General features: G+C 65.2%; 103 protein-coding genes, 1 tRNA gene, 4 pseudogenes and 2 riboswitches (1 of these 110 cut by a window edge). Of the genes and pseudogenes, 34 read left to right on the top strand and 74 right to left on the bottom strand.

All coding sequences use genetic code 11. From position 1 onward, the window contains the following. Both sucC and M6689_RS08285 read right to left on the bottom strand, forming a co-directional pair. Positions 1-1,120: the 5' portion of an ADP-forming succinate--CoA ligase subunit beta gene (gene sucC, locus M6689_RS08290; protein ID WP_298270144.1), read on the bottom strand. The gene continues 38 nt to the left of window position 1, outside the view; 1,120 of the gene's 1,158 nt are visible here — the first part of the coding sequence; the start codon lies at positions 1,118-1,120; the stop codon falls past the left edge of the window. Positions 1,121-1,192: 72 nt separating this feature from the next. Next, positions 1,193-1,528 carry a transcriptional regulator gene (locus M6689_RS08285; protein WP_298270142.1) on the bottom strand — a complete coding sequence of 112 codons (336 nt, stop codon included), beginning with the start codon at positions 1,526-1,528 and terminating at the stop codon, positions 1,193-1,195. A 91-nt stretch (positions 1,529-1,619) separates the two neighbouring features. Between M6689_RS08285 and M6689_RS08280 the strand changes: the two genes are divergently transcribed. From M6689_RS08280 to M6689_RS08255, 6 genes and pseudogenes are all read left to right on the top strand, one after another. Then, the gene (locus M6689_RS08280) at positions 1,620-2,063 is read left to right on the top strand and encodes a tetratricopeptide repeat protein (protein ID WP_298270140.1); all 444 of its coding nucleotides are present in this window, start codon (positions 1,620-1,622) and stop codon (positions 2,061-2,063) included. Between the two features lie 19 nt (positions 2,064-2,082). Then, entirely contained in the window at positions 2,083-2,484 is a 402-nt protein-coding gene (locus M6689_RS08275; RefSeq protein WP_298270137.1) for a secondary thiamine-phosphate synthase enzyme YjbQ, read from the top strand. A gap of 211 nt (positions 2,485-2,695) precedes the next feature. After that, positions 2,696-3,655, top strand: a pseudogene (locus M6689_RS08270) (YeeE/YedE family protein); the annotation flags it as partial. A gap of 118 nt (positions 3,656-3,773) precedes the next feature. Continuing rightward, complete coding sequence (locus M6689_RS08265) at positions 3,774-4,013, top strand: sulfurtransferase TusA family protein (protein WP_298270170.1); 240 nt, start codon at positions 3,774-3,776, stop codon at positions 4,011-4,013. A gap of 14 nt (positions 4,014-4,027) precedes the next feature. Beyond that, the gene (locus M6689_RS08260) at positions 4,028-5,083 is read left to right on the top strand and encodes a PAS domain S-box protein (RefSeq protein WP_366949738.1); all 1,056 of its coding nucleotides are present in this window, start codon (positions 4,028-4,030) and stop codon (positions 5,081-5,083) included. Positions 5,084-5,090: 7 nt separating this feature from the next. Further along, on the top strand, positions 5,091-5,963 hold the full coding sequence (locus tag M6689_RS08255; protein ID WP_298270134.1) for an alpha/beta hydrolase: 873 nt from the start codon (positions 5,091-5,093) through the stop codon (positions 5,961-5,963). An 18-nt stretch (positions 5,964-5,981) separates the two neighbouring features. On the opposite strand, the gene M6689_RS08250 is transcribed toward M6689_RS08255, so the two are convergent. From M6689_RS08250 to M6689_RS08240, 3 genes are all read right to left on the bottom strand, one after another. Further along, positions 5,982-6,323 (bottom strand): PilZ domain-containing protein, encoded by a 342-nt coding sequence (locus M6689_RS08250; RefSeq protein WP_298270132.1) that lies wholly within the window; start codon positions 6,321-6,323, stop codon positions 5,982-5,984. 99 nt (positions 6,324-6,422) lie between these two features. Continuing rightward, complete coding sequence (locus M6689_RS08245; RefSeq protein WP_298270128.1) at positions 6,423-8,120, bottom strand: adenosylcobalamin-dependent ribonucleoside-diphosphate reductase; 1,698 nt, start codon at positions 8,118-8,120, stop codon at positions 6,423-6,425. A 46-nt stretch (positions 8,121-8,166) separates the two neighbouring features. After that, on the bottom strand, positions 8,167-9,201 hold the full coding sequence (locus M6689_RS08240; protein WP_298270125.1) for an ATP-binding protein: 1,035 nt from the start codon (positions 9,199-9,201) through the stop codon (positions 8,167-8,169). Between the two features lie 175 nt (positions 9,202-9,376). On the opposite strand from M6689_RS08240, the gene M6689_RS08235 reads away from it, so the two are divergent. Next, entirely contained in the window at positions 9,377-10,384 is a 1,008-nt protein-coding gene (locus M6689_RS08235; RefSeq protein ID WP_298270123.1) for an MBL fold metallo-hydrolase, read from the top strand. Positions 10,385-10,420: 36 nt separating this feature from the next. On the opposite strand, the gene M6689_RS08230 is transcribed toward M6689_RS08235, so the two are convergent. From M6689_RS08230 to M6689_RS08100, 27 genes and pseudogenes are all read right to left on the bottom strand, one after another. Further along, positions 10,421-10,813, bottom strand: coding sequence for a DUF309 domain-containing protein (locus M6689_RS08230; protein ID WP_298270120.1), 393 nt, complete (start codon positions 10,811-10,813; stop codon positions 10,421-10,423). After that, entirely contained in the window at positions 10,810-12,558 is a 1,749-nt protein-coding gene (gene polX / locus M6689_RS08225; protein WP_298270117.1) for a DNA polymerase/3'-5' exonuclease PolX, read from the bottom strand. The genes M6689_RS08230 and polX overlap by 4 nt, the downstream gene beginning before the upstream one ends. 124 nt (positions 12,559-12,682) lie before the next feature. Continuing rightward, complete coding sequence (locus M6689_RS08220) at positions 12,683-13,168, bottom strand: YchJ family protein (RefSeq protein WP_298270114.1); 486 nt, start codon at positions 13,166-13,168, stop codon at positions 12,683-12,685. 128 nt (positions 13,169-13,296) lie between these two features. Next, positions 13,297-15,624 carry an SdrD B-like domain-containing protein gene (locus tag M6689_RS08215; RefSeq protein WP_298270113.1) on the bottom strand — a complete coding sequence of 776 codons (2,328 nt, stop codon included), beginning with the start codon at positions 15,622-15,624 and terminating at the stop codon, positions 13,297-13,299. A 43-nt stretch (positions 15,625-15,667) separates the two neighbouring features. Next, positions 15,668-16,468: a hypothetical protein gene (locus M6689_RS08210; RefSeq protein WP_298270111.1), complete on the bottom strand. Its 801-nt coding sequence runs from the start codon at positions 16,466-16,468 to the stop codon at positions 15,668-15,670. Positions 16,469-16,491: 23 nt separating this feature from the next. Beyond that, the gene (locus M6689_RS08205; protein WP_298270108.1) at positions 16,492-16,965 is read right to left on the bottom strand and encodes a hypothetical protein; all 474 of its coding nucleotides are present in this window, start codon (positions 16,963-16,965) and stop codon (positions 16,492-16,494) included. A 4-nt stretch (positions 16,966-16,969) separates the two neighbouring features. Next, positions 16,970-17,494: a hypothetical protein gene (locus tag M6689_RS08200; protein ID WP_298270105.1), complete on the bottom strand. Its 525-nt coding sequence runs from the start codon at positions 17,492-17,494 to the stop codon at positions 16,970-16,972. 56 nt (positions 17,495-17,550) lie between these two features. Further along, positions 17,551-18,063 (bottom strand): hypothetical protein, encoded by a 513-nt coding sequence (locus M6689_RS08195; protein WP_298270103.1) that lies wholly within the window; start codon positions 18,061-18,063, stop codon positions 17,551-17,553. A gap of 70 nt (positions 18,064-18,133) precedes the next feature. Continuing rightward, complete coding sequence (locus tag M6689_RS08190; protein WP_298270100.1) at positions 18,134-18,649, bottom strand: hypothetical protein; 516 nt, start codon at positions 18,647-18,649, stop codon at positions 18,134-18,136. Positions 18,650-18,708: 59 nt separating this feature from the next. Then, on the bottom strand, positions 18,709-19,209 hold the full coding sequence (locus M6689_RS08185; RefSeq protein WP_298270097.1) for a hypothetical protein: 501 nt from the start codon (positions 19,207-19,209) through the stop codon (positions 18,709-18,711). 290 nt (positions 19,210-19,499) lie between these two features. Beyond that, a complete protein-coding gene (locus M6689_RS08180) occupies positions 19,500-20,585 on the bottom strand; it encodes a methyltransferase domain-containing protein (protein ID WP_298270093.1) in 1,086 nt (361 codons plus the stop codon). Between the two features lie 13 nt (positions 20,586-20,598). Further along, positions 20,599-22,230, bottom strand: a complete 1,632-nt coding sequence (locus M6689_RS08175; RefSeq protein ID WP_298270091.1) for a hypothetical protein — start codon at positions 22,228-22,230, stop codon at positions 20,599-20,601. A gap of 106 nt (positions 22,231-22,336) precedes the next feature. After that, a complete protein-coding gene (locus tag M6689_RS08170; protein WP_298270088.1) occupies positions 22,337-23,215 on the bottom strand; it encodes a DUF2156 domain-containing protein in 879 nt (292 codons plus the stop codon). Next, positions 23,215-23,661 (bottom strand): DUF4149 domain-containing protein, encoded by a 447-nt coding sequence (locus tag M6689_RS08165; protein WP_298270086.1) that lies wholly within the window; start codon positions 23,659-23,661, stop codon positions 23,215-23,217. The genes M6689_RS08170 and M6689_RS08165 overlap by 1 nt, the downstream gene beginning before the upstream one ends. Continuing rightward, on the bottom strand, positions 23,658-24,530 hold the full coding sequence (gene nudC / locus M6689_RS08160; protein ID WP_298270084.1) for an NAD(+) diphosphatase: 873 nt from the start codon (positions 24,528-24,530) through the stop codon (positions 23,658-23,660). Before nudC ends, M6689_RS08165 begins: the two co-directional genes overlap by 4 nt. 87 nt (positions 24,531-24,617) lie before the next feature. Next, positions 24,618-26,030: a sigma-54 dependent transcriptional regulator gene (locus M6689_RS08155; RefSeq protein WP_298270082.1), complete on the bottom strand. Its 1,413-nt coding sequence runs from the start codon at positions 26,028-26,030 to the stop codon at positions 24,618-24,620. A 36-nt stretch (positions 26,031-26,066) separates the two neighbouring features. Continuing rightward, the gene (locus tag M6689_RS08150) at positions 26,067-27,476 is read right to left on the bottom strand and encodes an ATP-binding protein (protein ID WP_298270080.1); all 1,410 of its coding nucleotides are present in this window, start codon (positions 27,474-27,476) and stop codon (positions 26,067-26,069) included. A 199-nt stretch (positions 27,477-27,675) separates the two neighbouring features. Beyond that, the gene (locus tag M6689_RS08145; RefSeq protein WP_298270078.1) at positions 27,676-27,900 is read right to left on the bottom strand and encodes a sulfurtransferase TusA family protein; all 225 of its coding nucleotides are present in this window, start codon (positions 27,898-27,900) and stop codon (positions 27,676-27,678) included. Positions 27,901-27,905: 5 nt separating this feature from the next. Next, complete coding sequence (locus M6689_RS08140) at positions 27,906-28,859, bottom strand: 4Fe-4S dicluster domain-containing protein (RefSeq protein WP_298270075.1); 954 nt, start codon at positions 28,857-28,859, stop codon at positions 27,906-27,908. A 15-nt stretch (positions 28,860-28,874) separates the two neighbouring features. Beyond that, positions 28,875-29,273, bottom strand: a complete 399-nt coding sequence (locus M6689_RS08135) for a M67 family metallopeptidase (RefSeq protein WP_298270072.1) — start codon at positions 29,271-29,273, stop codon at positions 28,875-28,877. A 2-nt stretch (positions 29,274-29,275) separates the two neighbouring features. Further along, positions 29,276-30,085: a molybdopterin-synthase adenylyltransferase MoeB gene (moeB, locus tag M6689_RS08130; protein WP_298270070.1), complete on the bottom strand. Its 810-nt coding sequence runs from the start codon at positions 30,083-30,085 to the stop codon at positions 29,276-29,278. Between the two features lie 2 nt (positions 30,086-30,087). Continuing rightward, positions 30,088-30,324, bottom strand: coding sequence for a sulfur carrier protein ThiS (thiS, locus tag M6689_RS08125; protein WP_298270068.1), 237 nt, complete (start codon positions 30,322-30,324; stop codon positions 30,088-30,090). An 11-nt stretch (positions 30,325-30,335) separates the two neighbouring features. After that, positions 30,336-31,580: an O-acetylhomoserine aminocarboxypropyltransferase/cysteine synthase family protein gene (locus M6689_RS08120; protein WP_298270065.1), complete on the bottom strand. Its 1,245-nt coding sequence runs from the start codon at positions 31,578-31,580 to the stop codon at positions 30,336-30,338. Positions 31,581-31,853: 273 nt separating this feature from the next. Beyond that, positions 31,854-32,144 carry a mercury methylation ferredoxin HgcB gene (gene hgcB, locus M6689_RS08115; protein ID WP_298270063.1) on the bottom strand — a complete coding sequence of 97 codons (291 nt, stop codon included), beginning with the start codon at positions 32,142-32,144 and terminating at the stop codon, positions 31,854-31,856. 13 nt (positions 32,145-32,157) lie between these two features. Continuing rightward, positions 32,158-33,270: a mercury methylation corrinoid protein HgcA gene (gene hgcA / locus M6689_RS08110; protein ID WP_298270163.1), complete on the bottom strand. Its 1,113-nt coding sequence runs from the start codon at positions 33,268-33,270 to the stop codon at positions 32,158-32,160. 143 nt (positions 33,271-33,413) lie between these two features. Next, positions 33,414-34,589: an MFS transporter gene (locus M6689_RS08105; RefSeq protein ID WP_298270060.1), complete on the bottom strand. Its 1,176-nt coding sequence runs from the start codon at positions 34,587-34,589 to the stop codon at positions 33,414-33,416. Between the two features lie 43 nt (positions 34,590-34,632). Next, a pseudogene (locus M6689_RS08100) lies at positions 34,633-35,373 on the bottom strand (putative 4-mercaptohistidine N1-methyltransferase); the annotation flags it as partial. Between the two features lie 243 nt (positions 35,374-35,616). On the opposite strand from M6689_RS08100, the gene M6689_RS08095 reads away from it, so the two are divergent. Next, entirely contained in the window at positions 35,617-36,957 is a 1,341-nt protein-coding gene (locus M6689_RS08095) for an MFS transporter (RefSeq protein ID WP_298270055.1), read from the top strand. Between the two features lie 288 nt (positions 36,958-37,245). Here M6689_RS08095 and tatA read toward each other — a convergent pair whose 3' ends face one another. The 6 genes from tatA to M6689_RS08065 form a co-directional block, all read right to left on the bottom strand. Continuing rightward, on the bottom strand, positions 37,246-37,419 hold the full coding sequence (gene tatA / locus M6689_RS08090) for a twin-arginine translocase TatA/TatE family subunit (protein WP_298270052.1): 174 nt from the start codon (positions 37,417-37,419) through the stop codon (positions 37,246-37,248). Between the two features lie 47 nt (positions 37,420-37,466). After that, on the bottom strand, positions 37,467-37,964 hold the full coding sequence (locus M6689_RS08085) for a HyaD/HybD family hydrogenase maturation endopeptidase (protein ID WP_298270050.1): 498 nt from the start codon (positions 37,962-37,964) through the stop codon (positions 37,467-37,469). 69 nt (positions 37,965-38,033) lie between these two features. Next, entirely contained in the window at positions 38,034-39,716 is a 1,683-nt protein-coding gene (locus M6689_RS08080; RefSeq protein ID WP_298270048.1) for a nickel-dependent hydrogenase large subunit, read from the bottom strand. A gap of 115 nt (positions 39,717-39,831) precedes the next feature. Further along, a complete protein-coding gene (gene hybB, locus M6689_RS08075; protein WP_298270045.1) occupies positions 39,832-41,154 on the bottom strand; it encodes a Ni/Fe-hydrogenase cytochrome b subunit in 1,323 nt (440 codons plus the stop codon). 1 nt (position 41,155) lies between these two features. Beyond that, complete coding sequence (hybA, locus tag M6689_RS08070; RefSeq protein ID WP_298270043.1) at positions 41,156-42,073, bottom strand: hydrogenase 2 operon protein HybA; 918 nt, start codon at positions 42,071-42,073, stop codon at positions 41,156-41,158. Continuing rightward, entirely contained in the window at positions 42,057-43,160 is a 1,104-nt protein-coding gene (locus tag M6689_RS08065; RefSeq protein ID WP_298270040.1) for a hydrogenase small subunit, read from the bottom strand. The genes hybA and M6689_RS08065 overlap by 17 nt, the downstream gene beginning before the upstream one ends. A 574-nt stretch (positions 43,161-43,734) precedes the next feature. Here M6689_RS08065 and M6689_RS08060 point away from each other — a divergent pair. After that, positions 43,735-44,451, top strand: coding sequence for a tRNA-uridine aminocarboxypropyltransferase (locus M6689_RS08060; RefSeq protein ID WP_298270039.1), 717 nt, complete (start codon positions 43,735-43,737; stop codon positions 44,449-44,451). Positions 44,452-44,624: 173 nt separating this feature from the next. After that, positions 44,625-46,862, top strand: a complete 2,238-nt coding sequence (locus tag M6689_RS08055) for a VacJ family lipoprotein (RefSeq protein ID WP_298270036.1) — start codon at positions 44,625-44,627, stop codon at positions 46,860-46,862. Between the two features lie 145 nt (positions 46,863-47,007). Here the strand turns inward: M6689_RS08055 and fdhD are convergent, their stop codons facing one another. The 4 genes from fdhD to fdnG form a co-directional block, all read right to left on the bottom strand. Next, positions 47,008-48,564 (bottom strand): formate dehydrogenase accessory sulfurtransferase FdhD, encoded by a 1,557-nt coding sequence (gene fdhD / locus M6689_RS08050; protein WP_298270034.1) that lies wholly within the window; start codon positions 48,562-48,564, stop codon positions 47,008-47,010. A 149-nt stretch (positions 48,565-48,713) separates the two neighbouring features. Continuing rightward, complete coding sequence (gene nrfD / locus M6689_RS08045; RefSeq protein WP_298270031.1) at positions 48,714-49,919, bottom strand: NrfD/PsrC family molybdoenzyme membrane anchor subunit; 1,206 nt, start codon at positions 49,917-49,919, stop codon at positions 48,714-48,716. Between the two features lie 103 nt (positions 49,920-50,022). Then, entirely contained in the window at positions 50,023-50,829 is an 807-nt protein-coding gene (locus M6689_RS08040) for a 4Fe-4S dicluster domain-containing protein (RefSeq protein WP_298270029.1), read from the bottom strand. Continuing rightward, positions 50,826-53,858, bottom strand: a complete 3,033-nt coding sequence (fdnG, locus tag M6689_RS08035) for a formate dehydrogenase-N subunit alpha (RefSeq protein WP_298270026.1) — start codon at positions 53,856-53,858, stop codon at positions 50,826-50,828. The genes M6689_RS08040 and fdnG overlap by 4 nt, the downstream gene beginning before the upstream one ends. A 414-nt stretch (positions 53,859-54,272) precedes the next feature. On the opposite strand from fdnG, the gene M6689_RS08030 reads away from it, so the two are divergent. Both M6689_RS08030 and M6689_RS08025 read left to right on the top strand, forming a co-directional pair. Continuing rightward, positions 54,273-55,664, top strand: coding sequence for a sigma-54 dependent transcriptional regulator (locus M6689_RS08030; protein ID WP_298270024.1), 1,392 nt, complete (start codon positions 54,273-54,275; stop codon positions 55,662-55,664). Next, positions 55,661-57,682, top strand: a complete 2,022-nt coding sequence (locus M6689_RS08025; RefSeq protein ID WP_298270022.1) for a cache domain-containing protein — start codon at positions 55,661-55,663, stop codon at positions 57,680-57,682. Before M6689_RS08030 ends, M6689_RS08025 begins: the two co-directional genes overlap by 4 nt. An 80-nt stretch (positions 57,683-57,762) precedes the next feature. On the opposite strand, the gene M6689_RS08020 is transcribed toward M6689_RS08025, so the two are convergent. The 25 genes and pseudogenes from M6689_RS08020 to M6689_RS07900 all read right to left on the bottom strand — a co-directional run bounded on the left by M6689_RS08020 (position 57,763) and on the right by M6689_RS07900 (position 82,736). Further along, entirely contained in the window at positions 57,763-59,295 is a 1,533-nt protein-coding gene (locus tag M6689_RS08020; RefSeq protein ID WP_298270020.1) for a sigma-54 dependent transcriptional regulator, read from the bottom strand. Positions 59,296-59,404: 109 nt separating this feature from the next. Then, positions 59,405-61,060: an ATP-binding protein gene (locus tag M6689_RS08015; protein WP_298270018.1), complete on the bottom strand. Its 1,656-nt coding sequence runs from the start codon at positions 61,058-61,060 to the stop codon at positions 59,405-59,407. Between the two features lie 144 nt (positions 61,061-61,204). Next, a complete protein-coding gene (locus M6689_RS08010) occupies positions 61,205-62,353 on the bottom strand; it encodes an iron-containing alcohol dehydrogenase (protein ID WP_298270016.1) in 1,149 nt (382 codons plus the stop codon). Positions 62,354-62,606: 253 nt separating this feature from the next. Beyond that, positions 62,607-62,825, bottom strand: a pseudogene (locus M6689_RS16280) (zinc-binding dehydrogenase); the annotation flags it as partial. A 181-nt stretch (positions 62,826-63,006) separates the two neighbouring features. After that, positions 63,007-63,285 (bottom strand): annotated as a pseudogene (locus M6689_RS08000) (aldo/keto reductase); the annotation flags it as partial. Positions 63,286-63,310: 25 nt separating this feature from the next. Next, on the bottom strand, positions 63,311-63,673 hold the full coding sequence (locus M6689_RS07995; RefSeq protein ID WP_298270012.1) for a MarR family transcriptional regulator: 363 nt from the start codon (positions 63,671-63,673) through the stop codon (positions 63,311-63,313). Between the two features lie 131 nt (positions 63,674-63,804). Further along, positions 63,805-64,983, bottom strand: a complete 1,179-nt coding sequence (locus M6689_RS07990; protein WP_298270010.1) for a Fic/DOC family N-terminal domain-containing protein — start codon at positions 64,981-64,983, stop codon at positions 63,805-63,807. Between the two features lie 423 nt (positions 64,984-65,406). Beyond that, on the bottom strand, positions 65,407-66,813 hold the full coding sequence (gltA, locus tag M6689_RS07985; protein WP_298270008.1) for an NADPH-dependent glutamate synthase: 1,407 nt from the start codon (positions 66,811-66,813) through the stop codon (positions 65,407-65,409). After that, positions 66,806-67,660 carry a sulfide/dihydroorotate dehydrogenase-like FAD/NAD-binding protein gene (locus M6689_RS07980; protein ID WP_298270006.1) on the bottom strand — a complete coding sequence of 285 codons (855 nt, stop codon included), beginning with the start codon at positions 67,658-67,660 and terminating at the stop codon, positions 66,806-66,808. Before M6689_RS07980 ends, gltA begins: the two co-directional genes overlap by 8 nt. A gap of 119 nt (positions 67,661-67,779) precedes the next feature. Beyond that, on the bottom strand, positions 67,780-69,105 hold the full coding sequence (locus M6689_RS07975; RefSeq protein WP_298270004.1) for a radical SAM/SPASM domain-containing protein: 1,326 nt from the start codon (positions 69,103-69,105) through the stop codon (positions 67,780-67,782). Between the two features lie 92 nt (positions 69,106-69,197). Beyond that, positions 69,198-70,577 carry a proton-conducting transporter membrane subunit gene (locus M6689_RS07970; protein ID WP_298270002.1) on the bottom strand — a complete coding sequence of 460 codons (1,380 nt, stop codon included), beginning with the start codon at positions 70,575-70,577 and terminating at the stop codon, positions 69,198-69,200. Continuing rightward, positions 70,567-72,168, bottom strand: coding sequence for a NuoM family protein (locus M6689_RS07965; protein WP_298270000.1), 1,602 nt, complete (start codon positions 72,166-72,168; stop codon positions 70,567-70,569). Before M6689_RS07965 ends, M6689_RS07970 begins: the two co-directional genes overlap by 11 nt. Then, complete coding sequence (gene nuoL, locus M6689_RS07960) at positions 72,161-74,077, bottom strand: NADH-quinone oxidoreductase subunit L (protein ID WP_298269999.1); 1,917 nt, start codon at positions 74,075-74,077, stop codon at positions 72,161-72,163. Before nuoL ends, M6689_RS07965 begins: the two co-directional genes overlap by 8 nt. Positions 74,078-74,081: 4 nt before the next feature. Next, positions 74,082-74,384, bottom strand: a complete 303-nt coding sequence (gene nuoK / locus M6689_RS07955; RefSeq protein WP_298269997.1) for an NADH-quinone oxidoreductase subunit NuoK — start codon at positions 74,382-74,384, stop codon at positions 74,082-74,084. Next, the gene (locus M6689_RS07950) at positions 74,377-74,874 is read right to left on the bottom strand and encodes an NADH-quinone oxidoreductase subunit J (RefSeq protein ID WP_298269995.1); all 498 of its coding nucleotides are present in this window, start codon (positions 74,872-74,874) and stop codon (positions 74,377-74,379) included. The genes nuoK and M6689_RS07950 overlap by 8 nt, the downstream gene beginning before the upstream one ends. Next, on the bottom strand, positions 74,871-75,431 hold the full coding sequence (locus tag M6689_RS07945; RefSeq protein ID WP_298269994.1) for a 4Fe-4S dicluster domain-containing protein: 561 nt from the start codon (positions 75,429-75,431) through the stop codon (positions 74,871-74,873). The genes M6689_RS07950 and M6689_RS07945 overlap by 4 nt, the downstream gene beginning before the upstream one ends. Further along, positions 75,428-76,564 (bottom strand): complex I subunit 1 family protein, encoded by a 1,137-nt coding sequence (locus tag M6689_RS07940; RefSeq protein ID WP_298269992.1) that lies wholly within the window; start codon positions 76,562-76,564, stop codon positions 75,428-75,430. Before M6689_RS07940 ends, M6689_RS07945 begins: the two co-directional genes overlap by 4 nt. After that, a complete protein-coding gene (locus M6689_RS07935) occupies positions 76,561-77,970 on the bottom strand; it encodes a 2Fe-2S iron-sulfur cluster-binding protein (protein ID WP_298269990.1) in 1,410 nt (469 codons plus the stop codon). The genes M6689_RS07940 and M6689_RS07935 overlap by 4 nt, the downstream gene beginning before the upstream one ends. A gap of 144 nt (positions 77,971-78,114) precedes the next feature. Further along, complete coding sequence (gene nuoF / locus M6689_RS07930; protein ID WP_298269988.1) at positions 78,115-79,398, bottom strand: NADH-quinone oxidoreductase subunit NuoF; 1,284 nt, start codon at positions 79,396-79,398, stop codon at positions 78,115-78,117. Beyond that, entirely contained in the window at positions 79,395-79,859 is a 465-nt protein-coding gene (nuoE, locus tag M6689_RS07925) for an NADH-quinone oxidoreductase subunit NuoE (RefSeq protein ID WP_298269985.1), read from the bottom strand. Before nuoE ends, nuoF begins: the two co-directional genes overlap by 4 nt. Further along, entirely contained in the window at positions 79,856-81,067 is a 1,212-nt protein-coding gene (nuoD, locus tag M6689_RS07920; RefSeq protein ID WP_298269982.1) for an NADH dehydrogenase (quinone) subunit D, read from the bottom strand. Before nuoD ends, nuoE begins: the two co-directional genes overlap by 4 nt. 5 nt (positions 81,068-81,072) lie before the next feature. Further along, on the bottom strand, positions 81,073-81,543 hold the full coding sequence (locus tag M6689_RS07915) for an NADH-quinone oxidoreductase subunit C (RefSeq protein ID WP_298269980.1): 471 nt from the start codon (positions 81,541-81,543) through the stop codon (positions 81,073-81,075). 101 nt (positions 81,544-81,644) lie between these two features. After that, on the bottom strand, positions 81,645-82,136 hold the full coding sequence (gene nuoB, locus M6689_RS07910; RefSeq protein ID WP_298269979.1) for an NADH-quinone oxidoreductase subunit NuoB: 492 nt from the start codon (positions 82,134-82,136) through the stop codon (positions 81,645-81,647). Then, entirely contained in the window at positions 82,127-82,492 is a 366-nt protein-coding gene (locus M6689_RS07905) for an NADH-quinone oxidoreductase subunit A (protein WP_298269977.1), read from the bottom strand. The genes nuoB and M6689_RS07905 overlap by 10 nt, the downstream gene beginning before the upstream one ends. Before the next feature lie 7 nt (positions 82,493-82,499). Next, positions 82,500-82,736 carry a ribbon-helix-helix protein, CopG family gene (locus tag M6689_RS07900; RefSeq protein ID WP_298269973.1) on the bottom strand — a complete coding sequence of 79 codons (237 nt, stop codon included), beginning with the start codon at positions 82,734-82,736 and terminating at the stop codon, positions 82,500-82,502. A 537-nt stretch (positions 82,737-83,273) separates the two neighbouring features. On the opposite strand from M6689_RS07900, the gene M6689_RS07895 reads away from it, so the two are divergent. The 13 genes from M6689_RS07895 to pta all read left to right on the top strand — a co-directional run bounded on the left by M6689_RS07895 (position 83,274) and on the right by pta (position 97,400). Then, positions 83,274-84,437: an iron-containing alcohol dehydrogenase gene (locus M6689_RS07895; protein ID WP_298269970.1), complete on the top strand. Its 1,164-nt coding sequence runs from the start codon at positions 83,274-83,276 to the stop codon at positions 84,435-84,437. A gap of 14 nt (positions 84,438-84,451) precedes the next feature. After that, positions 84,452-84,569, top strand: a riboswitch (molybdenum cofactor riboswitch). A gap of 30 nt (positions 84,570-84,599) precedes the next feature. After that, positions 84,600-86,330 carry an aldehyde ferredoxin oxidoreductase family protein gene (locus M6689_RS07890; protein ID WP_298269968.1) on the top strand — a complete coding sequence of 577 codons (1,731 nt, stop codon included), beginning with the start codon at positions 84,600-84,602 and terminating at the stop codon, positions 86,328-86,330. An 80-nt stretch (positions 86,331-86,410) separates the two neighbouring features. Beyond that, complete coding sequence (locus tag M6689_RS07885) at positions 86,411-86,635, top strand: MoaD/ThiS family protein (protein WP_298269965.1); 225 nt, start codon at positions 86,411-86,413, stop codon at positions 86,633-86,635. Between the two features lie 3 nt (positions 86,636-86,638). Continuing rightward, entirely contained in the window at positions 86,639-87,481 is an 843-nt protein-coding gene (locus tag M6689_RS07880) for a HesA/MoeB/ThiF family protein (RefSeq protein WP_298269962.1), read from the top strand. A 65-nt stretch (positions 87,482-87,546) separates the two neighbouring features. Then, positions 87,547-87,666, top strand: a riboswitch (molybdenum cofactor riboswitch). 133 nt (positions 87,667-87,799) lie between these two features. Continuing rightward, positions 87,800-89,455 (top strand): porin, encoded by a 1,656-nt coding sequence (locus tag M6689_RS07875; RefSeq protein ID WP_298269959.1) that lies wholly within the window; start codon positions 87,800-87,802, stop codon positions 89,453-89,455. Positions 89,456-89,478: 23 nt separating this feature from the next. Beyond that, positions 89,479-90,288, top strand: coding sequence for a substrate-binding domain-containing protein (locus tag M6689_RS07870; protein WP_298269957.1), 810 nt, complete (start codon positions 89,479-89,481; stop codon positions 90,286-90,288). A gap of 9 nt (positions 90,289-90,297) precedes the next feature. Further along, a complete protein-coding gene (locus M6689_RS07865) occupies positions 90,298-90,984 on the top strand; it encodes an ABC transporter permease (protein WP_298269953.1) in 687 nt (228 codons plus the stop codon). A gap of 5 nt (positions 90,985-90,989) precedes the next feature. After that, entirely contained in the window at positions 90,990-91,640 is a 651-nt protein-coding gene (locus tag M6689_RS07860; RefSeq protein ID WP_298269950.1) for an ATP-binding cassette domain-containing protein, read from the top strand. Between the two features lie 52 nt (positions 91,641-91,692). After that, positions 91,693-92,910 carry a gephyrin-like molybdotransferase Glp gene (gene glp / locus M6689_RS07855; protein WP_298269947.1) on the top strand — a complete coding sequence of 406 codons (1,218 nt, stop codon included), beginning with the start codon at positions 91,693-91,695 and terminating at the stop codon, positions 92,908-92,910. A gap of 13 nt (positions 92,911-92,923) precedes the next feature. Beyond that, on the top strand, positions 92,924-93,406 hold the full coding sequence (gene moaC, locus M6689_RS07850; protein ID WP_298269944.1) for a cyclic pyranopterin monophosphate synthase MoaC: 483 nt from the start codon (positions 92,924-92,926) through the stop codon (positions 93,404-93,406). Continuing rightward, positions 93,403-93,915: a molybdopterin adenylyltransferase gene (gene mog, locus M6689_RS07845; RefSeq protein ID WP_298269941.1), complete on the top strand. Its 513-nt coding sequence runs from the start codon at positions 93,403-93,405 to the stop codon at positions 93,913-93,915. Before moaC ends, mog begins: the two co-directional genes overlap by 4 nt. A 364-nt stretch (positions 93,916-94,279) precedes the next feature. Continuing rightward, positions 94,280-96,268 carry a methyl-accepting chemotaxis protein gene (locus tag M6689_RS07840; protein WP_298269938.1) on the top strand — a complete coding sequence of 663 codons (1,989 nt, stop codon included), beginning with the start codon at positions 94,280-94,282 and terminating at the stop codon, positions 96,266-96,268. A 130-nt stretch (positions 96,269-96,398) separates the two neighbouring features. After that, a complete protein-coding gene (gene pta, locus M6689_RS07835; protein WP_298269935.1) occupies positions 96,399-97,400 on the top strand; it encodes a phosphate acetyltransferase in 1,002 nt (333 codons plus the stop codon). A gap of 119 nt (positions 97,401-97,519) precedes the next feature. Here pta and M6689_RS07830 read toward each other — a convergent pair whose 3' ends face one another. After that, complete coding sequence (locus tag M6689_RS07830; protein ID WP_298269933.1) at positions 97,520-98,785, bottom strand: acetate kinase; 1,266 nt, start codon at positions 98,783-98,785, stop codon at positions 97,520-97,522. 262 nt (positions 98,786-99,047) lie between these two features. On the opposite strand from M6689_RS07830, the gene M6689_RS07825 reads away from it, so the two are divergent. Continuing rightward, entirely contained in the window at positions 99,048-99,215 is a 168-nt protein-coding gene (locus M6689_RS07825; protein ID WP_298269931.1) for a 4Fe-4S binding protein, read from the top strand. A gap of 131 nt (positions 99,216-99,346) precedes the next feature. Here the strand turns inward: M6689_RS07825 and M6689_RS07820 are convergent, their stop codons facing one another. Next, positions 99,347-100,804 carry a DUF3426 domain-containing protein gene (locus tag M6689_RS07820; protein WP_298269928.1) on the bottom strand — a complete coding sequence of 486 codons (1,458 nt, stop codon included), beginning with the start codon at positions 100,802-100,804 and terminating at the stop codon, positions 99,347-99,349. 183 nt (positions 100,805-100,987) lie between these two features. Between M6689_RS07820 and M6689_RS07815 the strand changes: the two genes are divergently transcribed. Next, complete coding sequence (locus M6689_RS07815; RefSeq protein ID WP_298269926.1) at positions 100,988-101,677, top strand: DUF1573 domain-containing protein; 690 nt, start codon at positions 100,988-100,990, stop codon at positions 101,675-101,677. A 20-nt stretch (positions 101,678-101,697) separates the two neighbouring features. Here M6689_RS07815 and M6689_RS07810 read toward each other — a convergent pair whose 3' ends face one another. Further along, complete coding sequence (locus tag M6689_RS07810) at positions 101,698-102,555, bottom strand: MBL fold metallo-hydrolase (protein ID WP_298269923.1); 858 nt, start codon at positions 102,553-102,555, stop codon at positions 101,698-101,700. Positions 102,556-102,700: 145 nt separating this feature from the next. Between M6689_RS07810 and M6689_RS07805 the strand changes: the two genes are divergently transcribed. The 3 genes from M6689_RS07805 to M6689_RS07795 all read left to right on the top strand — a co-directional run bounded on the left by M6689_RS07805 (position 102,701) and on the right by M6689_RS07795 (position 103,982). Beyond that, positions 102,701-102,777, top strand: a tRNA-Arg gene (locus M6689_RS07805). A gap of 191 nt (positions 102,778-102,968) precedes the next feature. Then, complete coding sequence (locus tag M6689_RS07800; RefSeq protein WP_298269921.1) at positions 102,969-103,184, top strand: hypothetical protein; 216 nt, start codon at positions 102,969-102,971, stop codon at positions 103,182-103,184. A 210-nt stretch (positions 103,185-103,394) separates the two neighbouring features. Continuing rightward, a complete protein-coding gene (locus tag M6689_RS07795) occupies positions 103,395-103,982 on the top strand; it encodes a hypothetical protein (protein WP_298269918.1) in 588 nt (195 codons plus the stop codon). 95 nt (positions 103,983-104,077) lie between these two features. Here the strand turns inward: M6689_RS07795 and M6689_RS07790 are convergent, their stop codons facing one another. Further along, positions 104,078-105,418, bottom strand: a complete 1,341-nt coding sequence (locus M6689_RS07790) for a DEAD/DEAH box helicase (protein WP_298269916.1) — start codon at positions 105,416-105,418, stop codon at positions 104,078-104,080. 547 nt (positions 105,419-105,965) lie between these two features. Between M6689_RS07790 and M6689_RS07785 the strand changes: the two genes are divergently transcribed. From M6689_RS07785 to M6689_RS07770, 4 genes are all read left to right on the top strand, one after another. Further along, positions 105,966-107,114 carry a PAS domain-containing sensor histidine kinase gene (locus tag M6689_RS07785; RefSeq protein ID WP_298269914.1) on the top strand — a complete coding sequence of 383 codons (1,149 nt, stop codon included), beginning with the start codon at positions 105,966-105,968 and terminating at the stop codon, positions 107,112-107,114. A 90-nt stretch (positions 107,115-107,204) separates the two neighbouring features. Continuing rightward, positions 107,205-107,699, top strand: coding sequence for a zinc ribbon domain-containing protein (locus M6689_RS07780; protein WP_298269911.1), 495 nt, complete (start codon positions 107,205-107,207; stop codon positions 107,697-107,699). Between the two features lie 118 nt (positions 107,700-107,817). Next, a complete protein-coding gene (locus tag M6689_RS07775; RefSeq protein WP_298269909.1) occupies positions 107,818-108,327 on the top strand; it encodes a thermonuclease family protein in 510 nt (169 codons plus the stop codon). A 9-nt stretch (positions 108,328-108,336) separates the two neighbouring features. After that, a complete protein-coding gene (locus M6689_RS07770; RefSeq protein ID WP_298269906.1) occupies positions 108,337-108,987 on the top strand; it encodes a response regulator in 651 nt (216 codons plus the stop codon). On the opposite strand, the gene M6689_RS07765 is transcribed toward M6689_RS07770, so the two are convergent. The 3 genes from M6689_RS07765 to uvrA form a co-directional block, all read right to left on the bottom strand. After that, positions 108,984-109,367, bottom strand: a complete 384-nt coding sequence (locus M6689_RS07765; RefSeq protein WP_298269904.1) for a DUF2784 domain-containing protein — start codon at positions 109,365-109,367, stop codon at positions 108,984-108,986. The genes M6689_RS07770 and M6689_RS07765 overlap by 4 nt on opposite strands. Before the next feature lie 37 nt (positions 109,368-109,404). After that, complete coding sequence (locus M6689_RS07760; protein WP_298269901.1) at positions 109,405-110,127, bottom strand: Slp family lipoprotein; 723 nt, start codon at positions 110,125-110,127, stop codon at positions 109,405-109,407. Between the two features lie 328 nt (positions 110,128-110,455). Continuing rightward, positions 110,456-114,256, bottom strand: a 3,801-nt coding sequence (gene uvrA / locus M6689_RS07755) for an excinuclease ABC subunit UvrA (RefSeq protein ID WP_366949737.1), incomplete at its 5' end; no start/stop codon positions are given.

The following is a 114,256-nucleotide window of genomic DNA, read 5'->3' as shown; positions in this document are numbered from 1 at the left end:
CCAGGCTGTCGGCGGTCTGGACGTTGAGCCCCGATTCCAGCAGCAGATGCTTCCCCTCCTCGACCTTGCTCCCGTCCATCCGGACGACGATGGGGAGGGTGCAGTGGACCTCGGAGGCGGCCTCGATGATCCCCTGGGCGATGACGTCGCAGCGCATGATCCCACCGAAGATGTTGACGAAGACCCCCTTCACGTCGGAGTCCTCCAGGATGATCTTGAACGCCTCGGCCACCTTCTCGCGGGTGGCGCCGCCGCCGACGTCGAGGAAGTTGGCCGGCTCGCCGCCGCACTCCTTGAGGACGTCGAGGGTCGCCATGGCGAGGCCGGCGCCGTTCACCATGCAGCCGATGTTGCCGGAGAGCTTGATGTAGGAGAGATCATACTTGCCGGCGTTGATCTCCAGGGTGTCGAGCTGGGAATAGTCCATCATGTCGGGGTATTCGCGGTGGCGGAAGATGGCGTTGTCGTCGAAGTTGATCTTGGCGTCCATCGCCATGAGCCACCCCGCACGGGTAACGACGAGGGGGTTGATCTCCACGAGGGAGCAGTCCTTTTCGAGGAGCACCCGGTAGAGGTTGAGCATCAGCTCCACGCAGTCCTCGCAGAGGGTGCCGGAGAGCCCGAGGGCCAGGGCGATCTTGCGGGCCTGGTAGGGACGAAGGCCGGTGAAGGGATCGATGGTGAGGACGTGGATCTTCTCCGGCGACTTCTGGGCCACCTCCTCGATGTCCACCCCCCCTTCGGCCGAGGCGATGAGGCAGTAGCGGGAGGTGGAGCGGTCGAGGGTGATGGAGAGGTAGAACTCCCGGGCGATCTCCACCGCCTCCTCCACCAGAATCCGCCGGACCTTCAGCCCCTCGGGACCGGTCTGCGGGGTGACGAGCCGCTTGCCGAAGAGCTCCTTGCCGTAGTCCTGGGCCTGCTCCGGGTGATGGACCAGCCGCACCCCGCCGGCCTTGCCGCGCCCCCCCGCGTAGATCTGGGCCTTGATGACACAGCGTCCCCCCATCTCCTTGGCGGCGCGCTCGACCTGGTCGGACGTGAGCGCCACCCGCCCCCGCGGCACCGGTATGCCGTAAGAGCTCAGGATTTCCTTCGCTTGGTACTCGTGGATATTCATGCCACCCCCCTTTTAGTGGTAGTAAAGTTTTTTACGTATACCATAAAATAGAACGGATTGGTAAGACATTAATCAAGACTTTTCCCTCCCCGGCGGAGAAAGGAAAAAAAGCGGTTCGGCAATATGTTCGCTGCGGCAGACCGGGCATCGCCCCGGTTTCTTGACCCGTTCCCGCTTGTGGAACACGAAGCCGCATCCACGGCACTCGGCCGGAACGATGACCAGGCGACGCCCCTGCCGGTGCCGTCCGATCTCTTCCAGGTGGGCGTAGACATCCTTCTCGGAAATCCTCGCCAGATGCGAGAGTTCCCGCGCGGAACGGGGCTCCCCCTCTTCGAGGAGCAGCACGATCCGGTGGCGAACCGTATCGGGAGAGGGGGGAGGAACTGTGGGCTCCTTGGGCTTCATGGAGCTTCCTTACGGCCGGCGGCCGACAAAACAGTTTACAGGCCCGGTCAGCATCTTATAATAGTAGCAGATTATCGAACGGGAGGTAGCCGTGACCGGCACCGACGTCGACGGACTCATCAACCAGGGAATCAAGGCTGCCAACAGCGGTGATACGGCTTACGCCCTCGAATGCCTCGAACAGGCGGTGAAACTGCGGAGCACCCCCCGCGCCTGGACCTATCTCGCCTTCTGCCTCGCCAAGGAGCGGAAGCAGATCGACTATGCCATAAAGATCTGCGAGGAGGCGATCCGGAAGGACCCCCGCTCCTCCTCCCACTACCTCAACCTGGGGAGGATCAATCTGCTGGCGGGGCGGAGGACCGATGCGATCCGGCTCTTTCGGCAGGGGCTCCTCTACGAGAGAAACCTCCAGATCGAGGCGGAGCTGCGCCGTCTCGGCCTGCGCAAGCCGCCGGTCATCGGGTTCCTCGGACGCGAACACCTTCTCAACAAGTATCTCGGCATCATGCTGACGAAGCTGCGGCTCAGGTAGCGGCTGAAGGGGGGGCACCATGGTCAGGTATCTGGAGATAACGAGCAGGGGACGGACCGAGCTCATCGACATCACCCGCCTCGTGCAGGAGCAGGTGCGGGATTCCGGAGTCCGCAACGGCACCTGCCATCTCTTCGTCCTCCACACCACCGCCGGCATCACCGTCAACGAGGGGGCCGACCCGGCGGTCCACCGGGACATGACCTCGTTCCTGAACCGGCTCGTCCCGGTAGACCACTTCTTTACCCACGTCGAGGGAAATTCCGACGCCCACATCAAGTCGACCCTGACCGGCACCTCCCTCACCCTCTTCGTCACCGACGGAAAGCCCCTCCTCGGCACCTGGCAGTCGGTTTACTTCTGCGAATTCGACGGTCCGCGACAGCGCAGGGTTGCTGTAAAGATAACCTCCGACGCCTGAACACCCGCCCCGCCTTCGTGCTGCAAGAACCTCACCTGTTTTCCGGTGCGACGGGTGTAAAGTTTTTCTCACCCATGCCGATACTATAATTACGGCAGCGACCCACCACGCGCCTCTCACCCCGGAACCGGAGGAGTACGAAGGAGTGCCCCACTCTCCCTTTTCCCTCATAGCCGCCGGGTTTTTCCTCGGAGGAGTCGCGGGGTTCGCCATGCACCGCTCGGACTTCTGCATGGCGGGGGCATTCCGGGACCTCTTTCTCTTCCGGCGCACCGTCATGCTTCGCCCGCTGCTCCTCCTCGTGGTGGCGAGCATGGTCATGTTCGAGGGTGCCCGGATTGCGGGGGGACTCCCCGTCTATCCCTTCCCCCTCTTCGCCCCCCCGTCGGCGGCCAACCTGGCGGGGGGATGCCTCTTCGGCATCGGGATGGTGCTGGCGGGAGGCTGCGTGGCAGGGACCCTCTACCGGATCGGTGCCGGAAGCATGACAGCCGTTGCCGCCCTGGCCGGGCTGGTGACGGGAAGCACCCTGTATGCGGCGGCGATCCACCCCTGGTGGAAACGGTTCGCCGACGCCACGACGATGCCCGGGCTCGACACAACCATCCCCCGACTTGTCGGCGTGGAGCCGTACCGGCTGATCATCCCCATCGCCTCGGCAGCGGCGCTCCTTTTTCTGCGCTGGCGGCGGGAAGGGCTCTGGACCCGGCCCGCGGCAGCCGAGGGGTATTTGCAACCGTGGAAAGCGGCGCTGCTCCTTGCTGCCGCCGGTCTCCTTTCCTCCCTCGCCACCGCCATGCCGCTCGGCATAACCACCTCTTACGCCAAGGCGGGGGGGTGGCTGGCGTCGTTCTGGGCTCCCGCATGGGTCGGGGGGTCCGCTTATTTCCGGGCGCTTCCCCTTGACCTCACCGGTGTCACCCCCCTGGGGGGAGTGCCGCTGCGGGGAGGGCCGGCGCCGGTCATCGATGCACTGACCCTTGTCCAGGTTCCGGTCATTGCCGGCATCATTGGCGGCAGCGCGCTTTCGGCACTTCTTCTCGGCGAGTTTCGTCTCTACGTCAGAATTCCCCTTCGCCAGTACCTCTCGACCCTGACGGGGGGGATCATTATGGGGCTCGCGGCCCGGATGGCACCATCGTGCAACATCTGGCACCTGGCAGGGGGGTTGCCGATCCTGGCGTGGCAGAGCATCCTCTTTACCGTCGGCCTCTTTCCCGGGGCGTGGCTGGGGGGCATGCTCCTCACCCGGCTCGTCATGGGGCGCCAGTTTCGAGAGGGTACAACGTATGGAAACGATCGAATACGACATCCGGGGGCAGGTCTGCCCCTCCACCCTCCTGACGGCCCTCAGGGAAATCAACCGGCGCAAGGGCGAGCTCCGGCGGGGGGAATGCCGACTGGTCTTCCTGACCGACAACCGGGATTCAACCATCACGATTCCCGAGACGGTCAGGAGCATGGGGTACCTCGCCCGGGTGGTGAAGGAGGCGGGGCACTACGTCGTGACCGTCGGCCGGATCGGATAGACGGGGAGATCGTCATGGGATTCAGAAAATTCATGGAAACAGTTCTCGGCGACCCGTTCGGGACCGCCGAGATCCGGCGGCTCACGAAGGAAAACGCGGAGCTCGCCGAGAAGAGCCGGAAGGCCATCGCCTACATCCGCGACAAGACGAACCAGCTGCTGACCACCATCGGCACCCTCCCGCTGCGGCACGAGGAACTCGACGACACGAGCCTCATCGAGACCGATCCCATCGGCATCGTCTGCCAGTCGTTCGAACAGATCCTCGAACACCTTCAGGAGATGAACGGCGAACTGAAGCTGGCCCATGATGAGATCCAGGGGGTATTCGACTCTGCCGGCGCGGCGATCCTCGTCCTCGACGACACCATGGGGATCCAGGCGTTCAACTCCCGGGCGCGGGATATCTTCGCCCATGACTGCGAAGATATCCGCGGCAGGAGGTGCGCGGACCTCATCTGCCACAGAAACATCCCCCTCCAGGAGTGCCTGTTCAACAGGATCATGCAGAGCAGGCGTTCCGAACAGCTGAACGACCTGGAGTGCCAGGGACGCTGGTTCAACGTGAGTGGTTCTCCGATCAGGGACCGCTTCGGCGACGTAAAGCAGATGGTGCTCGTCTACACCGAGATTACCGAGCAGAAACGGATGCTGGAGGCGCTCCGCGAGAAGGAAGGGATCTATCGGCTGATCCTGGACAGCGCCGCGGATCTCTTCCAGAGCATCGCCCCCGACGGGTCGATCCTCTACGTGAACCGGGCATGGCGCGACACCCTCGGCTACTCGGACGACGAGACTGCGCTCCTCTCGGTATTCGACATCATCCACCCCGACTCCCGTCCCCACTGCCGGGAACTGTTCATCCGCCTCCTCCAGGGGAGCCGTCCCGAGCAGACCTCCATGACCCTCGTGGCCAAGGACGGCCGCCCCGTGCCGCTGGAGGGTTCGGTTTCCTGCAGTTTCCGCAACGGGAGACCCTACGCCACCTGCGGCATCTTCCACCCCCCGCCGTCCGGCAGGCCCGCAACGGAAGCCAACAACCCGTCTCCCGCCGTAACGCACGGTGCCTGAGCGCGGTATGGTCCCCACGGCCGAGAACGGCTCCGCCGCCGATCGGTTCTTCACCCATGCTCCCGGCACGGTGATCCGCTACCGGATCCGGGGCACCGGCCCCGAGCAGGTGGTCTTCGTCCACGGTTTCGCCGCCGCCCTCACCACCTGGGACGACATCGTCCCCCTCTTTCCTCCCGACCGTTTCACCCTCTACCTCCTCGACCTCAAGGGGTTCGGCTTCTCGTCCAAGCCGCGCCGGGGAGCCTACGGGCTGGAGGAACAGGCCGCCGTGCTCCTCTCCTTCATGGAAGCGATGGAGATCGACGGGGCCACCCTCGTGGGACACTCCCTCGGCGGGGGGATCGCACTCCTGGCCCTGCTCATGGCGATGGACGGGGGGCGGGAGCGGCTCGTCTCCCGGCTTGTCCTGATCGACGCCGCCGCCTACCCCCAACAGCTCCCCCGATTCATGCGCTGGCTGAAGATCCCGCTGATCGGCCGGCTCGGCATGGCGGCCGTGCCGCTCAGGTACCTCGTCGTCGCCTCGCTTCGGGCGGTGTTCCACGACGAGCGCGCCATCACCCCCGAACGGATCGGGCGCTACGAAAACTGCTTCGGCCGGCGCGGCATGCCGCGGGTGCTGATCAGGACCGTCCGGGCCATCGACCGTGACGGATACCGCGCCATCACGGATCGATTCGGGGAGATACGGATACCGACGCTCATCGTCTGGGGAAAGGAGGACCGGGTGGTGCGCCGGGAGTACGGGATTCGTCTGCGGGAGGCGCTGCCGGAGGCGCGGCTCGCGGAGATCGAGGGGTGCGGCCACAACCCCCACGAGGAGCGGCCAAACGAAACCTTCTCGGCGATAATGGAGTTTCTGGAAGGAAACGGGTGAGGTGAAAACCGGGGGGGACTATGATTTTTCGTGGAGCTCGGCGAGGAAATGCCGGTAGGCCTCTTCTCCGGCGATGAACTTCATGATCTTTATCCCCATGCCGCTCTTTTTGACCAGGTGGATCATCTGGGGGGGGACCTTCTTGGTCCAGCGGACCATCCCCTCCAGAAAGACCGAGTCGTCGCCGGGAAGGGTCAGCTCGATCTGGATGCGGGTCCCCGGCGTGCAGAGGTTGGTGGTCTTGATGAAGAGGCCGTGATCGGAAACGTCCTCGGTGAAGGCGAGACGGCTCGGCGAGTCGGTGCCGAACCGGAGGGAGAGCCGCTTCTTGTGTCTCCTGATATCGCGTTTTTCCGCCATGTCCCGTCCTTTCCCGGAGTTTATGAGAAGACGGGCGCATCCTAGCACACCTGAACGGCGTCTACACGCAAAAAACAGGGTTTCGCACCTCCGGACGCCTCAGTCCACATCCGCAAACTTCACCAGGGTCCCCCGCTTCGAACCGTAGCGAAAGACCGTGATCCCCTTGCACCCCTTGGCGTAGGCAAGGAGAAATGCCCGCTCCACCTCCTCCCTGGTGGCGCGGCGGGGGAGATTGATGGTCTTGGAGACCGCGTTGTCGGTGAACTCCTGAAAGGCGGCCTGCATCTCGATGTGGTCCTCCGGCGGGATCTCCAGGGCGGTCCGGAAGAGCCGCTTCACCTCCGCCGGCACCCCGGCCACCCGCCGCAGGCTTCCCCGCCGCTCCACCTCCCGCATCAGCTCCTCCGAATAGAAACCGCGCTCCCGCGCCATCCGGACGAAGTGCCGGTTGACCTCGGAGAGCTCCGTGTCGAGGACGAGGCGCCGGTAGGCCACGGCAAAGAGCGGCTCGATGCCGCTGGAGCAGTCGGCGATGGTGGCGAGGGTCCCCGTGGGGGCGATGGTGGTGACGGTGGCGTTGCGCAGCCGCGGCATCCCCGGCCCATCATAGATGCTCCCGCCGAAATTCGGGAAGACCCCCCGCTCCGCCGCCAGGGCAGCCGAAGCGGCCCGGGCCGTGTCGCGGACGAAGCGCATCGTCTCCCGGGCCAGGGCGAAGGCCCGCCGGTGGTTGTAGGGGATCCCGAGGAGGATCAGGGTGTCGGCCCACCCCATGACCCCGAGGCCGATCTTGCGGTTCCCCTTGTGCATCGCCTCGATGGCGGGGAGCGGATAGACGCTGGCGTCGATGGTATCGTCGAGGAAGCGGACCGCCGTCTCGATGTCGGCGGCAAGGCGGGTGCGGTCGATCTCACCCCCCCTCACGTAGCAGGAGAGGTCGATGGAGCCGAGGACGCACGCCTCGTAGGGGAGAAGCGGCTGCTCGCCGCAGGGGTTCGTGCTCTCGAAGGGACCGAGGAGCGGGGTGGGGTTCGCCGCGTTGATCCGGTCGATGAAGATGAGCCCCGGATCGCCGCTATCCCAGGCGCTCTCCGCAATCTCGGCGAAGACCTCCCGGGCCCGGAGCCGTCCCGCGCCCTTGCCGGTGCGGGGGTTGACGAGCCCGTAGTCGCCGTCGGCGTGCACCGCCGCCATGAAGGCATCGGTGGCGGCCACCGAGATATTGAAGTTGGCCAGCTCGGCGGCGGCCCGCTTCACCCGGATGAAGTCGAGGATATCGGGGTGGTCGACCCTCAGGATCCCCATGTTCGCCCCCCGCCGCGCCCCACCCTGCTTGATGACGTCGGTGGCGGTGTTGTAGATCTTCATGAAGGAGACCGGGCCGCTGGCGACCCCGCCGGTGGAGCGGACGATGTCGGCCCGGGGACGCAGCCGCGAAAAGGAGAAACCGGTGCCGCCGCCGCTCTGGAGGATGAGGGCGGCGTTTTTCAGGGTATCGAAGATGCTCTGCATCGAGTCTTCGACCGGCAGGACGAAGCAGGCGGCCAACTGGCCGGAGGGCTTGCCGGCGTTCATGATGGTGGGGGAGTTGGGGAGGAAGCGGAGATCGGAGACGAGGTCGAAGAACCGCTCTTCCCACCGCAGGGGGTCGCCGCCGCAAAGGGACTCGGCCGCGGCGACGGTCCGGGCGATGCGGGCGAACATCTCCGACGGGCTCTCCACGACCCGGCCGTCGGCATCCTTCAGCAGATAGCGGGCCCGGAGGACTTTAAGGGCGTTTGCCGTGAGTTCCATGGAAGAGAGTATACTGCACTTCAGGGAAAACTCAGCACCGGCAAGGCTACCCCAGGGTGAAGGTGAAGGTGGCGCCGTGGTCCGGCACGCCGTGGGCGGTGATGCTCCCGCCGTGGCGTTCGATGATCCGCTGCACCGTGGCGAGCCCGATGCCGGTACCGGGAAAATGCTCCTGGTCGTGGAGCCGCTGGAACGGCTTGAAGAGCCGGTCGAGATCCTTCATCTCGAAGCCGGCGCCGTTGTCGCGGACGTAATAGGTCGTGGTCCCGAGATGCTCTACGGCGCCGAACTCGACCCGCGGCTCGGGGGTCTGCCGGGTGTATTTCCAGGCATTGGCAAAGAGGTTCTGGAGCACCACCCGCAGCAGCGCCGGGTCTCCCGTTGCCGAGAGGCCCGGAGTGATGACGGGCTCCACCCGCCGCTGCGGTTCGGCCTGCCGCAGGTCGCTGACCACGCCGACTGCCAAGGCACTCAGGTCCACTTCTTCGCGGCGCAGCTCCCGACGGGCGATCCGCGCCAGGACCAGCATGGCATCGATCAACTCCTCCATCCGCTCGCTCCCCTCGACGATGCTCCGGATGAAAAACCTGCCGGTTTCGTCGAGGCGGTCGGCGTAGCTGTCCTGAAGGGCCTGCACGGCAACTGAAATCTTGGTGAGGGGGGTATTGAGGTCGTGGGAAAGGGAGTAGCTGAAGGCCTCCAGCTCGCGGTTCTTGGCCGCCAGATCGGCCGCCCGGCGCTCCAGCGCCCCGTTGAGCTCCCGGATCTCTTTCTCTGCCTTGGCCGATTTCGCCTTTTCATCGTAGGCCCGGGCGGCGGCCATCTCCGTCTCCCTCTCCAGCCGTCTGCTCTCGCGGACATGGCGCCGGACGTAGACGATGAGGAGCACCTGCACGACCAGCAGCACGAAGTGCGTCCCGGCTTCCAGCACATGGGATATTCCCATGTCGCAGGCACACTTCATCCCGACGATGATCGTGTCATAAACCGTATCGATCAGCCAAAACAATGACAGCAGGATCAGGGCCGCGAATACCAGCGATTCTGCCTTTTTTCGTCGGGCTATTCCGTCTTTTGGCACCTTGAACATCTCCCACGCGCGGCAACCGTGGCGCATCCGGCCACGGGACCCCCGTAAAACGGGGTTGCAGGCCACATCTATACCAGGGCAAATTAAAGAACATACATGATTCATGCCAGTTTGGCGGCGGTGATCTAACCGTGGTAAACTGGATAAAAACCTTGCGGAGCAACCCATGACGCCCCAGTTCCACCCGCGTCTCGTGAACGGCCCCTTCGACGACCCGGGGGTCTACGTCGACTTTCTCTTCGAACGGCGCGCGCTCCTCTTCGACCTGGGGGACACCGCCCCCCTCCCCGCCCGGAAGGTGCTGCGGCTCTCCCACATCTTCGTCTCCCACACCCACGTGGACCACTTCATCGGCCTCGACCGGGTGGTGAGGCTCTGTCTCGGGCGGGAGAAGCGGCTCCATCTCTTCGGCCCCCCCGGATTCGTCGGCCAGGTTGCGCATCGGCTGGCCGGCTACACCTGGAACCTGGTGGAGAGCTACCCCACCGACTTCACCGTGGTCGCCACGGAGCTCCATCCCGACGGCACGCTCCTGACCGATTCGTTTCGCTGCAGGAACATGTTCGCGCCGGAGGGTGCGCGCCGCGGCCGGCACGATAACGGGGTGATCCTCGACGAGGAGGGGTTCCTGGTGCGGTGCGCCTTCCTCGACCATGGCACGCCTTGCCTCGCCTTCGCCCTGGAAGAGAAGAACCACGTGAACGTCATGAAGAACCGCCTTGACGAGATGGGTCTGCCGACGGGGGCGTGGCTGAAGGAAATGAAACGGGCGATCCTCGCCGGAAAGGATGACCGGGAGTCGCTGACGGTGCGGTGGCAGGAGGGGGAGGTCTGGCGGGAGCGGGCGGTGACCCTGGGGGAGATGCGGGAGCGGGCCGTGCAGGTCGTCCCGGGGGAGAAGATCGCCTACGTGACCGACGCGGCCCCCACCCCCGCCAACGCGGAGCGGATCGTCGGCCTTGCCCGGGGGGCCGACTATCTCTTCATCGAGACCACCTTCCTCCACCACGAGGCGACCCGGGCGGCGGAGCGGTGTCACCTGACCGCCCGGAGGGCCGGCGAGCTCGCCCGGGAGGCGGGGGTCGCCCGGGTGATCCCCTTCCACTTCTCCCCGAAATACCGGGGGATGGAGGAACTGTTGCGGCAGGAGCTGGAGGAGGCGTTCGGGGGGTGAAGGGGGAAGGGTCGGATTGCAGAATGGATCACAAATTCAGGGGATGACGGCCATACGGATGCGGGGGATGAGGGCGGGGTCGAGCGCCTCCATCCGCTCCGGCCCAAGGCGCTCCAGGGCCTCCCGGAGCCGGCCGGCATCCGCCGCCAGCGCCGCCGTGTCGACCCCCTGGCAGGCGGGCTCCACACGCCCCAGGAGCCGCTCGGCGGATCCGAGGAGAAAGAGCGCCCCCCGGAAGTTCCCCTCCCGCCAGTGGTGGAGGGCCACCGCCACCTGGAGGATCCCCTGGTAGAGGTATTTCACCTCCCGCTGCTCCCCGGCCCAGAGCTCCTCCATGGTCTCGTGGCAGTCGAACCACTCCCCGGCGTTGAACTCCCCGATCCCCCACAGAAGCTCCTCCGGCGCGGCTGCAGCGCAACTGCCGTTCATCGCCCCTTCCCCTTCCCCGGTTTCCGCGCCCGCTTCGCCGCAAGCCAGGCACGGAGCTCCGGCAGCTCCCGGGCGTTCAGGATGTCGTCCCGCTCCAGCCACCCCCGCCGGGCGACGGCGATGCCGTAGGCGAGGGTGTCGAACTGGCCCACGGCGTGGGTATCGGTGTTGACGGCGAGCAGGACCCCCAGCTCCTTCGCCCGCCGCGCCCAGGTGTCGGTGAGGTCGAGGCGCATCGGATAGGCGTTGATCTCGATCGCCGTGCCGGTCTCCCTCGCCACCCGCAGCACCTCTTCAAGGTCGACCGGGTACGGGTCCCGCTCCCCGAGGAGCCGCCCCGTCGGATGGGCGATGATGTCGACGTACGGATGGCGCATGGCGGCGCAGATCCGGGCGGTGATCCGCTCCTGCGGCTGTCTGAACCCCGAGTGGATCGAGGCGACGACGAGGTCGAGCTCCGCCAGGACCTCGTCGGGGAAGTCGAGGCTGCCGTCCCCGCGGATATCCATCTCGGTGCCGTGGAGGATGGTGAAGTCGGAGAATTTGCGGTTGAGCGCCTCGATCTCCCGCCGCTGCTCCCGGAGCCGCTCCGGGGTGAGGCCCCGGGCCACCCCGAGCCCCTGGGAGTGGTCGGTGATGGCGAGGTAGGAGAGACCCCGCTTCCGGGCCGCGTCCGCCACCTCCTCGATGGAGTGGGCGCCGTCGCTCCACCGGGAGTGGACGTGGAGGTCGCCCCGGATGTCGCCCGCCTCCACGAGCTGCGGGAGCCGCCCCGCCAGGGCCGCCTCCACCTCCCCAAGGTCTTCGCGGAGTTCCGGCGCGACGAACGGGAGGCCGAGGAGCCGGTAGACGTCCTCCTCCTGTTCCCCCCCGAGCCGGGTGTCGTCCCCCTCCCGGAATATCCCGTACTCGTTCACCTTCAGTCCCTGGCGCACCGCCAGGTCCCGGATCCGGATGTTGTGCCCCTTGCTCCCGGTGAGATAGGCGAGGGCCGCCCCGTACGACTCCTCCGGCACCACCCGGAGATCCACGTTCACCCCGTCGCGGATGGTGACGCTCGACCGGGTGGGACCGTGCATCACCACGGCGGTCACCTCGGGGAGACGGACGAAGGCGTCCATCACCTTCCCGGGCTCGGAGGAGGTGGCGACGATATCGATATCCTTCACCGTTTCCCGCCACCGCCGGATGCTCCCGGCGAGGGAGATCCGCCCCAGCCGCGCCCGCTTCCGGAGCTCCTCCACCATCGCGGCGGCCACCGGGAGGATCAGCCCGAGGGGATGGCGCTCCTGGCCGCGCCGCACCGTGGCGACCCCCCTGAGGATGTTCTCCACCGTCTTCTCCCCCACTCCCGGGAGCCCGGCGAGCTTGCCGCTGGCGGCGGCCCGCTCCAGCTCCTCCAGGCTCCTCACGCCGGCCTTCTCGTGGAGAAGCTTCGCCGTCTTCGGGCCGAGACCGGGAACGGCGAGGAGCTCCAGGAGCCCCGGCGGAATCTCCCCCTTCAGCTTCTCGTGGGCATGGACGGCGCCGGTCGTGCAGTACTCCTCGATCTTGGCCGCCAGCTCCTCGCCGATCCCGGGGATCTCCAGCAGTTCATCGCGGGAGAGGGTCTCCACCCCCTTCGACAGCCCCTCCAGGTTGAGGGCCGCCCGGCGGTAGGCCCTGATCTTGAAGGGGTTGTCCCCCCTGATCTCCAGGATGTCGGCCATCTCGGAGAATATGCGGGCGAGTTCGAGGTTCTTCACGGAAGGCGCTTCCTTCGGGAAACGGGATTGTTGTTCTGATGAGAGTATATCGTTAAACGGGGAGATGCGAAGGAGAGAAACGCCCGCGGTGGCCGGTGCCGCCGCGGGCTTCGAGGGCGGGGAGCTATTTGCCGCAGCACTTCTTGAACTTCTGGCCGCTGCCGCAGGGGCAGGGGTCGTTGCGCCCGACCTTGGCGCTCGTGGCGGGACGCGGCTTCACGCCGGCACCGTCGACGAAGTACCAGGCGCCGTCAAGCTTGGCGAAGTCGGCCAGTTCGTGGTGGGTCCGCCGCACGTCCCTGTCGCGGTAACTGGCGATGAACTCCACCTTCCCGGCGGTGTCGTCGGGACCGCCAGCCTCGGTGGCGACGATTTCGAGCCCCTCCCAGCGGGAATTCTCGGCCCACTGCCGGGTCCCCTTCTCGTCGAAGTCGGCCCGGTGGTCGGGGTGAGTGGTCTCGAAGATGTAGCCGGTCTCCACCCGGGCGTAGGCGGAGTAGCGGGAGCGCATCAGCTCCTCGGCGGTGATGGCGGTACGTTTGCCGGTAATGAGCGGTTCGCAGCAGTCGCCGTAGCTCTTTCCGGTGCCGCAGGGGCAGGGGGTCGTCATGGGTAACTCCTTGATAGCGTGATGATCTCAGGATTTGTCGGGGAGTTATACATACCGTGCCGCTCCCTTTCCTGTCAACCGTTTCACGCGCCGGAGCGCGCGCCCCGCGCGATTCCGCCGGAGCCCGGCTACTTCTTCGCCCCGAAGACCTTCCTTATCACCTGTTTCTTCTCAACCCCCACCAGGAAGACGAAGCCGCCCGCCTCCTTTCCCGATTTGACGGTAACCGGGATGGCAGTCAGTGAGATGGGCCTGACGTCGGGGGGGAGGTTCGCCTCGTCGAGCCTGAGCAGGTATTCGCCCGGCAGGAGATTCTCGAATGAGAAGGCCCCGTCGCCGTCGGAGAAGGTATTGATGCTGGTCCCGTCCAGATAGACGAGGGCATCGGCCAGGGGGGTGTCGGCGGCATCGGCGATGCCGTTGCCGTTGGCATCGAGGAGGACCCGGCCGCGCAGGACGCCGGCCCGCAGCAGCGGGAAGTCGACCCTCACGGTCTGGCGGGTGGCGAGCTCCACCCGCCGGGAAGGTTTCACCAGCAGATTCAGGTCGGCGGGAAGTTCCCGTTCGCTGATCCGCACCTGGTGGATCCCCGCCCCCACCGTCGCGAAGATGAAACGCCCCGTGCCGTTGGTGACGGCCCGGGTGCCATCCTCCAGCAGGACGGTTACGTTGGGGAGCCCCGGCTCATCGGGATCCTTCACGCCGTTGCGGTTCAGGTCCATGAAGACGCTTCCCGCAATGGTCCCCACCTCGGAAAGAGACGGCATGCCGGGGATTCCCGCCAGGGGAGAGATGGTCCGCTCTCCCCAGCCGAACCTCCTGGTGAGTCCCACCGTGAACTGGAAGGTGCTCGACTCGCTCGCGGAGGTTCCCCGGGTCTCGGCGATCGTGTAGCGGATGTCGCCGTTCACGTACCATTGGTTCGACAGCGTCAGGAGGCCCCGTCCGCTGGCGGTCAGAGTCTCCTGGACGGAGCCGGACTTCCTTTCCCGGTCCCGGCTGTACTCCGCATCGGCGGAGAGGTCGATCCAGGAAGCGGGGGCGATGGCGATCCCTCCCCGGCCCCGTACTGCCTCGTCCCGCTCCCCCGAGTCGAAGGAGCGCCACTGGCCCTCCCCCTCCAGGTAAGCCCCCAGGCGGTTGAAGAGGTAGGTCCTGACGCCGGCAACCACGGTGCCGGAGCGGGCCGAGCTCTCGGGGGCGACCCGGTCCTGCACGACATCCCCCTGGAGCCGCAGGTAGGGGGTGAAGAGGGCGACGCGGTAGAGAGATTCCAGGAAGACCGAATAGCTGCGGCTCGCCACCGCCGCGGCGCTCCCCGGGCGGGAGGCGCGGTCGATGGCGCTGACGCGGAAGTTGAAGGCGGGGAGCTCCGGCCGGGCGTAATAGACGCCGGCCAGGGCCGAGATGGAGTTGACCGCCGCCAGGGTCGGGTTGTCCGCCAGATTCGAGCGGTTCCAGTCGAAGGAGGAATAAAGGGCGATGGCGTCGCCCGGGTGGTATTCGAGCGACGCGAAGATCCCCTCCAGATCCCGTTCGGGGAGGAGGTTCTCCCGGAAGAAGATGAAGTCGGGCCCCACCCGCCGGTAGTTCAACTCGGCGTGACCGTCTCTCCACTGCATGATGGGGCCGGCCTTCAGGGCGAAGTCTCCCGCGGTTCGGCCGTCTTCACGGAAGACGTTCCCCTCCACCTCCCCCACGAGCTTCACCCACTCCGCCACCCGCAGGGAGCCGTCCGCGAGGAAGACCGTGTTGCCGAGGGTCGTCCCCTTCCCTTCCCGCTGCAACCCACTGGTATGAGCGACCCCGAAACCGGCATAGCTCCCCGGGTTCCACTGGCGGACCCACTTGAGACCGTAGAGGGTCTGGTCCGTCGTCTTCACGTCGTTCGAGAAGAACCCCTGGATGCTGGCGAGCCGCCCGCCGAAGACCAGCAGCGAATCCCGCTCCGTCTCGCTGCTCAGCACCGCGCCCCGCAGGTAGAGCTCGGGGTAGGCGGTGTTGAGAAAACGCCCCGACTCCGGGGCAAAGCGCGGGAGAAGAAACGGCTTCACCGCCAGGAGCGAGACGAACGGCCCGCCGAACCCCTCGACCAGGTTGGTGAAACGGATCGACGTATCGCCAGCGATCAGGGTGGAGATCCGCCCCCCGGCGGAGAATCCCTCCAGCCCCACCTGATAGCGGGAAATGCGGTTCGAGGCGCCGTCGTCGCCAGGATCGAGCCGGGTGGCGTCGGCCGAGAGGAATGCCCGGCCGTACCCCGGCAGCTCTTGGAAGAGGTCGAGGCGGGTCAGCCCCTCGCTGAGGGAGCTGCCGTCAATGAGCGAGTACTTCTGGGTGGTGGAGCGGTAGAAGAGGGAAATGCTCCCCCCTCCCTCGGGGAGAGGGGCCGCCGCCGCGGGGATGGCAAGCAGGAGGGTGGACGAAACCAGGATAAGCCGGAGAAGGAATCGCATCGTAGCCTGACGCGCATGCGGCACGTTTCGCCCCGCCACGATATTACTTGACGGTGAACGGCGCTTCCCCGGCCAGGAGGGCGGCACCCCCCACGTCAACCGTCGCGACGGCCGTGTAACTGCCGGCCGGAAGCTTCTCCTTCAGGGGGAGGGAGAGGGTTCGGGTGAAGCCGGCCAGCACCGGCGCGTCGGGGATGGCGAGGGTCTGCACGGTCTTTCCCCCCCGGGCGTTGATGGCAACGCTTCCCTTGAGGCGGAACTGGACGTTCCCCTTGTTCTGGAGACGCATGGAGATTGCGCCCATTTCCCCTGCCGGGGCATATGCCAGATCGAGGAACTCCGCTTCGGGAACCGGCTTGCCGGCGGTCACGTAGACAATGGCGGCGATGTTCCCCTTGATGGCGACGGCCCGGCTCTTCTGCCCCGGCTCCACGTGGGGGACCGTCTCGAAGACAAAGGCCGCCCAGTACCCGCCGGCGGGGGTGCCGGCCGGGATGGCGACCGAATAGCGTACCGTCTTCTTCTCTCCCGGCTGCAGGAGGAAGTCGACCGGATTGATCCTGAGCCACGGGATGCACGAATGGGGCTGGCTCCCCGCTTTCCGGAAGATGGGGGTCCCTTCCTCGCTCAGGTACCAGTCCTGCATCGCGACCTTGATGCGGACCTTCTCCTTCCCCTCGTTGTTGACCTCGATCGCGTCGGTGTAGCTCCCCCCGGGCTCACCGGCCATATCGATCCGGATCGGTGAGACGCTGAAGGATATCTCCGCCCGGGCGGCCGGCGGCAGGGACAGTGCCAGGAGTGCCAGAACGTTGAGCAGGACAGCTGTAAGGATGGTGCGCATCGCGTGATTTCCCTCCGTGGAACTCAGGGTGAGCTGACGGTAAAGTCGGTGGTCTGGGTGTAGATGCCGGTGGCGTAGGTCCAGAGGTTCTGGATGGTGAAGGTGAGAACCCCGCTCCAGGTCCCGTTCCCGCTGTTTCGAGCAACAAGCGTGCCCGGCACCGTGGCGGTCAGGGAGCCGTTCGTGAACGTCGGCTGGTTGGTGGCGGTCCAGGAGATGTTCGCAATCGGGATGCTGCTTCCGGCCGAGAGCAGCTCCCCCCGCGACAGGGCGGTGAGCGACCACTGGGCCCCCTTCATCCCCGAGGTTTTCACCGTAATGCTCACCGTGGATGTGGCGGCGGTTACGGGAAACGCGTCCGGGTCCTGGTCGGGGAAGGTAATGTTGGCCGGCGCCACGGTCAGTGTGAACTTCTTGCCGGCCCGGGCAGCGGAGGGGAAAAGGGTCAAGGTGGCCGGCAGGGCGACTGCGAGTATGGTCGAGGCGATCCTGTTCATGGGGTCACGGTGCCGTCAGGGTGTAGGTGATGCTCCCGGTGTAAGTGCCGGTGGCGTAGCTCCAGAGGTTGTTCAGCCGGAAAACGAGGTTGCCGGCATAGCTCCCCGAAGCGCTCCAGCTCCCCACGGTCTGGGGGGTGGCACTGTTCAGGGTCCCTCCCGTGAAACCGGTACCGGAGGCGGTCCAGGTTATGTTGGAGGAAGCGATGGTATCCCCTCCAGAGACCAGCGGCCCCCCCTGGCAGACGAGGGTGGCGGTCAGCGCCGACGACGGGTCCTTGCGGATCTTGACCGTTACCACCACCGGATTCTCGTTGGCCGGAACCAGGGGAACCAGAGTGGGATCGGCATCGGGGAAGTTGATGGTGGAGGGAGAGACGGTGAGCTTGGCCCGGGCGCTGATGTTGTAGTTGGTCGTTACGGGCTGGGGGTTGGCGCACTCCCCCGCCACCACGGCGCACAGGAGGGTCCCCGTCACAGACAGGGCCGCCGCTCCGCTCCTGAATTTTCTTGCTGCCCGATCTGTCATACTCCCCGGCTTCTCCCCCCGGATCACTTCCAAGCACAAGGCGTGCCTTGCACGGTTCAGGGGGTGGTAAGGGTGTAGTTGATAGTGGTCGAGTAGGTCCCGGGGAGATACCCGGCGCCGTTCTCCAGGAAGAAGTTGAAGTACGATGAGTAGATGCCGGACCCTGTCGGGAAGCGGGCTGCCGGCTGCCCGGAGACCTTGCTGAGGGCCCCCCCCATGAACGGTGCGCCGGCGGCGGTCCAGGTGATGGCAGAGGCCGGGATCACCGCATCGCCGTTACGCAGGTCGTCCAGGGCAATCACCAGGAGGGTCAGGGGATCGTTGCTCCTGACCTTGGCAATGACCGGAATCGGGTTCTCAACCGCCGCAATGACCGGATGGGTGATCGGGTCCGCAGCCCTGAAACTCAGGGTGTTGGCCCCGAGGGTCAGGTTGGCCGACGACAGCACCGAGACGTTTATGGTCAGGTTGGCCGACGTGGTGTCCGCCCCGGCCTTCCCCGCCGGGGCGAAGGCCAGGAAGACCGATATCCCCGCCGCCACCATGCGTGAAACGGATCTCCTCACCATGTGAAGACTCCATGAAGAAAGGCCGCGGCAGCATCCCCCGCCGCGGCCGCGCCTGCCGGGTGACTCACGGTCACGGAGAGGTCAGGGTGTAGGTCGTAACCGCCGTGTAGGAACCGGTGGCGTAGTCCCAGCTGTTGGCCAGGGCATAGCTGTTGCTTCCGGTGCGGCTCCCCGACCCGGTCCAGCTCGCCACCGTCTGGGGGGCGGACTTGCTCATGGTACCGTTGGCGCTCCACCCGCCGCCGCTCCCCGATGTCCAGGTGACTTGGGAGATCGGGATCACATCCGTCCCGCTCGTCAGGTCGCCCCCCGACTGGACGGTGAGGGTCACGGTCTGGGAGCTGCCGGTCTTCGCCTTGGCAGTGATGTTCACCGCGGCCGGTGACGACGGGATGCTCGGGGTGGAGTCGGCGTCGGCACTGGCGAAGCTGATGGCGGCAGCATCCAGTGAGAGCTTCGCCGCGGCCGAGACCGTGGCGTTGATGGTCAGGTTCTGGGCGTCGTTGGCTGCCATGGCGGTTCCGGCGGCCAGGGCGGCAGCCAGGCCGAGGAGCGCCATGACGCTTCTCCGTGCGATGGTACTCATGGGTGTTTCCTCCTTTGCGATCCGGCCTCTGTTCCCGGCCGGCAGGTAATATTGCCGCCTCACGGGGCGGACAAGGTATAGGTGACGGTCACCGAGTAGTTTCCGGTGGCGTAGTTCCAGCTGTTGGCCATGAAGTAGCTGAAGGAGCCGCTCCGCTGCCCCGGTCCGGTCCAGGAACCGGCGGTCTGGGCCGTGGCCTTGTTCATGGTTCCGGGCACAAAACCGGCGCCGGTGGCCGTCCAGGTGACGTTGGAGATCGGGATCGTATCGGAGCCGCTCGTCAGGTCTCCGGCCGCCTGCACCTGCAGGGTCGAGACGCTGGAGCTACCCGAGCGGACGCTGGCGGTGACACTGACCGCATTCTGGGTTGCCGGTATCGAGGAGACGGTGCCCGGGTCCGCATCGGGAAAGCCGATGGTGGTCGTGCCGAAAACCAGCGAGGCCCGGGCGCCGACGGCACTGTTCACGGTCACGTTGGTGGTGGCGGAAGCCCCCAGGGCGGCCGTGGCAACCGAGCAGCCGACGGCGGTGGCAATCGCAATGGAAGTGAGGTGTTTCATGAGCAACCAGGCCTCCGGGCAATTCTCCAGGTCAAACCGGTGCTCACTTAACAGCAACTTGAATGCCAATTCATAGGGGATTCCCCTATTAGTCATCAGGGACTTTACTATTTCCCGAAAAGCCGCGCGGGTACTGGCAAACGTGAAACTGTCAATAAAATCGCGCAGGTGTCAAAAAACAAAACACAGTTTAATAACTGTCAAAACGCCGTCATTTGACGTAGACACGACGTCGGGTTACAACGGGCGCATGAACCTGAATCGGATGGGGGAAAAGAGAAAGGAGGGGCTCAACCCCGGAACGAAACGAGGATGAGGAGATCGAGGAAGGCGAGCGCCCGCTCCCGCTCCGCGGGGGAGAGCTCGGAGACCCGCACGGGGCGGAGGAAGCGGCGCAGAAACCGCTTTTGGGCGAAGCCGAGTTCCGGGTTGGGACGACCGAGGCGCGGGGGGATCACGTCCCGTGCGATCCGCAGCCTCCTCACACAGAAACGGAGCGCCGGATTGAGCATGAGGGACGCATCGGCGGCGAGGCCGCAGCCGCCGGCGGTCCCGCGCCCCAGGTAGAGGACGAAATTCGGCTCATCGTCCCCCTCGCGTTCGGCACGCCGCAGCCGCTCCACCTCGGCCCGAACATCGGGGAGGGCGCCGTGGTGGGCAAAAAGCAGGGGCTGGAGTGACGTCTCCCCCACCAGCGCCAGGAGCTCGTCGATCCGGCAGGTCCGCGCCCGGGGGTGGAGGAAGGCGTCAGCGATGCCGCTGTCAAAGGAAAGCTCCGGGGCGCTCTCCACGTAACTCCCGAGCCGGGAGCCCCGATCTGCGCGCCGCAGGAGACGCTTCACGGTCGGGAGATCCTTCACCCCCAGGAGCCGCAGGGCCTTGCGGACCGACTCGGCCCCCCGCCGCGCCCCCCGGCTGTAGACCATGATCCGGAGAATCCCCCCCGGTGCCAGCCGCCGCTCCAGTGCCCGCAGCCCCGCCAGCGGCTCCGCCAGGTGGTGGAGCACCCCGAAGCAGTCGATGAAGCCGTACTCCCCCGCCGCCACCGCCGGATCGAGAAAGTCCCCCCGCTCCCAGCCGATGCCGAAGCGGCCGTGGAGGAGCGTATGGAGGCGGGCCCGCCGCAGGTTGGCGCGGGAGAGGTCGAGGGCGGTGATCGGCACGCCGGGGTTGGCGAGGGAGGTCGGATAGGGGGAGAAGCTCCCGCAGCCGGCCAGGAGGATGCGCCGCGCGGCCGACGGCGGGAGGATGCCGTTGAAGCGCGCGAAGAGGGAATCGAGGTTCAGGGCGTAGGTGTCGCAGGGGCGCACCGACGCCAGGAGGGGGTAGCGGGGATAGGGGTGGCGCTCGTAGTGGCGGCGGATTTCGTCGGTCATCGGTCCCGGGTTCCTACCACGTCACGATCCGCAGCGCCTTCTTGAGAATGAGCAGCACATCCTGGATGGTGATCTCTCCATCGGGAGCCGGCTTGCCGTCCACCAGCGGATAGACGTCCCCCTCGGCCAGGATGGCCGGCGTGGCGGGCTTCTGCCTTACCGCCACCTTGAGGGCTTCGAGCACGTCGGCAACGGTAAACTGCCGGTCCTGGTTCAGGTCCCCCGAGTGGGGACCGGCATAGACGTAGAGGCTGATACCCTTCGTGGTGGTGAGGGCGCCGTCCCCCACCTCTATCGTCACCGGAACATTGCCGATGTAGGGGGAGAAGGGGGTCCAGGAGATGACGCCGGCGGGAGAGACGGTCATTCCCGGGGGGGCCTTGGCGAGGGCGTAGGAAAGGGTCTCGGAGTTCTGGCCGCTGGGGGGCGTCCCGGGAACCTGGTCCTGGTCGCTGGCGTTGATCTGCCACGAGGCCGGCTGTGCCTCCATGGCGAAGCTCGAATTCGAGGTGACCGAGGTGACGACCGGCGGGTGGTTGCAGAGCGCAACCGTATCCGCCGCCTCGGCGGGGTAGCTGTCGGCAGAGAGGAAACGCCCCTTGAGGGTGAAGTCGGTGGCGGCATCGGCGGAGACGGTGAGCTGAACCACTGGAGGAGCGGCACCGGGAGCGATGGTCCCGAAACTCCAGGTAACGGTTCCCTTCGCCCCGTCGTAGACGCCGCCGTCGGTGGCCGAAACGAAACCGACCCCGGCCGGAAGTTGCACCACCATCCTGCCGTCGGCAAGGGAATCGGTCTTGTTGGCGGAATTGTCCAGGGCAAGCGTGGCGGTCACCGGCTGCCGGTAAGTCGCACACCCCCCGCCATGAACGAGGGAAAGCACCGGGGTGGAGGTCGGTTCGATCCGATCGACAATATCGAAGGATGTCGATCCGCCGACGGGAACCGTCAAATCCCACTGGAGGGTGAAGTTCATGTCGCCGGCCGGAAGCGGCCCGGGGAAATTGCTGAGGGGGGTAGGTTCCCCGTCGTTAAGGGTGGAGAAGGTCCCGAAGCCGCTGTTGTCGACGTCGAACCGGGATGGCGGCATCGTCGCGCTCTGCACCAGAGTCCCCGCCCCGTATGCCTTCGTCTGCACCGCCCCCACACCCTCCACCACCTGGGCGAGATCGGCGCCCGACGATGACTGGTCGAGGTCGAAGTCGGAATAATGGTAGAGGTGAAGGGTGAGGGGGGTGGATTTCCTGTTGGTTACGGTCACCGTCTTGGTGATGGTTGAACGTCCCGACCCCGCGGCCCCGTCGGCCAGCTTCCAGGTGACGGAAAGGTCGAAATCGGCGGCTGCAAAGGGGAGCGTGACGCTGTCGGCGGTGCTGGACGGCGTTCCCGGCGTCAGGGTCTGAATCTGCGCCTCCGGCCCGTTTTCCCCCTCGCGGTACCAGAACCACTGCTGGTACATGACTTCCTGGCCCCCGTTCGCCAGCCATGAATAAAGGCCGCAAAGGGGCGCCGTCGGGTCGCAGGAGGCCGCATCATCAATTGACGCGGTCGAAGCTCCGCTCGTCATGATCCACACGACCGCACCGACCTCCCCCACCCAGAAGGCCCAGACGGCAAACAACAAGAACTTTATGATCCGATTCATTGGCAACCCCGCCCCGCCCCCTGTCCGGACTCCGACTTGCCAACAATACCATAACAGGCCCCAAATAAATACGTCCTAATCCATCTCTCCGCTCGCGGCCGCCCCCTCATCCTCTGCGCACCCGGAACTTCCTGACCAGTTCCGCCGGGTGGTAGGAGAGCTTGGCGTCCCGCAGCCCCGGCACCCCCAGGTCCTGCTCCCGGTTCGTCCAGGTGCAGTCGGTGAAGAGGAGCCGGTTGAACTCCCGGTCCACGAGCTGGGCAACCCCTTCCATGAACGGATCCCCCTTCTCGAAGTGGCAGACCGCCGTCTCACGGTTGAGCCGCTCGCCGAGGGCAAAGGCGGCCACCCTCCCCTCCACGAGCACCACCACCCCTTCGAGCCCCAGCGGGCCGGCCAGCGTCAGGGACTCTTCCGTCGCCGCCGTCTCGGGGTCGATGGAGGAACTCCCCATATCCGCGCGCACCCGATGCCACTCCTGCAGGAGGTCCAGGCATCCCTCCCGGTGCCCCTCGCTGTAAATCTCCACGGCGTACCGGTGCCGGGCGGCAAAGTAGCTGATCCGGTTCTTCTTCTTGTGGAAGCGGTTGCCGGGGAGCTCCGCCAGCTCCCGGCGCAGGTAGAGGTAGTCGAAGCTGTCCCGGTCCTCCTCGATCCGATAGCCACCATCGGCGAGATGGCGTTCCACGAACCGCTCTTCGGCGCCATAAAGGGTCATGCCGGCATCGAGGAGGGTCCGCGCGGCGTCGGTCACGGCGCCGGAGAGGGGGGGAAGGAAGTACGGCGCGCCGTCGTACCCCCGGCCGAGCACCACCACCGCATCGCCGACCATCGTCAGGCGGTAGGCGTGGGGGGCGCGGAAGAGGTAGAGGTTGGCGAAGGTGAGTTCGGAGACCCGCGGCTGGAGCCGGGCGAAGACGGCGTCCAGGAACGGCTTGTCGGCAAGGGCCAGGGGGCGGGATGCGGGGTATGCGGGGATATCCATCAGAGCACCACCACCAGCACCACTCCGCCGGCGATGACCGAGAGGTTGCAGGCGGCGGAGATGCCGTGGAGCTTCGAGAACTCCCGGCGAAGGGGGTGGTCCCTGGGGGTGGTCTCGAAGGAGGGGATCTGCTGTTTGAGAAGGGCGGCCCGGGGTTCGATGTAAAACGCCTGGAACGCGGTGAGCGCCAGCATGACGACGAGGAGCGCGGTGGCGGGGACCCAGTGCCTGCCGCGCACGACGAGCAGCGCCGCCAGGGCGGCGCAGCCGCAGGCAAGCCCCCAGCGGAAGTAGCCGGGAAAGAGGTAGCCGACGATCCGGCCGGCGGCATCGCGGTTCTCCACCCGGAAGATGATCGGTGTCAGGAGGAACGTGAAGAGGGCGGCGCCCCCCACCCAGAAGGCGATGGCAAGGCGGCAGAGGGAAGTGAAGAGAATGGATGTCATGACGCCTCCTCTCCGAGCGCGAAGCGGTCGATGATCCACCGGGCGATGCTGCGCCGGCCCGGAAGCGAGGCCGGCATATCTCCCGCGCAGAACCAGCGGGCATCCTCGATCTCGTTCTGATCACAGCGAATTTCGCCGCCGGCGTAGTCGGCCACGAACCCTGCCATGAGCTGGCTCGGGAAGGGCCAGCACTGGCTCCCGACGTAGCGGATGTTCGCCACCTCCACGCCGGTCTCCTCCCGCACCTCGCGCCGCGCGCACTCCTCCAGCGACTCGCCGAAATCGAGGAAGCCGGCCACGAGGCCGTAGCGCCCCTCGGGCCACTCGGGCTTGCGTGCCAGGAGGAATTCGTCGCCGCGCCGCACCAGGACGATGGCGCAGGGATGGATGTGGGGGAAGTGTTCGGTGCGGCAGGAGGGGCAGCGCCTCCCGCAGCTGCCGGGGAGCGGCTCCAGGGAACCGCCGCACCGGGAACAGCAGCGGCTGCTTCCGCTCCAGTGGAGGATCTGATTGGCCATACCGCCGAGGGTGAGGGAGATGTCGTCGAGGCGGTCGGAGGTGGCGTTGAACGGCTCCAAGGCCAGCGGCGCCGGAAGCGCCTCTTTTGCAGAGATCCGGACGGCGCGCAGGGGTTTTCCCTGCCACGTGCCGAAACGGATCGGTTCGAGGCCGGCAGGGAGCCAGTCGGGGGTTCCTCCCTCGGGAAGAAACGGGAGGCCGGCCCGCACTTCGACCACCAGGGCGTTTCCCCGGATCACGAGCCAGAGCCCCGGCGCACCGTCATCGGGTATGCCGGGTGTGGCGGGGGCAAACCCGCCGGCCAGAAGGGTGGCGTTGAAGGGGAGATTGACCGCTTCGGGATAGCGCATGGGATGTCCTCCGGAAAATAGAAAGGATACCCCCCGCGCCGTCCCCTTGCAACATCAACTTCGCGGGCTGCGGCTATTCCGGGCCGGCTAGCCCCCTTCGCCGCGCCGGACGAGCCTCTTGTTGAGCGCCTGGCGGGTGATGCCGAGATAGGATGCGGCAAGCCCCTGGTTGCCGCCGGAAAGGCGAAGGGCCTCGGCGATCAGGGCATGTTCGGCCTCCTTGAGGGTCGGAAGGCGGTCGGGGGCACCGACGACCCCGGCGATTTGCCGGGGAACGTCGGCAAGGTCGGCGCAGGGGGAGGCGCCCATTGCCTCCCTGAAACTTTCGAGGGAGAGGACCCCGTGCTGGTGGCGGGCCACGGCGTCGGCGACCAGGGCCTGGAGTTCACGGATGTTGCCGGGAAAGGGGTAGGCGGAGAGATACCGGTAGAGCTCCGGCGGCGGGGTCGGCTTCTTCTTCCCCATCGCCACGGCGCTCTGCTCCAGAAAATGGTCGACCAGCAGCGGGATGTCCTCTCGGCGCTCCCGCAGCGGCGGCAGCGTCACCCGGTGGGCGGAGAGGCGGTAGTAGAGGTCGCGGCGGAAGGTGCCGGCCGCCATCATCTCCTGCAGGTTCCGATTGGTGGCGACCACGATCCGGGCGGCGCTCTTGCAGGGGGTGTCGGAACCGAGGGGGTAGTACTCATGCTCCTGGAGGAGACGCAACAGCTTCACCTGCGACGACTCGGCCAGATCGCCGATCTCGTCGAGAAAGAGGGTCCCCCACGCCGCCCGGGCAATGAGCCCTTCGCGCTTCTGGTCGGCACCGGTGTAGGCCCCGCGGCGGTGGCCAAAGAGGGTATCGGAAAAGATGAGGTCGTCGAGACCGGCGACGTTCACCGCCACGAACTCCCCCGTGCGGCCGCTGGCGTCGTGGACGGCCCGGGCCGCCAGCTCCTTGCCGGTGCCGGTTTCGCCGGCGACGAGCACCGGCTGGTCGGTGGCCGCCACCGCCTCAAGATAGCGGAAGATCCCCCCCATGGCCTCGCTGCATGTGACCATGGAAGCGAAGGCCTCCTCATGATCGAGCCGCCCCGAGACCAGGTGCCGGGAGAGGGTCGACACCTCCCTGCGGAGGCAGTTCAGCTCCCGGGCCCGCTGGACGCTGGCGAGGAGACGGCTTCGCTCCACCGGCTTGACGAAATAGTCGAAGGCCCCCCCCTTCATGCACTCCACCGCCATCTCCAGCTCGTTGGCGGCGGTGACGATGATGATCGGCACATGGGGAAAGCGGGGGGCGATCTGCCTGAGCAGGTCGAAGCCCGAGACGAACGGCATGGAGAGGTCGAGCAGGATGAGCGACACCTCCTGGCGCTCCAGAAGCGGCATCACCCGACGGCTGTCGCTCTCGGTGATGACGTCCGGATACCCGGTGCTGCGGAAAAGCGTCCGCATGCTGAAGAGGATTTCCTCCTCGTCGTCCACGAGGAGTATCGTGAAGGGGAAAGTCTGCGCGTCCATTGCTGCTCCTGAAACGAAGGTGATTATTCCGCTCTTTTACTCCCCCGCGGCCGGCAGCCGCACCGTCACGGTGGTCCCCCGGTCGGGAAGGCTCTCGAACTCCAGGGTTCCCCCATGCTCCTTCACGATCGATGCCGAGATGGAGAGCCCCAGCCCGGTCCCCCCCTGGTCGAGGCGGGTGGAAAAGAACGGGTCAGTGATCCGCTCCATCACCCTGCGGCTCATCCCTTCCCCCTCGTCCTGCACCGTAAGGAGCACCTGATGCCGCCCAGCATCGCAGGAGGTGGTTATCGTAACGCCGCAATTCCTGTCGGGAAGCGCCTGGAGGGCATTCATCACCAGATTGATGATCACCTGCTCGATCTGCTGCTGATTCCCCCGCACCGGCGGCACTCCTTCGGCATAGTCGGTGACGAAGCGGTTGGTGAGCTTCTGGATATGGTGGCCCAGGATCGTGACGGCGTCACCGGTGACCCGGTTGAGGTCCACCTCCCGCAGGAGCCCGCCGTGGTCTTCACGGGCGAAGTCCTTGAGATTGCTCACGATGGCGCTGATCCGCCGGGCACCCTCCACTATCCCGGTGAAGAGCTTCGGCGCCGTCGCGCTCATCTCTGAGAACAGCAGGCCGCCGAGGGGGAAATCACCGTGCTCCTCCGCGTACTCGGCCAGGAGCGGCGACGCGTCGCGCCAGACGTCGCGCAGCAGCATGGCGTTCACCGAGACGTAACTGTTGGGGTTGTTGATCTCGTGGGCGATCCCCGAGACGAGGACCCCGAGGGAGGCCATCTTGTTGGCGTGAATGAGACGCGCCTGGCTGCTCTTCATCTCCTCCTCCATCCTGACCCGTTCGGTTATGTCCCGGATCGAGCAGTAGATGACCTCCTTCTCCCGCAGCTGCACCATCTTCCCCCAGATCGACACGAAGATGCGCGCCCCGTCCCTCGTAAGGGCAGTCAGGCGGTCCAGGTGAAACGGCCGGTCGCCAGACCGGGGAACCGCCTGGATGAACGACTCATAGTCGTCCGGCACGATGAACGACCAGGGACCGAGCCGGATCAGCTCTTCCCGCCGGAAACCGACGAGCGCCTCCGCCGCCGGATTGACGTCGATGACGTCGAACCCCTCCGGCGTCAGGAGGACGATGGCGTCCTCGTTCTGGGTGAAGAGCTGGCGAAAGAGCTCCTCGCTCTCCAGCAGTTCTCCGTTGCGGCTGCGCAGCTCCTCCTCGGAACGCATGATTCTCTTCACGTACCGGGAGACGAGGCCGAAGAGGAGCGCCGCCGTGGCAGCGACATAGAGCCACCCTTTGACCATGCTGACGATAGTGGCCGACCTCACGTCGGTCGCCACGGAGCCGAGGATCTCATCCGAGAAGAGGATCCATACGGCCCCGGCAACGGCGTAGGCAGCAGCGATCTTAAGGGCGATTCTGCGGTCCTGGGTCATGGGCGGGCCTTGCCGGAGCCGTGCGGTTTCGCCGCCGGAGATCCGGATGTAGTGCGGAGGCTCTTTATATGTATCGGTTTTCGGTCGTCAGACTTGAGGGAAAGTAGGGAGAAGCATTCAAAGCGGTAAAAGGCGGGTAAAACACATCGGGCCGGCATGGTGCCGGCCCGCGTCTGCCATCGGAACAGATAGTAGCTTCCTACTCCTCCCCTTTCTCCAGGGTCAGGATGTAGTAGCCTTCGGCCTCTTTGAGACCAAGGAGTTTGTGCCCCTCCGACTTGAGGCTGCGGGGGACGTTTTTCACCGGCTCGCCGTCGTCGAGGAGAAATTCGATCACCTCGCCGGCGTCGACCATCTCCAGCGCCAGCTTGGCCTTGACGAAGTTGGTGGGGCAGGTTACCCCGCGCAGATCGACCGTTGTCATGATGCTCACCTCTCCTTTCCGACCTGGGTGGCGATGGCCTGGGGGGGGATCGTGGCATCGACCACAAAGGCGGGGAACTGCTCCCGCAGGCAGGCGAGGAGCGCTTCCGGCCCTTCGGCGCGGATCACGTCGCCAAGCCTCACCCTCCCCTGCCCTTCCGCCTTCTCCTTGTACCATGCGAGCACGGCGGCGATGAAGGCGACCACCTGCTCCTCCGGCAGAAACTCGGCGAAGAGGGTGCCGACCAGGGGGCGGCGCCCCCACTTGCCGCCGATCCGCACCGTGTACCCCTTCTTCTCCGCCCGCCACGCCTCGGTGGGGCAGACCTTGAGGCAGTCGCCGCAGTAGATGCAATTTTCGGGGATGAAGCGGGGCTTACCGTCCTCTCCCATGGTGATGGCGCCTTCGGTGCACGACTTGTCGCAGAGGCCGCAGCCGATACACTCTTCCACGGAGAGCACCGGCCAGACGGCCCCCTGGAAGCCGACATCATTGGTGGCCGACTTGGGACAGTCAAAGGGACAGCCGGCAAAGCCGACCTTGAACTTGTGGTGGCCGGTGGGGGTGCCGAAGAGCTTCTCGTCCACTTCCAGGGCCGACTTTTGCGTATCCACGAGGCCGTTGGGATTGTACTCGCAGCCGCCGCAGGCGGTGGGGACCCGGACCCGGGCGCCGCAGGAGGCGACCTTCTGGGTCCCCTCCCCCAGCTGGGCCACCACGGCGTCGAAATCCTTGAAGTTGATGTTGATCAGCTCCACCGACTGGCGCACCGAGAGGTGGACCATCCCCTGGCCGTACTTCTCCGCCACCTCGGCGATCTTTTTCAGCCGCGCAACCGGCAGCCGCCCGCCGGGGACCCGCAGGCGCACGGTGAAGAGGTCCTTCCCCCGCTCCTTGATGAAGCCGCCGGCCTTGAGGTTCTTCAGGTCGATGGCGGTGCTCTTCTTCTCGTCCGACATGGGTTTTGTTCTCCTTTATTCCACGATCTCGATCGGCTCCGGTTCCACCACTCCGCCGGCGATGCGGAACGACTTCACGTCCGGCTCCGCCCCGGCCAGGGAGACGATCACGTAGGAGACGCCGGGGGTGAGCGCCAGCCGGATATCCTCCTCCGACGGGCGGGCCGGGCTCTCCGGGTGGGAGTGGTAGATGGCGAGCATTGCCAGCCCCCGGTTGCGGAGCTCTTTCACCACGGCGAACTGCTCCTTCGGGTCCATCATGAAGTGCTCGTTGCTCCGGTCGGTGTTGGCCATCCGGAAGATGGCCGACGCGGCGCCGTCAGTGCCGCCGAGGATGCCGCACGCCTCGATGGGGAAGTCGGCCCGGGCGTGAGCGATGAGGTCGTCGTGGATCGCGCGGGGGATCGTCAGCATGGTCACTTCTCCAGGTCGCAGACGTTCAGGGCGTCCAGCTCGTCCACCAGCTCCGTCACGGTGGGGTTCTCGCCGCAGACCGGGCACTTCTGGTTCCGGTTGATCCTCACCTTGCGGAAGTTCATCTCAAGGGCGTCATACATCAGGAGACGATTGGCCAGCAGTTCCCCTTTCCCCAGCAGGAACTTGATCGCCTCGGTGGCCTGAATGGTGCCGATTACCCCGGGGAGGACACCGATGACCCCGGCCTGGGAGCAGGTGGGAATGGCATCCTTGGGAGGCGGTGAGGGGAAGATGCAGCGGTAGCAGGTTGATTGACCGGGAAGAACGGTGAGGGTCTGGCCGACGAACTGGAGGATCCCGCCGTGGGAGTACGGCTTCCCCGCCATGACGCACGCGTCGTTGATGAGAAACTTGGCGGCGAAGTTGTCGGTGCCGTCGATGGCGAAGTCGTAGTCGGCGATGATCCGGGCGATGTTGGCGGCGGAGATCCACTCCCGGTAGGTCCGCACCTTTACGTCGGGGTTGATGGCCTCCATCTTCTCCCGGGCCGACTCCACCTTCGGCTTACCCACATCGGGGGTGAAGTGGATCACCTGGCGCTGGAGGTTGGAGAGGTCCACCACGTCGGCGTCGGCAATGCCGATGGTGCCGACCCCGGCCGCGGCCAGGTAGAGGGCGATGGGGGCCCCGAGACCGCCGGCGCCGATCACCATCACCTTCCCGTCCAGGAGTTTCTTCTGCCCCTTTCCCCCCACCTCCTTCAGGATGATGTGGCGGGAGTAGCGCTCGATCTGCTCTTCGGTGAACATAATTACTTAGCTCCTTTCGGAAACGTGGAGTTTCCCCCGCCCATGAAGTAGAGGAATTCCACCGCATCCCCCTCTCTCACTACGGTGGCGTCGAACGCCTCCCGCTCCAGCACCTCGCCGTTCAGCTCCACCGTCACGTACTCGGCCTGGGGGACCTTGAGCTCGACCAGGAGCTCCGTCACGTTCACGCTCTCCTTGCCATCCACCGTGGAGGGTTTTCCGTTTACCGTCAGGTTCATCTCAATCTCCTTCAGATAATGTTGAGGGACTCCGCAAAGTCCTCGATGATGTCGTCGATGGCCTCGATGCCGACGGAGACGCGGATCATCTCCTCGCTCACCCCCATGAGGGCCTTCTCCTCGGGGCCGAAATCGGCGCAGATAGTGCTGGCGGGGTGGATCACCAGGGTCTTGGCGTCGCCGATGTTGGCCAGGTTCTTGGCCAGGCGCAGGCCGTCGATGCAGCGGAAGGCGGCCTCCTTGTCGGCCAGGCCGAAGGTGAGGAGCGCCCCGAAGCGCCCGCCGAACTGTTTTTTTGCCGTCTCGTGCCACGGCGAGCCCGCAAGGCCGGGATAGTTGACCCACGCCACCTGGGGGTGGGCGGCCAGAAACTTCGCCAGGCGCAGGGCGTTGTCGCAGTGGCGCTCCATCCGCAGCGCCATGGTCTCGATCCCCTCGGAGAAGAGGTACGAGTTCATGGGGGCGGGACAGGCGCCGAGGTCCTTGTGGATCAGTTTTCTTGCCCGGGCGGTGAAGGCAAACTGGCGGAACTTCTTCACGAAGGGCTCGAAGTGGGGATAGCCCTTCCGCCGCCAGTCGAAGGTGCCGCAGTCGATGATGGCGCCGCCGATGGCGCTGCCGGTGCCATTGATGTACTTGCTGGTGGAGTGGACGACGATGTCGGCCCCCAGCTCCTTCACCCGGGCGAGGAGCGGGGTGGTGACGGTGGCGTCCACCACGAGGGGAACCCCCGCCTCCCGGGCGATGGCCGCCAGGGCCGCCAGGTCGGGGACGTCGAGCCGGGGGTTCCCCATGGTCTCCACGAAGATGAGGCGGGTCCGCTCGTTGACGGCGGCCCGCATGGCCTCCAGGTCGCTCGGGTCGACGAAGCGGGTGGCGATGCCGTAGTTGGAAAGGGTGTCGCGAAAAAGGGAAAAGGTGCCGCCAAAGAGCGAGGCGGAGGAGAGGATCTCGTCACCGCTGCGGACGATGGTCAGCACCGCCAGGGTGATGGCCGCCATCCCCGAGGAGGTGGCGATGCACGAAATCCCCCCTTCCAGGAGCGCCAGGCGCCGCTCCAGGCTCTCGGTGGTCGGGTTGTTGATCCGGGTGTAGACGTGCCCCACCTTCCGGCCCCGGAAGATGTCTTCCAGATCCTCGGCGGTGTCGTGGGCAAAGGAGGAGGACTGGACGATGGGAACCGTGGTGGCCCCCGCCGGACCCGGTTCGAAACCGCCATGGATCAACAGCGTATCGAGGCGAAATTCCCGCTTCATTCCCGCTCACTCCTTTGCAGCCTGATGGCCGGACGTAGTTGAATTCTTGTTTTGTTGTTTTTCAGCACTCCAGAGATAAATAATTTGACTTTTCAAGTCAAGAAAAAACTGCAGCAAATTTACTTGATACTGCTAACAAATTGTTCTTTTGAATCATACTTTCTTGATCAACAATAATCTTGCGAAACATCATAAAATTGGTCCCGATTTTATGCAAAAAAGGGAAAATCTCGCGACTTCCCCCTCTCCGTCTCCCCGCTTCTCCCCTTACGGCTACGAGCAGCCACCTCCGCCGGACCAGCCGATCTTCCGCTCCCGGAGCCATTCGGTGATCATTCCGGAGGCGCAGCCGACGCCGGCGTCGACCCTGATCGCCCCCACGGGGCAGTTCCGGGCACAGGCGCCGCACTCCATGCAGAGGTCCCGGGCCGCCAGCGCCGCCTTTCCCCCTTCCAGCCGGAAGACGGCGTGGGGGCAGACCTCGGGGCACCTCCCGCAGCCGATGCAGGCGCCCCGGTCCAGCTCCAGAGTCGCCACGTTCCTGAGATACGCAAAACCTTTCATGACCGTTCTCCTCTCAGACGAAGCGCCCGGCGAGCAGGCAGATGATGCCGGCAGCGACGGCAAGCCCCATGACCGGCAGGGAGAGCCGCATCTCCTTCTTCACCCCGGAGCGGGAGGTGAAGGGGGTGCTCCCGGTGAAGTTCAGGGCGTAGAACGAGCTCACCGCCGGGAGGCAGAGAAACGCCGCCAGCACCGTCGTCCGGTCCCAGCCGCCGGCGAGGAGGTACCAGAGAAGGCTCCAGGCAAGCCCCGCCACCATCCCCTTCACGGCGAAGCTCCGGGTCGGGAGCCACGGGAGCAGAAGCGGCGTCACGGCGGCCCCCGCCGCCACACCCCCCAGGTAGGCGACGGCCGGCGCCAGGGAATAGCCCCCGAGCATCCCCGCCACGACGAGGATCGCGACGACCGCCAGGGTGGCGGGAAGGGCGCTCACCAGCTCCACCGGCACCAGCGCGAGCCGCTCCCGGAGGGTGAAGGTCAGCTCCCGCATGGCCGGGGTGGTAACCATGCCGTTGTCGAGAAACTCCGGGAGGTCCGCGGCGCGGAGCGTGGCGTAGCGGACCCCGAAGCCGGTCCCCTGCTTCACCACGTGGGCCGCCACCCCCGGCGCCCCGAGGATCGGGAGGAGGAGCAGGCGGTGGCGCACCACCTGGTGCAAGCCGGTGAGCCAGATCCGGCGCACTAGCTCCTCGGTGCCGAAGGTCCCCTTCCCCGCCGCGCACCAGACGTTGATCCCGTGGGTCTCCAGGACGAGGAGCCAGACGCTGCGCCCGGCCAGGGCGCGCCGGACGAGGTCGTAGCTCATCTTGTAGTTGGCGGTCACCGCCACCGGGTCGTCCGGACCGGGGTTCCCGACGGCGTAGAGCCCGGCCGGGACCAGGTACGACATCCGGCCGATCCCCCAGCGCGCCTTCCAGGCGCCGAGCCGGTCCCCGAGCCGCAAATCGGACGACACCTGCGGCACGCGACCGGCAGGGGTCTCAAGCCACCGCACGAACCCGGGAACGTTCTCGTCGATCTCCCCGCCGACCGCGAGGTTTTTCGGGCCTCAGCAGGGGGGCTTGTCGCCGGAGGCCCCGCCGCCGCAGCCGGCATCGCCGACGCCCGCGCTTGTTGTCCGGTCCATCTCTTCACACGTTTGCCGTTCCATGGTTTTTCCCTTCTCCGGTTAAACCTGAGGTCCTTGCAAAAGCCTCTTCCCCCTCCCTTGACGGGAGGGGGCCTGGGGGGTGGGTGATGCTTCAACCGGCTGAATTTGAAACACCGCCCCTACTCCGCCTCCGGGGCCGCCTCCGCCGGAAACGGCTGCTCCTGCCCAGGCAGGCGGATGAACTGGGCAAAGAAGAGCGAGACCGCCCCGAGGGCCGCAGCGGCCAGGAACGGGATCCGGTAGTCGATCATCCAGAGGTAGCCGCCGAGGGCCGGGAGGAAGACGGCGGCGACGTGGTTGATGGTGAAACCGACGGCGCTGCTGGGAGCGATGTCCCGGGGATCGGCGATCTTCTGGAAATAGGTGCGGATCGCCACGGCGAAGTTGAAGAGGATGCTGTCGACGATGTACATCCCCGCCGCCATCCCCTTCGACGTCGTGTAGGCGTAGGTGAGGAACACGAGGATCAGCCCGGTGTATTCGACGCTGCAGAGCGTCCGCTCGCCGAACCGGTTGATGGCCCGGCCGATGAGGGGGTTCAGGAACCAGTTGATGGCGTTGTTGACCATGAAGAGGATCGTCATCTCCTGCATGGTGAAGTGAAAGACCTTCACCAGGAGGAACATGGAGAAGACCATGAAGATCTGCCGCCGCGCCCCGGAGAGGAAGGTGAGGAGGTAGTAGAGCCAGTAGCGCCGCCGCACGATCATCCGCAGCCGCTGGGGGGGAACGCTCTCGTGGGTCGGGTCCTGGTACATCCCCCAGAGCCCGAAGAGAAAGACGATCCCGCCGACCGCGAGGAAGATCCCCCGGTAGTCGAGAAACCACCCGAGGAGCCAGATGAAGGCAGCCGCCGCGATGCTGGAGATGGCGGCGAGGCTCCGGAGCTTACCCATGACCAGGGGGGAGAGATGGGTGGAGAAGTACTGGAGCGTCAGGGACTGGTTGGTGGTCTCGTAGTAGTGGAAGCCGAAGCTCATGACGAGGGTGGTGAGGGCGACCCCGGTGAAGGATGGGAAGAGGCCGGTGAGGGCGACCCCCACCCCCAGCAGCGCGATGGAGAGGGCCGAGAGCCGGTGCTCCTTCACCACCATCATGACGTAGACCGCCAGAAGCGCCAGGAACCCCGGCACCTCGCGGATCGACTGGATGACCCCCACATGGCGCCCTTCGAGGTGGACCGTCTCCACGGCGAAGTTGTTGAAGAGGATGGTGTACCCCTGGAGCCCCACCATGGAGGCGGCGGTCATGACCGCCAGGAAACGGAACATCGGGCGCTGCTCGGCGTTGATCATCGGCATAGGCTCGCAGAGTCGGAATATGTGGCTGTTATCCGCATCACAGCCGCTCCCAGACGGTGAGCTCGGCGATGCTGTGCTGGAACTTGCGCCGGGTCTCGCGGATCACGAAGGGGATGTCCCGCGGCTCGCCGAGCTGGCGGAAATGGGACGCCAGCGCCTCCTTCAGCCCGTCCAGGGTGGTGACGTTCTCCCCCGCAGCCTTGTACCCTCCCAGCCATTCCTCCCTCCTGGTGAATTCCTCCAGCCAGGTGTAGGGCGAGGTGATGACCAGGAGCCCGCCGGGGTTGATCCGCTCGTGGATGGTGGAGAGGAAGCGGCGCGGCGAGTAGAGCCGGTCGATGAGGTTGGCCGCCAGCACCAGGTCGTAGCCGGTAAACTTCTCCGGGAGGTTGCAGGCATCGGCCCGGAAGAATTCGACCCGCCCGCGGATGCCGTCGAGCCCCAGGCCGGCCAGAGCTATCTCGTGGAACGAGAGGATCTCCCCCTCCTCGGGGAAGGCGTAGCGCAGATGCCCCTCCCCCTGCATCCGGGCCGCCAGGCGGAAGAACCGGGCGGAGAAATCGAGGCCGGTGACCCGCTCGAAACCGCCCCGGGCCAGCTCGAAGGCGGCCCGTCCCACGGCGCACCCCAGGTCCAGGGCGCGCCCCTTCTTCCGCCCCGCCATCAGGTCGAGGCAGATCCGGGCGCAGGCCGCCGGGAAGTTGGGAACGCCGAAATGCTCCGCGCCGTAGTGGGCGTCGCAGTACTGGGCCGCCAGGGCATCGGTCTCGTACTGATCCCGGGGCTTCTGTTCGGGATCGCCCTCGTTGGGAATGGTGGTAAAGTCCGACATGCTCCTAAGATGCCAGTTGCGGACCCAATGGTCAAGAAGGCTCATCGACCGGACTGGAGATTGCCCTGCAGCCGTCCCGGACGAGGCGGCGTCTCCGGGTCAACGGCCCGTGACATTTCCCCGCCATGCTGGTAGCATATGAACCCTGAAAACGGCGGGGTTCAAAGTTACCAAGGAGACCGAAACCGGATGAACGCACCGAAGGGGAGCATGGAGCGGGGGGGTATGAGTCCGCGTCTCATGCTGCGCGCCCTGCAATCGCGAAACTACCGGCTCTTCTTCGCCGGCCAGAGCGTCTCGCTGGTCGGCACCTGGATGCAGCAGGTCGCCATGAGCTGGCTCGTCTACCGGCTGACCGGCTCGGCCCTCCTCCTGGGAGTGGTCGGCTTCGCCAGCCAGATCCCCACCTTCCTTCTCGCCCCCCTGGCGGGGGTGCTGGCCGACCGGTGGAACCGGCGCCGGCTCCTCATCGTCACCCAGTCCCTCGCCATGGTCCAGGCGGCGCTGCTGGCCGCCGCCGTCCTCTCGGGGGTGGTGCAGGTCTGGCAGATAATCGCCCTCAGCGCGGTCCTCGGCCTAGTCAACGCCTTCGACATCCCGATCCGCCAATCGTTCGTGGTGGAGCTGGTGGACCGGAAAGAGGACCTCGGCAACGCCATCGCCCTCAACTCCTCCATGGTCAACGGGGCGCGCCTCATCGGCCCCTCCGTCGCCGGGGTGCTGGTGGCCAGCGTGGGAGAGGGGGTCTGCTTCATCCTGAACGCGGCGAGCTATCTGGCGGTGATAGCGGCCATCGCGGCCATGCGGATCAGGCCGATTTCGCGGCACGGGAAGAACAAGCACATCCTGCACGAACTCCACGAGGGATTCACCTACGCCTTCGGCTTCCGGCCGATCCGCGCCATCCTCCTCCTGCTGGCGGTGGTGAGCCTCATGGGGATGCCGTACACGGTCCTTCTGCCGGTCTTCGCCAAGAAGATCCTCCACGGCGGCGCCCACACCTTCGGCTTCCTGATGGCGGCGGCGGGGGTCGGCTCCCTCGTGAGCACCATCTACCTCGCCTCCCGTCGGAGCGTGGTCGGCCTCGGCCGGGTCATCGCCATCGCCGTCGCCCTCTTCGGAGCCGGTGTGGCGGGCTTCGCCCTCTCCCGCTCGCTGCCGCTCTCCCTTCTCTGCCTCTGCCTGTCGGGCTTCGGCGCCATGGCGCTGGTCGCCTCCGGCAACACGATCATCCAGACCATCGTGGAGGACGACAAGCGGGGGCGGGTCATGAGCCTCTTCACCATGTCGTTCATGGGGATGACCCCCTTCGGGAGCCTCATGGCCGGCTCCGCGGCCGACTGGCTCGGCGCCCGGAACGCCCTGCTGCTCGGGGCGGCCGCCTGCCTCGCTGCGGGGCTCCATTTCTTCCGGCAGCTCCCGACGCTCCGGGAGCTGGTCCGCCCCATCTACGTCCGGATGGGGATCATCCCAGAAGTGGCGACCGGCATCCAGACCGCCGCGGAACTGACCACTCCCCCCGAGAAATGACCCCGGCGTAGGCAATTTGCAGAGACCTGAATCCGTGAGGCCGGGGAGCCCGCCTTCACTCAGAGCACCCTGTTTCTGCCGATCCAGGGCTCATTTCGCTGCGGCCGATCAACTCACCCTGGCGGGTTCGGACAAGATCGGCCCCTGACGCTCCATTCGCCGGAATCGGCGACGAAACAGGGCACATTCGCTCCGTCGGGCTCCCCGACCTCACGGATTCACGAGAGAACTAAAAAAGGAGCCGAATGGCTCCTTTTTTCGATTCCTTTGCTTCCCGCCCATGGGTGATCAAGCCTCGTTGGCCTTGTTGATCACCTTGACGTCCTCCTCATGCATCCCCTTCTTGAATCCCCTGATGGCGCTGCCGAGGGAGTGGCCGAGCTGGGGGATTTTCGCCGGGCCGACCACGACCAGGGCGATGACCAGGACGATGATGAGTTCAGGCATGCCGAATCCGAACATAGTGTGTCACTCCTCGTGCCGGGGCGTTCCCGGCGGTTTCGCGCCCGTCAGTTGAGGGCGCTTGGTTGTCTCTCCCCGATCTCGTGCCCCAGCCCCCGCAACTCGTCCACCAGGAGGCGCGCCACCCGGGGGAGCTTTTCGTTCAGGGAGGGAGAGAGCTCGTTCCCCGGGTCGAAGGATTGGGGAACAATCCCCAGGAGGGTGATGGCGTCGGGGCAGCCCCCCCGCATCTCGCTGATGTAGAGCATCTCCTGGATCCCGATCTGGTGAGGGGAGAGCTTTACCGGCAGGCGGTTCAGCATGATCTCTTCCTTCTCGTAGCGGAAGAGCTCCCCCGGCTCGCCGGCGGTGTCGAGGGTGTCGACGATGTAGACCCGCTCGGCCTCCTCGATCTTGTGGGTCACCATGATCCCGAGGGTGCCGCCGTCGAAAAGCTCCACCTCCTCGGGGAAGGTGTAGTTATCTTCAAGATATTTGATGATATGGACACCGAACCCCTCGTCCGAGAGGATCAGGTTGCCGGCGCCGAAGATAAGGGTTTTCATGTATTCTCCTGTTTTCTCCCCCTCCCTCAATGGGAGGGGGCAGGGGGAGGGAGTTTTATGTGGTCCAGCCTACAGCACCTTCACCTTGGTGATTTCCTTCCCTTCCGGGTCCACCGCGTGGACCGCGCAGGCGATGCAGGGGTCGAAGGAGTGGATGGTCCGCAGCACCTCCAGCGGCTTCTCGGGCTGGGCCACCGGGTTCCCCACGAGGCATGCCTCGTAGGGGCCGGGCTGGCCGTGCTCGTCCCGCGGGGAGGCGTTCCAGGTGGAGGGGACCACCGCCTGGTAGTTCTTGATCTTCTTCCCTTCGATCACGATCCAGTGGGAGAGGGTGCCGCGGGGCGCCTCGTGGAAGCCGACCCCCTTGTACTCGCCGCTCGGGATCTCGGTGTGGTTGGCATAAGTGGTGTCACCCCTGCCGATGTTGGCCACCAGTTTGTCGAGGTAGTCGAGGGAGAGGTCGGCCATGACGTGGGCCCGGACGCCGCGGGCGAAGAGCCGCCCCATGGTGGAGTGGATATCCTTCAGGCCGATGCCGAGCCTGGCGGCGGCGTCGTCCACCAGCTTCTTGACCTTCGGATTGCCGGTGGCGTAGGCGGCCATGACCTGGGCCGGCGGGCCGACCTGCATCGCCTTGCCGTTGAAGCGCGGCGACTTGCACCACGAGTACTTGCCGTTCTCCTGGAAGTCGGTGTACTCGGGCTTGGTCTCCCCTTCCCACGGGTGGAGGGACTGGGCACCCTCGTACCAGGCGTGGGCAACCCCTTCGGTGATCCCCTGGATGAGGGTCTGGTCCTGGTGGTCGGTGATCGGCTTGAAGGTGGCGAGGTCGCCGTTGAAGATCGTCCCCCCCGCCAGGGCGAACCTGGTGTTCTTCGTATCCTCGGCGAACTCGGGGACCGCCAGGTAGTTGGTGACGCCGGCGCCGTACTTGAACCACTCCTTGTAGAAGGAGGCGATGGCGATCAGGTCCGGGTAGTAGACCTTCTGGACGAAGTCGCGGGTCTCGGTCATGAGCTGGCGCAGGTAGGCGATCCGCTCCATGTTGAGGGTGGCGAGGTTCTCCATGTTGATGGCGGTGGCGACGCCGCCCACCACCAGGTTCTGGATGTGGGGGTTCTTGCCGCCGAGGACCGCCACGGCCTGGGCCGCCTTGCGCTGGTAGTCGAGGGCCTTCAGGTAGTGGGCGACGGCGATGAGGTTCACCTCGGGCGGCAGTTTCATGGCCGGGTGCCCCCAGTAGCCGGAGGCGAAGATGCCGAGCTGGCCTCCCTCGACGAAGGCCTTCAGCTTATCCTGGACCGCCTTAAACTCCTTCTCGCTGTTCCCGGGCCAGTCGGAGAGGCTCTGGGCGATGGAGGCAGCCTTCTTCGGGTCGGCCTTCAGCGCCGAGACGATGTCGACCCAGTCCAGGGCCGAGAGGTGGTAGAAGTGGACAATGTGATCCTGCACCGAGTGCTGGGCGATCATGATGTTGCGGATGTACTGGGCGTTGAGCGGCACCTCCACGTTCAGGGCGTGCTCCACGGCGCGGATGGAGGAGATGGCGTGGACCGTGGTGCAGACGCCGCAGAAGCGCTGGACGTAGGACCAGGCGTCCTGGGGGTCGCGCCCCTTCAGGATGGTCTCGATGCCGCGCCACATCTGGGCCGACGACCAGGCCTTCGAAACCTGTCCGCCGTTCACTTCCACGTCGATTCTCAGGTGACCCTCGATCCGGGTGATGGGGTCGATGGTGATGCGTTTGGACATTTATTCCTCCAGAAATGTATTTGATCATTTGTAGGGGCAAACCTTGTGTTTGCCCTTTTCGGCATGTGCGAGGAGGAGGGCGATCACAAGGATCGCCCCTACGGATGCGTTGCCCCTATTTCCCCGCAAACATCCGGGCAGGCACTGCGTCGCCGACCAACTCGGTCTCTTCCTCGGCCTCCTCGAAGTGCTTCTTCGGATTCGGCATGACCGGGAAGATCTTGACCAGCACCAGGTAGCCGAGGATCTCCAGGGCGACGATCCCGACGGTGATCATGAATTCGGCGAAGGAGGGGAAGTAGCTCCACCCCGCCCCCGGGTTGAACCCGATGAGGTAGACGTTGAAGCGGAAGAGACCGCCGCCGAGCATCAGGATCGCGCCGCTCACGAAGAGCATCCGGGGGGAGAGGCGGTTCTTCTTCGACAGCAGCATGAAGGCGCCGCCGCCGATGAGGAGCACCTCCAGCAGGAAGAAGCAGGAGTTCATGTCGAAGGCGAAGATGGCCGGGATCTGGTGGCGCCAGACGAGGTCGCCGAAACGGACCGCCATCCAGAGGCCGGCAACCATCGGGACGATCCGGGCGATGCCGGAGATCTCGTGCACCTCGTAGGGACGTTTGAAGCTGTAGGAGGAGACGATCGACTCGAACATCACCGTGGCGTAGCCGATGAAGACGCAGTTGATGAGGAAGAGCAGCGGCAGGAAGCCGGTCTGCCACAAGGGGTTCAGCTTCTCCCCCGCGACGATCATCATGGAGCCGAGGGACGACTGGTGCATCGACGGCAGGGTGATGCCGAGGACGATGAAGAAGATCAGCACCTTGTCGAGCCGCACCTGCACGTGCCCCGCCACCTTGCTCACCACCGTGAGCCCGGAGTGGAGCGCCTCGCGGTCGGGAAGGAGCCGCGGGTAGAGCCAGTGGGCCGACTCCCGCACCCACCGCCATTGGCTCTGCTCCAGGGTATAGAGGACCGCCGGGAGGAACTCGATGATGAGCACCATCGAGTAGGTCATGACGCAGAGCGCCACCTCGAACATGATGGAGTTGGGCTGCCAGCGGGTCGGGAGGAAGAAGCTGTAGGCGTTCCAGTAGCGTCCCAGGTCCACCATGACCGAGAAGCCGGCGAGGCAGTAGCCGAAGACGCTGGTCAGAAGCGCCGAGCGGATCAGCGGGTGGTACTTCCACCGGTTCATGATGTAGATCAGGAGCGCCAGGGCGTAGCCGCCGCAGGCGAACGCCGTGCCGGTGGCGACGTCGTAGGCGATCCAGATCCCCCAGGGGTAGCCGTCGGAGAGCCCCGTCACGGCGCCGACGCCGGCGAAGAAGCGGTAGGCGATGAGGGCAAAGCCGACCACCACCAGGGCGAGGAGGACGAAGAACGGCTTGGTGAAGATCTTACCGGGCTGGACCTGATATTCGTCGTGATGAGATCCCATGCTAATCGTCCTCCCCGTGTCCGAGTTTTTCCTGGGCCTTCTTGTTCTTCATGGCGACCACGCAGAGGGCGCCGTAGAGGGCCACCGGCGCGGCGAACCCCTTGTAGATGGTGTGCTGGATATGTTCGGAGAACGCCGCGGGGGACTCCTCCTTCAGCTCCGGGAGCCCCAGCTTCTTGAACGGGAAGGCGGCCAGGTAGAGGTGGTTGGCCCCACCCACCTCCTTCTCGCCGTAGACCTTCGGGACGTAGCGGTCGGGGTTTGCCTTGATCAGGTCGTGGGCCTCGGCCAGCAGCTCCTTCCGCTTGCCGAAGGCGATGGCGCCGGCGGGGCAGGTCTCGCTGCAGGCCGGGCACCCCTTCTGCTTCAGGTTCGTCTCCTTGCAGAAGTCGCACTTCACGATCTGGGGGATCGCCTTGTCCCACTGGAAGCGGGGGATGTTGTAGGGGCAGGCCACCTGGCAGTAGCGGCAGCCGATGCAGCGGTTCTTGTCGTAGGCGACCACGCCGGTCACCGGATCCTTGGTCATCGCCTTCACCGGGCAGGCGGAGACGCACCCCGGCTTCGTGCAGTGCATGCAGGAGTGCTTCACGTAGGAGAAGCGGGTATCGGACTCCTTGTAGAGCTTGATGACCGTGCGGGTGCTCCCCGACAGGTCCCTGGGGGCGTCCCAGAGCTGGTCGGCATCGGTGGCGAGCCGCTCGTACGAGAGGTTGTTCTGCTCCATGTTCACCCGCTTGCAGGCCGCCATGCACGCCTTGCAGCCGACGCACCTGGTGGCGTCGTAGAGCATGGCGATGGCGGTATCGCTGTCGGCGGCGGGTCCGGTGGAGGCCCGCAGCGGAGCGGCGCTTGCCAGGCAGGCGGCGCCGCTAAGACCCATGAGCTTCAGAAAGTCGCGTCTAGTCGTGCTTTTCATGACCTTCCTCCCCGCTGGGCAGCTTCTTGGTCAGCATGGCGCCGGCCCCCAGCGCCGCACCGCCGGCGATCCCGACCACGCCGGTGGCGAGCGGGCTCACGCCGGGCCCCTTCTGTCCCAGCTCGGCCGGCGCGTAGGTGTCGGGTGGGGTCGGCAGGTGGATCTGGAGCTTCTCGGCGATCGGCTTCCGGAAGAGGATCTCCGGCTCGGTGCAGCCGATGCAGGGGTGCCCCACGGAGACCGGCCAGACGCCGGCGTCGTTGAAGCGCTGCACGGAGCAGTTGGCGAAGGTCGCCGGCCCCTTGCACCCCAGCTTGTAGAGGCAGTACCCCTCGGCGTGGGTCTTGTCGCCGTAGGCGGTGGCGAAGCGCCCCGCGTCGAAGTGGGGACGGCGCTCGCAGTGCTCGTGGATCTTGCGGCCGTAGGCGAACTTCGGACGCCCCATGGAATCGAGCTCGGGAAGCTTGTTGAAGGTCAGGTAGTAGAGGACCGTGGAGAGGAAGTTGTACGGGTTCGGCGGACAGCCGGGGATGTTGACGATCGGCTTGTTCTTGATGAGGTCGCGGACCCCCACGGCGCCGGTGGGGTTCGGCGGGGCGGACTGGATCCCGCCGTAGGCGGCGCAGGTGCCGATGGTGATGATGGCGGCGGCACCCTCGGCGGCCCTGGTGAGGGAGTCGATGGCGGTGGTCCCTCCCACCTTGCAGTAGATCCCCTTGTCCTTGGTCGGGATCGCTCCCTCCACCACCAGGATGTACTTGCCGTGGTTGGCCTTCATGGAGTCGTGGAGCGACTGCTCCGCCTGGTGTCCCGAGCCGATCATGAGGGTCTCATGGTAGTCGAGGGAGATCATGTCGAGGATCAGCGACGCCACATCGGGGTGCCCGGCGCGGAGCAGCGACTCGGAGCAGCCGGTGCACTCCTGGAAGTGGAGCCAGATCACCGGCGGCTTGTTTGCCTTCTGGGCCGCTTCGGCGACCTTGGTGTGCATGCTGTACGGCAGTCCCATGACGGCCGTGGCGGCGACGCACGTCTTGATGAAATCCCTTCGTGAAACACCTTCACGAAGAAAAGCCTCTTTTCCCATACAACCCCCTGACATGATATATTGCGCCATTTGAGCGATGCGTTATTACTGAACAACCGCCCCGACGCCTTTGATTAATATTTTACAATTTTCAGCAAATTACCTTCCCGTATACATCAACATATGTGCCAATTGCGGTTTTGCGCCCAATCTCCTTACACAGCACCGTAAAGTTACGATATCACTACCACGCCCAAACCACCACCCAGCCGCCTCAACCCACACGCGACACCCCGACAATGTATCATTTTGTCCGCCGTTGTATCATTTTGTCCCGTTTGATGGGTAATCTTGTCCCTCGCACCAAGGGGCGCACCCATCCGATTAAGATTAATACATCAATAATGATGACCCAAACCGACCTCCATCGAGAGCTGCGACAATGGCCATCAACGCCCAAAGCTCTTATAAAACCGAAGATAACCATCTTTCGCCCCCTATTTTTCACCCTTGAACGTGGAAAGATTAAAATTCGGGGTGACGAAACTTTTTGCTTCCTCCTCATTACCGCTTGAGCAACGTGGGGACGGGATGATACGCTCGCGGGTACAAAAACGAGTGAGCGTGACAAACCATGGGAACCCGATCGAAACGAAGCGAACGCTGCCGGCGCTGCCGCATGCATATCCCCCTCTGCCTCTGCCCCTCCATCCCCCGGTACGACCTCGGGACGCGACTGGTCCTCGTGATGCACCACCGCGAGCGGATCAAGACCACCGCCACCGGTCCCCTGGCCCTGGAGGCGCTCCCCAACAGCGAGCTCCGCATTCACGGCCACCGGGAGCACCCCCTCGACCTGAGCGATCTCGACACCCCCGAAAGGAGAACGCTCATCCTCTACCCCGGCGACGACGCCCCCGTCCTCACCAGGGAGCTCCTGGAGGAGGACCGCCGGCCGGTGACCCTGGTGGTCCCCGACGGCACCTGGCGCCAGGCGTCCCGCATGGGAAGGAGGCTCCCCGGCCTCGAACACGCCCGGATGGTCCGGCTCCCCGAAGGACCTCCGACCCGGTGGGGGATCCGCCGGGAGTGCCATCCCCAGGGGGTGGCCACCTTCGAGGCCATCGCCCGGGCCCTCGGCATCATCGAATCCCCCGCGGTCCAGGCAGGGCTCGAAGAGCTCTTCGACCTGATGGTGCAGCGGACCCTGCGGGCACGGGGGACAATGATCAATTCCAATCCGGAATCACTTTCCGGGGAAAATATCATGGAAGCGGGGCGGCAGCCGCATCGCTTGCCTGTCCCTCAACCTGATATACAATCGAAGGTATCCCGTACATCAACATCATGATCATGTCCGGGCCGGGAGGAGGCCCACAAGTACCGTGGACAGAAGAAACCGTCACTATTTCCTCCAGGGGGGACAAAAATAGCCGGGCGATGAGAGCGGTTCGAGGCTGGAGGGGACTTGCGTTGACGGACGTTGCCACGCGTTGCGTGCGTTTCTGCTCATCGGGGGACAGGATGCGAAAAACTGTCGATTACTATGGGGACGATGCCCGTGGGGCGGCAACGCCCCGGAAAACGGCTCTGTCCGGCGTCCTCCGGCGAGCCCTTCCGGCACTCGTTCTCTGCTGGCATGTGCTGATCGCGCCGGCGGGGGCGGCGGAAGAACCGTACGGCTATCCCTACACCGACCCATACGTGGCGACCGTGCTCGGCACCCCGGAGAAGCTGCGGGCCGAAGTGCCGGCGAGGATCGACGTCCGGGAGCGGGAAGTGACGGTGTACGAGGGGCGGCCGATCCCCGGCATCCTCTGGTACAGCAGGAAGCTGCGCTACTCCATCGCCATCCAGAACCATCCCGCCCCCCTCATCTTCATCATTCCCGGCATGGGCGCGGGGTACAACGATCCGAAGAATCAATTCCTGCAGCGGGCATTTTTCCGGGCGGGATTCCACGTCGTCGCCCTCTCCTCCACGACCCATCCGAACTTCATCCCGGCCGCCTCGGGGAGCGGCATTCCCGGCAACCTGCGGGAAGACGCCCGCGACCTCTACCGGGTCATGGAGCTGATCTGCCGCGACATCCGGGATGATGTCGCCATCACCGGCTTCGATCTCGCCGGGTACAGTCTCGGCGCCGCCCATGCGGCGTTTCTCGCCGAACTGGACGAACGGCGCGGCCTCTTCCGGTTCGGCCGGGTGCTCCTCATCAACCCGCCGGTCAGTCTGTACGGTTCGATGCGCGCCCTCGACGGGATGATCAATAAGATCCCCGGGGGAGAGGAAAAGTTCGAGGCATTCTTCAACGAGGCGTTCAAGGCCTTTTCGGCCCTGTACAAACTGAACGAACCGGTCGACTTCACCGGCTCCTTCCTCTTCAGGGGAAGAAAAGCGGACGACAAGAACCTGGCGGCGCTGATCGGGCTTTCATTCCGGCTCTCCATGGCCAACCTGGTCTTCACGAGCGATGTCTTCACCAATGCCGGCTACATCAAGCCGAAGAACCTGGAGCTCTCCACCACCGACTCCCTCACCGAGTATTTCAAGGTGGCGGACCTGGTCAGCTTCGCGGACTATTTCCACGACCTCTTCGCCCCCTATTTCCTGAAGCAGACGCCGGGGCTGACCGAGCGGGAACTGATCGAGCAGCTCAGCCTCAGGAGCATCGAGCCGTTCCTGCGCCGCTCCCCCTCCACCTTTCTCGTGCACAACGCCGACGACCTCCTCCTCTCCCCCGGAGATATCGACTACCTGCGCGGCGTGTTCGACTCCCGCGCCACGATCTACCCCCACGGGGGGCATTGCGGCAACCTCGAGTACCGCGAAAACATGGCGCATACCCTGGCCATCTTCGAAAACGAGCTGCCGAAGGAAAAAGGGACGGGCGAAGCCGGCACGGAAGGGGAACCGACCACTGCAGCCGCAGCACCGGCGCACCCCGCTCCCCCTCCCCCGGCCCTCACCGGGGAGCTCGTCCCCCCCGCGGCCCAGCCCGAGGAAACCCGCCCCGCCCCCTTCACCGCCCCGCGTCCGGCAGCCATCCCCGCCGGGGTCGCAAAGGCCGCGGCCGCAGGCGCTCCCCCAATGATCATCGCCCCCCGCCGGCAGGCCCCAAAGCTCAAGCCGGGGCTGTCGTACGTCATCGACGTGTATGACCCGATCGAGCCGGTGAACCGGGCGATGTACCGCTTCAACGCGACGTTCGACGAATACCTCTTCCTCCCGGTGACCAGGGCGTACGAATTCGTCACCCCGGTCTTCCTCCAGGAGCGGATCTCCGGCATCTTCTCCAACGTCTCCGAGGTCCGCAACCTGGCCAACGCCCTGCTGCAACTGAGGCCGAAAACCACCGCAAAAACCTTCACCCGCTTCCTCATCAACACGACGCTCGGCCTCGGCGGGATATGGGATCCCGCGACACGGCTCGGTTTCCCGAGGCACCGGGAAGATTTCGGCCAGACCCTCGGGTGGTACGGGTTGAACCCGGGGCCGTACATCGTGCTCCCCATCTTCGGCCCCTCCAGCCTGCGGGACACGACCGGCCTTGCAGGAGACGGCGCGGCGCACTACTTCTATCTCACCTCGCCGACCGACATGGACCGCAACCTCGAATGGGGAGCCGCCTACACCGGCACCGACGCCGTCGACACCCGGCACAACATCCCGTTCCGCTACTACCAGACCGGCTCGCCGTTCGAGTACGACCTGGTCCGCCTCCTCTACACCAAGAAGCGGGAGCTGGATATCGAGCAGTAGTCCCGATCTTCCCGGGGTCTTTTCCTTCAACTTGACATATTGAAAAGGTTAGCTTTTTTGAGCAGAGGGCAGCGGAGCAAAGCTCCGAAAAAAAGACCCGCCTCCCATGAGGGAGAGCGGGTCTTCGTGCATCCGGAGCTGGCGTCTACCCCGCGACGCCGGCCAGATCGGCGGCGGGGTGCTGGTCGTCTCCCCGCTCCCCCTCCCGCAGCCGGTAGTAGTCGGCCGGGGTGTTGATGTTGCGGAAGGTGTCGAATCCCGGGTCGAAGAGGGCCACCTCCCCGGCGTTGACCCGGTTGACGTTGGTCCGGGCGAAGAAGGAGACGATGCGCCGCTCTCCCGAGAGGAGCGTCGCCTCGATGGCGGCGAGACACCCCTTGCCGTACACCGCGTGGAGCGGTTCGAGCCCCTGGGGGCTCTCGGGGATCAGCACCCCCCCGGGGTCGGCCCTGGCGGCCAGGTGCCGGACCAGGTTGCTGTTGAGGTAGGGCATGTCGCACGCCGCCACGAAGACCGCCTGGTTCGCCGCATGGTGGAGCCCCGCGTGGATGCCGGCGAGGGCCCCCATCCCCGGATAGATGTCCCCCACCTTACGGCAGGGGAGAAAGTCGTACTGCTCCGGGTTGTTGGTGACGAGGATGACCTCGTCGAAGAGCTCGGAGAACTGGCGGTGGATCGCCTCGATGAACCGCCCCCCCCGGTACGGCAGGAGCGCCTTGTTGCTCCCCATCCGGCTCGACTCGCCCCCGGCCAGGATGACGCCGGTGACGCCGGGGATGCGGTGGGGGGGCTGTCGTAGGGGCGATCCTTGTGATCGCCCGCCGTTTTGGGCGGTTTGGGCGGTTTGGGCGAATACAAGATTCGCCCCTACGGTTTCTTCGACCGCCAACCGCTCACGGTGGGCGTAGACCGTGAACCTGCCGCCGCGAACGTAACCGACGAGGCAGATGTCGGCCTTCTCGCACATTTTGACCGCCATGTCGGTGGCGGAGGTCCGCGACGCCACGACGGCGATGCCGAGCCGCGCGCATTTGGCCGCCAGTTCGGTGGAGATCCGGCCGGAGGTGACGAGGATCTTCCCGGCGAGGTCGATCCCCCGGAAGAGCGCCTCCCCGGCGATCCGGTCCAGTGTGTTGTGCCGGCCGATATCCTCGGCGAAGAGGAGCAGGTTCCCCTCCCCGTCCCCCACCGCCGCCGAGTGGATGCCACCATGGCTCTTGTAGTTGTCGGCGCGCCGGGCGAGCTCCTCCATGAGGCGGAAGATGGCGTCGGGGGCGATGGAACAACGTTCGACGCCCACTGATGATTCCCTCCCCCCGATTTCTTCCATCGAGGCTTCCCCCTCCCCCTCGCCCCCTCCCGCCAGGGGAGGGGGAATTCTTGCGGGAGAGAGGGTGAAGGTGACGCCGGTGCCGCAGCCGGAGGTCAGGACCGGCTTGAGGCGCTCCGGCAGCTCCCCCCTGATCCGGACGTTGGCGATGCCGAAGTCGTCGCAGACCGAGAGCATGTGGAAGTCGGAGACGCTCTCCACGAACCCCTGGAGGCGCAGGAAACCCGCCACGAGGAAGCGGAGGTCGTGGGGCGAGGCGATGAGGGTGGCGATCTCCCGGCCGTTCACGTGGAGAACCAGGGGGAACTCCCGGACTATGGCGGTCTGTTTTTCTTCGAGACGGCCGTTGGTGTAGGTATGGATGGTGTTCATAGTTGATACACTCTCAAGCTACATCGGCTAGAAGTTACCCCCCTTTGAAAAAGGGGGGCATGGGGGGATTTCTTACAGCAATCGAAAGAAAATCCCCCTAAATCCCCCTTTTGCAAAGGGGGACTAGGTTATTGGGACTTGGCTATTTACTACGCCGCGCTCACCTTCCCGTGTCCATCCTTCCCGATCCTGCGGAAGTGATCGGGGATCGAGTAATCGGTCGCCTCGGGATGATGCTCGAAGATCGGGAAGTACTTGGCGACGAGCACGAAGAAGAGGATGTGGGCGGCGATGATCCCGATGGTCACCACCGACTCGATGAACGACGGGACGTAGATCTGCTGGTTCGCCTGCTCCATGCCGAACATGGAGACATTGAAGCGGTTGAGCACCAGCCCGAAGATGACGAGGCTCGCCGCCCGAAGCTGCATCCGCTTGTCGCTCCTGATCCGCTTCGTAAGGTACATGAGGAAAGGGACGAAGACCCCCGCGATCATCTCGGCGGCAAAGAGCGCCGTCAGCGCCGGCCGGTCGAAGAGGGGGCCGTGGGTGAGAAACGCCAGGGCGTAAAGCTTCACCGCGATGTAGACCCCCATGACCCAGGGGATGATCCTGGTCAGCGTCGCCAAGAGCTCCGATTCGTCGGGCTGCCCCATGTACCTGTGGACGAGGCTCGCCTCGAAGATGACGATGGAGAGGCCGGTGAAGATGGCCGAAAGCCAGAACTGGAGCGGCAGGAGCGGGTTGTACCAGAGGTTGTGGAGCTTATCCACAGCGATGAGGAAGAAGGTCCCCAGGGTCGACTGGTGGAGCGTGGAGATCATCGCCGCCAGGATGGCGAAGGGGACCTCCAGGGTGCGCAGAAGCCGCAGCGGGATGTGCCAGCCGAACCGCTCGGAGACCGGGTGGAGGAACTCCAGCGTCAGGACCGTGGTGTAGGCCATGACGCACATGGAGACCTCGAACATCGGCGAATGGACGTTCCAGTAACGCAGGACGTTGATCCCCCGCTGGGGCTGCCCGAGATCCAGCAGCAGCCCGACGCAGACCAGGGAGTATCCCAGGAAGCCGGTGACGATGGCCGGCCGGACCAGGGGCTCCAGCTTCCTGATGTGGAAGACGTGGGCCACGATGCCGATGGTGAAGGCGCCGGCCGCCAGCGGCACGGCGGTGACGACGTCGAAGGAGATCCAGAGTCCCCACGGGTAGGTGTCGTTCAGGTTGGTGGTGGCCCCGAGGCCGAAGATGAAGCGGATGAGGGAGGCGAGCGCCCCCGCCCCCACGAGGACCATCATCAGCTTGATGAAGCGATGGTACCCCTTGATTTCGTTCATTATGATTTTTGCTGCGGTCATATATCCTCCCGTAGGGGCAAACCTTGTGTTTGCCCTTTTCGGCATGTGCGAGAATACGGGCGATCACAAGGAACGCCCCTACATTTTCGCCGGCCTTGTTCCGTTACTCTTCCTCTTCCCTCCTCACCCGCTCCTTGCGGTGCTGGAACCAGGAGATGGCGGAGAGGGTGCCGCCGACGGTCAGGAAGATCCCCGGCACGAGGCGCAGGGCCTGCCAGGTGTAGGACGGGAGCGGCCGCTTGGTGATCTTCCGGAAGCCGAGCTCATCCAGCGGCTGCTGGGTGAGGTAGAGGACGCTGGTTCCCCCCGCCTCTTCCTTGCCGTAGATCACCTTGAAGTAGCGGTCGGGCCTGGCTTTGAGCCGCTTCTCGGCCTCCTTCAGCATCTCGGCGCGGCTGCCGTAGGTGATGGCGGTGGGGCAGGCGGTGGCGCAGGCGGGGTGAAGGCCGTTCTTCACCCGGCTGTAGCAGCCGGTGCACTTCTTCACCAGCGGAAACGCCTTGCTCCACTCGTACTTGGGGACGCCGAAGGGGCAGGCGACCATGCAGAAGCGGCAGCCGATGCACTTTGTGGAGTCGTAGACCACCGGCCCTTCCGGGGTCTTGCGGAAGGCGCCCACCGGGCAGACGGAGGCGCATGCGGGGTCGTTGCAGTGCATGCACATCTCCTTGTAGAAGGCGAACTCGTTCTGCCCGTGCTTCTCGTAGTCCTTGAACTTCACGCGGGTGAAGGTGTACTCCGACATCTGCGGCGGGTTCTGGTACCCTTCGCCGGTGAAAAATCGGGTCTTCTCCGCCGGAAGCCCGTTCCACTGCTTGCAGGCCACCTGGCAGCCCCGGCAGCCGGTGCACTTGGTGGTATCGATCAGGAACGCCCTGGTCTTGCCGTAGTCGATGGTCGAGGAGCTCATGCGGCCCTACCCCCTTTCTCGATGTTGCAGAGGAACGCCTTGAACTCCGGGATCCCGGTGTTGGCGCAGCCGACCGTGGGGGTGAGGACGTTGCCGCTGTCCCCCTTTGCAAGCCCGGCGTAGCCGAAGTGCCACGGCATGCCGACCTGCTCGACCAGCTTACCTCCCACGTTGAACGGCTTGAGACGGCTGGTGACGAGCGCCACCGCCTCGATGCTTCCACGCTCGGTGGTGACCCGCACCTTGTCCCCCTGCACGATCCCCTTCTCCCTGGCGAGGGTCTCGGAGAGCTCCACGAACATGTCGGGAACGAGCTCCACGAGCCACGGGAGGCTCCTCGTCATGGCCCCCGCCTGCCAGTGTTCGGTCACCCGGTAGGTCGTGCCGACGTAGGGAAACCGGGCGGTGTCGCTGGAGACGTTCTTCGGGAGCTTCACCACCGGGTTGCTCTGGACCCCGGAGAGGAGGTTCCTGGCCGGGCTCTCCACCGGTTCGTAGTGCTCGGGGAACGGCCCGTCCTTCATGTCGAGGGCGTAGAGGCGGCCATGCCCCTCGGGGAGCATGATGAAGGGGTACTTCCCTTCCTTGTCGTCCTTCATCGGCGGCCAGGGGCCGTCGGGGACATCCCCCTGCCACTTCTTCTCCAGGGGGTCCCAGGCGATGACCGGGCGCTTCGGGTTGAACGGCTCGCCCGAAGGCTTCACGGAGGCGCGGTTGTAGATGATCCGGCGGTTCACCGGCCAGCACCAGGACCACTTGGGGAAAAGCCCGAGGCCGGTGGGGTCGGCAGCGTCCCTGCGGGCCATCTGGTTGCCGTCCTTGGTGTAGGAGCCGCAGTAGATCCAGCAGCCGCTAGCCGTGGAGCCGTCGTTCTGCAGGTACTTGAACATTGGCACCTGCTCCCCCGTCTTGAACTCCAGGGTCTTGTCCTTCTCCTTGATGGTCGTATCCTTCGTGAAGTAGCCGTTGATCTCCCTGGCCACCATATGCACGTCGGGCTCGTGGCCGGTGCCGTAGTTCCAGGTGAGCCTGGTGATCGGCTCGGGGAACGCTCCCCCTTCCTTGGCGTAGAGGGCCTTCACCCGCTTGCAGAACTCGTCGATGATGTGGAGGTCGCTGCGGGCGTCACCCACGGGGTGGATGGCGGCGTAGCGCCACTGGGCCCAGCGGCCGGAGTTGGAGATGGAACCTTCCTTCTCGATGGAGGAGGCGGCCGGCAGCATGAAGACCTCGGTCTGGATCGTCTTCGGGTCGACGCCGGGGCGCTTCCAGAAGATACTCGTCTCGGTCTCCCAGAGGTCGGCGGTGACGAGCCACTTGAGCTTGCCGAGGGCCTCCCGGGCCTGGCCTGAGTCGGGTCCGCCGACCGCCGGGTTCATCCCCATGCAGACGAGCCCTTCCAGCTCTCCCTTCCCCATCCGCTCCATGATCTTCACGTACGAGTAGTTCCCCGACCGCTTGGGGAGGTAGTCGTAGCAGAAGTCGTTCTCCCTGGTGGCGTTGTCGCCGTACCAGGCCTTCAGGAGGCTCGTGATGTACTTGGGGGTGTTCCCCCACCAGTTGGCGCTCTTCGGGTCCCTGGTCTTCGGGGTCCACTTCTCAACGTAGGCCTTGAGGTCCACATTGTCGAACTCCGGCGACTTGAGATACCCGGGGAGGAGGTGGAAGAGCAGCCCGTAGTCGGTGGAGCCCTGGACGTTGGACTCCCCCCGCAGGGCGTTCACGCCGCCGCCGGCGATGCCGATGTTTCCCAGCAGCATCTGGAGGAGCGCCACGGCCCGGACGTTCTGGCTGCCGTGGGTCGACTGGGTGATCCCCATGGCGTAGAGGATGGTCCCCGCCCGGTCGGGACGCCCGGTGCCGCAGAAGGCCCTGGCCACCTTGAGGTAGTCCTCTTTCCTGGTGCCGGTGATGGCACAGACGGTGTCAACGTCGTAGCGACTGTAGTGCTTTTTCAGGAGCTGGTAGACGCACCTGGGGTCCTTCATGCTCATATCGCGCCCGGGTTTCCCGTCGGCGCCGAGGGCGTAGGCCCACGCCTTGGGATCGTAGCTCTTCTCCTGGTCGTCGAAGGCGCAGAACATCCCGTCCCGGAAGTCGAACTCCTCATTCACGATGAAGGTCGCGTTGGTGTACTCCCGGACGTACTCCTCGTGGATCATGTTGTTCTGGAGGGCGAAGTTGATCATCCCCCCCAGGAAGGCGATGTCGGTTCCCGGGCGAATCTGGGCGTAGATGTCCGCCTTGGAGGAGGTGCGGGTATAGCGCGGATCGACGGAGATGAGCTGCGCGCCGCCGTCGAGCGCCTTCTCGATCCACTTGAAGGAGATCGGGTGGTTCTCGGCCGGGTTGCAGCCGATGGCAAAGATGACGTCGGAGTTCTTCAGGTCAATCCAGTGGTTGGTCATGGCACCGCGACCGAATGAAGCCGCCAGACCGGCGACTGTTGACGAGTGTCATAATCGGGCCTGGTGTTCGAGCTGGGCAACCCCCATGGCGCGGGCGAACTTGGTCCAGAGGTAGCACTCCTCGTTGTCGAGACCGGCGCCGCCGAAGAGAGCCATCCCCTCGGTGCGGTTCACCACGTATTCCTTATTGTCCTTCTTGTTGAGCTCGGTCTTCCTGAAGCTCCGGTCGCGGGTCTCCTTCATCCGCCGGGTGATCCGATCCAGGGCCCACTCCCAGCTCTTTTCTTCCCATTTGTCGGAGCCGGGAGCCCGATACTTCACCTTCCGGAGCCGGTGCTCGTTGTTGGCGATCTGGAAGAGCGCGCCCCCCTTGGGACAGAGCGCCCCCTGGTTGATCGGGTGCTGCGGGTCCCCCTCGGCGTTGACCACCCTGCCGTCCTTCGTGTGGACGATGATGCCGCACCCCACCGAACAGAACGGACAGATGGTGGTCGTGGCCTTCAGCCCCTTGGTCCGGAGCTCGGGAGCGTCAACGCTCGCCTCCCCCGGCTTGCCGGAGAGAGCCAGGGCCGCACCGGCCAGCGCCCCCCCCTGCAGAAACTGCCTGCGTGAAATTCCCATTTCACAAACCCCCTTCAGAGTCGGGCCCGTGGCCCGTTGCGCAAACGTATCGGGACCGTTTACGGCAACCACCGTGCCAATCCGTTTACGGCTTTCCATAACGGCCGTTTCATCTCTAACCTGCTGTAATCGCGTGATATTTATTGTATGACCACTTTGCCAATTTTTCCGATGGAGAATCTTGTCTTGCAGAATCCTGGCCGGCTATGTATCATTTTGTCCTTACAGAGGCACCAAAAATTAAGCTGATTGGTATCAATCTTCCGCACAGCCAAGTCCCCCTTTGAAAAAGGGGGATTTAGGGGGATTTGCTTTTGGTTGGCGCTTATACCCCCCCCTGGCCCCCCTTTTTCAAAGGGGGGTAACTTCCATGCCGTTTTCAGGATGAAACTTGCGGCGACTTACAGGTGATCAATGCTCAAGGCACGAATTCTGATCTGCGACGACGAGGAGGGAATCAGGCGCTACCTCCAGAAACTCCTCCAGGCGAAGGAGTACGAGGTGGAGACCTTCGCCGACGGAACGACCCTGCTGGCGCGGCTGGAGGGGGGGACGGACGGGGATGCGGACATGCTCCTGCAGGACGTGCGGATGCCGGACATGGACGGGATCGAGGTCCTGAAGCGGGCGAAGAAGCTCCGCCCCACCCTGCCGGTGGTGGTGATGACCGCCTTCGGCACCATCGACTCGGCGGTGGACGCCATCAAGCACGGCGCCTACGACTACGTCACCAAGCCGTTCCCCAAGGAGAAGATCCTCGGCGTCATCGAGAACGCCCTGGAGCTGGACCTCCTGATGAAGGAGAACCGGGTCCTGAAGGAAGAGCTCAACCGGACCGATACCCCCGACAACATCATCTTCACCAGCGCCAAGTTCCGGGCGGTGTACGAGCTGACCCTGCAGGTGGCGGCCAGCGACGCCAACATCCTGGTCCTCGGCGAGTCGGGGACCGGCAAGGAGCTCATCGCCGGCGCCGTCCATTACAACAGCTCCCGGCGGGGGAAGCGCTTCCTCTCCATCAACTGCGCGGCCCTTTCCGACACCCTGCTGGAGAGCCAGCTCTTCGGCCACGTGCGCGGCGCCTTCACCGGCGCCATCACCACCCAGAAGGGGCTCCTGGAGGAGGCCGACGGCGGCACCCTCTTCCTGGACGAGATCGGCGACGTCTCCGCCGCGGTCCAGGCGAAGCTCTTGCGGGTGATCCAGGAGCGAAGCTTCATCCCCGTGGGGGCCACCAAGGCGAAGAGCGTCGACATCCGCTTCGTGGCCGCCACCAACAAGGATCTGGAAAAGGAGGTCCGGGAGGGGCGGTTCCGGGAGGACCTCTACTACCGCCTGAACGTCATCACCATCGACCTCCCGCCGCTGCGGGAGCGCCCCGAGGACATCGAGCCCCTGGCCGAGCATTTCATGCGGAAGTACTCGCGGCGGATCCGCAAGGAGATCCGGGGGTTCTCTCCTGAAGCCCTGCACGAGATGCGGAGCTACCACTGGCCCGGCAACGTCCGGGAGCTGGAGAACGTCATGGAGCGGGCGGTGATCCTCACCCGCGGCGAGACCATCACCCCGGAGGTCCTCCCGATCCGCCGGAAGGAGCCGGCAGCCCCCCCCGCCGCGGAGAACCGCCTCATCTCCCTGGAGGTCATCGAGCGGGAGCACATCGAGCGGGTGCTGCGCCAGACAGGGTTCCACAAGAGCCGCTCCGCCGAGATCCTCGGCATCTCCCGCAAGACCCTCGACCGCAAGATCGCCGAATACGGCCTCGCCCTCCCCGGCGGCGCTACGCCGGCACCGGACACTGAATGAAGCGGCTCCGCTTCCCCATCCGCCTCAAGCTGACCGTCGCCTCCCTCCTCCCCCTCTTCGTCGCCACGGTCATCTGCTGGCTGATCGGGGTCTACATCATCAACTCCCGCATCGCGAGCCAGGCCCAGGAAAAGGTCCGGACCGACCTCAACGCCGCCCGCTCGGTCTACAACGGCGAGATCGACCACGTCCGCGACGTGGTCAAGTTCACCGCCACCAACCCCTTCACCGCCGCCGTCGTGGCACGCGGCGACCGGCAGGTGCTCCGCAGCCTCCTGGCGCCGCTGAAACGGAGTGAGGGGCTCGACATCCTGACCGCGGTGGACGCCGAAGGGAACGTCATCTTCCGCGCCGGGAATCCCGGCGCCTTCGGCGACGGCCAGATAAACGAGCAGATCGTCAGGCGGGCCCTCGGGGGGGAACAGGTATCGGGGACCGAGGTGGTCCCGGCGGCGGAGCTGGCCAAGGAGGGAAACGAGCTGGCGAGCCGGGCGGCCATCGAGATCGTCCCCACCCCCTTCGCCCGCAAGCGCGACGAGCTCGTGGAGCGCTCCGGCATGATGCTGCTGGCCGCCGCGCCGGTGCGCGACGGAAGCGGCCGCACCGTCGGCGCCCTCTACGGCGGGATCCTCCTCAACAACAACAACGAGCTGGTGGACCGGATCAAGAAGATCGTCTTCGAGGGGGTGAGCTTCCAGGGGCGCGACGTGGGGACCGCCACCCTCTTCCTCGGCGACCTGCGGGTCGCCACCAACGTCCTCTCCGCTCCCGAGCAGCGGGCCATCGGCACCCGGCTCTCCGAGGAGGTCTACAACCGGGTCATCCTCAACCGCGAGAAGTGGGTCGCCCGCGCCTTCGTCGTCAACGACTGGTACTTCGCCGCCTACGAGCCGATCCTCAACCTGAGCGGCGCCCCGATCGGCTCCCTCTACGTGGGGATGCTGGAGCGCCCCTACGAGGAGATGACCCGGGAGATCACCTTCATCTTCGGGGTGGTCCTCTTCTGCGGCTCCTTCATCGGCATCGCCATCTCCAGCTTCACCAGCTCGCGCCTGGCCCGCCCCATCAGGGAGCTGGAGACCGCGGCCCGCCGGATCACCGCCGGCGAGCGCGGGCTCCCCATCGCCGTCGAGACCCGGGACGAGATCGGCGAGCTGGCCCGCGAGCTCGCCACCATGACCTCCACCCTCACCCAGCGGGAAGAGGACATCACCACCCTGAACCGCCAGCTGGAGCGGAAGGTGCTGGAGCGGACCGCCCAGCTGGAGGAAAAGAACCTCCTCCTCGTCAAGGCCCAGGAAGAGCTGGTGCGGGCGGCGAAGCTGGCCGACATCGGGATGCTGGCCGCCGGCGTGGCCCACGAGATCAACAACCCGATGGCGATCATCCGGGGGAATGCCGAGCTCCTCCAGATGGCGCTCCCCGAAGACGACCCGAACCGGGAGGAGGTGGACACCATCGCCCAGCAGGTGGGACGGGTGGAGCGGATCGTCGGCAACCTCCTCACCTTCGCCCGGCAGCAGCGGAAACGGCTCGGCACGGTGGCGCTCCACCCGCTGCTGGACGAGATCCTCAGGCAGGTGGGACACCAGGTCCCCCTCGCCGGCATCGAAATCCGCCGGCTTTACTCGCCGCTCGTCTCCGAGATCGACGGCGACGGCGACCAGCTCCGCCAGGTCTTCACCAACCTGATCCTGAACGCCATCCAGGCGATGAGGGTGGGTGGGATCCTGACGGTGGCGACCGCCCTCGACGAGGCAGCCGGAACCTGCACCGTCTCGGTCAGCGACACCGGCTGCGGCATCGCGCCGGAGAACCTGAAGCGGATCTTCAGCCCCTTCTTCACCACCAGGGGAGAAGGGACCGGCCTCGGCCTGTCGGTCTCCTACGGCATCGTCAAGGACCACGGCGGGAACATCGCGGTGGCAAGCGAGGAGGGAACGGGAACCTCCTTCCGGGTGGTGCTGCCGCTGCGGCAGGGGGATTTCGAAACGGAGCGACCGCCGGCACCCCCGTGATTCTCCCGAAGCAGAACGCAAAAGAGGCCATCTCCCGGCGGGGGATGGCCTCTTTCACTGATGCTGCTGCCTGCCCCCGGTCAGGGAGCGAGCAGCCCGTACTGTCTGATCTTGCGGTAGAGGGTGTTCCTCCCGATCCCCAGGACCTTCGCCGTCTCGGTGATGTTCCACCGGTACTGCTCCAGCGCCCTCCTTATGGTCTCCTCCTCGGTATCCTTGAGACCACGGCGGGGGGGCGTCCCGACCCCCTTCTCCCCCATGACCGCCATGAGCCTCGTTTCCAGGGCGCGCACGGCGTCGAGCATTCGCTTCAGGTCGTCGGCGCCCATTTTCTCCAGGAGATCGGCCCGTCCACACTGCTCCAGGAACCGCCCGGGGGAGAGGAGATCCCCCCCCTGCCCGCTGTCGGATACCATGGAGGAGGGGGGGGTATCGTCGGCGGCAGCGCCGTTCAGGAGCGTGCTCCCGAGGTGCTCGGGAAGGATGGTGCCGTCGTTGCACAACACCACGGCGCGCCGCATGACGTTTGCCAGCTGACGGATGTTCCCCGGCCAGCCGTACCCCTGCAGGAGGCGCAGCGCCTGGGGGGAGATCCGGAACGCGGGGTTGAACTGGTGAACGAAGTGCTCCGCCAGCCGGGGGATGTCTTCGGCGCGGGAGCGTAGCGGCGGGATCTCCAGCCGCACCACGTTGAGCCGGTAATAGAGGTCCTCGCGGAAGGTCTTCTCGCGGATCGCCTGTTCCAGGTCGACGTTGGTGGCGGCGATCACCCGCACGTCGGTCTTGATCGGCTTTTCGCCCCCCACCCGCATGAATTCGCCGGTCTCCAGCACCCGCAGGAGCTTCACCTGGATCTGGGGACTGGCGTCGCCGATTTCGTCCAGGAGGAGGGTGCCGCGGTTGGCCAGCTCGAAGATGCCGCGGCGGGGCTGGTTGGCCCCGGTGAAGGCCCCCTTCTCGTGGCCGAAGAGCTCGCTCTCCAGGAGGTTTTCCGGCAGGGCGCCGCAGTTCACCGGGATGAACGCCTGGTCCGCCCTCCCCGACGCGGCGTGGATGAACCGGGCCAGGACCTCCTTGCCGGTGCCGGTGTTCCCCTGGATCAGGATGGTGACGTTCTTGGTGGCGATCTTGTGGGCCAGGGAGACGAGGCGCCTCATGGCCGGCGAGGTGCCGACCTGGAAACCGACGGCGCGGGCCACCTCGGACCACTCCTCGGCGGCGCCGCTCCCCTGCTGCAGGTTGCGGCCGTGAAGGGCGGCCTTTTCGATCAGGCTCTCGATCTCCTCGATGTTGTCGAAGGGCTTTTCGAGGTATTCGTAGGCGCCGAGCTGCATCGCCGTGACCGCCGTCTTGATGGTGCTGTAGCCGGTCATGATGATGACTTCGCAGCCGGGCTGCCGGGACTTGATCGCCTGCAGGAGGGTCAGCCCGTCGGTATCCGGCAGCTTCGGGTCCACCATGGCCACGTTGAAGCTGGTTTCGCCGAGGGCCGCCAGGGCGTCCGGCTCGTTGGAAGCGGTGACGACGCCGTACCCTTTTCTCGTCAGCAGGCGGCGGAAGAAGGTGCAGACATCCGTTTCGTCGTCGATGATCAGTACCTGGATCTGGGACATGCTCTTTCTCGCTTTACCATTCATTGTCTTGCCCCCCCCTCGACGGGAGGGGGTGAGGGGGTGGGTGACCGCCAAGGGGGAGGGAACTATTTAAGACTCCATTGGATCCCTACTGCTCAATTGGGAGGAGCAGCGAAAACGTGCTCCCCTCCCCCTCCCGGCTCTCCACCTCGATGGTGCCGTTGTGGGACTCGGCGATCCCCAGGCTGACCGAAAGGCCGAGCCCGGTTCCCTTGGTCGCCTCCTTGCTCGTGTAGAAGGGGGTGAAGATCTTCGAGAGGTTTTCCGGGGGGATGCCGATGCCGTTGTCGCTCACGCTGAGCACGGCCCACTTCCTCCCCCCCTTCACCAGGAGGGCGGTGGCCACCGTCACCACCTTCTCCTTCCGCTCCACCTCGGCGAGGGCATCCCGGGCGTTGATCAGGAAATTGGTCAGCACCTGCTGGATCTGGGGGCCGTTGGCGGTGAGCCGCGGCAGGAAGGGGGCGAGCTGCTCGACGATCCGGATCTGGCTCCGGTTGATCTGGTACTGGATCATGCTCAGGACCCGTTCCACCTCCTCGTTGAGGTCGATGTCGGTCACCGGGGGCTGGTTCTGCCGGGAGAAGGTCAGCAGGTTCTGGATGATCCGCTTGCAGCGCAGCCCCGAGTTGATGATGTCTTCCAGGACCTCGGCCTTGTCGTACTGGGCGTCCTGCTGGAGGTCCCGCACCAGCAGCTGCGCGGTCCCGATGATGACCGTCATGGGGCTGTTCAGCTCGTGGGCCACCCCGGCCGCCATCTCCCCCAGCGCCGCCAGCTTGGCCGTCTGGACCAGCTGCGCCTCCATCTTGGTCTTCTCGGTGACATCCTTGATGATGATCGTCACCGCCGAAAGCTGCTTGTCTTCGCTGAACACCGGGTAGTAGGAAAGGTCGAGGATCAACCCCGCCTCGGTCTGCCACTGCTGGAACACCGGCTTGCCGGTCCGCTGGACCTCCTGGATGGGGCAATTGTCGCAGGGGTGGGTGCGGCCGTGGAGCCTGGCAAAGCACTTGTTGCTCACCGCCTGGTTCCAGAACCCGCTCATCACCGGCGGAAGCCGGTTGTTGTGGAGCAGGACGTTGTAGTCGGTGTCCACCAGGAAGATCGGGTCGGTAACCGCCAGGAAGGTCTCCTCCCATTCCTTCTTGGCCCGGGAGACCTGCATGTAGAGGCGGGCGTTCTGGATACTGATCGACAGCTGGTCGGCCAGGTGCTGAACAAAGCTGAGATCCGCCTCGTTGTACGCCCCCTCAGCGCCGCAGGCGACGATCAGCGCCCCGATCACCTCGTCCCGCTGGAACATCGGCGCCACCGCCAGCGACCGGAGCGAACCCGAATAGCGGGGATTGATCCGGACGTGGCTGAGCTCCTCCTCCGTCAGGTTGTAGATGCCGGCCCGTCTGGTGCGGATGACGTTCAGGGCCGGGGAGTGGGCCGGAAAGTCGTCAATCCGGCAGAAGTCCCGGGGCATCAGCGCCTTGAGCCGCAGGTCGCCATTGCGTACCGTCACGAGACCCAGGAAATCGCACGGCAGGGTCTGGGGAAACTTGCTGAACGCCCGTTCGAGGATATCCTCGATCGACATGTCGATGTTGATGTCCCGGGTGAGCTGCTGGAGGATCTGCAGGCGGCTGTTCTGCTTGAGGATCTCCTGGTTCCGTTTCTTCAGCTCGACGTAGTAGTTGAGCTTGGAGGAGTCGACCCCGGTCAGTTGTTCAAGGAGCTTTTCCCTGTTATTCATTGCCATTCTATCCTTATGCACACCGCGTTCGGATTTGGGGGAGATTTGGCCCGGCCGATCGAGCATAACCGCAGGCGTAGCAGCGCTACGTCGAGGATTATGGGATTGAGACCGGGTCGAAGATCCCCCGAAGGCGGAGGCGGACTACATCGCCTTGCGGAAGATGGCTTCAATTTCATCCACCGAGGCATTGCGCGGGTTGGTCACCAGGCAGGCATCGTTGAGGGCGTTGCGGCTCAGCTGCGGGATGAACTCCGGGCGCAGCCCCAGCTCCCCCAGCCCCTTGGCGAGGCCGATATCGGCAATCAGCTCCCGGATCCCCTCGATGGCCAGCCGTGCCCCCTCCTCCACGGTGGTATTGCGCACATCCTTCCCCAGGGCCCAGGCGATCTGCCTGAAACGCTCGGGGCAGGCCGGGAGGTTGAACTCCATGACGTGCGGCAGGATCGAGGCGTTGGCCTCGCCGTGGTGCTGGTCCAGGAGGCCGTCCACCTGGTGGGTCATGGCGTGGGTGGCCCCCAGGATGGCGTTGGAAAACGCGATACCGGCGGTGAGGCTCGCCATCGCCATGTTGGTGTTGGCCTCGGCGTCCCCGCGATCCGCCACCGCTCGCCGGAGGTTGGCGGCGATGAGCTGGATCGCCTTGGAAGCGTGGATGTCGGTCAGGGGGGTCGCCGCCAGGGAGACGTAGGACTCGATGCCATGGGTGAGGGCATCCATGCCGGTGGCGGCCGCCAGCTTGGCGTTCTTGGTGCTGAGGAGCTCCGGGTCGACGATGGCGATGTCCGGGACCAGGGACTTGGAGATGATCGACATCTTCAGCTTCCGCTCGGTGTCGACGATGATGGCGAACTGGCTTACCTCGGAGCCGGCGCCGGCGGTGGAGGGGGCGATCACCATGGGGGGCAGGGGGCGGGAGATCTTGTTGATCCCCTCGTAATCGCGCAACTGCCCGCCGTTGCTGGCGAGGATCGCCACCGCCTTCGCCACGTCGGTGGGGCTGCCGCCGCCGACGGCGACAATGGCGTCGCACCCCGAGGCCTGGTAGCGCCGCGCCCCCTCCAGCACCTCGAAATCCTTCGGGTTAGAGGTGAGGGACGAGTAGATCTCGGTTTCCAGGCCGACGGCGTGGAGGTAGTGCAGCGCCTGGTCTACCCAGCCGGCGTTGATCACATCCTCGTCGCTGACCAGAAACACCTTGGAGGCGCCGATCCGGGCGGCGCTCTCGCCGATCTGGCTCAGGGAACCGCGACCGAAGATGATCTCCGGCGCCACAAACTTGCTGATATTCACACTGTCTCCTTTCGGAACCGGGCAGGCTCCCGCGGTCCCACCGTCAAACCTTAGGGATGATGCCGTATACAGCCGTATACGTTTGCAATTCCCGTGCAAAAGCCGCCAACCGACCGTTTACGGCATTCTGCGCCACAACGGTCCACCAACGTTGCTCCATTTAGGAACAGGGACTACTGCTCCATTTTAGCGCATTCTGTTCCGATATGGCACGCGGTTTGTTTTCTGGATGGACTGGGGTATTAATACAATGAACCTCATCGGCCCCGAGGCGGAGCGCATCCTCTTTCTTGCCGGGCGAGGTGGTAAAGACGACCACATGGGCGCCGAAGGCCTTGGCGAACTTCACTCCCATGTGCCCGAGCCCGCCAAGACCGACCACGCCGACCTTCTTCCCGTTGAGATCTCCCCAGCGGCGGATCGGCGACCAGGTGGTGATCCCGGCGCAGAGCAGCGGCGCGACTCCGGCAAGCTGGAGGAGCCAGCGGCGAGGTGGCGCTGGCTGCGGAATAGGCTTTTGCTTTGTACATGGTTGTCTCCTGTTCAGATTTTAAGTCCCCCTTTAAAAAAGGGGGATTTAGGGGGATTTGCAGCAGGTAGCAGCGTGAAGAAATCCCCCCCAGCCCCCCTTTGTCAAAGGGGGGAGTGAGTGATTACCGGCCGGTCAACTGCTCCAGCTTTTCCGGGTACCGGTTGCCTTGCACGGTGATCTGGGCGGCGGCGCTGTCGATCTCGCGGAGATCATCGGCAGTGAGTTCAATGGCAACCGCGCCAATGTTCTCGTCCAGCCGATCCAGCTTCGTGGTCCCGGGGATCGGCACAATCCACGGCTTCTGGGCCAGCAGCCAGGCGAGGGCGATCTGGGCGGGGGTCGCGTTTTTCTCTGCCGCGATTCTCCCGAGCAGATCGACCATGGCCTGATTCGCCTTCATTCCGGTGACAGTTTACTTAATTCCCTCACGCCGCCAGGCGGAAGGTCGCATCGATCTCGTCCCAGGGTACGAAGAACCGGCTCTCTTCATCCTTCTCCACAAGGCCCAACCGCTCCAGGGTCTTCACATCATCAAAGACATTGCGGTATTGCCGGTGAAGCTTCTTCGCCAAGGCGTTGATGCTCACATGCCCCATCGCGTGCAGGGTATTGAGCAGTTCGAACCGTTTCGGAGTCAGGTATTTGAGCAGTGTGGGAAGATCCTCGAAATAGAGCCGTTCGACCGGCTGCTCCGGTCGCCAGCCGCTGTCGAGCTTGCGGGCGATTTCTCGCGCCTCGGCAAAGAATTCCTCGTCGGACTTGATCCCAACCTTGATATCTCGTTTCATTTTTTCAGCGCCTCCCTGATGTCCTTTTCGAAATCGGCAAACAACGCTTCCAGAGTGGTGAAGAGATACGCACGGAATTCCAGGGACACCATGCAAAATTTACCCATCCCACAAAACCTCAGGCAAGGGAACTACCCACCCGCCGGCCGGTTCAGCACCTCAATCACTTCCGTTGCCACAAAGATCCTGTTCCGCTGCTGTTTGACCGGCTGGACCAGAATGCCCATTTTCTCCAATTGGGCCAGGGCGGCGCTTGCGGCAGGAAAGGAAATGTCGAGCGCTTTGCCGGCATTATGCGCCGTCAAAACCGGCGTACCGATCATCAACTCGGGAAATTTGAGCAGCGACGAGTGGGAGCGGAGCCCCAGCTGGGCGAGCTGCCCCTTCCATCTGTTCAGGATACCTTCGAGGGCCAGGGCGGTCCGCATCGACTCCTGGACCGCCTCCTCGACGCCGCAGGCAAAGAATTGCACCCACGCCGACCATTCATCACGAAGCTGGACACCCGCCAGGCCGTCGTAATACTCCCGCTGGTTGTCTTTCAGGTATCCAGCCAGATAGACGGGAGGATAGCCTTCCGCGGCGAGCATGAGCGGCAGCAGGATTCTGCCGACCCTGCCGTTGCCGTCGATAAAGGGGTGAATCGTCTCGAATTGCGCATGGGCAATCGCCATCCGCATCACGAGGGACAGCACCACCTGTTCTTCTTCCCCTGGACTGTACGTCAGCAACCGTGCCAGGTCGTCCATGCATGCCGGCACACGATCAGGAGGTGGCGGCACGAAGCGGGCCCGGTAAATGTTGCCTCCGCCGCCGATCCAGTTCTGTATTTTTCTGAATTCGCCGGGTGTGCCGCCATGCTCCACGCCATCCATGAGGTGCGCATGAAGCTCTTTCACCAAGACGTTGTCGAGCGCTGCGGGGCCGCTCTCCCTGACTTTCCGCAAGCCGTATTCGAGGGCAACCACGTAATTGCGGGTGACCCGGACATCCGGCGGGAGTCCCTCGCCACTGCCTGTCGCCTCGTAGGTGAAGAGGTCGTTCACGCCGGCGTTGGTCCCTTCGATCTGGCTGCTCCGGACCGCTTCCCGCCGATCCGCGGTTCGCGTGATGAGATCGGTGTTCGGGAGCCGCGACGAGAGGTCCTTCAGAAGTTCCAGGGCATTCGATGCACGACGCAACTCGTCGCCCGCTCCCTTAAGATCGAGAACGCGAGGCGTTGGCGGCGGCACAAGCGCAAGGGCCCCGGGGTAATCGACGCAGGGGACGAGCAGTTTTCGACGTGCAGGGGAGAGGTCACTCGTTTTCATGGCAAAAACCTTTAGTAGAGGATGGTTTAGTTTAAAGTTAGTTCTAAAACTTTAAATAAGCAAGAGCACTATTTATAGTTTTGGTCAAAACCTTTCAATAGTGCGGCCGATTGTTCAGTTTATTATTAAGCTGACCTGGAGACCCTTGATCCTGACAGTTCGGGCTCCATTACGGCAAAGAGAAAACCCCAATTTCCCCTATCAGACTTCCCCCTCTCTTGACGGGAGGGGGTCAGGGTGTGGTTGAATGCTCAACATATGAGAAACTGAGGTCGTGACAACTTCCCCCCCACCCTAACGGGGGAGGGAACTATTCGGGACTGTTGCATGAGACTCAGACCCATTTCCACACAAAAAAAGCCGCTCCCGTCTGCACGATGCAGACGGGAGCGGCTTTTTTCGCGACAGTTGTTGCGCGGCGCGTCAGGACAGGTGACTGTTGATGGCCGCGGCGGCCCGCTTGCCGTCACCCATGGCGAGGATCACCGTGGCCCCGCCGCGCACCATGTCTCCCCCCGCGTAGACGCCGGGGATGCTGGTGGCGCCGTTTTCGTCCGCCACGATGTTCCCCCAGCGGTTCAGCTCCAGGGCGGGGGCGGTGGCGGTGAGAAGCGGGTTGGCGCGGGTGCCGACGGCGTTCACCACCACCTCCGCCGGGAGGTCGAACTCCGACCCGGCCACGGCCACCGGCTTGCGGCGCCCCGACTCGTCGGGAGGCCCCAGCTCCATCCGCTGGCAGCGGAGCGCCGCGACCCACCCAGCATCGGTGCCGACGATCTCCAGGGGCGCGGTGAGCATGACGAACTCCACCCCCTCCTCCTTGGCGTGCTTGATCTCCTCCACCCGGGCCGGCATCTCGGCCTCGCCGCGGCGGTAGACGATCATGGCCCGCTCGGCGCCGAGGCGGCGGGCGGTGCGGACGCAGTCCATGGCGGTGTTGCCGCCGCCGATGACCGCCACCTGACGGCCGGCGATGATCGGGGTCGGGGCATGGGGGTTACGCCCCGCCTCCATGAGGTTCACCCGGGTCAGGAACTCGTTGGCCGAGTAGACCCCTTTCAGGTTCTCCCCCGGGATGTTGAGCATGGTGGGGAGCCCGGCGCCGTTGGCGATGAAGACCGCGTCGAACTCCTCCCGCAGCTCCCCCAGGGTGAGGGTCTTGCCGACGATGACGTTGCACTCGATCTCCACCCCCATGGCCACCAGGCGGGAGACCTCCACGTCGATGATCTCCTTGGGAAGGCGGAACTCGGGGATGCCGTAGCGGAGCACCCCGCCGGTGTCGTGGAGCGCCTCGAAGATGGTGACGCCGTGGCCTGCCCGGGCCAGCTCGCCGGCGGCGGTGAGCCCGGCCGGGCCGCAGCCGACCACCGCCACCTTTTTGCCGGTGGCGGGAGGAAGCTGGGTCTTCACGAGTTTCTCCGGGTTGGCCATGGCCCAGTCGGCCACGAAGCGCTCCAGGTAGCCGATGGCCACCGGCTCCCCCTTCATCCCGCGGACGCATTTCGCCTCGCACTGGGTCTCCTGGGGACAGACCCGGCCGCAGACCGCCGGCAGGGCGTTGTCACCCTGGAGGATGCGGGCCGACTCGGGGAGGTTTTCCGCCGCCAGGGCGTCGAGGAACTCGGGGATGGAGACCCCCACGGGGCACCCCTCCACGCAGGGGCGGTGCTTGCACTGGATGCAGCGCTTCGCCTCCCGCACCGCCTCCTCCAGGCCGAGCCCCCGGTTCACCTCCTCGAAGTTCCGGCTCCGGACCGTGGCGTCCAGTTCAGGCATATGGACCCGCCCCAGGGCGAGCCGCTCTTTCATGCCGAGATCGTTAGCCATTGGCCACCTCCTTCGCCAGCCGGCACTCCGTGGCGGCATGGCGGGCCCGTTCCTCGAAGCTGCGGTAGGTGGTAAGGCGGTCGCTCAGGCCGGCGAAATCCACCAGGTGGCCGTCGAACTCCGGGCCGTCGACGCAGGCGAACTTCGACTCTCCTCCCACCACCACGCGGCAGCCGCCGCACATGCCGGTGCCGTCGATCATGATGGGGTTCAGGCTCACCACGGTCTCGATGCCGTGGGGACGGGTGAGCTCCGCCACCGCCCGCATCATCGGCACGGGACCTACGGCGAGCACCACCCTGGGCGCCCGGGCCGGGTCGGCGATGAGGTCGGCCAGCGCGTGGGTGACGAACCCCTTGCGGCCGCGGCTCCCGTCCTCGGTGGTGATGAGGACCTCGGCGGAGAAGGCCGCCAGCTCGTCGGCCAGGATGATGTACTGCTCGGAGCGGCCGCCGATGATGGTGGTCACCTGGTTCCCCGCCTCGGCCAGTGCCCGGGCCAGGGGGAAGAGGACCGCCGTCCCGACCCCGCCGCCGACGCAGGCGACCCGCCCCCAGTTCTCGATGTGGGTCGGCTGTCCCAGGGGGCCGGCCACGTCGCGAAGCGCCCCGCCCACGGGGATGGAGACGATCTTGAGGGTGGAGGCCCCGATGGCCTGGATGAAGAGGGTGATGGTCCCGGCGGCCGGGTCGGCGTCGCCGATGGTGAGCGGGATCCGCTCGTCCCCCCGGTCGGCCCGGACGATGACGAACTGCCCCGGCTTGCGGGCGTTCGCCACGCGCGGCGCCTTCACCGTCAGCCGGTGGAGATTCGGCGCCAGGATTACGTTTTCAAGGATTTCGTACATGCATGCACCTTCCAACAGTGTGATAGCGGCGGCCGGGCCGCCGGAAAAACCTGATATTCGTTATCCTTAGATAACCACAAAACAAAATGTTTACAAAATGATTTCATCAGCCCGGCCGGTCACGACAGGCACTGGAACATCCCGGCGCTCCAGAGGCAGCTCCCGCACGGCTCGGCGTTCACGTAGCAGTCCTGCTCGAAGGTTTCGGCCTGGACGTAGTCGCAGGGGGCGAAGGAGCAGCCGGGGCAGTAGGGGTAGTCGTAGCGCAGGACGTTCTCCCGGTAGGCGCGAAACTCCGGGCCGTTCCAGATGTCGAGGATCCCCCGCCCGGCCAGGTTCCCGAAGAGCCGGGGCTTTACCGGGTGGAGCCAGCCGTTGGCGTAGGAGCGGCAGGAGTGCCAGAGGTAGTAGCAGGGGTGCACCCCCCCGTCCCGGGAGACGAAGGCCCCGCCCTGCTCCACGAAGTCGCACCGCTTGCGCTCCCGCGGCGCCGCCTCGGGGAGCCGGAGATCGAGACCGGTCTCCCGCGCCACCTCCCGCGCCTCCTCGAAGACCTCGGCCACCTCGGCGAGCCGGCCGTAGTCCAGGGCGAAGAGCCGTTTCAGGTCGAGGGTGATGCCGCGGTGGTGGGCATCGGCCCGGATCGCCTCCACGAAGTTGACGATCCGCTGCTCCTCGGGGTTGCGGTCGAACCGGAAGAGGAGCTCGAAGTAGCGGCGGATTTCCACCCCGGCGAGCTCGGCCTTGTCCTGCCAGACGTGGAACAGGGAGAGGGCCTCGTCGGTACAGAGGTCGTAGGCGCATTGATCGGCGTGGGACTCGTCGTAGGGGAGGACGTGGGAGACGAGGGCGAAGGTAACCCCCCGGGCGGCGGCCCACCGGAGCGCCGCCGGGAGCTCCCGCAGGTTATCGCGCATGAGGACGAACTCGACCCCGATCTGCAGGTCGTGCCGGCCGCACCCGGCCTTGGCGGCGGTGAGGGCGGAGAGGGCCCACTCCAGGTCGTTCAGCTTCCCCCCCTCGCGGATCGCCCGGAAGGTGTCGGGGGAGGCGCCGTCCATGGAGAGGCAGACCCGGTCGACCCCCGCATCCACGAGGGAGAGCGCCCGGATGTTGGTCATCAGGAGGCCATTACTCTGGAAGCCGATCCACCCCTCGGCCGGCATGAGCCTGCGGGCCCGGGCGATGAACTGCTCCAGCCGGGGGTTGAGGAGCGGCTCGCCGATCCCGTTCAGGACCAGCGCCTCCAGGCGGGGGAAGGCGGGCTCCAGGGCCGCGAAGGGGGCCGGCTGCAGGTCGCCGTCGGTGATGCCGCACCCCGGCGCCTGCTTCATGCACATCACGCACCCCAGGTTGCAGCGAGTGGTGGTCTCGACGAAGAGCTTCGCGGGGTAGTCGCGCAGGGGGGGCGCGATGGTTGCCGCCTCCCGGGAATTCGGTGTCATATCTTCTCCTGAAGCAAGACGTGAGAGGTGAGACGTTAGACGTGAACCCAGTACTTATGCGTCTCACTTCTCACATCTCACGTCTCACGCCGTCAAGCAAGCCCGTTAAAAACGCCGGGAACCAGCATGAACAGCAGCAGCACCGCCGTTCCCAGCAGCACCCCGCCCCAGCTCCGGCAGGGGGAGGATGCGGTTTTGGCTTTGGAGGGTAGCGCAGAGGGCCTGAACAGCCGCAGCACGATGCCGAGGTAATAGACGACCCCGACGTAGCTCCCGGCAAAGGCCAGGACCGCCGGCGCCAGGTGACCGGAGGCGATGACCGCCCTGAAAATGAAGAACTTGGCGAGAAAGCCCGGCAGCGGCGGAATCCCCGCCAGCGACAGGGCGGAGAGGCCAAGAAGTAGTGCCGGCACGGGGCGGGCGGCAAAAGCCCCCTCCAGGAGCGCCAGCTCGTCCCCCTCCCCCGCCAGCAGGCGGAAGCAGGTGCAGGCGACGATGGTGGTGACCGCGTAGACCGCCACGTAGTAGAGAAGCGCCTCCGTCCGCCCGCCGCTGCCGTCGGTCAGGGCGAACATCATGTAGCCGGCGTGGGCGATGGAGGAATAGGCGAGGAGCCTCCTGAAGGCGACCTGGCGGATGGCGGTGACGTTGCCGTAGAAGATGGAGGCCACCGACAGGACGGTGACCGCCGCCACGGTTTCGGCATCGAGGCTCGCCGCGGAAAGGATCCGTACCAGCCCCAGCACCACCGCCCCCTTGACGACCGAGGCGAGAAAGGCGGTTACCGGCAGCCGGGCGCTCCCGTAGGCATCGGGGGCCCAGCCGTGAAACGGGAAAAGCGCCGCCTTGAGGAAGAAGCCGCTCAGGAGGAGGAGACCGGCCACCAGCAGCGGGGGCCCGCCGGCCGGCAGGGCGGCGGCAAAGGCGCCGATGGCGAGGGAGCCGGTGCTGCCGTAGGCCAGCGACAGGCCGAAGAGGATCAGGGCACTCGCCACCGACGACATGAGGAGGTACTTGAACGCCCCCTCCCCGGCGGGGGAGAGGCCGCGGCCGTGCACCATCAGGGCGAAGGCGGGGAGCGAGAGCATCTCGATCCCCATGAAGAGGGGGATGAAGCCGGCGCTGACCATGATGACGAGCCCCCCGAGGAGCGAGGAGGCAAGGAGGAGCCGGGACTTGACGGTGTCGGACGCCGCCGGGGAGCAGAGCCCCAGGATGACCCCGCACCCAAGGATCACCAGCCGGGCGAGGAGGGCGAAGCGGTCGACCCGGATCTCCCCCGGCACGACATCGGCGGTGTACCCTTGGCCTAGCTGCAGGAGCAGGACGCCGCAGCCGGCGCCGGCCGCCAGGGTGAAGAGGAGGCCGGCGAAACGCCGGTCGGCGCCGCAGATCTCCAGCAGCATCAGGAGGAGGATGAGCCCGAGGAGGAGCTGCTCCGGCAGCAGGGCGTGGAAGAGATCAGCGGCCATCGGCGCCTCCGTTGCCCGAAGAAAGTCCCCCTTTGACAAAGGGGGATTTAGGGGGATTTGATTCCGGCTGCGGCACGGAAATCCCCCCCGGCCCCCCTTTCACAAAGAGGGGTGATACTTGCGTCAGCTGCGTCACGGCGCTTTGCGCCTTCGCCATGAAGGGGGCGGGAAAGACGCCGATCCAGACGATCAGGAGGAGAAGCGGGACGAAGGCGAGCGCCTCCCGCGGCTTCAGGTCGCGGACCCTCGACCCGCTGCGGGCCGGGCCGAAGAGGATGGCCCGGGCGAACCGGAGCAGGTAGCCGGCGCCGAGGACCATGCCGGAGGTGGCGAGGAGCACGGCGACGAGGGCAAGGGCGCCGGAGCCGGCCCGCCATGCCGCCAGGGCCTTTTGGAAGGCGCCGAAGAGGATCAGGAACTCGGAGGTGAAGCCACTGGTGAGCGGCAGCGCCACCGAGGTCAGGATGAAGAGCATCAGCACCACCGCCAGCCGCGGCCCGTGGGTGGCAAGAGCGGTGAGCTCCCGGGACGAGCCCCCCAGCCGCTCTTCCAGCAGACCCAGGACGAGGAAGAGCCCCGCCACCGCCACCCCGTGGCTCAGCATCTGCAGCAGGGCGCCGTGAAGGGCCGCCTCCTGGAGGCTGAAGAGGCCGAGGACGATGTACCCCATGTGGCTGAGGGAGGAGTAGGCCACGAGTTTGCGAAAATCGTCCTGGCGGAGCGCCGCCACGGCCCCGTAGAGGATGCTCCCGACGGCCCAGAGCACCAGATACGGGGCCAGGACGACGGAGACGTTGGGGCAGAGCGGCAGGGCGAGCTTCATGAGCCCGAAGGCCCCCATCTTGGAGAGGGCGCCGGCCATCAGGGCGGTGCCGGAGGCCGGGGCCTCGCCGTAGGCCAGGGGGAGCCAGGAGTGGAACGGGAAGAGGGGGCACTTGATGGCGCAGGCGAGGACGACGGCCGCGAAGACGAAGAGCTCGGTCCCCCACCCGAGGTGGAGCCGGGAGAGGAGCGCGAACTCGAAGGACCAGCTCCCGGTCTGCCGCCACGACTCCACCCCCAGAAGGATCACGGCGGCCAGGAGGAGCACGCTCCCCGCCAGGGTGTAGAGGAAGAAGGCCGTGGCCGCCCGCCTCGCCTCCCCTCCCCCGAAGACCAGGATCAGGATGAACATCGGGATGAGGACCGCCTCCCAGAAGACGAAGAAGAGCATCAGGTTCTGGGAGAGGAAGGTGCCGAGAAGCCCCGCCTCCAGCAGGAGGAGCAGCGAAAGGTAGAGCCCGCTCCGGGCCTCGGCGCTGCGCCAGGCGCAGGCGAGCACCACCGGGAAGAGGAGCGCCGTGAGCAGCAGCAGGTAGACGTTCAGCCCGTCCACCGCCAGGTGGAGATTCACCCCGAGGGATTCGATCCAGGGGAGGTTCACCGCCGGCAGTGGGGTCGCACCGTCGTAGGCCCGGAACAGCCAGGCGGAGAGGACGAGCACCGCCGCCATGACCAGCATGGTCAGGATGCGCGGCAGGGAACCGGCCAGGGCGAGGGTCCCCACCGCCGGCAGGGCGCGCGGGAACCGGACGGCTTGGGAATCAGACATGGGTTACCCCCCAGCAGAGGATCAGGGCGAGGCCCAGGAGGACGTAGAAGAGATACCCCTGGACGCTGCCGGTTTGCAGTCGGGAAAAGAGCCGCGCGGCGGCGTTGACCCCGTCAACGGGTTTCGCGAGGGTCCCGGCGTCCAGGGCCGTCTCCACCCGGCGGGCCAGGACCGCCTCGGAAAGCCAGTCCGCCGGGCGCACGACCACCCTCCGGTAGACGGCGTCGAAGAAATATCCCCGGCTCACCACCCCGTGGGCAACGCCGGCCCGCTCCCGGAGCTTCCCGGCCCAGTGGGGGCGGCGGCTGTAGCAGAACCAGGCGAGGAAGATGCCGAGAGCGGCCGCCAGCACCGCGATCGCCATGAGCGGCAGCTCGGCCTGGTGGACGGCGCCCCCGGCCTCGGGGGGATGGCCCAGGACCGGCGCCAGGAAGTCGTAGAAGGGGGCGGGGAAGCCGAGCGCCTTTCGCCAGAAACCGGGAAGGCCAATGAAGCCGGCCGCCAGGGAGCAGAAGGCGAGGATGCCGAGGACCACCGCCATGGAGGGTGGGGGCTCGTGGATCCCCTCCCGGGCCTTCTCCGGCGCGTTGCAGGGGCCGAAGAAGGTGAGGAAGATGGCGCGGAACATGTAGAAGGCGGTCATGCCGGAAGTGACGCTTCCCACCAGCCAGAGGGCCGGCGAGCCCCCCGCCGCGGACCAGGCGCTCCAGAGGATCTCGTCCTTGGAGAAAAAGCCGGCAAAGGGGGGGACGCCGCAGAGGGCGAGGCTCGCGAAGAGGAACGTGAGGAAGGTGAACGGCATCCCCTTGGCCAGCCCCCCCATGCGGCGCATGTCCTCCTCGCCGTGGAGGGCGTGGATCACCGCGCCGGCGCCGAGGAAGAGGCAGGCCTTGAAGAAGGCGTGGGTGAAGAGGTGGAAGAAGGCGACCTGGAAGGCCCCGAGGCCGCACGCCATGAACATGAAGCCGATCTGGCTCATGGTGGAGTAGGCGAGCACTTTTTTGAGGTTGAACTGGACGAGCCCCATGGTGGCGCCGAGGAAGGCGGTCAGCGCCCCGCCCCAGACGACCACGGTCATGGCGGCGGGGGCGTGGAGGAAGACGCCGTTCAGTCGCGACAGCAGATAGACCCCGGCGGTGACCATGGTGGCGGCGTGGATCAGGGCCGAAACCGGCGTCGGGCCGGCCATGGCGTCGGGGAGCCAGACGTGGAGCGGGATCTGGGCCGACTTGCCGCAGGCGCCGAGCAGAAGGAGCAGGGCGATGGTGTTCATGACCGCCGCGGAAGGCTGGGCGACGGCGAAGAAGGCGTTGATCCCCCGGAAGTCGAGGGTCCCGGCGAAGAACCAGATGAGGAACGCGGCCAGGATGAAGCCGGTGTCCCCCACCCGGTTGACGATGAAGGCCTTCATGGCGGCGGCGTTCTTCTCGCCGTCCTCGAACCAGAAGCCGATCAGGAGGTAGGAGGCGATCCCCACCCCCTCCCAGCCGGCGAAGGTCATGAGGAGGTTCTTCCCGAGGACCAGCAGCAGCATGAAGAAGAGGAAGAGGGTCAGGTAGGCGAAGTAGCGGGCGAAGCTTTTGTCGTGGGCCATGTAGCCGACGGAGTAGAGATGGATCAGGCTCCCCACCCCGGTCACCACCAGGCACATCACCGCGGCCACCTGGTCGAAGCAGAGGGCCGCGTCGACCCGGAAATCCGCCAGGGCCGCCCAGGTGAAGAGGGTCTCGGTCACCGGCGTCCCGCCGGCCGCGAGTTCCCGAAAGAGACCGGCCGTCAGCGCGAAGGAGGCCGCCGGCAGCCCGCAGGCCACCAGCGCCACCACCCACCGGGGGAGACGGGAGCCGACGAGGCCGTTGACGAGGAATCCCGCCAGCGGCAGAAGCGGTATGAGTGCGAGTCTGGTCATTCCCCTACCCTTTCAGATCCTGGTGCGCGGAGAGATCGAGCGAGCCGTTGCGCTTCACGAGCAACGCCACGATCGCCATGGCCAGGGCGATCTCGCAGGAGGCGGCCACGTAGATGAAAAAGGTCATGGCCACGCCGGAGAGGGTCTGGCTGCGCACGGCGAAGGTGACGAAGGAGAGCACCACGGCGTTCAGCATGATCTCCAGGCACATCATGACCACCAGGAGGTTGCGGCGGATCGCCACCCCCAGGAGCCCCATGGCGAAGATGAGCCCCGCCAGCGCCACGAGAAACTGGTACCTATCCATCGCGCCCCTCCCTGACCGCCGCCCAGGCGGCCACCACCCCCACCAGCAGCAGCACCGTCGCCAGCTCGAAGTGGAACCAGTACTGCTTCATGAAGGCGAGGGAGAAGGCGGAGAAGGTGAAGATATCGACCGGCGCCGCTGCCGGCGCGCCGGCAGGCAGCTCCCCGAAGAGCCAGCGGAACGCCCCGGCCACCACCAGCGCCGCCGCCAGCGCGGGGAGCGCCAGCCGGGAGAAGAGCTGCCGGCAGGAGGGGTCGCGGTCGTCCAGGAACATGATGGTGTAGACCATGAAGACCATCACCGCCCCCACGTAGACGAGGACCTGGAAGATCGCCACCACGTGGGCGCCGAGGGCTGCGTAGATGGCCGCCAGGCTCACCATGTGGCCGCAGAGCGCAAGGGCCCCCCGCATCGGCTGGCGCACCGTCATGACAAGGGCCGCGAACGCCACGGCCAGAAGGGAGAAAAACGCGATAAATGCGCCGGTCACGGCTGCACCTCCACGGGAGACGGCGACGCGGCGGGGTACTGCTTGGCCGGATCGCCGGTGGGCCGCCAGTTCATGAGGAGATCCCGACCCGCCCACATGGCGTCGCGGTCGAAACCGGGGAAATCGGGGACCTCCTTCACCATCCGGATGGCGTCCTCCGGGCAGGCCTCCACGCAAAAGCCGCAGAAGATGCAGCGGGAGTAGTCGATCTCGAACCGCTCCGGCGACTTGGGGTGGCAGGGATCGTCGAAATCGGCGGCGGAGAGGATCTCGATGGCGTAGGCCGGGCAGACCGTCGCGCACATGTTGCACGACACGCACTGCACCCCGCCGTTCTCCCGCCGGGTCAGGACGTGGCGCCCCCGGTTGGCGGGGGAGTAGTCGCTGCGGATCTCCTCCGGGTAATAGGCCGTAAGTGCCCCCTTGCGGAAGGTGAGCCACTTCCACATGTTGCCGAGGAAGACCCCACCCGTGATGCAGAGCCCCCGGATCACCTCCAGGAGGTAGAGGCGCTCCCGGAGCCCCAGGGCCGGTTTGTTCCAGTACTCTTTCTTCATGTCAACCACCACCGCACCCCCGCCGTCGCCACCAGGTTCACGGCCGCCAGCGGCATCAGGAACTTCCAGCCGAAGGCCATGAGCTGGTCGTAGCGGAACCGGGGGAGGGACCAGCGGATCTGGATCATGAAGCAGCCGGCCAGGAAGACCTTCACCAGGAAGGTGGCGACCTGGAGCAGGACTACGGCGGGATGGGAGAGATGCCACACGCTTCCGGTCGGCAGGACAAAGCCCCCATCGGTTAGAAACGGGAGGTTGTACCCCCCGAGGAACATGGTCACCAGCAGGGCCGACACCACCACGATCTCGATGAACTCGCTCAGCATGAAGAGCCCCATCTTCATGGCGGTGTACTCGGTGAAGTAGCCCGACACCAGCTCCGACTCGCACTCCGGCAGATCGAAGGGGACCCGCTTGTTCTCGGCGATGGCCGCGGTGAGGAAGAGGAGAAGCGCCAGCGGCTGGGTGAAGATCCCCCAGGCGGGGAGAACGCCGAAGAGTGTTCCCGACTGCCACCTGACCATGGCGCCGAGATCCAGGGTCCCGTAGGTCGCGACCAGGCTGATGAGGGCAAGCCCCATGGCGACCTCGTAGGAGATCATCTGGGAAGCGGCCCGGGCGGCCCCCAGGAGCGAGAACTTGTTGTTGGAGGACCACCCCGCCAGCATGGTGCCGAGGATGCCGATCCCGGAGAAGGAGAGGACCACCAGGATGCCGGCGTCCATGTGTGCCACCTGCATGGCGTAGCTCCGCTCGCCGAAGAAGGGGTGGAGCTGGGGGAGGAGCCTTCCCGGCGCCAGGGTCCCGCCGAAGGGGACCACGGCGAAGACCAGGAGCACCGGCACCGCCGCCAGCCAGGGGGCCAGGTTGTAGCAGAGGCGGTCGTAGGTTTTGGGGGTGAAGTTCTCCTTGAGGAGCATCTTGGCCCCGTCGGCGATGCCGTGGAAGAGCCCCCACGCCACGAACCTGACGTTGGTGAAGGGGAGCCGGAGGTAGCAGCGGTTGGCGCCGATCCGGTCGGCCATGACCGCCGACTGCTTCCGCTCCACCCAGGTGAAGAGGGTGGCAAGCCCCAGCATGAAGCCGATGGCGTACCCCATGAAGAGGAGATAGACGACCAGATCCTGGATCATGGGACGAGCCTCCCGAACAGGTCGCCGGCGTGCAGCACCTGCGCCGGCTTGTCGAACACTTTTTCGAAGCGGTTCACCTTCCCCTCGAAGTTGGTGAAGGTGCCGCTCCGCTCGAAGGTGGTGGAGACCGGGATGAGGAGGTCGGCGGCGGTCTCCCCGGCCGGCTCGAAGGAGGCGAGATGGATCAGCTTCGCTCCCCCGAGGGCATGGTAATCGACCCGCTCGCCCCAGATCACCACGAGATCGTGGCGGGCTGCGGGGGCATAGGGGCGGTTGCCGAAGAGCGCACGGATGGAGTAGCTGGCGGGGTTCTTGTCCCCCCGGATCAGAAAATCGTCCTCCGCCACCTCTCCCGGCTCGGTGTGGTAATCCTCCCGCGTGTAGACCTGCACGCGGCGACCCAGCCCATCCCTGAACGCCGCCAGCTCCTCGTTGGAGGCAGGGGCGAAGGCGAGGACCGCCGGATTCCCGGCAGCCGCGAAGAGCCGTTTCGCCTCCTGCACCGCCTCCTCCGCCGTCGCCTCCCGGCCGCCGATCAGCGGCGTCAGCGCCCTTTTGCGGGCCATCCGCCGGTGGAGGTCGAACCCCTTGTTGCAGAGCCAGGGGCCGTTGATCGCCGGGTTCTCGAAGGGGGTCACCCGGTAGGCGGCGCGGTTCAGCTCCGCCCCCAGGGCCCGCACGTGCCACTCCCTTTGGCGGCGCCAGACGTTGACGCTGCAGCAGCGGGCGCAGCCGGTGCAGACCGAGCGGACCGGCTCCAGGTACCAGACCCGGCTTTTGTAGAGGAAATCCCGGGAGAGGAGCGCCCCCGTGGGGCAGAGGCCGATGACGTTGTCGGAGTACGGGTCGTCGAAGGGGCGCCCCTCCAGCCGCTCCACCCGGGCGTGGCTCCCCCGCTCCACGATCCCCAGCTGGTGCGAGCCCGAGACCTCCCGGGTGAAGCGGACGCAGCGGCTGCAGAGGAGGCAGCGCTCGTTGTCCAGCACGATGCGCGGGCTCAGGTCGCTGAACTTCGGCCGGTGATGCTTCGGCTCCCGGGAGTGGGACTCCTCCTCGCCGTAGCGGACGTGGTAATCCTGCAGCCGGCACTCCCCCGCCTTGTCGCAGATGCCGCAATCCCCCGGGTGGTTGAGGGTGATGAACTGCATCACCGCCCGCCGCGCCGCCCGCACATCCTCCGTATCGGTCTCCACCGTCATCCCCGGGGCGACGGGGAGGTTGCACGACGGCACGAGCTTCGGCCGGCCGTCCACCTTCACCAGGCAGATGCGGCAGTTCCCCGCCACGGAGAGGCAGGGGTGGTAGCAGAAGTGGGGGATCTCGATGCCGCTGCGCAGCGCCGCCTGCAGCACCGTCTCCCCTTCGTTCGCCTCGACGGTCTGGTTGTCGATCTTCAGTTCGATCATTCTAAAAACCCGATTTTTGCCACAGAGGACACAGAGAAAACCGCGTTCTCCCTCACCCGGCCTTCGGCCACCCTCTCCCCGGGGGAGAGGGTTTGATCTTCCCCTCGCCCTGAGGGAGAGGGGCAGGGGTGAGGGGAAGCTTTTCTACACTTCCAGCCGCCCGGCGTGCATGGAGCGGCCGTACTTGATGAAGTAGGCGAATTCGTCCCGGAACTTCTGAATGAAGCTCGCCACCGGCATCGAGGCGGCATCCCCCAGGGCGCAGACGGTGTTCCCCATGATCCCCCGGGTGATCCCCTCCAGCCGCTCCAGGTCCCCCTCCTCCCCCTTGCCGGCGCAGATGCGGCCGACGATCTCGTCCATCCAGGCGCTCCCCTCGCGGCAGGGGGTGCACTGGCCGCACGATTCGTGGGCGTAGAAGCGGGTGAGGACCCGCAGGAGCCGGACCATGCAGGTCCCCTCGGCCACGACGATGATCCCGCCGGAGCCGAGCATGCTCCCGGCGGCCTGCACCGATTCGGCGTCGAGGGTGATCCCGTCGATCTCGGCGGCCGTCAGGACCGGGGTGGAGGAGCCACCGGGGATCACCGCCTTGAGCCCCTTCCCCCCCCGCACGCCGCCGGCGTCGTCGAAGATGATCCGCTTCAGGGGGTAGCCGGTGGGGCGCTCGTAGAGCCCCGGTTTGTTCACGTGGCCGGAGATGCCGAAAAGCCGCGTGCCGCTGTTCTTTTCGGCGCCGATTGAGGCGTAGGCCGTCCCGCCCCGGGCGATGATCCAGGGGATGGTGGCCAGGGTCTCCACGTTGTTGATGACGGTGGGGGCCTGGTAGAGCCCTTTCACCGCCGGGAACGGCGGCTTGTTCCGGGGGTACCCCTTGAACCCTTCGAGGGAGGTGAGGAGGCTCGACTCCTCGCCGCAGACGTAGGCCCCGGCGCCGCGGTGGGCGATGATGTCGCAGGAGAAGGAGCTGCCGAGGATCCGCTCCCCCACCAGCCCCGCCCCTCGCGCCTCGGCCAGGGCCTCGCAGAGCCGGCGGTACGGCAGGTCGAACTCCCCCCGGAGGTAGATGAAGGCATGGCGCACCCCCAGGGCGTAGGAGGCCAGGAGGACCCCCTCGATCAACTGGTGCGACGCGTTTTCAAAGATCCAGCGGTCCTTGAAGGTCCCCGGCTCCCCCTCGTCGGCGTTGCAGCAGAGGTAGACCACCGGGCTCTTCCGGTCGACGAAGGACCACTTCATGCCGGTGGGAAAGCCGGCCCCCCCCCGCCCCCGCAGGCCCGAGGCCTTCACCTCCGCCTCCACGGCGGCCGGCGCCATCTCCCGCAGGGCCTTTTCCAGTGCCCCGTACCCCCGCCGGTCCCGGTAGGCCGGGAGCCGGTGGGAATCGGCCGTCACCGCGAAGTTGAAGAAGACCCGCGCTTCGCTCATGGCAGCTCCTCCAGGATCCGGTCGATTTTCTCCTCGGTGAGCCCTTCGTGGTAGGTGTCGTTCACCTGCATGGCCGGCGCAGTGCCGCACGAGGCGAGGCATTCCACCGCCAGGAGCGTGAAGCGCCCGTCGGCCGTGGTCTCCCCCTCCCCGATCCCGAGCCGCGCCGTGAGGTGCCCGAGGAGCCGCTCCGCCCCCATGAGGGAGCAGGCGATGTTGCGGCAGACCTTGATGACGTGCCGCCCCACCGGCCGGCGGTGGAACATGGTGTACCAGGTGAGGGCCTCCTTCACCTGCATGGCGGGGACGCCGAGGTAGTCGGCGATATGGAGGGCATCGCTTTCGGTGAGGTGCCCCTTCTCCTGCTGCATCAGGTGCAAGAGCGGCAGCACCAGGGAGGAGGCCATCTCCGCCGGGTAGGCGGCGCGCAGCCGGTCGAATCTCTCGTTCAGGCAGCTCATCGGTCGCACTCCCCGCCGATCATGTTCATGGAGCCGAAGGTGGCGATGATGTCGGCCACCTGGTACCCCTCCAGCAGCGTGTGCATCCCCCCCATGTGGGCGAAGCTCGGGGAGCGGACGTGGAGCTTGTAGGGGCGTCCGCTCCCGTCGCTCACGAGGTAGAAGCCGAGCTCGCCGTTGGGGGCCTCGTGGGCGCTGTAGACCTCGCCGGCCGGCACCCCGATCCCGTCCATGATCAGCTTGAAGTGCCTGATGACCGCTTCGGTCTGGGTGTAGACCCGCCCCTTCTCCGGCAGGGTCACCCGGGGGTCGGCCACGCTCACCGGCCCGCCGGGAAGGTGCTTCACGCACTGGCGGATCATGGAGACCGACTCGTCCATCTCGCGCATCCGGACGTAGTAGCGGTCGTAGTTGTCACCCTTGATCCCCACCGGCACCTCGAACGCGAGCTCCGGGTAGGCGAGGTAGGGGGAGTCCTTGCGCAGGTCCAGGGGAAGCCCCGTGGAGCGGAGGATCGGGCCGGTGTACCCCCAGTTCAGGGCGTGCTCCGGGGTCATGCACCCCACGTTGCGGGTCCGGTCGATGAAGATCCGGTTTCTGTCCAGCAGGCCGTGGATCCGACCGATGTAGCGCTCGTAGAACTGCAGGATCTCTTCGAGCCGCTCCAGCCACCCCTCGGGGAGGTCCCTCGCCAGGCCGCCGATCCGCACGAAGGAGTAGGTGAGCCGGGCGCCGGTGAGATGATTCAGGTGCTCGAAGATGTAGTCCCGGATGGTCATGAGGTAAAGAAAGGCGGTCATGGCCCCCAGCTCCATGACCGTGGCGGCGATGCAGGTCACGTGGTCGGCGAGGCGGTTGTACTCGGCCAAAAGCGTCCGCAGCCACTTGCAGCGCGGGGTGATCTCGATCCCGAGGAGCTTCTCCACCGCCGCGGCGTAGGCGAAGTTGTTGTTGAGGGCCGAGCAGTAGTTGAGCCGGTCGGTGTAAGGGATGATCTTGTGGTAGGTGTGGTGCTCGGCCTCCTTCTCGAAGCCGCGGTGGAGGTAACCGCAATGCACGTCGGCCTTCACCACCGTCTCGCCGTCCAGCTCGGCGATGATCTGGATGGTGCCGTGGGTGGCCGGGTGCGACGGCCCCAGGTTCACCAGCACGTGGTCGGGAGAGGCGCTCTCCTCGAGGGGGGATCTGACCGGGGAAATGTATTCCACTCTCCTCACCTGGCCTCGCGGTACTCGACGATGGGCTGTTCCATGTCGATGGGATAGTCTTTCCGGAGGGGATGCCCCTCGAAACCTTCGTAGAGAAGGATCGGGCGCAGATCATCGTTGCCGGTGAACCTGATGCCGTACATCTCGTGCGCCTCGCGCTCCATGTAGCGGGCCGAACCGTACAGGCCGGTCAGCGACGGCACGCTCGGGTCCGCTTCCGGGACCTGCACCTTGAGACGGAGCCGCCTGTTATGCCCCGAGCCGTAGAAGTGGTAGACCACGTCGAACCGGGGCTCCCGGCCGGGATAGTCCACCGCGGTGACGTCAAGGAAGAGATCGAAGCCGAGCTCCTCGCTCAACCGCTCCACCAGCGGATAGAGGTTCTCCACCGGGAGCTCCAGCACCAGCGTGCCGAAGCTGTCCCAGGAGCGCTCGTACAGATCCTTCAGGTTTGAGAGTATCGTTGCGTAGATCATGACTGTTTTCTTCGATATTTCCGTGTCTTGTAGGGGCGATCCTTGTGATCGCCCTGCTTCAAGGGCGAATACAAGATTCGCCCCTACGGGTTTACCGGCCCTTACCCCTTCACCGGATTCTGCTCCTCGAACGGCAGAATCGGATGCCGCTCCCCCGCGATCCTGTCCTGCAGCTTCATGATGGCGTCGATCACCATCTCCGGCCGCGGCGGGCACCCCGGGATGTAGATATCCACCGGGATGACCCGGTCCACCCCCTGGAGCACCGCGTAGTTGCGGTAAAAGCCGCCGCTGGTGGCGCAGGCGCCGAAGGCCATGACCCATTTCGGCTCGCACATCTGCTCGTAGACCCGCTTGATGACCGGCGCTTCCTTGTGGGTGATGGTCCCCACCACCATGAGGAGGTCCGACTGGCGGGGGGTGAAGCGCGGGAGCGCGGCGCCGAAGCGGTCGGTGTCGTAGAGGGTGGAGCTCACCGCCATGAACTCCATCCCGCAGCAGGCGGTGACGAAGGGGTAGGGAAAGAGGCTGAACTTGCGCACCCACCCCACCAGCTCGTCCTTGCGGGTGGTGAGGAAATCCATCATCGCCATTCCAGCGCCCCCTCCTTCCAGAGGTAGATGAAGGCCAGCGTCAGCACCCCCATGAAAAAGAGAAACGAGCAGAAGGAGAGCGTGGCCAGCTCCCGGTTGCCGGCGGAGACCGCCCAGATGAAGAGGAGGACGCTCTCCAGGTCGAACAGGAGGAAGAGGATCGCCACCGGATAGTACTTGATCGACAGGGGGCGGACGTTGCGCTGCTGCAGCGGCCGGGAGCCGCACTCGAAGGGCTCCGACTTCACGGCGGACGCGGCGACCCGCGGCCCCAGGAGCCCGTTCAGGAGGACGATCAGGCCGACGAGCCCCACGGCCGCCAGGAGAAAGAGGAAAAAGGCGAGGTAGGGGCTCATGGGATCGTTATGCCTCCCCGCGGGCCTCTGCGTATTTCAGGGCCGCGGCGCGGATGGCGTCCAGCCGCTCCGTGCGCCCCGCGCGCTCAAGCTTCTCCGCAAACATGGTGAACGCCTCGCGCATGACGTCGGAGGCGCTCTTCTTCGTCGCCTCCATGACCCGTCGGATACCCTCCATCTGCTCGTCGGTGACCCGCACCGAGACGATGGTCGGCTTGGTGTTGACGTACATCGATTTTCCCATTGTTCTCCTCCCGATTATCCTCTGGTCGTGGAAGCCCGGCTCCGCCCAACTCCCCCTGTCCGCCGATGGCTGGCCATCTACTATCACCGGGCCATGGCAAGTTCGGTACCAACGGTCCCGCAGGCGCTGCGAAACCGAACGGGTTCGAGAGCGGCAATCCCGCGACTGGCGAGGCTCTTCGGGTTTTCTGCCCTGGGATGCGCGATGGGGGGGACGAGGGGGAAGAGGAGTTCCGATACCGTTCCAAAACATCACAACCGTTCCATGTCGGAACATCCGTATGCACCACTACAGAACGGCGTTAAAAAAATTCGTATTCAAAATCCGGCACCGTCCGACCGATTTTCCAGCACTATTCGCAGCAAATTCGGGACCTTAACGTTTCCACCCATCCCTCTTCCCGTGGTTTGGTATGCGACTTGCCTAGCAGTAAAACATTCGTTCTACAAAACCGTATGCAAAGTCTGCCGGATCGCACCGGACAGAATCTTCACCACGTCGGCAACGCCGCACACAACACAAAGGAGGAAGTACACAATGGCATTGGCAGATCAAACATTCGGATTCTTCATCCCCACTGTCTCTCTCATGGGCGTAGGCTGCTCCAAGGAGGCAGGTCCCCAGGCCAAGGCCCTCGGGGCAACCAAGCTGCTGATCGTAACCGACGCCGGCCTCGCCAAGATGGGGGTCGCCGACAAGATCAAGGGTCAGATGGAAGAGGCAGGGCTGCAGGCGGTCATTTTCGACGGCGCCGAGCCCAACCCGACCGACAAGAACGTCCACGACGGGGTCAAGGTCTACCAGGACAGCAAGTGTGACGGCATCGTCTCCCTTGGCGGCGGCAGCTCCCACGACTGCGGCAAGGGGATCGGGCTGGTCATCGGCAACGGCGGGCACATCCGCGACTTCGAGGGTGTCAACAAGTCCACCAAGCCGATGCCGCCGTTCCTCGCCATCAACACCACCGCCGGCACCGCTTCCGAAATGACCCGCTTCTGCATCATCACCAACACCGACACCCACGTGAAGATGGCGATCGTCGACTGGAGCTGCCCCCCGAACATCGCCATCAACGACCCGGTCCTGATGGTCGGCAAGCCCGCGGCTCTCACCGCCGCCACCGGCATGGACGCCCTGACCCACGCGGTGGAGGCGTACGTTTCCACCATCGCCACCCCCATCACCGACGCCTGCGCCATCAAGGCCATCGAGCTGATCGCCAAGTATCTGAGCGCCGCCGTCGCCAACGGCGATAACCTGGAAGCCCGCGACAAGATGGCCTACGCCGAGTACCTGGCCGGCATGGCGTTCAACAACGCCAGCCTCGGCTACGTTCACTCCATGGCCCACCAGCTGGGCGGCTTCTACAACCTCCCCCACGGCGTCTGCAACGCCATCCTCCTGCCGGCCGTCTCCCAGTTCAACCTGATCGCCTGCCCCGAGCGGTTTGCCGATATCGCCGTCGCCCTCGGCGAGAACATCGCCGGCCTCTCCGTAGCCGAAGCGGCGCAAAAGGCCATCACCGCCATCCGCAGGCTCTCCGCCTCCATCGGCATCCCGGCGGGGCTCAAGGAGCTGAACGTCAAGGAAGAGGACCTGAAGATCATGGCGGAAAACGCCAAGAAGGACGCCTGCCAGCTGACCAACCCGCGCAAGGCGAGCCTTGAGCAGGTGATCGACATCTTCAAGGCGGCGATGTAACAGCGCGCCAGCCGAACATGATAAATCTCCGAGCCTCCCGGCCTAACAGGGTAAACCTCACGGCTGAAGGCCACTGGGTGCCGCCGGAAACGGCGGCGCCTCCCTTTCGGAAAGGAGAATGGAATGAGAAACCGCATCTGAGAGAAAGGGAGAAATCAGTTCATGGATAAGATAATCCGCGTAAACATGACCGACCTGAGCACCAGGACCGAGGCGGTCCCCGCCGCCTGGGCGGGGCTCGGGGGCCGGGGCCTCACCTCCACCATCGTTGCCGCCGAGGTTCCTCCCACCTGCCACCCGCTGGGGCCGAGCAACAAGCTGGTCTTCGCGCCGGGGCTTCTCACCGGGACGCCGGCCGCCAACTCCGGCCGCCTCTCCGCCGGGGCCAAGAGCCCCCTGACCGGCACCATCAAGGAGAGCAACGCCGGCGGCACCGCGGCCCAGATGCTCGCCCGCCTCGGGATCAAGGCGCTCATCATCGAGGGGCTCCCCAAGGCCGACGCGTGGTACAGCCTCCACGTCTCCATGGAGGGGGTCGCCATCAAGGAAGAGACCGAGCTGCTCGGCAAGGGAAACTTCGCCGTCATCGAGGCCCTTGAGGCCCGCCTCGGGAAGAAGACCGGCATCCTCACCATCGGCCCGGCCGGCGAGCTGAAGATGACCGCCGCCAACATCTCCGTCAAGGACCCGGACAGCAAGATCCGCAGCCACGGCCGCGGGGGGCTGGGCGCCGTCATGGGGTCCAAGAAGATCAAGTTCATCTCCATCGACGACCAGGGCGCACCCAAGGTCCCCATCGCCGATCCGGAGAAATTCAAGACCGCGGCCCGGGCCTTCGCCAAGGCGCTCCTGGACCACCCGGTGAGCGGCGAGGGGCTTCCGACCTACGGCACCAACGTCCTGGTCAACATCCTCCACGAGGCGGGGGGGCTCCCGACCCGCAACTTCACCGTCGGCCAGTTCGCCGGGCACGACAAGATCTCCGGCGAGACCATGCACGACACCATCGTCGCCCGCGGCGGCAAGCCGAAGCACGGCTGCCACGCCGGCTGCATCATCCAGTGCTCCCAGGTCTACCACGACAAGGAGGGTAAATACGTCACCTCCGGCTTCGAGTACGAGACCATCTGGGGGCTGGGGGCCGACTGCTGCATCGACGACCTGGACGACATCGCCGTTGCCGACAACCTCATGGACGACATCGGCATCGACTCCATCGAGACCGCCGTCATGTTCGGCGTGGCGATGGAGGCCGGCATCCTCCCCTTCGGCGACGGCAAGGGGATCATCCGCCTCCTCAAAGAGGACATCGCCAAGGGGACCGCGCTCGGCCGGATCCTCGGCGGCGGGGCCGGTTCAGTGGGGAAAGCCTACGGCGTCACCCGGGTGCCGGTGGTGAAGAACCAGGGGATCCCGGCCTACGATCCCCGCTCGGTGAAGGGGATCGGCATCACCTACGCCACCAGCACCATGGGGGCCGACCACACCGCCGGCTACACCATCGCCACCAACATCCTCAACGTCGGCGGTTTCGTCGACCCCCTGAAGAAGGATGGGCAGGTGGAGCTTTCCCGCAACCTCCAGATCGCCACCGCGGCGGTGGACTCCACCGGGATGTGCATCTTCGTCGCCTTCCCGGCCCTGGACATCCCCGAGTGCCTGCCGGCCCTCATCGACATGATCAACGCCCGCTTCGGCATCAACCTCACCGGCGATGACGTGACGAATCTCGGGAAATATATCCTGAAGACCGAGCGGCAGTTCAACATGGCGGCCGGGTTCACCAATGAGCACGACCGCCTGCCGGAGTTCTTCAAGATCGAACCGGTGGCGCCTCACAACGCCGTCTGGGATTTCACCGACGCCGAGATCGACGAATTCTGGAACTTCTAGCAAAAACAACGCGGCGCGGGCACTTCCGGTGCCCGCGCCCTCTCCTCACATCAGGCCAGCGGGCCGACGGGGGAAACGCGATGGAGATCACCGTAAAACTGTTCGCCATGTTCCGTGTCGGGCGTTTCGCCGCGACCACCAAGAAGTACCAGCCGGGGATTTCCCCCGTGGACATCACAACCGAGTTGAACATCCCGGAAAAGGAAGTCGGCATCGTTCTGGTGAACGGCCGGCACGCCAGACTGGACCACCGGCTGCTGGACGGCGACATCCTGTCGCTCTTCCCCCTCGTCGGAGGGGGGTAACCGGTGGGGCTCCACGACTTCATCACGGCGGCGGCGACGGCGGACCTCTTCCCCTGGGCGGCGCAGGCGGCCGCCTCGGAGCGGTTCGGCCTCACCCTCGGCCAGGTGGAGGAGGCGCTCCTCACCCGCGGCATCATGCCGGCCCGCTACCAGCGCAACCGCCAGACCATCACCGTGGAGAAGCAGCTGCGCCTCTTCCGCAGCCGCGCGGTCATCATCGGCAGCGGCGGCCTGGGGGGATACCTGGTGGAGGAGCTGGCCCGTCTCGGGGTCGGGAACCTCGTGGTGGTGGACCCCGACATTTTCGAAGAACACAATCTCAACCGCCAGCTCCTCTCCTCCCCCGCTCTTCTCGGCAGCCCCAAGGTTGAAGTCGCGGCGGCACGGATCGCCGAGATCAACCCGGCGGTCACCGTCACTCCGCTCCGGGCGGCGTTCTCCCGCGACAACGGCCCCGGGATCCTGACCGGGGCCGACGTGGTGATGGACGGCCTGGACAGCATCGCCACCCGCCTGGAGCTGGCGCAATGCTGCCGCGAGCTCTCTATCCCCCTCGTGCACGGCGCCATCGGCGGCTGGTACGGGCAGGTCGCCTCCCAGCTCCCGGGGGACGACCTCTCCCCCTGCCTCTTCGGCGCCTGGGCGGAGCAGAAGGGAGTCGAGACGCGGCTCGGCAACCCCTCGTTCACCCCGGCGGTGGTGGCGAGCCTCCAGGTGGCCGAAGCCTGCAAGATCCTCCTAGGAGAGGGGGAATCGCTCCGCAGCCGGATGATCTACGTCAACCTCCTCGATATGGAATTCAATGAGCTGCTGCTGGAACCGGCGCCGGCGGTGGTGGGGGAGTAATACGGCCATTTTCCAGTAAGGTATTGACAAAACGCATCAAACACTGCATAAGCAGACTCTAAATAAGAACCATTCTTCTCCGAGCCGCCACACCTAAAGGGCACCATCCCCACGGTGAACGGCCAACGGGCTTCGCTGGAAACGGCGGCGCCTCCCTTCTGGAAAGGAGAACGCTTTATACGCCTTCGCGGGTATGGGGCCTCTTTCCTTTTGGGGAGAGGCCCTTTTGTTATCAGCGACCTCCGGCAGGCACCTGCTGCCATGCCGGCGGTCGTTTCGGTGAGGTTCTCACCGTTATCTACCCATCAGGAGGAAGACGTGAACAGAAAACGGATCGCAGCAGTACCGGCCATTCTCGCCGCCATTGCCGTCTGCGGCAGCGCGGAGGCCAAGACCCTGGAGGACATCCTCAAGGAGAAGGGTGTCATCACCGAAGCCGACTACAAGGAAGTGACCAAGAGCAAACCGTTCGACTACAAGCTCGGCAACGGCTTCACCCTCACCTCGCCGGACGAGAAGTTCAAGCTCACCATCGGCGGCCGGCTCCAGACCCGCTACACCTTCACCGACCTGGAGGTCAACACCGCCACGAAACCCGACACGAGCAAATGGGAGGCAAAGCGGATCAAGTTCTGGATGAAGGGTCACGCCTACACGAAGGACCTGACCTACCTCTACCAGGTGGATTTCGCCAACAGCGGCTCCTCGAAGATGCTCGAGCATGCCTACCTGAACTACCGGCTCATCGACGAAGCCCAGCTCCTTGCCGGCCAGACCAAGGTCCCCTTCGGCCGCCAGTGGCTCAACTCCTCCGGAAGCCAGCAGTTCGTCGACCGCTCCACCGCTTCCGACACGTTCCGTCCCGGATACGACGTGGGGGCGAAGCTCCACGGCGACATCATGAAGGGGCTCGCCACCTATGAGTTCGGCGTCTACGGCGGCGCCGGCCAGAGCATCGTCCGCAGCTCCAACGACAACGCCATCGCCGCCCGGGCCACCATCAACCCCTTCGGCAAGATGGCCTACTCCGAGAGCGACCTCGACAACAGCCCGAAACCGCTCCTCTCCCTCGGCGCCAACTACTACCGGAATACGCTGAACAAGACGGCCGGTTCCCTTGAGAGCAACGCCATCACCCTGGCGGGCACCAGCGGCTGGCTCGGCAAGGGACTGGGCACCTTCGCCGCCAGCGAGAAGATCGACGTCAACACCTGGGGCGTGGATGCCGCCTTCAAGTGGCTCGGCGCCTCGGCCCAGGCCGAATACCTGGTGGGGCAGGCCGACGGCCAGACCAGCAGCAATACCCTGCGCGCCCACGGCTTCTACGCCCAGGCGGGGTACTGCATCATCCCCAGGACCCTGGAAGTGGCGTTCCGCTACTCCTACGTCGACCCCAACCGCGACAAGGCCAACGACCTCGTCACCGACACCCAGGGAGCGGTTTCGTACTACTTCAGCAAGCACAACCTGAAGCTCCAGGCCGACGTCACCAACACCCACGACCAGTCGAAGGGGAAGACCGACGACAAGCAGTACCGGCTCCAGGCCCAGATCATCTTCAAGAGAAAACAGTGGTATAGTACGGGAGATAACACCATGGTCCACGTAACGCCTGACCCCATCAACCCGTCGGAGCTCTACGACGTCATCGCAAAGAACAGTTCCGGCTCGGTGGTGTTTCACTACGCCGTGGTCAAGGAAGCCAACGGCGACCGTCCCACCACCTGCATTGACTACCAGACCAGCGGAGACACCAAGGGGGAGCTGGCGGCAATCGCCGCCGAGCTGCAGGGTAAGTGGACCCTCGAAGACGTTCTCCTGGTCCGGCGGACCGGCCGGCTCCGGGTGGGGGACATCATCTCGCTGGTGGCGACCAGTTCCCCCAACAGCTCCGACGCCTTCGAGGCGTGCCAGCACGGCATCGCCCGCCTGAAGAAGATGACGACGATAAAAAAAGACGAACAGCGCGGATAAAAAGATCAAGAAAGGGAGGCATTATGAAATCGCTACGCGGCGCATTCCTCGCCATCATCGCCCTTGTGGTCCTCTGCAGCGCGGCCTCGGCCGAAGAGCGCCTCAAGATGTCCACCACCACCTCCACCCAGGACTCGGGACTCCTGAGGGTCCTCCTCCCCCCCTTCGAGAAGGAAAATAACGTAAAGGTCGACGTCATTGCGGTCGGCACCGGCCAGGCCCTGAAGATCGGCGAGGCGGGGGACGTGGACGTGGTCTTCGTCCACGCCCGCAAGCTGGAGGACAAGTTCGTGGCCAACGGCTTCGGGGTGAACCGCCGGGACGTCATGTACAACGACTTCGTCATCATCGGCCCGAAGAGCGACCCGGCCGGCATAGCCCGGGCGAAGACCGCGGCCGAGGCGCTGAGGATGATCGCCGCCAAGGGGGCCACCTTCATCTCCCGGGGTGACAAGTCGGGGACCCACGTGAAGGAGAAGGAGCTCTGGCAGGCCGCCGGCATCCAGCCGAAGGGAAGCTGGTATATCGAGGCGGGCCAGGGAATGGGGCCGGTCATCACCATGGCGACCGAGCGCCAGGCGTACACCCTGGCCGACCGCGGGACCTACAACGCCTATAAGGGGACAAAGACCGACCTGGTGATCAACTTCCAGGGGGAGAAGGGGCTGTTCAACGCCTACGGGGTAATCGCCGTGAATCCGAAGAAGTTTCCCCACGTGAAGTATGACCTGGCCATGAAGTTCATCGACTTCGTCACCGGTCCCGCGGGACAGAAGATCATCGCCGGCTACAAGGCCCACGGCGAGCCGGTCTTCTTCATTTACAAGAAATAGGATCAGCGGGTGGGGTTTCTCTCCGATACGTTCAGCACCGCCCTCGACCTGATCGCCTCTTTCGACCCGGATGTGGTCAATGCCGTTTCGACATCGCTGGGGGTCGCCCTCTGGTCGATCCTCTTCGCCACCCTGGCCGGCGTGCCGGCCGGGGTGGTTGTCGGGGTCACGGAGTTTCCCGGAAAGCGCGCGGTGATCACCCTTCTCAACACCCTCATGGCGCTGCCGACGGTGGTGGTGGGACTGGCGGTCTACGGCATCATCAGCCGCCAGGGGCCCCTCGGGGAGTTGGGGCTCCTCTTCACCCCCAAGGCGATGGTCATCGGCCAGACCATCCTCGCCATCCCGATCGTGGCCAACTACACCCTCGGGACCGTCAAGGGAGCCGACCCCCGCATCGTCCCCACCGCCCTCACCCTGGGGGCGGGTCCCCTCCAGAGCATCCGCCAGCTGGTGCAGGAACTCCGCTTCGGGATCATGGCCGCGGTCATCGCCGGGTTCGGCCGGGTGGTGGCCGAGGTGGGGGTGGCGATGATGCTCGGCGGCAACATCCGCGGCTACACCCGGACCATGACCACCGCCATCGCCATGGAGACCGGGAAGGGTGAATTCGCCCTGGGGCTTGCCTTGGGGCTCATCCTGATGGGGGTGGCGCTCCTGGTGAACCTCTTTCTCAACATCCTTCAGCAGAGGTAGCCGCCGTGAACGAGCTCTACCACCTGGAATCGATCCGGAAATGCTACGGCGAGCGGACGGTCCTCGCCATCGACGATCTTGCGCTCGCCGCCGGAAAGCTCTACACTCTTACCGGGGCCAACGGTTCGGGGAAGACTACCCTCCTCACCCTCCTCGCCTTCCTCGCCCCCCCGTCGTCGGGGGAGCTCCGCTACGGGGGAAAGCCGGTCCGCTGGACCAACGCCGCACTCCTCTCCCTGCGCCGGCAGGTGACGCTGCTGCACCAATCGCCGTACCTCTTCAACGGCAGCGTCTTCGCCAACATCGCCTTCGGCCTGAAGATGCGGGGGATAAGGGGGGAGGAAAGGCGCCGTCGGGTGGAACGCTCCCTGGAGCAGGTGGGGCTGCCGGGGTTCGGCCATCGCCGCGCCCGGGAGCTCTCCGGCGGCGAGTCCCAGCGGGTCGCCATGGCCCGCGCCCTGGTCCTGGAACCGAAGGTGCTCCTCCTCGATGAGCCCCTCGCCAACGTGGACCGGGCGACCTGCGAGCATCTCGAACAGGTCATCGTCTCGCTCCCCGGCAACGGGACCACGGTCATCATGACCACCCACGACCCGGAGCAGCCCCACCGGCTCGGGGGGAAGCAGATCCGCCTGGTCACCGGGAAACTTGCCTGACCGGCCGGTTCGCCGGCCACCGCAACAATCACCGACAAAGGAGTCAGTCGCCGTGCCAACCTTTGAAGAAGCCCGCCGCATCATCCTGGACCGCGTCGCCCCGTTGGGAGTCGAACGGGTCGGGGTGCTCGAATCCCTGGGGCGCGTCATCGCCGAGGAGATCGTCGCGCCGTGGGACATGCCCCTGTGCGACAACTCGGCCATGGACGGCTTTGCCGTACGCGCCGCCGACTGCAGCGCCATCCCGATCTCCCTGCGGGTGACCGGCTACATCCCGGCCGGTGGCGAGGTCTGCGGCGCCGTAGAGCCGGGCTGCGCCATCCGGATCATGACCGGCGCCCCGCTCCCCCCCGGCTGCGACGCCGTGGTCCCCGTGGAGGAGACCGAAGGGAGCGGCGAGACCGTGACGGTGACCGCCCCGGTCACCCCCCGCCAGCATATCCGCTTCAGGGGGGAGGACGTGGCTACCGGCGAGGTGATCATCCCGGCCGGCACCCTGATCCGCCCCCCCGAGATCAGCATGCTCGCCTCCTTCGGCAAGGCGATCGTCCCGGTCTACCGCAAGGCGCGAGTCGCCATCCTTTCCACCGGCGACGAGCTGATCGAACTTGGGGAGCCGCCGGTGCCGGGAAAGATCGTCAACTCCAACACCCTGTCGCTGGCCGCGGCCGTGCGCGAATGCGGCGCCGAACCGGTCATCCTCGGCATCGCCCGCGACAATTGGGAAAACCACCGGGAGAAGATGACCGAGGGGCTCCGGGCCGATGCCCTCATCACCTCCGCCGGGGTCTCCGCCGGCGACCGGGACCTCGTCCGCGACGTCCTCTCCGAACTGGGGGTGGAACAGGTCTTCTGGAAGGTGGACATCAAGCCGGGGGGCCCCACTGCCTTCGGGATGCACGGCGCCAGGCCGGTCTTCTCCCTCCCCGGGAACCCGGTCTCCACCATGGTCACCTTCGAGGAGTTCGTCCGCCCGGCCCTGCTGAAGATGATGGGGCACCGCCGGGTGCTGAAGCCCTTCGTCAAGGCGCTCCTCAGGGAGGAAGCCCGGAAGAAGCCGGGGAAGATCAACTTCCTACGGGTGCAGGTGACGGTGGAAAATGGCACCTACGTCGCCTCCACCTCCGGCAACCAGCATACCGGGATCCTCAAGACCATGGTCCGGGCCAACGGCCTCGTCGTCCTCCCCAGCGAGGCCTCGGTGGTGCCGGCCGGCAGCGAGGTGGAGATGCACCTTCTCGGCAGCGATGTGGAGATGCTGGAGGGGTAGGAAAGGAGTTACCATGTCATTCAACCACTTCGACGACCAGGGACGGGCGATCATGGTGGACGTCAGCGGCAAGGCGCCGACCCTGCGCACCGCCACCGCCGCCGCCACGGTCGCCATGAAGCCCGAAACCCTCGCCGCCGTCCTCGAAGGACGGACCACCAAGGGGGATGTCCTCGGCGTGGCTCGGCTCGCCGGCATCGCCGCCGCCAAGAAGACCCCCGACCTGATCCCCCTCTCCCACCCACTGGCGATCCACCACGCGGCGGTCGACTTCGAGCCCGACCCCGCCGCCGGCACCGTTACCGTCAGGGCGACGGTGCGGGCCTTCGAGCGGACCGGCGTGGAGATGGAGGCGATGACCTCGGCCGCGGTGGCGGCCCTCACCATCTACGACATGTGCAAGGGTGCCGACAAGGGGATCACCATCGGCGAGATCCGCCTCCTCTTCAAGGAGGGGGGAAAGAGCGGCACTTGGCAACGGGAGGAAACGGCATGAAGGCAGCCATACTGACCTTGAGCGACAAGGGTGCCCGCGGCGAGCGGGCGGACGCCAGCGGTCCGGCGCTTGTCTCCTGGCTGGCGGAACGGGGAGCCGAGACCGTCCGGACCGCCATCATCCCCGACGAGGCGGCGCTGATCGAGGAGACGCTCCGCGACTGGACCGACTCGGGGGAGTTCGACCTGATCCTCACCACCGGCGGCACCGGCGTCTCCCCCCGGGACGTCACCCCCGACGCCACCATGAGGGTCGTCGACCGCCTCATCCCCGGCTTCGGCGAGGTAATGCGGATGCGAAGCCTCCAGAAGACCCCCCACGCCATGATCTCCCGGGCCGTGGCCGGCATCCGGGGGGAGACCCTCATCATCAACCTGCCGGGGAGCCCGAAAGGGGCGGTGGAGAACCTGGAGGCGGTCTGGCCTGCGGTCCCCCACGCCGTGGAGAAGATCCAGGGCGACACCCGGGAGTGCGCCTCTCCGATGGTCCCCCATCCCCCTGTCAAATAGCCGGTGACAGAGTTTATTTCCTCCCGCGTTTCGACTAAAACCTTTGGATGGAACGCTCCGGCTACCCTCCCCCGCCACCCGCGGGGGATTTTTTTTGCATCTCGCTAAAATCCCTCTCCCCAAACTCCACCGAAGCTTGCAATCCGGCCACCCGATTCAATACTCATAAATAAAATCAGGTTTTATTTTATTTGTTTTATTTATGATTTTCTTGGTAAACAATTTGCTTTCAACTGGCCGAAGCAATAGCCGGCCTCTTAGTCAGCTTCCCGACGCAGTGCAAAACACCATTACGTTCCATGCCAACCGCCACCCGGGCGAAACGGTGGCAACCCATGAAATGAAAGCGGAGGGGAAAAAGCAAATGAAACTGAAAAACCTGAAGGTGCGAAAAAAGCTCTGGATGATCATCCTGAGCGCCCTCGCGGGGATCGCAGTCCTTGTCTCCATGTCGCTGATCTTCCTGAAGCAGGACATGATGCGGGAAAAGGAGCTCAAGACCCGCCACCTCGTGGAAACGGCCCACTCGCTCCTCGGCCACTTCCAGAGGCTGACGGCGGAAGGGAAGCTTACGGAGCAGGAAGCGAAGGCCGCCGCCATCGCGGCGATCAAGGGCCTGCGCTACGAGGATAAGGAGTACTTCTGGATCAACGACATGCAGCCGGCCATGGTGATGCACCCGTACAAGCCGGAACTGGACGGCAAGAACCTCTCCGACTTCAAGGACCCGCAGGGGAAGAAGCTCTTCGTCGAGTTCGTCGACACCGTCAGGAACGGGAAGGAAGGGTTCGTCTACTACCTCTGGCCGAAGCCCGGGTTTTCCGACCCGGTTCTCAAGGTCTCCTACGTGAAGGGATTCGCGCCGTGGGGATGGATCATCGGGAGCGGCATCTACCTCGACGACGTCAACGCCCTTTTCTGGCATAACGCCATCCGCTTCGCGGCAGCCGCCGTGGCGATCTTTCTGCTGATCCTCCTCACCTCCTGGATCGTCGCGAAGAACATCACCCGCAACCTCGCCGACCTGACGGAAAAGGTGAACCTGGTGGCCAACGGCGATCTGCGCATCCACATCGACGACGAGAGTAACGACGAGTTCGGCCAGCTCGCCCGGGACGTCAACAGGATGGCCCGCTCCCTGAACGAGATGATCAACCGGATCTTCGCCTCCATAAACCACGTTGTTTCCATCGTCGATACGGTGAAGGAGAAAGCGGAGCAGACGGCCGTCTCCGCCCGGGATCAGTCGCTGCAGGCGTCCCGGATCGCCACCGCCGCCGAGGAGATGAGCCAGACCATCAACGACGTGGCCGGCAACGCGGTCGTCGCCTCCGCGACCTCCTCGGAGACCATGAGGACCGCCCTGGAGGGAAAAGAGCGGGCCGACGGCGCCGTCGAGACCATCGAGCGGGTCCGCAGCGCCACCGCCGGCCTGTCGGCGATGATCGACCGGCTCAACGGCAGCGCCGCCGAGATCGGCGACATCGTAACCGTCATCAACGACATCGCCGACCAGACCAACCTCCTCGCCCTCAACGCCTCCATCGAGGCCGCACGGGCCGGCGAGCACGGCCGCGGCTTCTCGGTGGTGGCCGACGAGGTCCGCAAGCTGGCGGAGCGGACCATCAGGGCAACCGCGGAGATATCCGCCAAGATCGGCGCCGTGCAGAGGGAATCGGCATTGACCCGCAGCTCCATGTCCGAGGCCTCCGGAGAGGTGGGGCGCGCCACCGACTACATCGGGGAAGTGGGCGCATCGCTGCGCCACATCCTCGACGAGGCGAGCAATGCCCGGGACCAGATCACCCGGATCGCAACAGCGGTGGAGCAGCAGTCGGCCACGGCCCAGGAGATGGCACAGAGCATCGAGAAGACCTCGGCGTCGGCAGCCGCCATGGAACGGATGTCCGCCGAGGTAAAGGAGGCCGTCTACCGCCTGTCGGGGATCGACGAGGAGATCCGCAACAGCACCGTCGGCTTCAAGACCGAGGTGAGCGGGCTGCTCATGCTGGAACTGGCCAAGACCGACCACCGGATCTTCGTCAACAAGCTCGGCTCCAGCCTGAACGGCAACAAGAAGATCGATGGGGGTCAGATTCCGGACCACCACACCTGCCGCTTCGGCAAGTGGTACGACGACGAAGGGAAGACCCTGTGCGGGAGCGCACCGAGTTTCCGGGCCATCGACGCCCCCCACGAGCGGATCCACGCCCTGGCCCGCGAGGTGGCGGTCGCCTGCAATGCCGGCGACCGGACAGGGGCGGAAAAGATCTACCACGAGATGGAGGAAATCTCCGGCACGATCGTCACCCTCCTGGACCGCATCAAAGACGAGTGCACTTCCGCGCACTGACCTGCCGGGCACGGAAAAGCCCCTTCGATCGGCGCCATACGCGCCGGCGAAGGGGTTTTTTGTTGACCCACGTCTCCCTCTTGCGCTATACAGTATAATCTTGTTTTAACCCTACACGAGGAGGAACGCCATGAGCTTGATGGACCAAATCAGGGCAAAAGCCCGGAAAAATCTGCAGACAATCGTTTTGCCGGAGAGCTATGACGATCGTATGTACTCGGCCGCACAGCAGATTGTGGAACAGGGTTTGGCCAAAGTTGCAATGCTCGGCAACCTCGATGCAATCACCCGGAAAGCCGCCGAACTTGGCACCGACATCTCCGGGGTGGAGGTGATCGATCCGGCGACCTCGCCGAAACTGCAGGAATACGCCGATGCGCTGGTGGAGCTGCGCAAGAGCAAGGGGCTCACCCGGGACGAAGCGCTCAAACTTCTCACCGCCCCCGATTACCTCTACTTCGCCGGGATGATGGTCCGCCAGGGAGACGCCGGCGGCGAGGTCGCCGGCGCCACCGGCACCACCGGCAACGTCCTGAAGGCGGCGTTCCAGACCGTCGGCCCCGCCGCGGGAATCAAGACCGTCTCCTCGTTCTTTTTCATGGTGACGAAAACGCCGAGCTTCGGCGAGAACGGCATCATCCTCTTCGCGGACTGCGCCGTCAACCCCAACCCGGACTCCCAGGCCCTGGCGGAAATCGCCGTGGCCACCGCCAAGAACTGCAAGTCGTTCCTCGACGTGGACGCCCGGGTGGCCATGCTCTCCTTCTCCACCAAGGGAAGTGCCACGCATCCGGACGTGGACAAGGTCCTCAAGGCAATCGAGATCGCCAGGGGGATCGACCCGAGGCTCCAGATCGACGGCGAACTCCAGGCCGATGCGGCGCTCCTCCCCAAGGTGGGCGAGCGCAAGGCCCCCGGCAGCGCTGTGGCTGGAAAGGCCAACGTCCTCGTCTTCCCCGACCTCGACGCCGGCAACATTGCCTACAAGCTCGTGGAGCGGGTGGCCGGCGCCGAGGCGATCGGCCCCATCATCCAGGGGCTGGCCAAGCCGGTCAACGACCTCTCTCGGGGCTGCTCCGTGGAGGACATCGTCAACGTGGCCGCCATCACAGCGGTGCAGGCCCAGGGGTAGCACGGAAATCAGGGGGGCGGCATCATGCGGTGCTGCCCCACAATCCGCAAGAAACGCAGAAAGGCCGCCAGGGTACCCCGGCGGCCTTTGCTGTATCACCGCTGCCGTTCAGTCGCGGGCTATTTTCTGACGAAATCGGCCCGGGCAAACGAGTAGTCAAACTGCATGTGGTCGGTGTAGGTGCCGTTGAGGATGGCAACCACATCCTCGGTGAAGACCAGCTCCTCGTCGGTGGGAATGACGTAGACCTTGACCGGAGAATCATCGGTGGTGATGAGCGTCTCGCGCTTGCGGGTCATGGCCGACTTGTTCCGCTCCCTGTCGAGCTTGATGCCGAGCCATTCCAGCCCTTCGAGGGTCCGCTCCCGGATCGGCCACCCCATCTCGCCGACGCCGGCGGTGAAGACGACCGCGTCGAGTCGCCCCAAGGCCGCCATGTAGGTGCCGATATACTTCTTGAGTCGGTAAGCCTCGATATCGAGGGCCACCTTGCACCGCTTGTCGCCGTTGGCGGCGTTCTCGATCACGTCGCGGCGGTCGGTGTAACGGCCGGTGATCCCGAGCACCCCGCTTTTCTTGTTGAGGATGCTGTCGATCTCCTTGGCCGAGAGGTTCTCCTTCTGCATCATGAACGCAGGAATCGCCGGATCGATGTCGCCGCACCGCGTTCCCATCACCGCCCCCTCAAGGGGGGTGAGCCCCATGCTCGTGTCGACCGAAACCCCTCCCCTGATGGCGCAGTGGGAGACGCCGTTGCCGATATGCATGGTAATGATGTTGCAATCCGCCGGCTTCTTGCCGAGGAGCACCGCGGCCCGCTTCGAGACGTAGAGGTGCGAGGTGCCGTGAAAGCCGTAGCGACGCACCCCGAACTTCTCGTACCATTCGTAGGGAAGCGGGTAGAGATAGGCATGCTCCGGCATGGTCTGGTGGAACGCGGTGTCGAAGATCGCCACGTGGGGAACATCGGGGAGAACCGCCTGGGCCGCCTCGATCCCGGCAATGTTGGGCGGGTTGTGGAGCGGTGCCAGATGCTGGACTTCCTTGACCGCATCAAGGACCTTCTCGTCGATCAGGACCGAACGGGTGAACATCTCTCCGCCGTGCACGACCCGGTGGCCGACAGCCGAGATCTCGCCGATCTCCGTAAGGACCCCCTGCTCGGGATCGGTGAGGGTCTTTATGATCAGGTCGATGGCAATTTTGTGATCCGGACACTCGGAGTCCTTGCGGTAGGTCTCGCGGCCGGGCACCTCGTGCATGATGAACGAGTCGCCGATGATCACCCGTTCCACCATCCCCTTGGCCACGACCTCCTTCCGTTCCCAGTCGAACAGCTGGTACTTCACCGAAGAGCTGCCGCAGTTGAGGGCAAGTATAACCATCACATCCTCCCGATTGAGCGAAAATAAAAATCGTTAAACAAGATTAAAACCAGAAATTTCAATATGATTTGCGAGGAAAAGACGCATGAAGAGAGCAGAAATAAAACTGTTTTTTACATATACAATACAGAGGGGTTAAATTCAAGTTTATTTTATCCGAGACACAATCCCCCCTCAACCTTTCATCTGGACTTTTTGAAAATCGCATGTTATGTTAGCCGGAAAACTGTCCAAGGACAGAATCCTACAAGGAGGTTGAACCGTGGCCCACTCCATCAACGACGACTGCACCAACTGCGGCGCCTGCGACGATTCCTGCCCCGTGAGCGCTATCAGCGAGCAAGGCGGCAAGCATGTCATCGACGCCGACACCTGCATCGACTGCGGCGCATGCGTAGACACCTGCCCCGTCAGCGCTATCCACGCCTAAGTTTTTCTATGCAGACGGTAAAGCCGGTCAGGGGATTCCCCGACCGGCTTTATTTTTTCCTTCATTCCGCAACGCAATGAGGCCGCCACTGGCGGACTCATTGCCTATCGACCATGAAATTCCTGCGCTGACTACTGACTCGCAACCGTGGAACCGACCACCTCCACGCTGTAATCGACCGTATCCTTCGGCACCCCCCGCAGCACTACAACGAAGGGAATCCGCCGACCGGGCTGAACGCCGAGATTCGCCAGGGAATCGCCGAACTGGTTATTCATCGCCGCGTCGATCTTGGCAATCGGCAAGGTCTGAATCTGCTCGTCGGAAAGATTGTTACCACAGAAAGCGACCTTCTGGGTCAGGACCTGCCCGCCTTTCCCGAGCAGCGCCCCCTTCACCTGTATCGACGCCCGCGGCTTGCGGTAGTTGTTGACGGCATCCCCCCTGATGACAAAGACCTCTCCCATCTCCACATTGTTGAGGTACGCGCCACGAACCTTATCGATGCCGATCCCGCCTTCCTCACGGGTCTCCATACCGACCCATCCCGCCACAAAGCCGATGCCGAGGCGATCCAGGGCCGCGGGTCCCTCCTTGAAGAAATAAAATCCGGCACCCGCCAGGGCGACTATCGCGAGAACGGAGACGGCAATAACGGCGGCGGGCAGAATCGACTGCCCCTTCCGCCGCGAGCTTATGGTAAGGGGTGGCAGCTCGTCCTCATCGAAGGGGACTACCGGGGGGGGGACCAGTTCGGGCTCGGGGGCTGCGGAAGGTTGCGCCGCTGCCGAGGGTACCGCCAGCTCCATGTCCGGCAGGGAGAGCTTTTCCGCCGATGCCGGCGAGACCTCCCCCTCGCCGGAATCCTCGATTCCGAAATCGATCTCGCCGAGATCGAACGACTCTTCCACCTTCTCGTCGGGAGCAAGGCCCAAGGAATCGGCCGCGGTTTCATCTTCGAACTCGAAGGTAATATCGTGGGACTCCCCCTCTCCCGGCCCGGCGGTGCCGACATCGGTGGCGGCAGCAAACGCCTCAGGGCTTACGTCACCGAAGACATTCTCCTCCTCATAGGAAAACGCGGGTTCCTCAGGAGCCAATTCCCTCCCAACCGCAGGCTCGGCACCCGAAGGAGTGGCATCTGGCGCGGTGACAAAGGAATCGTCAGGACGTTCTTCCTCGCCGAACGAAGCGAAGTCGTCTATCGTGTGTTCTGCCGCCTCCGAAACCTCCATCTCCGACCCGGCGGGACGCAGATCGGGAGAAAACTCGTCCTTCCCGCCCTGCTCATCGAGCGGAGCTTGAAAAGAGGCGGTTTCAGCCCCGGCGAACGGGGACTGGGCAGCCTCCGCTGCCGGCACGGCACCCTCTGACGGGATCGGGGGGGGAGGCTCGGGGAGAGCCGCCTCGTCACCCGGTTTCTGGAGGCCCTGAAGTATCCGGTCGAGGTCAGGCTCTTCCGGCGCCGCTTCCTTCCTTACGACGAAGATGTGCTTGCACTTGGAGCACCGGACCTTGATCCCGGACTCGGTGACCTTCGAATCGTCAAGCCTGAACTTGCTGCTGCACTGGGCACATTGAATAATCATGGTCGCTCCGCAGGGAGAGGTGTCATCTGGACGGTTGCGGGAAAAACCCGCGTCCCGGCTGCTACTTAGACTTTTTTCTATAGCAGAAGAACGGAGCTAGTGTCAATTCAATATGGCCCCGCGATACCTTTTATGCTATAGAAAACAGAGATGATTCCAACGTCAGATTACGAGGATCAGGCCATGTCACGTTTCCTATTCCTGCCCGCGCTCGTCACCGCGCTTCTCACGGTTGCCACCCCGGCTCTGGCGGCCCCGGCCATCTCGGCCGACCGGCCGGTTTACGATTTCGGGACAATCACCGCGGGAAAAAAGATCGACCACGTTTTCACCCTCAGGAACAGGGGAGACTCCCCCCTCACCATCCTGCGGACGAAGACCTCCTGCGGCTGCACCGTCGCCAGTGTCACTACAAAGACCATCGAGCCCGGCCGAAGCGCCGAACTGAAGACGACCTTCGACTCATCGAACTTCAGGGGAAAGGTTACCAAGACCATCACCGTCGAAACCAACGATCCCGTCACGCCCGGATACACCCTGACACTGAAGGGAACGATTCGCGAGGAAATCGTGGTGTCGCCGCGCCAGTTGAACCTGGGGCTGGTGAGACTTGGCGGAAGCAAGGAGGTCCAGTTAAAGGTGGAAAACCAGGGGGAACGGTCCCTGAAGATCGTCTCGATCACGACGCCTATGCCGCAGGTGAAGGCCGCCTTCAGAAAAACCGCCCTGAAGCCGGGAGAAAGCGCCATCGTCACGGTGACCGTAACCCCCCGCACCGAGGACCGCTTCCTCAGCGGGTATCTTTCCATCAACACCGACGTCCCGGGGAGACCGGAGATAAGCATTCCGCTTTACGGCTCGGTCGGGAAGTAGCTCCCGGCAACCTGTCGGACTTAGGGCGCAATCCCTTCCTTCAGATCCTGATAGGCCCGCTCGACGTTGACATCAAAAAATGTCTTGTATCCCGGCAGATTCTCGTGGCCGGGGAGATGAAACTGTTTCTTCGTTTCCGCAAGGGTGTGGCCGGCCTCGATGTGGCGGAGGACCTCGGTCAGGAAATCCTTGAAAAAGATGATGAAACGCCGCAGCCCCGAGCGGTCGGTCGGCTCCCCGAGCCCCGGCACCACGTGCTTTGCCCCCACCGCCTCCAGCGTCTCCAGGGTAATGACCCAGTCCCGCATGTGCCCGTCCCCCATATACCCGACCACATCGTTGAAAAACAGGTCAGAGGTAAAGAGAACCCCCTCGTTCGGAAGATAGACGAAGACATCTCCCTCACTGTGGCCGTTCTCGGTATTGTTGAGCACGATCACGACGTTGCCGCGCAGCAGGGTCATCCCTTTGTCGAAAAACGTCACGTGGTTGCGCAGCGGGCGCGACTCCCCCTTGAGCGCCTGCCAGGTCTGCCACGAGGTGAGGATCTCGACATTGGCGGGAAAATCGAAGTCGACATAGTTGAACCCCCGGTGATGGTGGGTCAGGATCACATACCGCAGCGGGATCGGCGTAATCTCCGCGATATCGGCGATCAGCTCCCTGATCCCCTCCGGGACGAAATGCGCCCCGGCCAGAATCACCTGATACGGGGTAACAATGATCAGGGCGTTGCTGGCTGCCTTCCCCTCGGGGAGGGCGATGGCCGCATAGACCCCCTCTTCCAGCTGCTTCACCTTGTAGTTTGCCGCCATGGCGGGCCGGCAGAGGACGCCGGCCAGCACCAGCAGCGCAAGAAATATCGGAATCGGCCTCATCAATCTCTCACCCGGAGCAAAGTTGCGACCAGTGTACCAAAACAGCGCCCCGAATAACAACCTCTGCGCATCATCGCTGCCCCCGGGGAAACGGAAAGTTTCAGCTTGAGATAATCGAGCAAATAGTGTATTGGTAGAAATCCGCGGGCGGTTAGCTCAGTTGGATAGAGCGCAGGCCTCCGAAGCCTGAGGTCGGGAGTTCGAGCCTCCTGCCGCCCGCCATAAAAATCGAAGGGTTACGGTTATGCCGTAACCCTTTTTCGTTTTCGCGACCGGGACCGGCCCGCCGGATGCTCCCCTCGCCCACCTCCGCCCTCCTTGCACATTTCAGGGTTTCGCCGCTTGCAATTCTCCAAGCGGCGCCTATATTTCAATAAAGGCGCCATTACCCACTCGCCGGCAAGGAGGAAACCATGAGATGTCCTGTATGCAGGACCCACGAAAAACCTGTCAGCATCAATCTGCACACGGAAGGTTTCTCCGAAGCGATCAGCACCTGCTGCATATGCGGCGCCGTCTGGTCGGTCAATCACGGAGTGACCGAAATCGTCGAGGATCCCCAGGAAAAATCGTTCCTGGAGGCACTTTCCGAGTGCGTTGAGGGTGACGACTACAGCTTCGCCGCCTGATTTCGGACAAGGAGCGTCCATTCCACCGTGAGCGCGAGGAATCCCGCCGGTTCCATCGGCGCGGTTTCCCGCCTTCCCCCGGGGACCATATCTATAGTCTGCAGTGTAAAATCCCCCCCTGCTCCACGGCTCCGGAGCCCGGCATTGCCTCACCAGTTCCGTAGTATATACTTTTTGCAAGAGCATATTCTTTCCAGGACGGAGCGGGCCATGCCGAGAGAAAACCGGTTGCCGGGCGATACCGGCGCAAGAAGGACTATCTGGACGATCGTATTGGGGCTGCTGATCGTGCTCGTCGGGTACAACATCTATTCGGGAGTTGCGGTCAGGAAGATCGGGATACCGGGAATGTTCGAGGTCGAGTTTGGCGATCAGCCGACGCGAAGCATTGCCGGCACGGAGAAGATCGATCAGATGAGCTCCGCCGAACTGAAGGAGCGACAGGCCAGGCTCGAAGAAAAACTCCGGGAAATGGAGACCAGGAGAGAAACCCCCGCTCCCCAGCCGCTCCCGGAGACGGCGTCCTTCTACGGGACCTGGCAGAGTACCCAGGGCATCTCGTACATCATCAACCAGAACGGAACTTATATAACCATCCAGGAAATCAGCCCCATCTACGGTGTCACGGCCGTTGGCCAGGGAACCGTCTATGGCCGGGAGATCAACGTATCGTACTATACCGCAGCCGGCACCACGGGACGTGCCCAGCTCAAGCTCTCTGGCGACGGCAGGCAGCTCCAGGGAGGGTTCACCGACCTGAACACGGGGGCATCCATGCCCCTGACACTGTTCCGGTAAACATCCGGAAGCCCTTTACCCGATCCCGCATTTCTCCATTCAGGCATGGCAGCAGGATCAAAAAGGGTTCCCTCCCGATGGAGCCGTTTTCAGATTCAATTACCCGTACGGCGCGAGTGCCTCCCGCGATGCCCGGAAGGTGCGCCCGCCGGCCGTGCCCCCTGCCCGGGCTGATGCCGTTGCCGGGCGGCATCTTTCGCAGTTCTTGAAGCTGCCGGAGACTCTCCCTTCCCCGCCCCCTTGCCGGCCGGCTTTCGGCCCGGCATCGGCTGGCGGGGCGGGCGGGCGAACTCGACATCCTTCTTCGGCGCGGGAACTTTGTAATCGAAGCCGTCCATGGTGCGGCGCTCCAGCGTTGCGTTGAGAGTCCGCTCGATGATGCGGACCATGGCGGCATCGTCCCGCGTCACCATGGTGAAGGCGTCGCCGCTGCGGGCGGCGCGGCCGGTGCGGCCGATGCGGTGGATATAGGCCTCTGCGGTGTCGGGGATGTCGTAGTTGATAACGTGGGAGACCTGGGAGACGTCGATGCCGCGGGCGGCTATGTCGGTGGCGACGAGGATCTGGAAGGTCCCGTCGCGGAAACCGTCCAGCGCCGCCTGGCGCCGGTTCTGGGAGAGGTTCCCCTGGAGCGACACCGCCCGGTATCCCGCCTTTTCCAGCTGTTCGCCGAGGCGCTTGGCGCGGTGCTTGGTGCGGGTGAAGATGAGTACCGACTCGGTATCGGTATGATGCAGCAGTTCGAGGAGCAGCGGTGTCTTCAGGTGCTGCTCCACCGGATAGAGGGCATGGGTTACGGTGACTGCCGGCGCCACGTTCCCCACCTGGACCGTGACCGGATCGCGGAGGATGTCGTGGGCGAGGGTCCGGATGTCCGGCGGCATGGTGGCCGAGAAGAGGAGCGTCTGCCGCCCTGCCGGCAGGTGCTTCAGGATGCGCCGGATGTCGGGGAGAAATCCCATGTCGAACATCTGGTCAGCCTCGTCCAGGACGAGGAGTTCCAGATGCGAGAGGTCGATGGTCCCCTGGTTGATATGGTCGAGGAGCCGCCCCGGGCAGGCGACGACAATCTCGGCGCCGGCCCTGAGCTTCTGCACCTGGGGGTTAACCCCGACGCCGCCGTAGACCGTAACGCCCCGCAGACGGGTCTTGTGACCGAGGGTCCGGACGCTCTGGTGTATCTGTTCCGCCAACTCACGGGTCGGGGCAATGATGAGGGCGCGGACGCGTCCCCGTTCCCCGGTCATGAGCCGGTGCAGGATCGGCAGCACGAAGGCGGCGGTCTTGCCGGTGCCGGTCTGGGCCAGCCCCATGACATCGCGCCCCGCCATGACCGGCGGAATGGCCTGGGCCTGGATCGGTGTGGGGGAGGTATAGCCCGCGTCCCGGACGCCGGCGGCGACCTGGGAATGAAGATTGAATGCCGTGAATTCCATGAAAATCCTTTTTTTTGTTGGTAAGAAAAAAGCCCCGGGATCAACCGGGGCTAGAAAACTCCACAAGTTGACCCCACCGTACCATACCGGGTTTCACGACGTCCAGAAAATAAACCTATTCGGCAGTTGCCGGAAGCTCAACCGGCTTCGACCATCCGTTACTCGTCACCGTGGGAAGGGGTAATACCCGCGGCAAAACGCCGCCCGGAGCCATTCTGCAACCGGCTGCAATCCCGCGCTCCGAGGCTTTTTGCGGGGGTGCTCCCTTTGCATTTTTCTCCCCCGGGGTCTATTCTAAAATCAAAGGAAGGTGAAAAAGGGAAGAGTGTCTCCGCTCCCACGAATGGTCTTCTGAAATTCAGCGTAATCGCGCGAAGAACCCGGCGACGGGTTTATCGGAGACATACTGAAATCGAGAACAAAAACCGAGGTGAATACTTAGAGAGCCGACATCAATGATGCCGGCTTTTGTCGTATCCCCCTCCGGAGAACGCCTTGCATGGTTCGCCAACCCTGCTACCTTTGTTAGGGAAGGAGTCGGTGCATCATGAAAGAGAGGCCAACGTTCAGCTACCCGACGGAAGCGCATACCCTCGCGCTCCGGATCACGATTATCTATGCCCTCGCCGGTGCGGCATGGATCCTTTTTTCGGACGAACTCCTCGCCCTTTTCGTCACCGATCCGGCCGCATCGATCCGCCTCCAGACTGCCAAGGGATGGCTTTTCATCGCCCTGACGGCCATTGTGCTGTTCCAGCTGCTGAAACGGAGCCTCTCCGAAGTCGTCCGGGCCGCCCGGGCGGCAGGTGCCAGCGAAGACCGGTTCCAGCTCCTCTTCCACGGGGTGCCGGTCTCCCTCTGGGAGCTCGACCTCTCCACTCTCAAAGACGAGATCGACTACCTGAAGATGATCGAGAAACGGAATCTCGAGACCTATCTCACGGAACAGCCGGCGTACCTGCGGCAGCTCCTCGCCACGATCCGGGTGCTGGCGGTGAACGAGACGACCCTCTCGCTCTTCGAGGCGAAAGGGGAGGAGGAACTCCTGGGGGCCCTTGACCGGCTCGTAACGCCCGACTCGTTGCCGGTCTTCCGCTCCGCCCTGGTCGCTCTCGCGGGGGAGCCGGGGGAGTTCCGGGCGGAGTTCTATGCCCTCACCCTCGCCGGCGAATGCAAAACCCTCCTGGCAACAGTCTCGATCCCGGCGGAGCGGGAAAAGTTCGATGCCGTGCCGGTCTGCCTCATGGATGTCACCGAGCGGAAACAGGCGGATGAGCGGCTCCGGCTCCTGGAATCGGCCATCGAGCAGACGAGCGAGTCGGTCACCATCACCACCGCCCAACTCGATCTTCCCGGCCCCCGGATCGTCTTCGTCAACCAGGCCTTCACCCGGATGACCGGCTACGAGGCCGCAGAGGTCCTGGGACAAACCCCGCGCATCCTGCAGGGACCGAAGACCGAACGGGAGGTCCTCGACCGGATGAAGCGGGAGCTCTTCCATCGGCAGAGCTTCCGCGGCGAGACGGTGAACTACCGCAAGGACGGGAGCGAATTCGTCATGGAGTGGTTCGTCACCCCGATCGTCAACCGCGATTTCGAGGTGACCCACTTCGTCGCCATCCAGCGCGACGTCACCGAGCGGCGCCGGGAAGAGGAGCTGCTGCGGCAGCGGCTCGCCGAGTTCGAAACGGAATGATGACGGGCGAAAAAGTGGCGCGGGCCTTGACGGTTTGACGCCGGGATGCTTATCCTGCCGGAAGCAAAAACAAGAAAGGAGCCGATCCGAATGCCAGTCTACGAATTTTACTGCATCGACTGTCACACGATCTTCAACTTCCTCTCCCGCCGGGTGAACACCGACCGGCGCCCGACCTGCCCCCGCTGCGGCCGCCCCGACCTGGAGCGCCAGGTGTCGCACTTCGCCATCTCGAAAGGGCGGAGCGAGGAGCCGGCCGAAGGGATGCCCGACCTGGACGAGGAGAAGCTGGAAAAGGCGATGATGGGGCTTGCCGGGGAGATGGAGGGGATGGACGAGAACGACCCCCGGGCCATGGCGAAACTGATGCGCCGGCTCCAGGACGCGACCGGGATGAACCTCGGCACCGGGTTCGAGGAGGCGATGCACCGCCTCGAAGCGGGGGAGGACCCCGAAAAGGTCGAGGAGGAGATGGGGGACCTCTTCGACGGGGAAAACCTCTTCACCAGGGAAGGAATCCGTGGGCTGAAGCGGAAATACACCCCCCCCGCCCACGATGATACCCTTTATTCGTTTACCGATTAATTCCCATGCCGCTGTGGCGGCACCCCCCTTGACGGAAGATGACTCATCAACTAACGTGGTACGAAAACTGGCCGTGAAATTGCGGGCCAGGGCCGGACATTGCCGAGGCTAGCCGATCATGCGCACATTCTTCTTTGCCGCCATCCTCCTACTTCTTGCCGCCACAGGCTACCCGGCCGCCGCCGACTACAGAACCACCGGCCTGGTCGTGCGGGTGACCGACGGCGACACCCTGGTCCTGAATACCGGCCGGACCTCCCCCAAGGTCCGGCTGTTCGGCATCGACGCCCCCGAAACCCGGCACCTCGCCAAGGCTGGACAGCCGTTCGGCACCGAGGCGAAACGGGCGCTCGGGGAGAAGGTGCTCGGCAGACGGATCACCCTCGAAATCCTCGATGTGGACAAGAACCGCCGGATCGTCGGCATCGTCCGGATCGGCCGCCGGGACATCAACCGCGAGATGATCGAAGAGGGATGGGCCTGGGCCTACCGGCGCTACCTGACCCCGCCCCTGGCCGCCAGTTACCTTGGCGCCGAGAAGGACGCGCGCCGGGCCCGCCGCGGCCTCTGGCAGCAGGAGGCGCCCCAGGCCCCCTGGATTTTCCGGCTTCGGCAGAAGCTGCAGTGAGAACGGTCGATGGAACGGATCCTCGTCATAGAAGACAGCAAGGTGGTGCAGGCCCAACTGGAGGACATTCTCCGCGAAGGGTACATCCTCTCCCTGAGAGACGACGGCGCGACGGGAATCGCCGCGGCCCGGGAAGAGCCGCCGGGGTTGATCCTCCTCGACATCTACCTGCCGGGGATCGACGGCTACGAGGTCTGCCGCCGGCTGAAGGAGGACGAGCGGACCCGGGAGGTGCCGGTCATCTTCATCACCTCCCTCGGTGCGGAGCGGGAAAAGGTGCGAGGATTCGAGGCGGGAGCCGACGATTACATCGTCAAGCCGTTCTATCCGGGCGAACTGCGGGCGCGCATCGGCCTCCACCTCGCCTCGCGCCGTGAGAAGCGGCTGGCGGTGGAGATCGAGAAGCTGAAACTCCTGCGGGAGATGGCCGTGGCCCTCAGCCACGAGCTCAACAACCCGCTCACCTCCCTCTTCGGGCTCCTCCATCTGGCGGGGCGGGAGACCCCCGACGACAGGACGCAGCTCAGGAAGCATCTGGCGGAGATCCGGACCGAACTGGAAAAGGTCAGATTCATCGTCGAGAAGCTCGCCACCGCCTCACGGGTGGCGAAAACCGAGTACCTGCTGGGGGAGGAGATGCTCGACCTGCGGGAGATCTAGCCCCGTCCCTCCCTCCTCTGCCTGCGCCACCGGCGCAGCGCCACCCCATACAGCACCCCGTTCCAGAGCAGCACCAGGATGCCGAGCAGGACCTGACCCCTCCGCGTCAGTCCGGCAGGATAGATCGCCGGCACCAGATAGTGCTCGATAAAGCTCCCGGCGTACCCCCCCTCCCCCGCCAGGCGGCGGAAGCGGACCTCCAGGAAGGTCAGCGGACAGACGCCTCCCCCCAGCTCGATCAGTGCCCCCCAGACGGCAGCCGGAATGTGGAGCCACGCCAGCCGCGGCCACCGGATGACGGCCACGCCACCCGCCACCACGAACAGCACGAAGAGCGCGTGCACAAGAACCACCAGATCGGCCGCCAGAGAAAAGACCATCGCGCCCCCCGCCCGACTCCGCCACGGGAGCGGGAGATCACCGCCGCCGGAACGGCCCCGGCCGGTGCTGGCCGTCGAACCTCCTGACCCCGTCGCGCCGAAGGCCGGGGGAAGGGTGAAAGTAGTGCCGGTGCCGTGAATCGAAGCGGAAGTAGAATGATGGTCCGAACCACGGATAGGGATAGTAGTACGGCGAATAGTAGTACGGGTAGTAGGGATAGACCGGATAGTAGGGGTAGGAGTAGTAATATGGGGGAGAGAGCGGCCGGTAGTCGTAGACCTCCGCTCCCTCGTCTTCGCCGTAACCCCGGTCGGGACCGTACTCCACCCAGATACGCATCTCCCTGATGGCAACGGCCGGCGCCGGATACTCCTCGTCTCCCGCGACGACCGGCGCCGTCCCCGTCACCCTGCCGATCACGGTGACCAGCACACCGGGACGATAACGGGTCGCAGAGAGAACATCCCGGCTGGTGGCGACGAAGTGGCCGCCGGCGCTGAACGAATCATCGGGCTTGCGCTCGGAGTCGAGCGGCAGCTCCGCCACCTCGAGCCGCGATCCGCCGGCGTCGCTTTCCTGGCCCACGATGGTTCCGCCGAGCAGGACATACTTGCCGCGATAGTTCTCCGGGTGGGCCGAAAGCTCCACAAAGGTTATCGACTCGTCCACCAGCCGCAATGCCTCGGTACTGAAGCCGCCGGCATCCCCGACGCCTCCGAAGAGCAGCGCCGCAACCGCCGCAACAACCATCCGTCGCATAACCCCTCCCCGGACGGGCATCACCCCTTCGTCCCCTGATGGAATGATATCCCCGGAGCTCCGCAAGTCAAATCCGGGCTCACCGCCGTCACCGTCAACCTGTTGGCGAAAACGCCCTTTCTCGCCAGAAAGTGAATAACTTTCCGCCGTTTGTCAGTGTGTTGCCCGCAATGCGCCGCCGCTGCACCATTTGCAGTCAACACGAACTGTGGATACCTCTGTGGATAATAGTGGGGAAAGCTCCGGAATGGGGTGAAACTCAAGGGGGAAATAACGATTTGCCCAAATATTGGGCAGGTCGCAAGGGCCTCGACGACGAAACGACAAATTATTGGCTCTTCGCACCGCCGCCCTTCTTGGGGGGACGATGGCGCTCCCGCAGGAATTCCCCGAGGATCCGGCCGGTATGGGAATCCTCCCCCGACCGTGCCACCTCCTCCGGCGTCCCCCGGGCCACGATCCTCCCGCCGCCGTCGCCCCCTTCGGGCCCCAGGTCGATGAGCCAGTCGGCCTCGGCGATGACGTCCAGGTTGTGCTCGATGACGATGACCGAGTTCCCCGCCTCCACCAGCCGGTGGAGGACCCGGACCAGCTTCTCCACGTCGGCCATGTGGAGGCCGATGGTGGGCTCGTCCAGGATGTACAGAGAGTGGGGACTCGGGACTCGGGACTCGGGACCCCCCCTGGCCGGCTTCGCCCTGGCCAGTTCGGTGACGAGCTTGATCCGCTGGGCCTCGCCGCCGGAGAGGGTGGGGCTCTGCTGTCCGATGGTAAGGTAGCCGAGCCCCACGTCCTGCAGAAGCTGCAGCGGGTGGAGGATGGCGCGGTGGGCGGCGAAGAACGCGGCCGCCTCGTCGACGCTCATGGCGAGAAGGTCGCCGATGGATTTCCCCCGGTGGCGGACCATGAGGGTCTCGGGGTTGAAGCGGAGGCCGCCGCACGCCTCGCACGCCACCTTCACGTCGGGGAGGAAGCTCATCTCGATGGTCTTCACCCCCTGTCCCTCGCACTCGTCGCACCGTCCCCCCTTGACGTTGAAGGAGAAGCGGGAGAGGCCGTACCCCCGCAGCCGCGCCTCGGTGGTGCCGGCGTAGAGTTTGCGGATGGCGTCCCAGAACCCCACGTAGGTGGCGGGGCAGGAGCGCGGGGTCTTGCCGATGGGGGTCTGGTCCACCTCCAGCACGCGGGTGAGCTCCTCCCATCCCCGGATCTCCCGGCACCCCTTCACGGAATGCTTCCCCTTCCCGCGCTCTCCCGCAAGGAGCCCCTGGAGGGAGGCATGGAGGACGTTCCGCACCAGGGTGCTCTTGCCGCTTCCCGAGACGCCGGTGACGCAGACAAGCCGGCCAAGGGGGAAGGTGACATCGATCTCCCGCAGGTTGTGGAGGGTGGCCCCCACGACCTGGATGCTCGGCTCGTCGGGGGCCGGGGGGGGGCGGCGCTCCACCAGGGGATGGCGCAGCGGCTCCGCCAGGTAGCGGCCGGTGAGGGAGTCGGGGGCCGCCATCACCTGGTCGAGGGTCCCCTCGGCCACCACCAGGCCGCCGTTCACCCCGGCGCCGGGGCCCAGGTCGATGACGTGCTCGGCCCGGCGGATGGTCTCCTCGTCGTGCTCCACCACCACGATGGTGTTTCCCTTCCCCTCCAGCTTCCGCAGGGTATCCAGGAGCATCCGGTTGTCCCGGGGGTGGAGGCCGATGGTCGGTTCGTCCAGGATGTAGCAGACCCCCCGCAGGTTGGACCCCAGCTGGGCCGCCAGCCTGATCCGCTGGGCCTCCCCCCCGGAGAGGGTGGGGGCCGCCCGGTCGAGCGAGAGGTAGCCGAGCCCCACCTCCCCCAGGAAGGCGAGCCGGGTCCCGATCTCGGCCACCATGTCCCGGGCGATGGCCGCCTCCCGCCCCTCCAGCCCCAGTTCCTGAATAAAGGAAGCCGCCTGGGTCACGGTGAGGGCCGTCAGCTCGGCGATGTTTCGCCCCCGGAAGCGGACCGCCAGGGCCTCGGGGTTGAGGCGGGCGCCACGGCAGGCGGAGCAGGTCCGCTCCTCCCCCTCGAACCACTCGTTCCACCAGATCTCCTCACCGGTCTGCTCCGCGTCAAAGCCGGGGAGTTCCAGCCCCGTGCCGAAGCAGCGGGGACACCAGCCGTGGCGGGAGTTGTAGGAGAAGAGCCGCGGGTCGGGCTCGGGGAAGCTGCGGCCGCAGGAGGTGCAGGCCCGCAGGGTGGAAAAGAGGAGTTCCCTGGCTTCCCCCTCCCCCCGGCCCCCTCCCGTCACCACCCTAACCACCCCCTTGCCGAAGGCCAGCGCCCGGTCCAGAAGCTCCCGCAGCTCCCCCTCCCCCCTGGCCGCCACCGTGATCTCCCCCACGGGGAGGTCGATGTCGTGCTCCCGGAAGCGGTCCAGCCGGGGCCACGGCTCCACGGGGATCATGACGCCGTCCACCCGCAGCTGCGCGAATCCCTTCCCCGCGGCCCATTTGGCGAGATCGGTGTAGTACCCCTTACGGGCCGTGACCAGCGGCGCCAGGAGCGCCACCCGCCTCCCCCGGAACTCCCGCACCAGCCGCGCCACGATGGCATCGGGGGTCTGGGGGGTGATGGGGATGCCGCAGTCGGGACAGTGCTGCACCCCGAGTTTCACGAAGAGGAGCCGGAGGAAGTGGTAGATCTCCGTCAGGGTCGCCACGGTGCTCTTGCGCCCTCCCCGGCTCGTCCGCTGCTCGATGGCCACCGTGGGGGGGATGCCGAGGACGGCGTCCACGTCGGGGCGGGCCGCGGGCTGGACGAACTGGCGGGCGTAGGCGTTCAGGGATTCCAGGTAGCGCCGCTGCCCCTCGGCGAAGAGGATGTCGAAGGCGACGGTGGACTTGCCGCTCCCCGAGATGCCGGTGATGACCGTGAAGCGGTCCCGGGGGACGGCGATGGTGACGTTCTTCAGGTTGTGCTCCCGGGCGTGGACGATGCGGATGGAGCGGTCCGGGACCACGGCAGGTAGCGCCTCCGCCACCGTCGTCGCCGACTCCCTCACCAGGCGTTCCAGCTCCGCCCCGTACTCCCGCAGGGCCCGGCCGGTGTGGCTCTCCTCGCACCCCATCGCCTCGACCGGGGTACCGGCGCAGATCACCCGGCCGCCGGCGTCCCCCCCCTCGGGCCCCAGGTCGATGAGCCAGTCGGCGGCGGCGATCACATCCAGGTTATGCTCGATCACCACCAGGGAGTCCCCCGCCTCCAGGAGCCGCCGGAACGCCGCCAGAAGCCGGGCGATGTCCTCGAAGTGGAGGCCGGTGGTCGGCTCGTCGAACAGAAACAGGGACCGGGAATTTGAAGACGGGGGCTCGGAGCTCGGGACTCGGGACCGGGAAAACCTTTTTTTGCCTGCGACGGCCAGGTGGCCGGCCAGTTTCAGGCGCTGGGCCTCGCCGCCGGAGAGGGTCGGGACCGGCTGGCCCAGGCGCAGATAGCCGAGCCCCACGGCCTCCAGGGGTTCCAGGCCCCGGAGCACCTCCGGCTGGCCGGCGAAGAAGGCCACCGCCTCGGTCACGGTCATCTCCAGGACGTCGGCGATGGAAACCGGACGCCCCCCCGCGGCCGGGACGAGCCGCACCTCCAGCACCTCGGGGCGGTAGCGGCGGCCGTCGCAGTCGGGGCAGCGCAGATATACATCGGAGAGAAACTGCATCTCCACGTGCTCGAAGCCGTTGCCGCCGCAGGCGGGGCAGCGCCCCGTGCCGGCGTTGAAGCTGAAGGTGCCGGTGGTGTACCCCCGCTCCTTCGCCAGGGGCTCGGCGGCAAAGAGCTTCCGGATGGCGTCGAAGGCCCCCACGTAGCTGGCCGGGTTGGAGCGGGTCGTCTTGCCGATGGGGGATTGGTCAACGAGCACCACGTCGCCGATCAGCTCCGCCCCGTTGATGGCGGTGTGCATCCCCGGCGGCTCCGTCGGCCTCCCCTTCAGCTTCAGGAGCCCCCGGTGGAGGACCTCCTGCACCAGGGTCGACTTCCCCGAGCCGGAAACGCCGGTGATGCAGACCAGGCGGCCCAGCGGGATGCGGACATCGACCCCCTTCAGGTTGTGGGCGGCGCCGCCGAGGATTTCGAGGTATCCCCCATTTCCCCTCACCCCGGCCCTCTCCCC

Origin of the sequence: Geobacter sp., from assembly GCF_027327745.1 — a bacterium.
GTDB lineage: Bacteria > Desulfobacterota > Desulfuromonadia > Geobacterales > Geobacteraceae > Geobacter.
The sequence above is the reverse complement of the archived record's forward strand: the minus strand, read 5'-3'. Positions and strand labels throughout refer to the sequence as shown.

Coding starts and splice junctions, on each gene's coding strand:
- M6689_RS07870 (WP_298269957.1), top strand. CDS start 89,479: ATGAAATCGCTACGCGGCGCATTCCTCGCCATCATCGCCCTTGTGGTC.
- M6689_RS07915 (WP_298269980.1), bottom strand. CDS start 81,543: ATGATCTACGCAACGATACTCTCAAACCTGAAGGATCTGTACGAGCGC.
- nuoE (WP_298269985.1), bottom strand. CDS start 79,859: ATGAGCTGCCTGAACGAGAGATTCGACCGGCTGCGCGCCGCCTACCCG.
- M6689_RS07895 (WP_298269970.1), top strand. CDS start 83,274: ATGGCATTGGCAGATCAAACATTCGGATTCTTCATCCCCACTGTCTCT.
- M6689_RS07900 (WP_298269973.1), bottom strand. CDS start 82,736: ATGGGAAAATCGATGTACGTCAACACCAAGCCGACCATCGTCTCGGTG.
- M6689_RS08265 (WP_298270170.1), top strand. CDS start 3,774: ATGGAAACGATCGAATACGACATCCGGGGGCAGGTCTGCCCCTCCACC.
- M6689_RS08185 (WP_298270097.1), bottom strand. CDS start 19,209: ATGAAACACCTCACTTCCATTGCGATTGCCACCGCCGTCGGCTGCTCG.
- M6689_RS07980 (WP_298270006.1), bottom strand. CDS start 67,660: ATGTACGAAATCCTTGAAAACGTAATCCTGGCGCCGAATCTCCACCGG.
- M6689_RS07785 (WP_298269914.1), top strand. CDS start 105,966: ATGAAAGAGAGGCCAACGTTCAGCTACCCGACGGAAGCGCATACCCTC.
- nudC (WP_298270084.1), bottom strand. CDS start 24,530: ATGCGCTATCCCGAAGCGGTCAATCTCCCCTTCAACGCCACCCTTCTG.
- M6689_RS07800 (WP_298269921.1), top strand. CDS start 102,969: ATGAGATGTCCTGTATGCAGGACCCACGAAAAACCTGTCAGCATCAAT.
- M6689_RS08170 (WP_298270088.1), bottom strand. CDS start 23,215: ATGGATATCCCCGCATACCCCGCATCCCGCCCCCTGGCCCTTGCCGAC.
- M6689_RS07765 (WP_298269904.1), bottom strand. CDS start 109,367: ATGGTCTTTTCTCTGGCGGCCGATCTGGTGGTTCTTGTGCACGCGCTC.
- M6689_RS07810 (WP_298269923.1), bottom strand. CDS start 102,555: ATGAGGCCGATTCCGATATTTCTTGCGCTGCTGGTGCTGGCCGGCGTC.
- thiS (WP_298270068.1), bottom strand. CDS start 30,324: ATGAACCTGACGGTAAACGGAAAACCCTCCACGGTGGATGGCAAGGAG.
- M6689_RS08080 (WP_298270048.1), bottom strand. CDS start 39,716: ATGTCCAAACGCATCACCATCGACCCCATCACCCGGATCGAGGGTCAC.
- M6689_RS07945 (WP_298269994.1), bottom strand. CDS start 75,431: ATGAAGAAAGAGTACTGGAACAAACCGGCCCTGGGGCTCCGGGAGCGC.
- M6689_RS08030 (WP_298270024.1), top strand. CDS start 54,273: ATGCTCAAGGCACGAATTCTGATCTGCGACGACGAGGAGGGAATCAGG.
- M6689_RS08220 (WP_298270114.1), bottom strand. CDS start 13,168: ATGACGACCCCCTGCCCCTGCGGCACCGGAAAGAGCTACGGCGACTGC.
- M6689_RS07760 (WP_298269901.1), bottom strand. CDS start 110,127: ATGCGACGGATGGTTGTTGCGGCGGTTGCGGCGCTGCTCTTCGGAGGC.
- pta (WP_298269935.1), top strand. CDS start 96,399: ATGAGCTTGATGGACCAAATCAGGGCAAAAGCCCGGAAAAATCTGCAG.
- M6689_RS07905 (WP_298269977.1), bottom strand. CDS start 82,492: ATGAGCCCCTACCTCGCCTTTTTCCTCTTTCTCCTGGCGGCCGTGGGG.
- M6689_RS08210 (WP_298270111.1), bottom strand. CDS start 16,468: ATGCGCACCATCCTTACAGCTGTCCTGCTCAACGTTCTGGCACTCCTG.
- M6689_RS07790 (WP_298269916.1), bottom strand. CDS start 105,418: ATGGAATTCACGGCATTCAATCTTCATTCCCAGGTCGCCGCCGGCGTC.
- M6689_RS08245 (WP_298270128.1), bottom strand. CDS start 8,120: ATGGAACTCACGGCAAACGCCCTTAAAGTCCTCCGGGCCCGCTATCTG.
- nuoL (WP_298269999.1), bottom strand. CDS start 74,077: ATGACCAGACTCGCACTCATACCGCTTCTGCCGCTGGCGGGATTCCTC.
- M6689_RS08235 (WP_298270123.1), top strand. CDS start 9,377: ATGACGCCCCAGTTCCACCCGCGTCTCGTGAACGGCCCCTTCGACGAC.
- M6689_RS08155 (WP_298270082.1), bottom strand. CDS start 26,030: ATGGACGCGCAGACTTTCCCCTTCACGATACTCCTCGTGGACGACGAG.
- M6689_RS08215 (WP_298270113.1), bottom strand. CDS start 15,624: ATGCGATTCCTTCTCCGGCTTATCCTGGTTTCGTCCACCCTCCTGCTT.
- M6689_RS08020 (WP_298270020.1), bottom strand. CDS start 59,295: ATGTCCCAGATCCAGGTACTGATCATCGACGACGAAACGGATGTCTGC.
- M6689_RS08060 (WP_298270039.1), top strand. CDS start 43,735: ATGGGAACCCGATCGAAACGAAGCGAACGCTGCCGGCGCTGCCGCATG.
- M6689_RS07840 (WP_298269938.1), top strand. CDS start 94,280: ATGAAACTGAAAAACCTGAAGGTGCGAAAAAAGCTCTGGATGATCATC.
- M6689_RS08230 (WP_298270120.1), bottom strand. CDS start 10,813: ATGAACGGCAGTTGCGCTGCAGCCGCGCCGGAGGAGCTTCTGTGGGGG.
- M6689_RS08140 (WP_298270075.1), bottom strand. CDS start 28,859: ATGTCGGACGAGAAGAAGAGCACCGCCATCGACCTGAAGAACCTCAAG.
- nuoF (WP_298269988.1), bottom strand. CDS start 79,398: ATGAGCGAAGCGCGGGTCTTCTTCAACTTCGCGGTGACGGCCGATTCC.
- hybB (WP_298270045.1), bottom strand. CDS start 41,154: ATGGGATCTCATCACGACGAATATCAGGTCCAGCCCGGTAAGATCTTC.
- M6689_RS07935 (WP_298269990.1), bottom strand. CDS start 77,970: ATGATCGAACTGAAGATCGACAACCAGACCGTCGAGGCGAACGAAGGG.
- hgcB (WP_298270063.1), bottom strand. CDS start 32,144: ATGAAAGGTTTTGCGTATCTCAGGAACGTGGCGACTCTGGAGCTGGAC.
- M6689_RS07775 (WP_298269909.1), top strand. CDS start 107,818: ATGCGCACATTCTTCTTTGCCGCCATCCTCCTACTTCTTGCCGCCACA.
- M6689_RS07890 (WP_298269968.1), top strand. CDS start 84,600: ATGGATAAGATAATCCGCGTAAACATGACCGACCTGAGCACCAGGACC.
- M6689_RS07990 (WP_298270010.1), bottom strand. CDS start 64,983: ATGAAAACGAGTGACCTCTCCCCTGCACGTCGAAAACTGCTCGTCCCC.
- M6689_RS07820 (WP_298269928.1), bottom strand. CDS start 100,804: ATGATTATTCAATGTGCCCAGTGCAGCAGCAAGTTCAGGCTTGACGAT.
- M6689_RS08285 (WP_298270142.1), bottom strand. CDS start 1,528: ATGAAGCCCAAGGAGCCCACAGTTCCTCCCCCCTCTCCCGATACGGTT.
- M6689_RS07970 (WP_298270002.1), bottom strand. CDS start 70,577: ATGGCCGCTGATCTCTTCCACGCCCTGCTGCCGGAGCAGCTCCTCCTC.
- fdhD (WP_298270034.1), bottom strand. CDS start 48,564: ATGAACACCATCCATACCTACACCAACGGCCGTCTCGAAGAAAAACAG.
- M6689_RS08120 (WP_298270065.1), bottom strand. CDS start 31,580: ATGAAGCGGGAATTTCGCCTCGATACGCTGTTGATCCATGGCGGTTTC.
- M6689_RS08095 (WP_298270055.1), top strand. CDS start 35,617: ATGAACGCACCGAAGGGGAGCATGGAGCGGGGGGGTATGAGTCCGCGT.
- M6689_RS07770 (WP_298269906.1), top strand. CDS start 108,337: ATGGAACGGATCCTCGTCATAGAAGACAGCAAGGTGGTGCAGGCCCAA.
- M6689_RS08165 (WP_298270086.1), bottom strand. CDS start 23,661: ATGACATCCATTCTCTTCACTTCCCTCTGCCGCCTTGCCATCGCCTTC.
- tatA (WP_298270052.1), bottom strand. CDS start 37,419: ATGTTCGGATTCGGCATGCCTGAACTCATCATCGTCCTGGTCATCGCC.
- M6689_RS08040 (WP_298270029.1), bottom strand. CDS start 50,829: ATGAGCTCCTCGACCATCGACTACGGCAAGACCAGGGCGTTCCTGATC.
- M6689_RS07795 (WP_298269918.1), top strand. CDS start 103,395: ATGCCGAGAGAAAACCGGTTGCCGGGCGATACCGGCGCAAGAAGGACT.
- M6689_RS08255 (WP_298270134.1), top strand. CDS start 5,091: ATGGTCCCCACGGCCGAGAACGGCTCCGCCGCCGATCGGTTCTTCACC.
- M6689_RS07940 (WP_298269992.1), bottom strand. CDS start 76,564: ATGATCCAGGATCTGGTCGTCTATCTCCTCTTCATGGGGTACGCCATC.
- M6689_RS08055 (WP_298270036.1), top strand. CDS start 44,625: ATGCGAAAAACTGTCGATTACTATGGGGACGATGCCCGTGGGGCGGCA.
- M6689_RS08135 (WP_298270072.1), bottom strand. CDS start 29,273: ATGCTGACGATCCCCCGCGCGATCCACGACGACCTCATCGCTCACGCC.
- M6689_RS08195 (WP_298270103.1), bottom strand. CDS start 18,063: ATGGTGAGGAGATCCGTTTCACGCATGGTGGCGGCGGGGATATCGGTC.
- moeB (WP_298270070.1), bottom strand. CDS start 30,085: ATGTTCACCGAAGAGCAGATCGAGCGCTACTCCCGCCACATCATCCTG.
- M6689_RS08190 (WP_298270100.1), bottom strand. CDS start 18,649: ATGAGTACCATCGCACGGAGAAGCGTCATGGCGCTCCTCGGCCTGGCT.
- M6689_RS08260 (WP_366949738.1), top strand. CDS start 4,028: ATGGGATTCAGAAAATTCATGGAAACAGTTCTCGGCGACCCGTTCGGG.
- M6689_RS08250 (WP_298270132.1), bottom strand. CDS start 6,323: ATGGCGGAAAAACGCGATATCAGGAGACACAAGAAGCGGCTCTCCCTC.
- M6689_RS08065 (WP_298270040.1), bottom strand. CDS start 43,160: ATGGGAAAAGAGGCTTTTCTTCGTGAAGGTGTTTCACGAAGGGATTTC.
- M6689_RS08150 (WP_298270080.1), bottom strand. CDS start 27,476: ATGACCCAGGACCGCAGAATCGCCCTTAAGATCGCTGCTGCCTACGCC.
- M6689_RS08175 (WP_298270091.1), bottom strand. CDS start 22,230: ATGAATCGGATCATAAAGTTCTTGTTGTTTGCCGTCTGGGCCTTCTGG.
- gltA (WP_298270008.1), bottom strand. CDS start 66,813: ATGGCTAACGATCTCGGCATGAAAGAGCGGCTCGCCCTGGGGCGGGTC.
- moaC (WP_298269944.1), top strand. CDS start 92,924: ATGTCATTCAACCACTTCGACGACCAGGGACGGGCGATCATGGTGGAC.
- M6689_RS07885 (WP_298269965.1), top strand. CDS start 86,411: ATGGAGATCACCGTAAAACTGTTCGCCATGTTCCGTGTCGGGCGTTTC.
- M6689_RS07965 (WP_298270000.1), bottom strand. CDS start 72,168: ATGTCTGATTCCCAAGCCGTCCGGTTCCCGCGCGCCCTGCCGGCGGTG.
- M6689_RS07995 (WP_298270012.1), bottom strand. CDS start 63,673: ATGAAACGAGATATCAAGGTTGGGATCAAGTCCGACGAGGAATTCTTT.
- M6689_RS07830 (WP_298269933.1), bottom strand. CDS start 98,785: ATGGTTATACTTGCCCTCAACTGCGGCAGCTCTTCGGTGAAGTACCAG.
- M6689_RS07975 (WP_298270004.1), bottom strand. CDS start 69,105: ATGACACCGAATTCCCGGGAGGCGGCAACCATCGCGCCCCCCCTGCGC.
- M6689_RS08145 (WP_298270078.1), bottom strand. CDS start 27,900: ATGACAACGGTCGATCTGCGCGGGGTAACCTGCCCCACCAACTTCGTC.
- nuoB (WP_298269979.1), bottom strand. CDS start 82,136: ATGGCGATGATGGATTTCCTCACCACCCGCAAGGACGAGCTGGTGGGG.
- M6689_RS08200 (WP_298270105.1), bottom strand. CDS start 17,494: ATGACAGATCGGGCAGCAAGAAAATTCAGGAGCGGAGCGGCGGCCCTG.
- mog (WP_298269941.1), top strand. CDS start 93,403: ATGAAGGCAGCCATACTGACCTTGAGCGACAAGGGTGCCCGCGGCGAG.
- nuoK (WP_298269997.1), bottom strand. CDS start 74,384: ATGGATAGGTACCAGTTTCTCGTGGCGCTGGCGGGGCTCATCTTCGCC.
- M6689_RS08205 (WP_298270108.1), bottom strand. CDS start 16,965: ATGAACAGGATCGCCTCGACCATACTCGCAGTCGCCCTGCCGGCCACC.
- M6689_RS08015 (WP_298270018.1), bottom strand. CDS start 61,060: ATGAATAACAGGGAAAAGCTCCTTGAACAACTGACCGGGGTCGACTCC.
- M6689_RS08105 (WP_298270060.1), bottom strand. CDS start 34,589: ATGATCAACGCCGAGCAGCGCCCGATGTTCCGTTTCCTGGCGGTCATG.
- M6689_RS07780 (WP_298269911.1), top strand. CDS start 107,205: ATGCCAGTCTACGAATTTTACTGCATCGACTGTCACACGATCTTCAAC.
- nrfD (WP_298270031.1), bottom strand. CDS start 49,919: ATGACCGCAGCAAAAATCATAATGAACGAAATCAAGGGGTACCATCGC.
- M6689_RS08025 (WP_298270022.1), top strand. CDS start 55,661: ATGAAGCGGCTCCGCTTCCCCATCCGCCTCAAGCTGACCGTCGCCTCC.
- hybA (WP_298270043.1), bottom strand. CDS start 42,073: ATGAAAAGCACGACTAGACGCGACTTTCTGAAGCTCATGGGTCTTAGC.
- M6689_RS08180 (WP_298270093.1), bottom strand. CDS start 20,585: ATGACCGACGAAATCCGCCGCCACTACGAGCGCCACCCCTATCCCCGC.
- M6689_RS07815 (WP_298269926.1), top strand. CDS start 100,988: ATGTCACGTTTCCTATTCCTGCCCGCGCTCGTCACCGCGCTTCTCACG.
- M6689_RS08275 (WP_298270137.1), top strand. CDS start 2,083: ATGGTCAGGTATCTGGAGATAACGAGCAGGGGACGGACCGAGCTCATC.
- M6689_RS08085 (WP_298270050.1), bottom strand. CDS start 37,964: ATGAAAACCCTTATCTTCGGCGCCGGCAACCTGATCCTCTCGGACGAG.